This is a genomic window from Ruegeria sp. AL12, assembly GCF_056540885.1.
Window position 1 is genome coordinate 114599 of record NZ_JBQFXN010000002.1, and the last position, 115343, is coordinate 229941.

97 protein-coding genes, 1 tRNA gene, 2 pseudogenes and 1 riboswitch (2 of these 101 running past the window's edge) are annotated in these 115343 nt (G+C 57.0%); of the genes and pseudogenes, 45 read left to right on the forward strand and 55 right to left on the reverse strand.

Annotated features, from left to right (window positions below; all coding sequences use genetic code 11):
• From ACR0C6_RS08395 to ACR0C6_RS08405, 3 genes are all read right to left on the reverse strand, one after another.
• On the reverse strand, positions 1-681 hold the 5' portion of the coding sequence (locus tag ACR0C6_RS08395; protein WP_171638725.1) for a tripartite tricarboxylate transporter permease. The gene continues 831 nt to the left of window position 1, outside the view; 681 of the gene's 1512 nt are visible here — the first part of the coding sequence; it begins with the start codon at positions 679-681; its stop codon lies off the left edge, out of view.
• Position 682: 1 nt separating this feature from the next.
• A complete protein-coding gene (locus ACR0C6_RS08400; RefSeq protein WP_152460311.1) occupies positions 683-1165 on the reverse strand; it encodes a tripartite tricarboxylate transporter TctB family protein in 483 nt (160 codons plus the stop codon).
• Between the two features lie 66 nt (positions 1166-1231).
• Complete coding sequence (locus ACR0C6_RS08405; RefSeq protein WP_480618866.1) at positions 1232-2215, reverse strand: Bug family tripartite tricarboxylate transporter substrate binding protein; 984 nt, start codon at positions 2213-2215, stop codon at positions 1232-1234.
• 107 nt (positions 2216-2322) lie between these two features.
• Here ACR0C6_RS08405 and ACR0C6_RS08410 point away from each other — a divergent pair, with 107 nt between their 5' ends.
• From ACR0C6_RS08410 to ACR0C6_RS08420, 3 genes are read left to right on the forward strand one after another with little or no spacing between them, the layout of a single operon-like run.
• Positions 2323-2991: a response regulator transcription factor gene (locus tag ACR0C6_RS08410; protein ID WP_152460309.1), complete on the forward strand. Its 669-nt coding sequence runs from the start codon at positions 2323-2325 to the stop codon at positions 2989-2991.
• Positions 2981-4360 (forward strand): sensor histidine kinase, encoded by a 1380-nt coding sequence (locus ACR0C6_RS08415; RefSeq protein WP_480446405.1) that lies wholly within the window; start codon positions 2981-2983, stop codon positions 4358-4360. The genes ACR0C6_RS08410 and ACR0C6_RS08415 overlap by 11 nt, the downstream gene beginning before the upstream one ends.
• Positions 4339-5346 (forward strand): ABC transporter substrate-binding protein, encoded by a 1008-nt coding sequence (locus ACR0C6_RS08420; protein WP_480446404.1) that lies wholly within the window; start codon positions 4339-4341, stop codon positions 5344-5346. Before ACR0C6_RS08415 ends, ACR0C6_RS08420 begins: the two co-directional genes overlap by 22 nt.
• Before the next feature lie 11 nt (positions 5347-5357).
• On the opposite strand, the gene ACR0C6_RS08425 is transcribed toward ACR0C6_RS08420, so the two are convergent.
• From ACR0C6_RS08425 to ACR0C6_RS08470, 10 genes are all read right to left on the reverse strand, one after another.
• Positions 5358-6674, reverse strand: a complete 1317-nt coding sequence (locus ACR0C6_RS08425; protein ID WP_480446403.1) for an HlyD family type I secretion periplasmic adaptor subunit — start codon at positions 6672-6674, stop codon at positions 5358-5360.
• Positions 6674-8413, reverse strand: coding sequence for a type I secretion system permease/ATPase (locus tag ACR0C6_RS08430; RefSeq protein ID WP_480618867.1), 1740 nt, complete (start codon positions 8411-8413; stop codon positions 6674-6676). Before ACR0C6_RS08430 ends, ACR0C6_RS08425 begins: the two co-directional genes overlap by 1 nt.
• Before the next feature lie 745 nt (positions 8414-9158).
• The gene (locus ACR0C6_RS08435) at positions 9159-12077 is read right to left on the reverse strand and encodes a M10 family metallopeptidase C-terminal domain-containing protein (RefSeq protein WP_480618868.1); all 2919 of its coding nucleotides are present in this window, start codon (positions 12075-12077) and stop codon (positions 9159-9161) included.
• A gap of 473 nt (positions 12078-12550) precedes the next feature.
• A complete protein-coding gene (locus ACR0C6_RS08440) occupies positions 12551-14056 on the reverse strand; it encodes a mannitol dehydrogenase family protein (protein ID WP_480618869.1) in 1506 nt (501 codons plus the stop codon).
• Positions 14056-14829, reverse strand: a complete 774-nt coding sequence (locus tag ACR0C6_RS08445) for an L-iditol 2-dehydrogenase (protein ID WP_480446400.1) — start codon at positions 14827-14829, stop codon at positions 14056-14058. Before ACR0C6_RS08445 ends, ACR0C6_RS08440 begins: the two co-directional genes overlap by 1 nt.
• Positions 14826-15830: an ABC transporter ATP-binding protein gene (locus tag ACR0C6_RS08450; protein WP_171228787.1), complete on the reverse strand. Its 1005-nt coding sequence runs from the start codon at positions 15828-15830 to the stop codon at positions 14826-14828. The genes ACR0C6_RS08445 and ACR0C6_RS08450 overlap by 4 nt, the downstream gene beginning before the upstream one ends.
• A gap of 12 nt (positions 15831-15842) precedes the next feature.
• Positions 15843-16673 carry a carbohydrate ABC transporter permease gene (locus tag ACR0C6_RS08455; RefSeq protein WP_152460301.1) on the reverse strand — a complete coding sequence of 277 codons (831 nt, stop codon included), beginning with the start codon at positions 16671-16673 and terminating at the stop codon, positions 15843-15845.
• A 12-nt stretch (positions 16674-16685) separates the two neighbouring features.
• Positions 16686-17552, reverse strand: coding sequence for a carbohydrate ABC transporter permease (locus ACR0C6_RS08460; RefSeq protein WP_171228786.1), 867 nt, complete (start codon positions 17550-17552; stop codon positions 16686-16688).
• A gap of 110 nt (positions 17553-17662) precedes the next feature.
• Positions 17663-18967, reverse strand: coding sequence for an ABC transporter substrate-binding protein (locus ACR0C6_RS08465; protein WP_152460299.1), 1305 nt, complete (start codon positions 18965-18967; stop codon positions 17663-17665).
• A gap of 95 nt (positions 18968-19062) precedes the next feature.
• Positions 19063-20088, reverse strand: coding sequence for a LacI family DNA-binding transcriptional regulator (locus tag ACR0C6_RS08470; protein ID WP_480446397.1), 1026 nt, complete (start codon positions 20086-20088; stop codon positions 19063-19065).
• A gap of 348 nt (positions 20089-20436) precedes the next feature.
• Here ACR0C6_RS08470 and ACR0C6_RS08475 point away from each other — a divergent pair, with 348 nt between their 5' ends.
• Entirely contained in the window at positions 20437-21657 is a 1221-nt protein-coding gene (locus tag ACR0C6_RS08475) for an adenylate/guanylate cyclase domain-containing protein (RefSeq protein WP_480618870.1), read from the forward strand.
• 177 nt (positions 21658-21834) lie between these two features.
• Here ACR0C6_RS08475 and ACR0C6_RS08480 read toward each other — a convergent pair whose 3' ends face one another.
• From ACR0C6_RS08480 to ACR0C6_RS08490, 3 genes are read right to left on the reverse strand one after another with little or no spacing between them, the layout of a single operon-like run.
• The gene (locus tag ACR0C6_RS08480) at positions 21835-22722 is read right to left on the reverse strand and encodes a PhzF family phenazine biosynthesis protein (protein WP_480446395.1); all 888 of its coding nucleotides are present in this window, start codon (positions 22720-22722) and stop codon (positions 21835-21837) included.
• A gap of 55 nt (positions 22723-22777) precedes the next feature.
• Complete coding sequence (locus tag ACR0C6_RS08485) at positions 22778-23758, reverse strand: alpha/beta fold hydrolase (RefSeq protein WP_480618871.1); 981 nt, start codon at positions 23756-23758, stop codon at positions 22778-22780.
• Positions 23759-23816: 58 nt separating this feature from the next.
• A complete protein-coding gene (locus tag ACR0C6_RS08490; protein WP_480618872.1) occupies positions 23817-24443 on the reverse strand; it encodes a pyridoxamine 5'-phosphate oxidase family protein in 627 nt (208 codons plus the stop codon).
• A gap of 117 nt (positions 24444-24560) precedes the next feature.
• Here ACR0C6_RS08490 and ACR0C6_RS08495 point away from each other — a divergent pair, with 117 nt between their 5' ends.
• On the forward strand, positions 24561-25484 hold the full coding sequence (locus ACR0C6_RS08495) for a LysR family transcriptional regulator (RefSeq protein ID WP_480618873.1): 924 nt from the start codon (positions 24561-24563) through the stop codon (positions 25482-25484).
• 239 nt (positions 25485-25723) lie between these two features.
• On the opposite strand, the gene ACR0C6_RS08500 is transcribed toward ACR0C6_RS08495, so the two are convergent.
• The 3 genes from ACR0C6_RS08500 to ACR0C6_RS08510 all read right to left on the reverse strand — a co-directional run bounded on the left by ACR0C6_RS08500 (position 25724) and on the right by ACR0C6_RS08510 (position 28865).
• On the reverse strand, positions 25724-26371 hold the full coding sequence (locus ACR0C6_RS08500) for a response regulator (protein WP_480618874.1): 648 nt from the start codon (positions 26369-26371) through the stop codon (positions 25724-25726).
• The gene (locus ACR0C6_RS08505; protein ID WP_480618875.1) at positions 26368-27831 is read right to left on the reverse strand and encodes a sensor histidine kinase; all 1464 of its coding nucleotides are present in this window, start codon (positions 27829-27831) and stop codon (positions 26368-26370) included. The genes ACR0C6_RS08500 and ACR0C6_RS08505 overlap by 4 nt, the downstream gene beginning before the upstream one ends.
• 188 nt (positions 27832-28019) lie before the next feature.
• Positions 28020-28865: a LysR family transcriptional regulator gene (locus tag ACR0C6_RS08510; RefSeq protein ID WP_480618876.1), complete on the reverse strand. Its 846-nt coding sequence runs from the start codon at positions 28863-28865 to the stop codon at positions 28020-28022.
• An 86-nt stretch (positions 28866-28951) separates the two neighbouring features.
• Between ACR0C6_RS08510 and ACR0C6_RS08515 the strand changes: the two genes are divergently transcribed.
• The 4 genes from ACR0C6_RS08515 to ACR0C6_RS08530 all read left to right on the forward strand — a co-directional run bounded on the left by ACR0C6_RS08515 (position 28952) and on the right by ACR0C6_RS08530 (position 32392).
• The gene (locus ACR0C6_RS08515; RefSeq protein WP_480618877.1) at positions 28952-29419 is read left to right on the forward strand and encodes a c-type cytochrome; all 468 of its coding nucleotides are present in this window, start codon (positions 28952-28954) and stop codon (positions 29417-29419) included.
• Positions 29420-29432: 13 nt separating this feature from the next.
• On the forward strand, positions 29433-30341 hold the full coding sequence (locus ACR0C6_RS08520; RefSeq protein ID WP_480618878.1) for a c-type cytochrome: 909 nt from the start codon (positions 29433-29435) through the stop codon (positions 30339-30341).
• A 164-nt stretch (positions 30342-30505) separates the two neighbouring features.
• Entirely contained in the window at positions 30506-31396 is an 891-nt protein-coding gene (locus ACR0C6_RS08525; RefSeq protein ID WP_480618879.1) for a cation diffusion facilitator family transporter, read from the forward strand.
• 156 nt (positions 31397-31552) lie between these two features.
• Positions 31553-32392, forward strand: coding sequence for a hypothetical protein (locus ACR0C6_RS08530; protein WP_480446387.1), 840 nt, complete (start codon positions 31553-31555; stop codon positions 32390-32392).
• Positions 32393-32647: 255 nt separating this feature from the next.
• Here ACR0C6_RS08530 and ACR0C6_RS08535 read toward each other — a convergent pair whose 3' ends face one another.
• Genes ACR0C6_RS08535 through ACR0C6_RS08565 form a run of 7 tightly spaced genes read right to left on the reverse strand, consistent with a single transcriptional unit; the run spans position 32648 to position 38805 of the window.
• On the reverse strand, positions 32648-33589 hold the full coding sequence (locus ACR0C6_RS08535; RefSeq protein ID WP_480446386.1) for an ABC transporter permease: 942 nt from the start codon (positions 33587-33589) through the stop codon (positions 32648-32650).
• The gene (locus ACR0C6_RS08540; RefSeq protein WP_480618880.1) at positions 33586-34629 is read right to left on the reverse strand and encodes an ABC transporter permease; all 1044 of its coding nucleotides are present in this window, start codon (positions 34627-34629) and stop codon (positions 33586-33588) included. Before ACR0C6_RS08540 ends, ACR0C6_RS08535 begins: the two co-directional genes overlap by 4 nt.
• Complete coding sequence (locus ACR0C6_RS08545) at positions 34619-36139, reverse strand: ABC transporter ATP-binding protein (protein WP_480446385.1); 1521 nt, start codon at positions 36137-36139, stop codon at positions 34619-34621. Before ACR0C6_RS08545 ends, ACR0C6_RS08540 begins: the two co-directional genes overlap by 11 nt.
• Positions 36136-36276, reverse strand: a complete 141-nt coding sequence (locus ACR0C6_RS08550; RefSeq protein ID WP_480618881.1) for a hypothetical protein — start codon at positions 36274-36276, stop codon at positions 36136-36138. Before ACR0C6_RS08550 ends, ACR0C6_RS08545 begins: the two co-directional genes overlap by 4 nt.
• Complete coding sequence (locus ACR0C6_RS08555) at positions 36243-36464, reverse strand: hypothetical protein (RefSeq protein WP_480618882.1); 222 nt, start codon at positions 36462-36464, stop codon at positions 36243-36245. The genes ACR0C6_RS08550 and ACR0C6_RS08555 overlap by 34 nt, the downstream gene beginning before the upstream one ends.
• A gap of 16 nt (positions 36465-36480) precedes the next feature.
• Positions 36481-37464 (reverse strand): BMP family protein, encoded by a 984-nt coding sequence (locus tag ACR0C6_RS08560; protein ID WP_257600955.1) that lies wholly within the window; start codon positions 37462-37464, stop codon positions 36481-36483.
• Positions 37465-37491: 27 nt separating this feature from the next.
• Positions 37492-38805 (reverse strand): amidohydrolase family protein, encoded by a 1314-nt coding sequence (locus ACR0C6_RS08565; protein WP_480446382.1) that lies wholly within the window; start codon positions 38803-38805, stop codon positions 37492-37494.
• 24 nt (positions 38806-38829) lie between these two features.
• Between ACR0C6_RS08565 and ACR0C6_RS08570 the strand changes: the two genes are divergently transcribed.
• The 3 genes from ACR0C6_RS08570 (at position 38830) to ACR0C6_RS08580 (ending at position 41595) form a co-directional block, all read left to right on the forward strand.
• On the forward strand, positions 38830-39186 hold the full coding sequence (locus ACR0C6_RS08570) for a hypothetical protein (RefSeq protein ID WP_480446381.1): 357 nt from the start codon (positions 38830-38832) through the stop codon (positions 39184-39186).
• A 16-nt stretch (positions 39187-39202) separates the two neighbouring features.
• Entirely contained in the window at positions 39203-40222 is a 1020-nt protein-coding gene (locus ACR0C6_RS08575; RefSeq protein WP_480446380.1) for an AraC family transcriptional regulator, read from the forward strand.
• A 194-nt stretch (positions 40223-40416) separates the two neighbouring features.
• Positions 40417-41595, forward strand: a complete 1179-nt coding sequence (locus tag ACR0C6_RS08580) for an acyl-CoA dehydrogenase family protein (protein WP_480446379.1) — start codon at positions 40417-40419, stop codon at positions 41593-41595.
• A gap of 456 nt (positions 41596-42051) precedes the next feature.
• Here ACR0C6_RS08580 and ACR0C6_RS08585 read toward each other — a convergent pair.
• Positions 42052-42136 (reverse strand) — tRNA-Leu (locus ACR0C6_RS08585).
• 834 nt (positions 42137-42970) lie between these two features.
• Here ACR0C6_RS08585 and ACR0C6_RS08590 point away from each other — a divergent pair.
• From ACR0C6_RS08590 to ACR0C6_RS08650, 13 genes are all read left to right on the forward strand, one after another.
• Positions 42971-43393, forward strand: coding sequence for a hypothetical protein (locus ACR0C6_RS08590; protein WP_171230454.1), 423 nt, complete (start codon positions 42971-42973; stop codon positions 43391-43393).
• A 2-nt stretch (positions 43394-43395) separates the two neighbouring features.
• Complete coding sequence (locus tag ACR0C6_RS08595) at positions 43396-45408, forward strand: dynamin family protein (RefSeq protein WP_480618883.1); 2013 nt, start codon at positions 43396-43398, stop codon at positions 45406-45408.
• Between the two features lie 8 nt (positions 45409-45416).
• Positions 45417-47168: a dynamin family protein gene (locus tag ACR0C6_RS08600; RefSeq protein ID WP_480618884.1), complete on the forward strand. Its 1752-nt coding sequence runs from the start codon at positions 45417-45419 to the stop codon at positions 47166-47168.
• Between the two features lie 52 nt (positions 47169-47220).
• The gene (locus ACR0C6_RS08605) at positions 47221-47622 is read left to right on the forward strand and encodes a hypothetical protein (protein WP_480618885.1); all 402 of its coding nucleotides are present in this window, start codon (positions 47221-47223) and stop codon (positions 47620-47622) included.
• 23 nt (positions 47623-47645) lie between these two features.
• Positions 47646-48518, forward strand: coding sequence for a hypothetical protein (locus ACR0C6_RS08610; protein ID WP_480618886.1), 873 nt, complete (start codon positions 47646-47648; stop codon positions 48516-48518).
• Between the two features lie 68 nt (positions 48519-48586).
• On the forward strand, positions 48587-50629 hold the full coding sequence (locus ACR0C6_RS08615; RefSeq protein WP_480618887.1) for a dynamin family protein: 2043 nt from the start codon (positions 48587-48589) through the stop codon (positions 50627-50629).
• Positions 50626-51912 (forward strand): dynamin family protein, encoded by a 1287-nt coding sequence (locus ACR0C6_RS08620; protein ID WP_480618888.1) that lies wholly within the window; start codon positions 50626-50628, stop codon positions 51910-51912. The genes ACR0C6_RS08615 and ACR0C6_RS08620 overlap by 4 nt, the downstream gene beginning before the upstream one ends.
• A gap of 341 nt (positions 51913-52253) precedes the next feature.
• Positions 52254-54440 (forward strand): serine/threonine protein kinase, encoded by a 2187-nt coding sequence (locus tag ACR0C6_RS08625; RefSeq protein ID WP_480618889.1) that lies wholly within the window; start codon positions 52254-52256, stop codon positions 54438-54440.
• 201 nt (positions 54441-54641) lie between these two features.
• Positions 54642-55682 carry an FHA domain-containing protein gene (locus ACR0C6_RS08630; protein WP_480618890.1) on the forward strand — a complete coding sequence of 347 codons (1041 nt, stop codon included), beginning with the start codon at positions 54642-54644 and terminating at the stop codon, positions 55680-55682.
• A 3-nt stretch (positions 55683-55685) separates the two neighbouring features.
• Complete coding sequence (locus tag ACR0C6_RS08635) at positions 55686-56468, forward strand: PP2C family protein-serine/threonine phosphatase (protein ID WP_480618891.1); 783 nt, start codon at positions 55686-55688, stop codon at positions 56466-56468.
• A gap of 21 nt (positions 56469-56489) precedes the next feature.
• Positions 56490-57752 carry a substrate-binding periplasmic protein gene (locus ACR0C6_RS08640; protein ID WP_480618892.1) on the forward strand — a complete coding sequence of 421 codons (1263 nt, stop codon included), beginning with the start codon at positions 56490-56492 and terminating at the stop codon, positions 57750-57752.
• A gap of 44 nt (positions 57753-57796) precedes the next feature.
• Positions 57797-58906 (forward strand): LysM peptidoglycan-binding domain-containing protein, encoded by a 1110-nt coding sequence (locus ACR0C6_RS08645; RefSeq protein ID WP_152460270.1) that lies wholly within the window; start codon positions 57797-57799, stop codon positions 58904-58906.
• 173 nt (positions 58907-59079) lie between these two features.
• Positions 59080-60135 carry a glycosyltransferase family 2 protein gene (locus tag ACR0C6_RS08650; protein ID WP_480446369.1) on the forward strand — a complete coding sequence of 352 codons (1056 nt, stop codon included), beginning with the start codon at positions 59080-59082 and terminating at the stop codon, positions 60133-60135.
• 576 nt (positions 60136-60711) lie between these two features.
• Here the strand turns inward: ACR0C6_RS08650 and ACR0C6_RS08655 are convergent.
• The 3 genes from ACR0C6_RS08655 to ACR0C6_RS08665 all read right to left on the reverse strand — a co-directional run bounded on the left by ACR0C6_RS08655 (position 60712) and on the right by ACR0C6_RS08665 (position 65105).
• On the reverse strand, positions 60712-62925 hold the full coding sequence (locus ACR0C6_RS08655; RefSeq protein ID WP_480446368.1) for an NADP-dependent isocitrate dehydrogenase: 2214 nt from the start codon (positions 62923-62925) through the stop codon (positions 60712-60714).
• Between the two features lie 318 nt (positions 62926-63243).
• The gene (locus ACR0C6_RS08660; RefSeq protein ID WP_480618893.1) at positions 63244-64302 is read right to left on the reverse strand and encodes an ABC transporter ATP-binding protein; all 1059 of its coding nucleotides are present in this window, start codon (positions 64300-64302) and stop codon (positions 63244-63246) included.
• Positions 64299-65105 carry an IclR family transcriptional regulator gene (locus ACR0C6_RS08665; protein WP_480618894.1) on the reverse strand — a complete coding sequence of 269 codons (807 nt, stop codon included), beginning with the start codon at positions 65103-65105 and terminating at the stop codon, positions 64299-64301. Before ACR0C6_RS08665 ends, ACR0C6_RS08660 begins: the two co-directional genes overlap by 4 nt.
• 141 nt (positions 65106-65246) lie before the next feature.
• On the opposite strand from ACR0C6_RS08665, the gene ACR0C6_RS08670 reads away from it, so the two are divergent.
• From ACR0C6_RS08670 to ACR0C6_RS08715, 10 genes are all read left to right on the forward strand, one after another.
• A complete protein-coding gene (locus ACR0C6_RS08670; RefSeq protein ID WP_480446365.1) occupies positions 65247-66506 on the forward strand; it encodes an ABC transporter substrate-binding protein in 1260 nt (419 codons plus the stop codon).
• Between the two features lie 92 nt (positions 66507-66598).
• A complete protein-coding gene (locus ACR0C6_RS08675) occupies positions 66599-67525 on the forward strand; it encodes a carbohydrate ABC transporter permease (protein ID WP_171119269.1) in 927 nt (308 codons plus the stop codon).
• Between the two features lies 1 nt (position 67526).
• Positions 67527-68375 carry a carbohydrate ABC transporter permease gene (locus ACR0C6_RS08680; protein WP_170345350.1) on the forward strand — a complete coding sequence of 283 codons (849 nt, stop codon included), beginning with the start codon at positions 67527-67529 and terminating at the stop codon, positions 68373-68375.
• Positions 68372-69712 (forward strand): alpha-galactosidase, encoded by a 1341-nt coding sequence (melA, locus tag ACR0C6_RS08685; RefSeq protein WP_480618895.1) that lies wholly within the window; start codon positions 68372-68374, stop codon positions 69710-69712. The genes ACR0C6_RS08680 and melA overlap by 4 nt, the downstream gene beginning before the upstream one ends.
• Before the next feature lie 58 nt (positions 69713-69770).
• Positions 69771-71477: an IlvD/Edd family dehydratase gene (locus ACR0C6_RS08690; RefSeq protein ID WP_480618896.1), complete on the forward strand. Its 1707-nt coding sequence runs from the start codon at positions 69771-69773 to the stop codon at positions 71475-71477.
• Positions 71477-72241 (forward strand): SDR family NAD(P)-dependent oxidoreductase, encoded by a 765-nt coding sequence (locus ACR0C6_RS08695; protein ID WP_480446362.1) that lies wholly within the window; start codon positions 71477-71479, stop codon positions 72239-72241. Before ACR0C6_RS08690 ends, ACR0C6_RS08695 begins: the two co-directional genes overlap by 1 nt.
• 4 nt (positions 72242-72245) lie before the next feature.
• Positions 72246-73139 (forward strand): 2-dehydro-3-deoxygalactonokinase, encoded by an 894-nt coding sequence (locus ACR0C6_RS08700; RefSeq protein WP_480446361.1) that lies wholly within the window; start codon positions 72246-72248, stop codon positions 73137-73139.
• Positions 73136-73741, forward strand: a complete 606-nt coding sequence (locus ACR0C6_RS08705; protein ID WP_480446360.1) for a 2-dehydro-3-deoxy-6-phosphogalactonate aldolase — start codon at positions 73136-73138, stop codon at positions 73739-73741. Before ACR0C6_RS08700 ends, ACR0C6_RS08705 begins: the two co-directional genes overlap by 4 nt.
• Complete coding sequence (locus tag ACR0C6_RS08710; protein ID WP_480446359.1) at positions 73738-74598, forward strand: SMP-30/gluconolactonase/LRE family protein; 861 nt, start codon at positions 73738-73740, stop codon at positions 74596-74598. Before ACR0C6_RS08705 ends, ACR0C6_RS08710 begins: the two co-directional genes overlap by 4 nt.
• Positions 74595-76511: a beta-galactosidase gene (locus ACR0C6_RS08715; protein ID WP_480446358.1), complete on the forward strand. Its 1917-nt coding sequence runs from the start codon at positions 74595-74597 to the stop codon at positions 76509-76511. Before ACR0C6_RS08710 ends, ACR0C6_RS08715 begins: the two co-directional genes overlap by 4 nt.
• A 40-nt stretch (positions 76512-76551) precedes the next feature.
• Here the strand turns inward: ACR0C6_RS08715 and ACR0C6_RS08720 are convergent, their stop codons facing one another.
• The 14 genes from ACR0C6_RS08720 to ACR0C6_RS08785 form a co-directional block, all read right to left on the reverse strand.
• Positions 76552-77823 (reverse strand): ABC transporter permease, encoded by a 1272-nt coding sequence (locus ACR0C6_RS08720; protein WP_171119261.1) that lies wholly within the window; start codon positions 77821-77823, stop codon positions 76552-76554.
• Complete coding sequence (locus tag ACR0C6_RS08725) at positions 77820-78740, reverse strand: ABC transporter permease (protein ID WP_171119259.1); 921 nt, start codon at positions 78738-78740, stop codon at positions 77820-77822. The genes ACR0C6_RS08720 and ACR0C6_RS08725 overlap by 4 nt, the downstream gene beginning before the upstream one ends.
• A 12-nt stretch (positions 78741-78752) precedes the next feature.
• Positions 78753-79865: an ABC transporter ATP-binding protein gene (locus tag ACR0C6_RS08730; RefSeq protein WP_152460254.1), complete on the reverse strand. Its 1113-nt coding sequence runs from the start codon at positions 79863-79865 to the stop codon at positions 78753-78755.
• Positions 79866-79981: 116 nt separating this feature from the next.
• Positions 79982-81106, reverse strand: coding sequence for an extracellular solute-binding protein (locus ACR0C6_RS08735; RefSeq protein ID WP_480446356.1), 1125 nt, complete (start codon positions 81104-81106; stop codon positions 79982-79984).
• 147 nt (positions 81107-81253) lie between these two features.
• Positions 81254-83218, reverse strand: a complete 1965-nt coding sequence (locus tag ACR0C6_RS08740; RefSeq protein WP_480618897.1) for a beta-galactosidase — start codon at positions 83216-83218, stop codon at positions 81254-81256.
• Positions 83215-84861: an amino acid ABC transporter permease gene (locus ACR0C6_RS08745; protein ID WP_480446354.1), complete on the reverse strand. Its 1647-nt coding sequence runs from the start codon at positions 84859-84861 to the stop codon at positions 83215-83217. Before ACR0C6_RS08745 ends, ACR0C6_RS08740 begins: the two co-directional genes overlap by 4 nt.
• A 64-nt stretch (positions 84862-84925) precedes the next feature.
• A complete protein-coding gene (locus ACR0C6_RS08750) occupies positions 84926-85675 on the reverse strand; it encodes a basic amino acid ABC transporter substrate-binding protein (protein ID WP_480618898.1) in 750 nt (249 codons plus the stop codon).
• A 22-nt stretch (positions 85676-85697) separates the two neighbouring features.
• Positions 85698-86744, reverse strand: a complete 1047-nt coding sequence (locus ACR0C6_RS08755; RefSeq protein WP_480618899.1) for a LacI family DNA-binding transcriptional regulator — start codon at positions 86742-86744, stop codon at positions 85698-85700.
• A complete protein-coding gene (locus ACR0C6_RS08760) occupies positions 86744-87493 on the reverse strand; it encodes a sugar phosphate isomerase/epimerase family protein (RefSeq protein WP_480618900.1) in 750 nt (249 codons plus the stop codon). The genes ACR0C6_RS08755 and ACR0C6_RS08760 overlap by 1 nt, the downstream gene beginning before the upstream one ends.
• 71 nt (positions 87494-87564) lie before the next feature.
• Positions 87565-88647 carry an ABC transporter ATP-binding protein gene (locus ACR0C6_RS08765; protein ID WP_480618901.1) on the reverse strand — a complete coding sequence of 361 codons (1083 nt, stop codon included), beginning with the start codon at positions 88645-88647 and terminating at the stop codon, positions 87565-87567.
• A gap of 3 nt (positions 88648-88650) precedes the next feature.
• On the reverse strand, positions 88651-90306 hold the full coding sequence (locus ACR0C6_RS08770; protein ID WP_480618902.1) for an alpha-glucosidase: 1656 nt from the start codon (positions 90304-90306) through the stop codon (positions 88651-88653).
• A gap of 9 nt (positions 90307-90315) precedes the next feature.
• Positions 90316-91464, reverse strand: coding sequence for a carbohydrate ABC transporter permease (locus ACR0C6_RS08775; RefSeq protein WP_171615168.1), 1149 nt, complete (start codon positions 91462-91464; stop codon positions 90316-90318).
• A gap of 3 nt (positions 91465-91467) precedes the next feature.
• Positions 91468-92475 (reverse strand): carbohydrate ABC transporter permease, encoded by a 1008-nt coding sequence (locus tag ACR0C6_RS08780; RefSeq protein ID WP_171726414.1) that lies wholly within the window; start codon positions 92473-92475, stop codon positions 91468-91470.
• Positions 92476-92530: 55 nt separating this feature from the next.
• Positions 92531-93889 carry an ABC transporter substrate-binding protein gene (locus tag ACR0C6_RS08785; protein WP_480618903.1) on the reverse strand — a complete coding sequence of 453 codons (1359 nt, stop codon included), beginning with the start codon at positions 93887-93889 and terminating at the stop codon, positions 92531-92533.
• A gap of 220 nt (positions 93890-94109) precedes the next feature.
• Between ACR0C6_RS08785 and ACR0C6_RS08790 the strand changes: the two genes are divergently transcribed.
• The 9 genes and pseudogenes from ACR0C6_RS08790 to ACR0C6_RS08830 all read left to right on the forward strand — a co-directional run bounded on the left by ACR0C6_RS08790 (position 94110) and on the right by ACR0C6_RS08830 (position 102620).
• Positions 94110-95147 (forward strand): LacI family DNA-binding transcriptional regulator, encoded by a 1038-nt coding sequence (locus ACR0C6_RS08790; protein WP_480446346.1) that lies wholly within the window; start codon positions 94110-94112, stop codon positions 95145-95147.
• Positions 95144-96448: pseudogene (locus ACR0C6_RS08795) on the forward strand (GH1 family beta-glucosidase); the annotation flags it as partial. The gene ACR0C6_RS08790 and the pseudogene ACR0C6_RS08795, both read left to right, overlap by 4 nt.
• Positions 96422-97480: a glucokinase gene (locus tag ACR0C6_RS08800; RefSeq protein WP_480619241.1), complete on the forward strand. Its 1059-nt coding sequence runs from the start codon at positions 96422-96424 to the stop codon at positions 97478-97480. The pseudogene ACR0C6_RS08795 and the gene ACR0C6_RS08800, both read left to right, overlap by 27 nt.
• Before the next feature lie 30 nt (positions 97481-97510).
• Positions 97511-98437 carry a carbohydrate kinase family protein gene (locus ACR0C6_RS08805; RefSeq protein ID WP_480618904.1) on the forward strand — a complete coding sequence of 309 codons (927 nt, stop codon included), beginning with the start codon at positions 97511-97513 and terminating at the stop codon, positions 98435-98437.
• Positions 98438-98501: 64 nt separating this feature from the next.
• A pseudogene (locus ACR0C6_RS08810) lies at positions 98502-99119 on the forward strand (D-lyxose/D-mannose family sugar isomerase).
• 100 nt (positions 99120-99219) lie between these two features.
• Positions 99220-99416, forward strand: a riboswitch (cobalamin riboswitch).
• A 98-nt stretch (positions 99417-99514) separates the two neighbouring features.
• Complete coding sequence (locus ACR0C6_RS08815; protein ID WP_480446344.1) at positions 99515-99871, forward strand: DUF1636 family protein; 357 nt, start codon at positions 99515-99517, stop codon at positions 99869-99871.
• The gene (locus ACR0C6_RS08820; protein ID WP_480446343.1) at positions 99868-100641 is read left to right on the forward strand and encodes an ABC transporter ATP-binding protein; all 774 of its coding nucleotides are present in this window, start codon (positions 99868-99870) and stop codon (positions 100639-100641) included. Before ACR0C6_RS08815 ends, ACR0C6_RS08820 begins: the two co-directional genes overlap by 4 nt.
• Before the next feature lie 16 nt (positions 100642-100657).
• Positions 100658-101608: an ABC transporter substrate-binding protein gene (locus ACR0C6_RS08825; protein WP_480446342.1), complete on the forward strand. Its 951-nt coding sequence runs from the start codon at positions 100658-100660 to the stop codon at positions 101606-101608.
• Between the two features lies 1 nt (position 101609).
• Positions 101610-102620 carry a FecCD family ABC transporter permease gene (locus ACR0C6_RS08830; protein WP_480446341.1) on the forward strand — a complete coding sequence of 337 codons (1011 nt, stop codon included), beginning with the start codon at positions 101610-101612 and terminating at the stop codon, positions 102618-102620.
• Between the two features lie 23 nt (positions 102621-102643).
• On the opposite strand, the gene ACR0C6_RS08835 is transcribed toward ACR0C6_RS08830, so the two are convergent.
• The 6 genes from ACR0C6_RS08835 to ACR0C6_RS08860 all read right to left on the reverse strand — a co-directional run bounded on the left by ACR0C6_RS08835 (position 102644) and on the right by ACR0C6_RS08860 (position 111055).
• The gene (locus tag ACR0C6_RS08835; RefSeq protein WP_480618905.1) at positions 102644-103423 is read right to left on the reverse strand and encodes an inositol monophosphatase family protein; all 780 of its coding nucleotides are present in this window, start codon (positions 103421-103423) and stop codon (positions 102644-102646) included.
• 266 nt (positions 103424-103689) lie between these two features.
• Positions 103690-106134 (reverse strand): GcvT family protein, encoded by a 2445-nt coding sequence (locus ACR0C6_RS08840; protein WP_480618906.1) that lies wholly within the window; start codon positions 106132-106134, stop codon positions 103690-103692.
• Positions 106135-106142: 8 nt separating this feature from the next.
• Positions 106143-107024: a phosphotransferase gene (locus tag ACR0C6_RS08845; RefSeq protein WP_480618907.1), complete on the reverse strand. Its 882-nt coding sequence runs from the start codon at positions 107022-107024 to the stop codon at positions 106143-106145.
• Between the two features lies 1 nt (position 107025).
• Positions 107026-109017 carry an ABC transporter permease gene (locus ACR0C6_RS08850; protein ID WP_480618908.1) on the reverse strand — a complete coding sequence of 664 codons (1992 nt, stop codon included), beginning with the start codon at positions 109015-109017 and terminating at the stop codon, positions 107026-107028.
• Entirely contained in the window at positions 109014-110036 is a 1023-nt protein-coding gene (locus tag ACR0C6_RS08855) for a quaternary amine ABC transporter ATP-binding protein (protein WP_480618909.1), read from the reverse strand. The genes ACR0C6_RS08850 and ACR0C6_RS08855 overlap by 4 nt, the downstream gene beginning before the upstream one ends.
• Before the next feature lie 74 nt (positions 110037-110110).
• The gene (locus ACR0C6_RS08860; RefSeq protein ID WP_480618910.1) at positions 110111-111055 is read right to left on the reverse strand and encodes an ABC transporter substrate-binding protein; all 945 of its coding nucleotides are present in this window, start codon (positions 111053-111055) and stop codon (positions 110111-110113) included.
• Between the two features lie 160 nt (positions 111056-111215).
• On the opposite strand from ACR0C6_RS08860, the gene ACR0C6_RS08865 reads away from it, so the two are divergent.
• The gene (locus ACR0C6_RS08865) at positions 111216-112046 is read left to right on the forward strand and encodes a DeoR/GlpR family DNA-binding transcription regulator (protein ID WP_480618911.1); all 831 of its coding nucleotides are present in this window, start codon (positions 111216-111218) and stop codon (positions 112044-112046) included.
• A gap of 4 nt (positions 112047-112050) precedes the next feature.
• Here the strand turns inward: ACR0C6_RS08865 and ACR0C6_RS08870 are convergent, their stop codons facing one another.
• The 5 genes in view from ACR0C6_RS08870 to ACR0C6_RS08890 are tightly spaced (each overlapping or abutting the next) and all read right to left on the reverse strand, a layout consistent with a single transcriptional unit that may run on beyond the window.
• Positions 112051-112806 carry a methyltransferase gene (locus ACR0C6_RS08870; RefSeq protein WP_480618912.1) on the reverse strand — a complete coding sequence of 252 codons (756 nt, stop codon included), beginning with the start codon at positions 112804-112806 and terminating at the stop codon, positions 112051-112053.
• On the reverse strand, positions 112803-113423 hold the full coding sequence (locus ACR0C6_RS08875; protein ID WP_480618913.1) for a pimeloyl-ACP methyl esterase BioG family protein: 621 nt from the start codon (positions 113421-113423) through the stop codon (positions 112803-112805). Before ACR0C6_RS08875 ends, ACR0C6_RS08870 begins: the two co-directional genes overlap by 4 nt.
• A complete protein-coding gene (gene bioA, locus ACR0C6_RS08880; protein ID WP_480618914.1) occupies positions 113420-114706 on the reverse strand; it encodes an adenosylmethionine--8-amino-7-oxononanoate transaminase in 1287 nt (428 codons plus the stop codon). Before bioA ends, ACR0C6_RS08875 begins: the two co-directional genes overlap by 4 nt.
• Entirely contained in the window at positions 114703-115323 is a 621-nt protein-coding gene (bioD, locus tag ACR0C6_RS08885; RefSeq protein WP_480618915.1) for a dethiobiotin synthase, read from the reverse strand. The genes bioA and bioD overlap by 4 nt, the downstream gene beginning before the upstream one ends.
• Positions 115320-115343, reverse strand: partial view of an 8-amino-7-oxononanoate synthase gene (locus tag ACR0C6_RS08890; RefSeq protein ID WP_480618916.1) — the 3' portion only. It continues 1110 nt past the right edge of the window; 24 of the gene's 1134 nt are visible here — the last part of the coding sequence; its start codon lies off the right edge, out of view; it ends in the stop codon at positions 115320-115322. The genes bioD and ACR0C6_RS08890 overlap by 4 nt, the downstream gene beginning before the upstream one ends.

A 115343-nucleotide genomic window follows, 5' to 3' on the forward strand; every position in this document is an offset into this window, starting at 1 on the left:
TTTGGGTTTGAGCACCAGAAACAGCGCTTCGGGCAAGGCGAACATGGCCATGGCAAGCGTGATGAAGCCAAAGCCCGATTGCAGGTCCATGATACCCATGGTGAAACGCGGCAGGTTGAACAATGCACCTTCACCGACCGTTGCCATGATCAATCCAAGAAGCGTCATGATGACGGCTTTGGCCACTTGACCGGTGCCTGCGAAGGCAGCGATAGCGGACAGGCCCACGACCATAAGCGCGAAATACTCGGCCGAGTGGAACAGCAGTGCCACCGAAGACAGAGCGGGGGCAAAGACCATCAACAAAATGGCTCCGATCGTACCGCCGGCAAAACTTGCAATAGCTGCAACTGTCAACGCTTTGCCCGCTTTGCCTTGGCGGGCCATCGGATAGCCGTCGAAACTGGACGCTACAGTGCCCGCGACCCCCGGCGCGTTGAGAAGGATCGAAGATGTCGAACCACCAAAGATGGCGCCGTAATACACTCCGGCCAGCAGGATCAGCGCTGCGGACGGGTCGCCCATGGAAATCGCGACCGGGATCATGATGGCGATGATCGACATCGGCCCAAGACCTGGAAGCATGCCGATGAACGTGCCGATCAGGCACCCTGCGATCACCATCAGCAGGTTTTGAATTGAGAATGCCGTTTGCAGACCGATCAGAAGTCCTTCGAGCATGTCAGCCTCCGAAAATGCCCGGCAATGGGCGCATGTAGATGCCAAGAACTTCCTGAACCAGATACCAGACCGCGCCTGTGGCGATCAGCGCGACGGGTAGCATGACGTGCCATTTGCGCTCACCCAGAATGAAAGATCCGAGGATCAGAAAGGCCGAGGTCGAGATCAGAAACCCGACAGGGCGCAGGCAAAGCGCGTAAATCACCATCAAGGCCAGCAACATAAGCGCTTGATCAAGGTGGTATTCCCCCAGTCGCCGGTAATCGATATCGGCTTCCTTTGGTTCCGCCTTTTCAAAACCCAGCAAAATGATCGTGGTGGTAACAACACCCAGAACCGACAGCACTTTGGGGAAGGTGCTGGGCCAGATCGGATTTCGCTGCATGAAAGGGGGCAGGCTGCCGTCCATCGTGAACCAAGCGGCGTAGCCATATGTCAAACACACACCCAGAAGAATGAGCGCGATCCAGCGATCCAGCGCCATGAGAGCCCCTCCCTGTTCCTGTTCGTGGGAAGGCAGAGCGGCGGATCCGCTCTGCCGAAAATGGACTTAGAGGAAGCCCAGCTTTTTCATCAGATCGCCGATCTGCTGTTCCTGCTGCTCCAGGAACGTCTGGAAATCTGCGCCCGAGTTGTGGATGTTGACCCAACCATTGCGTGCACGAACCTCTTCCCATTCCGGGGTGTCGTACATCTTGGCAATCGCTTCTTGGTAGGCGGCCAATTTTTCTTCGGGCAGACCGGGGGCCGCGAAGAAGCCGCGCCAGTTCACGAAGGTGGTATCAATACCCTGTTCCTTCATCGTCATCGCGTCAGGAGCCGCATCAACGCGCTCTTCGGATGTCACGCCGATAATCTTGACTTCACCCGCATTCGCCAGGTCGACCGCTTCCGAGAAACCGGTGGACAGGGCGGCGATTTCACCCGACAGCAGGGCCGCCATGGCTTTGCCGCCCGCATCATAGGGGATGTATTTCACGCCAAGCGCATCCTTGCCCGCCGCTTCCATTACCATCGCGGCGACCAGGTGGTCCATGCCGCCGGGAACCGAGCCGCCACCGATCGCTGTGCCGCCTGGGTCCGCATCAAAAGCGGCAAGCAGATCCGCCATCGAGTTGATCGGGCTGTCTTTGCCTACAACGATCGCGGCATAGTCGCCGATAGTGCCCGAAACCAGCGTCAGATCGCGGAAGTTGTGAGGAAATACTCCGGTCAATGAGCGGATCACGATCGGCGTCGAGTTCACCATCAGAGTGCCATGATTGCTGTCGGCATTTTCAATCAGATATCCAATGGCCTTGCCACCACCGCCGCCCGACATGTTTTCGTATGACGCCGTACCGACTAAACCAGCTTTTGTCAGCGCTTCGCCCGTGCCGCGCGCGGTTCCGTCCCAGCCGCCACCGGCGCCACCGGGGATCAGAAAGTGAATGCTGTCCACGACCTGATGGCCATCAGCCAAAGCCGGCCCTGCCAGGCCAATTGCGGCCACAGCCGCGATCAGGGCGCGACGGCCCAGTGTGAATGTCGTCATGATGTCCTCCCATTTGACAACCAGCCGCATGGCGGCTCAGATTGGGTGGAACAAAAACACATCAACCTGACATCAACCTGTCACGCACGAAAAATAGCAAAAACCCCATGAAATTCCTCCTTGTGGAAGACAATCTTGATCTGGCGAACGCCATCTGTTCGCGCATGAGGTTAGACGGCCATGTGGTTGATCATGCGTCTAAATTGGACGAGGCGACCGCCTTTACCGAAACTCAGGAATATGACCTTATTCTGTTGGATATCATGTTGCCGGATGGGGATGGGCGCGACTTTCTCAAACGGCATCGCGCAGGTCGCCTGGACACCCCCGTGATCGTTTTGACCGCACGCAGCCAGGTTTCGGATCGAATCGGTTCGCTGGATCTGGGGGCCGACGACTATGTCACCAAACCGTTCGACCACGCCGAACTCGAGGCCCGCTGCCGCGCCGTTCTGCGTCGCAAATCCGGGAATTCACGGACAACGATTGAAGTGGGCGGAATAGTCTTTGATCCATTGGCAGGTCATCTGACCGTAGGGGATGAGACTGTTTCGTTGCGCAATCGGGAACTGCGCCTTCTGGAACTGTTCATCAGCGCGCCTGGTCAGGTTTTTTCGAAACAGAAACTGACCGACCGGCTTTTTTCATATGATGACGATGTCTCGGACAATGCTATCGAGGTTTACGTTGGCCGCCTTCGGAAACATCTTGAACCGTCGGACCTGAAGATCACCACGCTTCGCGGTCTAGGATACAGGCTGGATCATGCCTCCTGATCCCCCTCCTGATCCCTATGTGTCAGGATCGCTTCGGAACAGGCTGGTCCTGACTTTGATCGGTGGTGCCGCGATATTGGCGTTTCTTTTGTTTGTCGCGGTTCGCAACTATGCCGCACAGGTCGCGCAGCAAGGGCAGGACAACATCCTGGGGGCATCGGTTACCTCAATTCTGGACGCGGCCGCCTTGCGCGACGGTCAGTTGGAGGTTGATATTCCCTATGCAGCTTTCGCCATGCTCAGCACGCCGTCCGACGATCGGGTTTTTTACGCGATTTTTCAGGATGGCGCGTTTCTGTCAGGATATGAAGATCTGCCGCCGGCCACTGGGCAATTCGACGGCAAGTGGAGCTTTCAAACCAGTCGGATAAGGGGTGAAACCATACGTCAGGTCAGTGCTCGGCGAACCCTGGTGGGCCTGAACAAACAAACCGTCATCGAGGTCGCTTTGGGCCAAACGCAGGATGCGCTTGCGGAAACTCTGGACCAGATTTCACGCAACGCGGCGATTTTGGGCATCGGGTTCTTTGCTCTTGCCGCTGCGCTGTCATTCTGGGCCACCTCGTCCACGATTGGCCAATTGAACAGGCTTACGACCTCTGTCACCCGGCGCGGCCCGCAGGACCTGAGCCCGTTCAAGAAACCCGTACCCCGCGAAATGGCGCCTTTGGTGGCGTCATTGAACTCTTTGATGGGGCGACTGGATCAGTCACTGAGCCAATCGGAAGATTTCATCGCCGAAGCGGCCCACCGGGTGCGCACCCCTTTGGCAACCGTTCGATCTTATGCCGATGCCACGTTGCAGAGGGTTGAAAAGGAAGAAAATCGCGAAGCATTGCGCTCAATGGTGCGGGCGATTGATGAAAGCTCGCGCGCGGCGGGGCAATTGCTGGATCATGCGATGATCACGTTCCGCGCCGATCATCTGGAGCGCGAAGACATTGATCTCAATGCTTTGGTCCGTGATCTGGTGCAGCGTCTCACGCCAATCGCCGAGATGAAGGACTTGTCGCTTTCCCTGAGTGGCGATCCAAAGGTTTCCTACTCGGGAGATCCGATTCTTATTCAAAACGCTGTGCGCAACATGATCGACAACGCTCTGAAATATGCCCCTGCGGACAGTTTTGTACGCATCGAGGTTGTTTCGGAGCCACGCATTCAGATAATTGTCAAAGACCGTGGGCCGGGGTTTCCTCCTGACGAGATCGGCACTTTGACGCGCCGTTTTGAGCGCGGGAAGAACGCAAGCGGAACCATCGGATCCGGATTGGGCCTTACAATCGTTCAGGACGTGGCATCTGCGCATGGTGGCTCACTGGAATTGACCAATCGGCAGGGGGGCGGCGCGTGCGTTATCTTATCGCTTTGATTTTCTTCAGCCTTCCTGTCGTTGCTGCCGCCCAAACCTGGGAGGACAGGCAGGTTTTCAACGCCTCAGCAAATGAGGCGCATCTACGCGTGATCTCAAGCACGGACACCTTTCTGTTCGAACCCTTGATTGCGGGTTTCATCGAAGAAAACCCCGGTATCTCTGTTGAATACCTGGTGACCGGCACCGCAGATATCGACCGAATAGTCCGCGCCGCGCCGGAAGACTTCGATGTTGTCATATCCAGCGCGATGGATCTGCAACTGAAGCTGGCAAACGACGGTTTCGGGCGAATCATCGACGACATACCGCTGCCATCCTGGGCGCAATGGCATCAAAGCCTTTTCGCGTTCACATCGGAACCGGCGACAATCGTGATTAACCGCGCGGCCTTTGCTGGCGGCCCCATCCCCGAGACCCGGCAACAACTGATCGAAATCCTTCGTTTGCGTCCCGATGATTTCAGGGGCCGTGTGGGCACCTATGACATCCGTCAATCAGGTCTGGGATATTTGTTCGCAACGCAGGATGCCCGCGCGTCCGAGACGTATTGGCGGCTTATGGAGGTGATGGGTGGATTGGACGTACGCCTGTACTGTTGTTCGGCGGATATGATCGATGACCTCGTCAAAGGTAAGATTGCAGTGGCTTACAACGTTCTGGGCAGCTATGCCGAAGCCCGCGCCGGAAGCAAGGACACTGTGGAAATCATTCTGCCGTCGGATTTTCAGACGACCATGATGCGCACGGCCATGGTGTTGAATGGCACCCCGCAACCGGACGCGGCCACGTCTTTTCTCAAACACCTGATTTCCAACCAAACCAAGCGGGTAGGCGACCCTGTTACCTTGCCGCCCTTGGCCCCACACGAAACTGGCACCGATCGCGAAATGATTGGGCTGGACCCGGGGCTCATGACATTTCTGGACAGGCTGAAACGCCGCCGTTTTCTGGCTGAATGGGAAAACGCGGTCATCCAGCGATAACCGCGTCCGCATCATTCGCGAAACGCGCGGTTGAAGTAGTCTGCCATCGGTTTCACAAGATAGGACAACGGCGTGCGTTCGTCGGTCTTGATCAGAGTCTCAACCGGCATACCCGGCAAAAGTTCCTGACCATTGAGCCGGTCGATCTCACCGTCGTTCAGCACCACTTCGGCGCGGTAAAAGGTGAAACCGGACTGTTCATCCGTGAAGGTGTCCGCCGAGACGTTGTTGACCTGTCCTTCGAGTTCGGGCGTTTCGCGTTGATTGAACGCCGGAAAGCGCAGGGCAACGGATTGCCCGACATGCAACTGATCCACATGGATCGCATCCACCCGCGCTGCCACCAACAGCGGCGTGTCCTGCGGAACCACATACATCATGGGTTCGCCCGGCTGAATGACCGATTGCAGGGCAAAGACCTGACTGCCGTAAACCGTTCCGCTGACAGGTGCGCGAATTTCAAGCCTGGCCAGACGTTCCGCCAGGGACAAACGTCGTTCCCACAGCTCTGCCACCTGCGCCTGAACGTCCCGCAAAGTGGTGATCGCTTCTTCCCGCCGGGTCGCGGTCAATTCGACAATCTTGATCTCGGTTGATGCAATCTGTCCCTTGAGGCGCGCAACGGAGGCTTCAAGTTTGCCGATTTCGCCTGTCAGACTGGCTTCTTCGCGTTGCAGCGCCAGCACGCGGCTGTTTTGTGTCAGACCCCTGCTCAACAGGCTCTTTTGATCTTTCAACTCCGCCGCGATCAACTCTGTCTGGCGGCGCAGCGAGACCAACTGAGCCTGCGTGCCTGCGATCTCGCTTTCTATCTGAACCAACTGTTTGCGCAGTTGTTCGTCCTGCTTGGACAGCGTTTCCAGCCGAGCATCGAACAGGTTCTGTTGCCCTGCAATCAGGTCCGGATCGATATCGTATTCTTTTTGAACCTCAGCCAGGCGCGTGGCCAATTCTTCGGATGTCAGGCCATCCCGCTCGGCCTCCAGCCGGGCGCGGCGGGCCAGCAGATCAAAGAGTTGAGATTCTACAATCGTCTGTTCTGAAGACAGAAATGTGTCATCCAACCGCAAAAGCAAATCGCCCGAGGCAACCGTATCACCGTCGCGCACGAAAATCTCGCCGACCACGCCGCCGTCAGGATGTTCAACGACCTGACGGTTGCTTTGAACTTCAATGACGCCCGAAGATACAATCGCCCCGGCCAGCCGCGTTTTCACGGCCCAAAGGCCCAACCCGCCGACCAGAATGCCAAGGGCAAGAAATCCCACCAGCGCAGGTATTTTGATGCCCCAGACGGGGACGGGTGTCTTGGTTGATTTTTTCGCCATTATTCACCTACGGGGCTAAGCTTGCGCTTAATCGCGCCCGCATTCTGGACCATTGCGTTCAGAACCTCATCGCGGCTGCCAAACCTCACCACTTGGCCTTTTTCCACAACAGCAAGATCGTCACATTCCGAAATGGCCTGCGGGCGGTGCGTCATGATGATGGCGGCCTTTCCCGCTTCCTTGAGGCCGCGCACGGCAGCATTCAAAGCTTCGGTGCCATCTGCGTCGAGGGCCGAGTTCGGTTCGTCCAAAATAAGAAGGACCGGGTCGCCATACAGCGCACGGGCCAGCGCAATGCGCTGTTTCTGACCGCCCGACAACTGACTGTCATTGCCTTCAAGGAAAGTGCCGTAACCCTTTTCCAATGACAGAATCAGTTCATGTGCCTTGGCCTTCTTGGCCGCCGCAACCACCGCTTCTGAATCCGGGTTTTCCGACATCCGTGCAATATTCTCAGCAACGGTTCCGTTGAACAGGGTCACCTGCTGCGGCAAGTATCCGATATGGCTGCCCAGATCGTTGGGATCATATTGGTCCAACGTGGCCCCGCCCAACCGGATCTCGCCAGCCGCCGGTCTCCAAAGCCCAAGCAGAGCCTTGGCCAGGGTCGTCTTGCCCGACCCACTTTTCCCGATCACACCAAGCGCCTTTCCCGGTTCCAGTTTCAGGTTAACATTCCGCAGTGTTGGCGCAGTGGCACCCGGAGGGATTACCGTCAGGGATTTGGCTTCCAATTGGGATTTGGGGATCGGCAAACGAATCCGCTGTTCCTCTGGCGGCGTCTGGTCCAGAAACCGGTTCAACGAACTCCACGCCGTGCGTGCCCGTTCGACCAAACTCCATTGGCCGACAGCCTGTTCCACCGGGGCCAAGGCCCGTCCCAAGAGAATCGAGCCCGCAATCATCGCCCCGGGCGTCATTTCGTTTTGTAGTACCAACCACGCGCCCAAAGCCAGCATGGCAGATTGCAGGAAAAGCCGAAGCGATTTCGTCAGCGATGTGAAGCTACCAGTCCAGTCACTGGCGGAAATGCTTTGACGCAAAGCTTCGGAACGCTGGTTCAACCACCGCCTGGTCACGTCCGCCTGCATTCCCTGAGAGCGCACAACCTCAGCTGCTTGCCTTGCGTGCTCGGAAAAGGCATTCGCCCGAGCCGCCGCGGATTGTGCCTCGGCCACCCTACGGCTGGTCAGGGCCTGGTTGAGTAATGCGATCACCACAAGCAGCACGCCACTTGCAACGGCCAACCAGCCAAGAAGTGGATGAAAAATGAATATCGCCCCCAGGAAGACAGGTGTCCACGGAATATCCATAACTGCAAGCAACACGGGCGAAGAGCACAAGGTGCGAATGGTCTCGAGATCGCGCAATGCAGTCGCCGGAGCCGATCGCACCTGAGGCACCAGAGATCGGCGCATTGTGGCTTCGAAAACGCGCTCATCCAGCTGCGACTGGAACCGCGCACCAAAGCGGGCAACAATACGACCGCGTGCATAGTCCAGCATGGCCATCAGCGCATAAAGCAACGCAACAAGCAAAAACAGTGCGGTCAGAGTTTCAACTGCCCGTGAACCAAGAACCCGATCATATACTTGCAGCATGAACAGTGGACCTGTCAGCATGAGCAGGTTGACGAAGATGCTGAACAAAAACGCCAAGGCCAGAAAGGCAATGCCCTGATTGCGCACGTTGCGCAATTCATGGCGAGGGGCCGCTGACAGGCGGTGTTGAGGTTTCACAGTTTAAAATCCACATCATTCGGACAGGCATCGCCGCATTTAGAAAGTTAGTTCAGCATTGCCAAGTTTGCACATGTTTTTTTGAGCAAGAAACCGCAGACAGCAGGCTGGAAGAAGCACTTTTTGGCCAACGTCGCAAAGACTGTCTCAACGTTTGAACTCGGTGGTTCCGACGCACAGTAACTATGCGGTCGCGGCCAAAAGCACCTGACCAGTTCCGAGGTCTAGGCCAACGCAAGGTTAGGTTGTCGGCGACGGATACGCCAATGATGGCCCACACGATGCGCATCAGGTGATGACTGATTGCAAAGCCTGGGTCAGCGCCCGAGATCAAAATAAGAGCGCCTACTCAGGCTGCACACAAGATGCGTGTTCGCGCATTTCAGCAGCGCGACCGCACAAACTATCAGGGCCAATAGGACAAACGAATAATACCTCCTTGCAAAGATGTTTGGAGTATCACCGTGATCGATCGCGGTACTTCGCGCGGTACACTATGGGTTTTAGATGTTGCCAGAACTGCCTTGAAACACCGGTGGTGGCTGGCTGGCGGCAGGGTATGTTGCTACGGCTACGCACAAACCTTGACGATTTGCTTTCACCCTGCTGTCAGGTTTGACAGAGCTGACAAGGCGGGCCTGCAGGGCCGGGACACTGATTGAAATCACAAACGTACTCAGAGAACTACGCCAGAAACGGCACCGTCAGTTTAACCGAACGAGCCGCCTCCAGCGCCAAAGGATCTTTAAATCCAAAAGCTGTCTTCGTCCAAATGGGGTGTAAGTGTCGGGCTGGCCTCGTCATCCTCGACCTCCAAGTTCCCACCCAATACGGCGGCCAATGAGTCTTCGGAAACGTTAAGCGCCCCGTCCTGAGCCTGATGCAAGCTCACCAGTGTGTAGTCGTCTTCTACGTCTTCGGGAGCCTCAAGATCAGGGACGAACTTTAGAATATCGACCGTTTCATCCCAATCGGACACACCCAAAACGTCTTCGCCCGTCGGTGTATTCTGATCGCCTTCAGTAAACCAAGCGAGTTTGGGCAATCCGTATCCCACTGTCCCACTGCCGTCGATATCAAAACCATAGAAGGTTTCGACCGCCACCACGTCAGGGACGGTGTTGGAACTGACATATACACCATTGGAATCCGTGACCCATTCACCGTAAGTTCCGTCCGAATTCTTCCACAATACCCGGTAGCCGCCACCTGAAGCCTCGGCGTGAATGGCCTGCCAGCCCGCGAAGCTGTTCGGTCCGACGGTGGCGTTGTTGAATGTCAACTTGGTGGTGCCGCCAATCAGATATTCACCTTGCGTTGTCGCCCCCAGCGTTGTCGCGCCGTTGGATTCAATACTGATCGTTCCATGCCCCGTCAGCCCGTCATTGTTCAGGTCAACGCCATAGAAGACCTCTACATCCGCAACATTGGTGATTGTTGTACTGCTTTGGAATTCACCAGCCGCATTCGTCGTCCATTCACCGTAGGACCCATCCGAGTTCTTCCACAACACCCGATAGCCGCCACCTGAAGCCTCGGCCTGAACGGCCTGCCAACCCGGGAAGCTGCCAGGACCGGCATTAGCCTGGTTGAGCTTCAAGTCGATGCTGCTGCCGATTACATATGCGCCATTGGTTGACGATCCCAGCGTCGTGGAACCGTTGGATTCGATGCTGGTCGTGATATGGCCGATTTGCCCATCATTGTTCAGATTTGCGCCATAAAAGACCTCGACATCCCTGACGTCGTCTATGGTGCTGCTGCTGACAAAACGACCATTAGCATCCGTCACCCATTCCCCAAACGTGCCATTAGCATTCTTCCAAAGCACCCTGTAGCCGCCGCCCGAAGCCTCGGCGTGAATGGCCTGCCAGCCAGGGAAACTGCCCGCGCCGGCTTTGGCACCGTTTAAGGTCAGTTCAATGGTGCCATTAATCAAGTATGAACCCAAGCTTGACGAAACGAGTGTCGTGGAGCCAGTGGTTTCAACCGTGACCGTACCATGACCCGTCAGCCCGTCATTGTTCAAATCAGCACCATAGAAGGCCTCAACATCAGCCACGTTGCCGATGCTACTGCTGCTGAGGAACTGACCATTGGCATTGACGGTCCATTCCCCGTACGTCCCATCCACGTTTTTCCACAGCACTTTGTAACCGCCACCCGAAGCCTCGGCCTGAATGGCCTGCCAGCCGGCGATCGTGTTTTGACCAACAGCCTGACCATTAAATACCAGCGTCACGTTCGAGCTGCCTGCATCCAGAACGTAAATGCCCTGACTTGCATGTTTCAGTGTGGTGCCGGTCGTCTCGATATCCGAAAGCTGCATGGCAGCTTCGATATTCGAACGAGTATACGCCTGTGATCCATTCAGGAACTGAATGGCCTCGACATCATCTTCTACCGTGAAGGTGATACGTGAAACGGCATCGATAAATTCGTATTTCGTGCCGTTTTTAATGAACAGATAGCTGCTGATGGCGCTGACAAATCGGATTGTGTCAGTACCGCTTCCTCCGGAAAACGAGCCGGCATTGTTGGTCACAATGGCCCAATCGTCGCCCTGGCCGCCGAAAACCTGGTCTGCGCCGGAACCGTTCGCCAGATAGATGGTGTCGTTCCCCAAGCCGCCATAAACGGTGTTGTTGTTGGTTCCGTCGGACACTGAATAGATCTTATCGTGTCCATGGTTGCCATTCAGAACGTTCTGAGCGGTATTCCCGACGATCACGTCGTCACCGGTCCCGCCGATCGCGTTTTCAATCACAACGCCATGCGCGATTGTAAAGCCGCCCTTTATGCCCTCTGCGTAGGACACTACGCCGCCGCCGGTCTCGGAATAATCCAGTGTTGCGGCCCGCAGGTCGATCCGCGCCTTCGAACTGCCGACATGCTGGATGGTATCGTTTCCACCAGTATCCCAAATAGACTGATAGCCGGTACCCCCAACGTTTGCCCAAGGAAGCGTGTAGGTATTGTTGGCTGAGTTGTGGCTGGTATTGGCGCCATACATCGCCTGCAACGCAGCAATGTCCAAAGCGCCAAGACCCGTTGAACCACCATAAGTCGCGTTGACAGAGAGAATTCCGTTCTTTTCGGTCCAGCCATCATTATACGACATCACCGTGTAGACACCCTGATTCAGGCTGCCGGTCCCGAAAGAGTCAAATGGCGATGTAACGCCATTCATCACGGTTGTACCCAAACCGGTGTCGTGGGGATGACCCAACCCTAGCGCGTGACCCAGTTCGTGGAGCAACGTAGTAAAGAAAAACCCGCCCGGATCGCCGTTTCCATTTGTTCCGGCAGTCCAGTAAGCGGTGTTGAAGGCGCCTTCGGAGGGGTTGCGCGATGGCGTGTAGTGGTAGCCAAGCGTTCTGGGATTTGAAAAAAAGCTTGTGGGCGCAATAACTTCCACCAAGTCGGCAGAGGCACTGCCGGATTCGACAAAAGTCACATTTGCGACTGCTTCAATTGCAGAGAGAGCCGCTCGGAATTCTGCTTTGTATTCCGCAGTCCACGCTTGTGTACCCGCGTATTGTTCGAAGTGATAAGAAATTACGGTGGTGGTCGCAGGATTGCCGTCACCGTAGGCAACAAAACCTTGTATTGGACTGAGCGGAGAAGAAGCGGAAGGTCTTGGTATTATAGTCGTAGTAGCCATTGCTCAGCCCTGTACCTCGGAAGATTTGATTGCACTCGGATGCACGCTTAAATTGTTCTTTTTATGACAAACTACTATGCACCAATCCTTTTGAAACAGCAGGTGACACCATGTTTCAAATGACACTTTCTTTCAACGGCAGAACCGTCGCATAAGTGCAACAGAAACCCGCGATCCTTGGCTGAACCGGGCATCTGCGGCCGTTTAGGGTTTTGGGCATTCTACCCAATATTTTTTCATTTTTTGGGACCCGTTATCGGAGCTTTTGATCCGGTGGCAAACTTTCGCTTATTCCATGGACTCTGTAGTGGGGATTTGCCCAAGGCGGTGAACCGGTCAGAGCCGCCGAGGGTGACATCCATGCCATTTTCGGCAGATTGCAGGCCCTATTTGCGTCAACGTCAGACAAGGCTCCAAGGGTCAGATACCGCACCGCATGGGTCCCGATTGAACCGAGCGCCGAGATTGATTTGCTACGTTGAACCGTTGGCAACATACTCAGCAATGGCGGCCCGGCTGCCACGCTGCCATATCAGGGTCAGCCAGCGGGCAAAGGCGTTGGAAAACTGTGTGCTGATTCCAAAATCACCGCTGTAGAAACCCTGTTCCAGCCAAAGCTCAGGATCAGCTTTGGACGCTTTTGCGGTGCTGTTCAGGCTTTCCCACTGGGGATCATTGGGAGTGATCTCGGAGCCATCTTCACGAATACCCGCGCACATCCGGCACCAGAACGCTTCGGCGAGAGCGAGCCCGTTTGCGTAAGACCCTGATGCCAGAGCATCACGCAGCGACGGCAGCAAAAATCCGGGATGTCTTGCCGATCCGTCGAATGCAACCCTGCGTGTGGTGTCGTGAATCGCCGTGTTTGCAAATCGGCTTTCGATCAACTCAAGGTACTCACTTGCAGTGGTTTCGGGAACCGCTTCGACATGCGGAAGGATTTCTTCGACCTGCACTTTTCGAAAAAACGCCACGATGTCCGGGTCCTTCATGCAGTCGGCAATCGTCGGAACACTCAGTATTTCTCCGACATTCGCCAACAGTTGATGACCTCCGTTCAAAATGCGCAACTTCATGGTCTCGTAACCATGGACGTTGTTAGTCAGTATTGCGCCGACGTTTTCGAGGGGCGGGCGCCCGGCGCAGAAGGCATCCTCGATGACCCATTGACGAAAGTTCTCATGCGAGACGGGCGCTCTGTCATCGACGCCAAGGGCGCGGCATTGCGATACCAATTGGTCGGTGGTCGCTGGTACGATGCAATCCACCATCGAGTTCGGAAACGCGCCATGCCTGTCGATCCAGTCGGCCAGTTCCGGGTCGAACATGCGCGCCAATCCCACAACACAGTTTCGCAAAATCGTTCCGTTGCCCTGAAGATTGTCGCAGCTGAGCGCCGTGAACGGGGTCAACCCCTCGGCGCGCCGTCGTCTGAGTGCCGCAACCATTGCGCCAAAGGCCGTACGGGGCTGATTGGGGTTTTCTGCGTCATGACGGATATCTGCGTGGTCGAAATCGAATGCGCCGCTGTTGGCATCCAGAAAATATCCCCCTTCGGTAACAGTCAGCGAAACGATCCGGGTGGCCGGGTCGGCCATCGCGTGGATGAGGGCAGCGTTGTTTTCTTCGATCGGCAGGTAATCGATCATCGGGCCAATCACCTCGGCGGACATTCCGTTTGGCCCCAACTCGATCAGCGTTGTGAGGCAATCCTGCGCCAGCAATCGTTCTCGCATGACAGCGTCATAGCTTCGCACACCCGCTCCGACGATTGCCCAGTCATGGGCCAACCCCTGCTGCATGAGCTGATGGATATACCAGGCCTGATGCGCGCGATGGAAATTACCCAATCCTATATGAACTATGCCCGGCGTCAGATCCGTACGTTCATACATCGGAGTCTTCACGGTGGTTGGCAGCTTGGAAAGGCTCTCTTGCCGCAGCCGTGCAGGGGTTTTTGCGTTCGCCACAGGGTCCATCAGCTCATCCAATTTCCGCCGTCGACATTGTAAGTCTGCGCGACGATATACTTGGCCTCGTCAGAGGCCAGAAAAACCGCCATGCCCGTCAGGTCTTCCGCGCGCCCCATGCGGCCATATGGAACAGCTGCCGCCACTTCGCGCTTCTTCTGGCCAAGGGGCTTGCCTTCGTGTTTTGCAAAAAAGGCGTCCACGCCATCCCAGTGTTCGCCATCGACGACACCGGGGGCAATCGCGTTTACATTGATCCCATGAGAAATCAGGTTCAGCCCCGCCGATTGGGTCAGTGATATGATCGCCGCCTTGCTGGCGCAGTAGACAGCGACCAAAGGTTCACCCCTTCGCCCGGCCTGCGAGGCCATATTGATAATTCGGCCTTTGGTTCCGTGCTCGATCATATGTTTGGCGACGGCCTGCATCGTAAACAGCGCGCCCGCGACGTTGATGTCAAACACCCGATTGTAGTCGGCGCGCTCGATCTCGACGAATGGTGCGGCGCTGAAGATGGCCGCGTTGTTGATCAGAATGTCGATTGGGCCGAATTGCGCCGCGGTTTTGGCTATGGCCTGATCGATGCTCTGCTGGTCGGTCACGTCCATTTCGACAGCGAAAGCTGCCGCGCCGATTCCAGCGGCCGCGTCCTGCGCGCGCTGGATGTCGATGTCGGCGACGGCGACCCGCGCGCCCTCTGCCACGTAGGCCTTGGCAAATGCCAATCCAATTCCCCGCGCAGCCCCTGTAATCAGGGCGGTTTTGCCCGTCAGACGTTTCATTCGATCCGCAGACCGTCTGCGTCAAATCTGTGGATCACATCGGCACGTGGGGTCAGATGAATGCGATCCCCATGGCGGAAACCAACCTCGCCATCGGCACGAACAGTGATTGTCTCGGCCAGTCCGGTGTCGTGGACGTGGAAAAACGTGTCCGAACCAAGATGCTCAGAGACGCTGACACGCCCGGACCATTCTCCTTCGGAGTCCGACACCGCGATGTGTTCCGGTCGAATGCCGATCGTTCGTGCGCCGTGCTTTGCCGCTTCGGGCCCTTCGATAAAATTCATCTTGGGCGAGCCAATGAATCCTGCAACAAACAGGTTGCGAGGCGTTCGGTACAGTTCCAGCGGGCTGCCAACCTGTTCGATCACGCCAGCCTGGAGCACAACGATCTTGTCCGCCATCGTCATGGCTTCGACCTGATCGTGGGTGACGTAGATCATCGTTGTCGCGAGGCGTTCATGCAGCTCGCTGATCTCCAACCGCATGCCCACCCGCAAAGCTGCGTCGAGGTTTGAAAGCGGTTCGTCGAACAGGAACGCGGCCGGTTCACGAACGATAGCCCGACCAATGGCGACGCGCTGGCGTTGACCACCGGACAACTGGCCCGGGCGGCGATCCAGGTAATCGGTCAGGTTCAGGACACTGGCCGCGCCCTCAACCCGCTTATCGATTTCAGCCTGATCCAGTTTCGCCATGCGCAACGGAAATGCGATGTTCTTGCGAACGGTCATATGCGGGTAAAGCGCATAAGACTGGAACACCATTGCCAGCCCCCGTTTGGCGGGCGGTACTTCTGTTGCGTCTGCTCCATCGATTTCTATGTGGCCACTGGTGATGTCTTCCAGCCCTGCGATCAGGCGCAGCAGCGTGGATTTTCCGCAGCCCGAAGGGCCGACGAAAACGGTGAACTCGCCATCTTCAATGGTCAGGTCCAGCGGAGGGATGACCTGAACGTCGCCGAAGCTTTTGGTCACGGACTTGAGTTGTATGCGTCCCATGAGGAATGCTCCTTATTTCACAGCGCCGAAGGTCAGGCCGCGGACAAGTTGTTTCTGGCTGAACCAGCCAAGGATCAGGATCGGTGCAATTGCCATGGTCGAGGCCGCGCTGAGCTTGGCAAAGAACAGGCCCTCGGGGCTGGAATAGCTGGCGATGAAGGCCGTGAGCGGTGCCGCGTCAACAGCGGTCAGATTGAGGGTCCAGAACGCCTCGTTCCACGCAAGGATAAAGTTCAGCAGGACGGTCGAAGCGATGCCGGGAATGGCCATGGGGGTTAGGACATAGAGGATTTCCTCTTTCAGCGTCGCCCCATCCATCCGCGCGGCTTCCAGAATTTCACCCGGAATTTCGCGGAAATAAGTGTAAAGCATCCAGACGATGATCGGCAGGTTGATCAGCATCAGCACCACGACCAACCCTCCGCGCGTATCCAGAAGGCCCAGTTGGATGAACAGCAAGTAGATCGGGTACAACACACCTACGGCTGGCAGCATCTTGGTGGACAGCATCCACAACAGGATGTCCTTGGTTCGTTTGGACGGAACAAACGCCATCGCCCAGGCGGCGGGCACGGCGATGATCACACCCAGCATGGTCGATCCACCGGCGATGATCACCGAATTCCACAGGAAACGCATATAGTCCGAGCGTTCCTGCACGATGGCGTAGTTTTCCAGCGTCCAGTCAAAGTTCAAAAACAGGGGCGGGCTGGCAATGGCCTGCGCTTCGGTTTTGAAGCTGGTCAGGATCGTCCAGAGGATCGGGAAGAAAATCAGCAGTCCAACAGCCCAGGCAAGGGCGGTGTTCAGCGATTTGCGTCGGGATGTGACAGCGCGGGCCATGGGTTTTCCTCCTCACGCGTCCAGGTTCTTGCCGACGATGCGCATCAGGAAGATCGCAACTATATTGGCAAGGATGATTGCGTAGACACCTCCGGCTGATCCAAGGCCGACATTCTGGCTTTCCAACACGCGCTGGAAGATCAGGTAGGTGAGTGTACGGGTGCCGAAAGCGCCGCCTGTGGTCACGAAGATCTCGGCGAAAATCGACAAGAGAAAGATTGTTTGGATCAGGATCACAATGGTGATCGCACGGCCCAGATGCGGCAGAATGATGTGATAAAAGCGCTTCAACGGCGGTGCACCATCCATCTCGGCTGCTTCCAGTTGCTCGCTGTCCAGCGACTGAATGGCGGTCAACAGGATCAGCGTTGCAAAGGGCAGCCATTGCCACGAAACGATCATTATGATCGAGGTCATCGACGCCTCGGACAACCACGAGATCGGCTCGGCCCCGAAAAAACGCCACAGATGGGCCAGCAAACCATTGACCGGGTCCATGAACATGTTCTTCCACACCAGCGCAGACACGGTGGGCATGACGAAGAACGGCGCGATAACAAGGATTCGGACAATGCCTTGCCCCCACATCGGCTGATCCAGCAGCATGGCAAGCAGAATTCCGAGAATGACGGTTATGATCAGAACACCGCCAACAATGACCAACGTTGCCTGCACCGCGGGCCAGAATGTACTGGACGAGACAAAGCGGACGTAGTTGTCGAGCCCGACCCAGCCCAGATCACCCCCGCGCAGAGGCAGATATTTTTTGAAGGAAAAGTACAGCGTCATCGTCAATGGCACGAGCATCCAGCCAAGCAGCAGGACCACTGCGGGTGCCATCATAAGGCGAGCAACGGATCGGGAGTGTTGAGTAGCCATTACGCAAACCCTCTCTGTTCAGGCGTAACTCAGCCTGCGAGAAAAACGCGAGTTGTGGAAGTGGAAGAGAGCAGGGGACAGATCACCTGTCCCCTACTGGGAGGGATGCCTCAGTACCCTGCGGCTTCCATTTCTTCAGCCGTAAAGGCCTGCGCCTTTTCAAGCGCTTCATCTACAGTCTGCTGTCCGGCATAAACCGCCGAGAATTCCTGACTGACCTGTGTGGCAATGCCCGCGAATTCCGGGATCGCAACGAACTGGATGCCAGTGTAGGGTGTCGGCTTGGCGCAGCAGTTCTGCGGGTCGGCCAACAGGATCGACTCGAGCGTCATCTTGGCGAACGGAATGTCCTTGTAGTTCGCGTTCTCATAAAGCGAGGTACGCGCGCCCGGAGGGACATTGGCCCAACCTTCGTTTTCCGCCACCAGTTCGATGTAATCCTTCGAGGTCGCCCATTCGATGAACTGCTTGGCTGCATCCTCTTTCTGGGTTCCCGCCGGAATGGCCAGTGCCCAGGCCCACAGCCAGTTGGCGCGCTTGTCGACGCCTTCCGAATTTGGTGCCAGAGCAAACCCGACCTTGTCCGCGACAGTTGAATCATCCGGATTTGTCACGAAGGACGCCGCAACGGTGGCGTCGATCCACATTCCGCACTTGCCTTGCTGGAACAGAGACAGGTTTTCGTTGAAACCGTTGGTCGCGTAGCCGGCAGGGCCTGATTCATTCATCATGTCGACAAAGAAAGTCAGCGCCTCTTTCCACTCAGGCTGGTCGAACTGAGGCTTCCAGTCCTCATCAAACCATCGTGCGCCGAAGGAATTCGCGGTCACGGTGATAAAGGCACCGCCTTCACCCCAACCCGCCTTGCCACGCAGGCAGATGCCGTTGATATCGTTGTCACGGTCCGTCATCGCAGCCGCCGCCTCGCGGATGAACTGCCATGTTGGCGCCTCAGGCATCTCCATTCCGGCCTTTTCCATCAGGTCGGTGCGATACATGATCATCGAGCTTTCGCCATAGAACGGTGCCGCATACAGCGTACCCTCATGGCTCAGGCCACCCGCCATCGCAGGAAGCAGATCGCCGACATCATATTCCTCTGACAGTCCATCCAAAGGAACCAACCAGCCATTCGCGCCCCAGATCGGCGTTTCGTACATGCCGATGGTCATGATATCGAACTGACCGCCCTTGGTGGTGATGTCGGTGGTAACACGCTGACGCAAGACGTTCTCCTCCAGCGTCACCCATTCCACGTCGATACCAGTCGCCTCGGTAAAGTTGTCGGTATAGCCCTGCATCCGAATCATGTCGCCATTATTGACGGTTGCGATCGTGATCGTTTCTGCATGGGCCGCGGCCGTTGCGACAAAGGTTAATGCCGTCGCCGCACGAAGTGCATTCTTCAAATACATCCTTGTCCTCCCTGAGCTTGGATGCCGTACACAGAAAGTAGTGTGTAAATTGTCGCGGCGTCAATAAAAACTTTACGCGCGTTAAAAGTTGTAGGTTACGCGGAATCCCTCAAAACCAGTCTTGCGGGAAACAACGTTTCTGATCTCGTCTTGAATTTCCCTCCACTTTCAATGAGTTGAAACAGGGTTTCGACGCTGCGACCCGCAACATTGTCATAGTCATGAGCCGCCGTTGTAAGGGATGGGCAAGTGAACTGCGCGAAGGGATGGTCATCATTTGAGGCCACGCGCAGCGCGCAACTGTCATCACGACCGACGCGAATCCCCTGTTTGTAGCAAGCTGCAAGAAAGCCAATGGCCAGTCGATCATTGCTGCATAGTACCGAGTCGGTTCGCAAACCGCGTTCTTCCAGAACTTTCAGCGCCCCTCTTTGGCCGATTTCTTCAAACGCCCAACCCTTGCCTTCAACTTTGATTATGTGCGGCTCGAGCTCAAGACGTTCCATCACTTTGATATAGGCTTTCCTTCGCTTGTTGGCGTTTGGGTTCGCAGGTGTGCGCATTTCAAAAAACGAAGGCGGTTCACCAGTGCGGGTCATGTATTCGACAGTTTGTGAAACAAAGCTGAAGTTATCAGAACCAACGAATGCAGCCCCCAAACCATCGAGATTACTGTCAAACAAGATCGTCGGAACATTGGCGCAGAATTTCTCTATTGCTGATCTGTCCGAAACGCGTCCGAGAGGCGCCAAAAGTACCCCTGCCGGCTTCATGGATTGCAGACCGTCCAGAATTTCGTTTTCCAGCTTTTGTTCACCATGAGAGCTGAACAGGAACGGACGGTATCCGGCCGCGATACAGCTTTGTTCCAGATAGCGTGCGATTTCAGCAAAGAACGGATCGGCCAGATACGGTACGACGATACCGATATTCTTGGTAAGCTTCCGGTTCTGGTTCACTGCGTAAATGTTGGGGCGATAGTCGAACCGTTCCAGCGCCTCTTCGATTCGGGCCCGCGTCGTGGCGCGAACGCTGTCGGGATCGTGAAAGTACTTGGATACCGTCGGGCGCGAGATGCCGCTGAGCGCTGCAAACTCTTCCATATTCTTTATCTTGGTCATGCCAGTCTGCCTGCTGGTTTTGTTCGTCGTGAACTTATCATAGATTTACATATTCTTTGCGCGCGCTAATAAATCAATAGCCAGAGCGGCCTCGTGCAACCAGCGCTCGACAAGGCGTTCAAAGGGATTTCGAGAGCGAAGCCGGCCTTTTGACAAGGTTCATTAAAGTTGCTGACCAAGCTGGAAAAACGTATCCAGGAAGGTCTGCGTGTGGATTGGCCGGCGCTTACGGCCGATAACTGTGGACCGACAGCAGGCTTGGACGGGGTAAGAAAAAGGCTAGAATAATATGATCGAACACTGAACCCAAATTCGTGACGATCTTATCTAAGCGATTGGTTTTAAACTATGGATGCTATTGCCCAACTGACCAATTGGATGATTGCCGAGGGGCGTCGTTCGGATGACCCGGAAAAAGTGGTGTCATATTTCTGTTCGTCGCTGATCAAGGCGGGTGTGCCGCTCTGGCGGGTCAATATCGGTCAGCGTTTCGCCAATCCGCTGCTCATCGCATGGGGGATCGTCTGGACGCCGGATGGCACCGAAAGCTATGACGTAACACATGAGACCATGCTGACGGATGGGTATGTCGGCAGCTCATTCGAATACATTCTTGAACACCGGAAGCCACTTCACAAAAGTCTGCGGCAACTGGATCCCAGGACTGAGCACTCATCATATCTTGAATTCGCTGAGTTGGGTGGCACCGATTACTATGCTACGCTGCTTTATTACGGAGACGGATCGCTGCACGGCTGCACTTTTGTCACCCGGTCGCCAGAAGGGTTCTCACCCCGGCATCTGAAAATGATTGAGGATGCATTGCCCGCTTTGTCCTCTGCTCTGGAACCGGTCACAATGCGCAAGTCGTCCAAAGGTCTTCTGAGAACCTATCTTGGCGATGGGCCCTCTGATGCTGTGTGGAACGGGCGGATCAAGCGAGGGGAACGCACGACCCTTGACGCAGTTGTCATGTTCTCTGACCTGCGCGGTTTCACCGCTCTTTCGGACAGGGCATCCGAAGAGGACGTTTTTGACATGTTGAGTGGATATTTTGATCTGGTCGTGCAGCCTGTCGAAGAGAATGGCGGCGACATTCTCAAGTTTATGGGAGACGGCATTCTGTCGATATTCACCGTTGCGACACAGGAGGATTTGAACGCCCAATGCAAAAGGGCAGCGCGGGCCGCTCAAAGCGTATTGACCGGTTTGGCCGCACTCAACCATCACCGCGAAGAGGCTCGGAAGCCGCCGTTGGACATAGGCATCGGGATCAATGTCGGGCAGGTCAGCTATGGCAATATCGGCAGCCCTGGCAGGCTGGATTTCACTGTTCTGGGTAGGGCAGTCAACCTCGCAAGCCGTATCGAGGGGTTGACGAAATCCCTGGGCCACAGAGTTCTGGCGACGTCAGCCGTTGCCGCGGCTTCGCCTGAACTGTTCTCTGCTTGCGGGTTTCACGAAGTTCGAGGGCTTGCCGGATCCATCGAGCTGTATTCTCTCGTCGAAAAGGAGCATCAAGCCAGCCCCATGCCGGATCGCCACATTGATCCGGACAACATGGATTGAGAATCGCAAGCTTCTACATTGTCCGCAATGGCCGGTTTCAATTTGGGCTGCGGGCGACCGGGCCTCGCACCGCGCTGACTAAGGTCCCGTCGCTGGACCCTTCGACGAGACGTATTCGCGCTCAAGGACCTGGGCGCATCCAAAGCTGGTGCTGCGGACACACCTGGCCTTTTCGCGTCACAAAGCAATCCGGGCCGAGGTCATGGCTTTTCCGTAACCACCCGCCATGAGGCCCGTGATCGCACCATTCTCGATGTCAAGTTCGACCTTTATCAGGCTCGGGCTTGCCGGGTTCATAAACACCCCTTGTTCGATTTCAAATGATCGCTGAGACGTGCCGCCGAAATCATGCAACACGCATGCAAGTGGCCCGGCTGCCATCCACGTGGCGGCTTCTTCATCTATCGCGTATCTGGGTGCGAACATACGGGTTGTGGCGTCCCGGCTGGTGATTGAAGGGTCTTTCGTTAATACATAATAGCCAATCAGATCCAGTTGCTCACTGATTTGCTTGATTTTGGCCAAATCTGGTCTGATTTTGGCAATGCTCGCCGCATCCGAAAGACCGACGAGGATGAAGCTGTTGCCGGTGTTGACCAAAACCGGAGCAAACCTCTGATCCAGGTCAGTTTTGTCGACCCCGAGAGAGCTCAGCACATCGTCGAGTTTCACGCCCTTTTCGATCCATTCCTGAGCACCCGAGTAGCGTGGGGCCAATTGTTCCATATAGGCGGCGCCGTCTTTCGTGAGTATGCGCCTGGGGCCATCAACAGTTTCCTTTGAGGTATCGGGCTTGGGGATCCGGCCCAGCGCATCAAGGTGAGAGAAGGCGGCGATTGTTGCATGACCGCAATGAGCGATACGCCGGTTCGGTGTGAAGAAATCCAGCTTGAAGCCTTCCGTCTCGGACAATCCAACTCGTGCCGCCACGGTTTGCATATCTTGCGCGCTCAGATCATCAGCGTCCACAACGACGCCTGCGGGATTTCCTCCGGTGCCGCCATCGACAAACCCGTGCACGATTTCAACCGTGACTTCCTTGGCAGTGTTTGCTTGCGTGTTCATTGATCGTCTCCAAACATGAGGCCGCGCCCTTGATCGAGGCGTGGCCAGTTGCGCATCAGTTGCCGGCAGCAGTGATGCGATTCAGGAATGCAGTCATCTGTTCCGCAATTTCAGGCCCATATTCTTCCAGCGCGAAGTGTCCGGTATCAAGCAGATGAAACTCAAGATCCTTCAGATCGCGTTGATAGGGCAGGGCGCCTTCGGCCGGAAAGATGTGATCATTCTTACCCCACATCAGCAGCGCAGGTGGTTGATGCTCACGAAACAACGCCTGCCATTTCGGGTACTCGGCAACGTTGGTGCCATAGTCCAGGAAAAGTTCAAGTTGCACCTCCTGATTGCCTTCGCGATCAAGCAGGTATTGGACGTGCCAATAGTTGTCAGGGCTGATCAGTTCCGGCCTTTGGACACCATGGGTGAACTGCCACTTGGTCGCATCCAGAGTAAGAAACCCACGAAGCTGGTCGCCATTCTCTTTCGAGGGATCGGCCCAATAGGCTTTGATCGGGTCCCAGAATTCGCGCAGCCCTTCCTCATACGCATTGCCGTTCTGAATGACGAAGCCGGTGACCCGTTCGGGCTGTTCGGCAAACATCCGGAATCCAACCGGGGCACCATAGTCCATCAGATAGACCGCGTATTGATCGACACCCTTCCGATCCAGCAGGGACGTCATGATTTCCGCGATATTCGCAAAGGAATACTCGAAGTCTTCGGCTTGCGGCATGTCCGACGCCCCAAATCCGGGAAAATCGGGCGCGATCACGTGATAGTTCTTGGCCAGTTCGGGGATAAGGTTGCGGAACATATGTGACGAGGTCGGAAACCCATGAAGCAACAGAACGGTTGGCCTGTTCGGGTCTCCGGCCTCACGATAGGCGACATTGACCTCGCCGATTTTTTCTGCGCGGAAATTGACCGCTTGGGCGGCTTCAATGCCGGTCTCACTTGCGATTGCAGGGGCCGGAGTTAATGGCACCGCGATGGTAAGCGCGAGAAGACTGGCGCTCAGGATGGATTTCAGATTGCGCGACATGGGAATTTCCTTTCTTGGGTTTTTGGGACGCGTCTGGACGCGCAGGGTTCAGCATCGGTCAGCGTTGCTGGCCGGGCTTTTCTTTGTGCTCTGGGTTTTGAGCTTTCAGTTCCGCCAGTTCTTCGCGAAGCGGCGCCATGTGCTCTTCAAACTCTTCCAGGGTCAGGCGTTGGGGGATGTGCTGCGGGCAGTTCCAGTCCATCGCTTCAAGCTTGATCACAATGGCCCGCTCTGGGTGGCCCCTGTAATTCGGGTCACTCAAACGTTGCATCAGGGCCGGATCATCCGCGCCATCAACAAGTTTCGCCCGGCCCCAGATCTTGAGGCGTCTCCGGTTGGGATAGTCCATCAGGATCAGAGAAATGCGGTCGTTGTTCAGCAGATTGCCTGCGCTCAGATATTGCCGGTTGCCGCGAAAATCCGCGTAGGCAAGCGTCCGTTCATCCAGCACTTTCAGAAAACCTGCCGGTCCGCCGCGGAATTGGACATAAGGCCAGCCGGTTTCAGAGACGGTCGCCTGATAGAAGCCGTCCCTTTGTGCGATGAAGCTGGCTTCGACCGGGCTGATGAGGTCTTCCTGAACGGCGCCGGCCAGAAACTTTGCATAGCCGTCAGCCGATCCGTTCCTGGCCTGTGTTGCACGTACCGAAGGCGTGAAAGTGATTTCTGCAAAAGGACGTGACATTGAATTCTCCATCTCAGCCGGGCAGAGCCCTGGGGTTGAGGTGAAGCTAGTCAAAGCTTGTGTGTTGCAGAATATCCCTATTCGGCAATATATTATTCCAAAATATGGAATAGTAGTTTGGATAGATTTCACGCACTGAGCGTTTTTGTGAAGGTGGCCGAGCTGAAAGGCTTCGCCGCCGCGGCGCGCCACCTCAATATGTCGCCACCAACGGTAACCCGACTGGTCTCCATGCTGGAGGACAGCCTGGGGCTTCGTCTTTTTGTGCGCACCACGCGATCAGTCATGCTGACGGACAGCGGGCGAAGGTTCTTTGACGATGCCAGACGCATTCTGATGGATCTCGAGGAGGCAGAGCGTGCCGCTGTCGGATCCTATGCCGAACCGACCGGGGAACTCAGCGTAACCGCATCGGTGTTGTTCGGGCGTATGTTCGTCACTCCGATTCTGGGTGACTTTCTGGAACTGTATCCAAAGCTCTCTGCGCGCACTCTCTATGTGGACCGCGTGGTCAATCTGGTGGATGAGGGCCTCGACGTCGGCATCAGGATCGGGAACCTTGCAGATTCAAGCCTGATGGCGGTGAAATGCGGCGCGGTGAGGCAGGTCGTGTTTGCCGCTCCGGCATATCTCGATGCGCGCGGCGAACCAGACACACCCGACGACCTTGCCAATCACGCCATCATAAACTCGACCGCCCTGCACGCCTCGGCCCAATGGCATTTTCAAAAAAGCGAAACGGTCGTGACAAAGCGCGTGAACCCGCGCATCAGCATGAACACCAATGACGCGGTGATCGAGCTGGCCCTGCAAGGGCATGGCATCGGGCGGCTTTTATCCTATCAGGTGGCACCTTACATTGCAGACGGGCGGCTCAGGACCGTTCTGAATTCGTATGAACCACCCGAGGTCCCCATCCATCTTGTGCATCAAGAGGGCCGCACCGTGTCTGCAAAAGTGCGCGCCTTTGTCGATTTTGCGGCCAGGCGTCTCAAATCCGACCCCTATTTGGATGGATTCCAACACAGAACTGAGAGTTAGGCCAAAAGATCCGCCGAACCACGCCATCCGGTCGCGGCCGGGGTCCTGACCGACAGATCACTTTGGACATGCCCTTTGAGGTGATACAGCGCAAGGCCTGCTCATATGCGAACATGTGCAACCAAGCTTGCCACAAACTGGATCTGCCGGCACGAAACTGAAATCTCAGATCTCGGGTGCACGCGGTTTTCGAAGCGATGGGGCCAGCATTGAGCATGCAATCACGTTCGACCCGCGGCTTAGTCGGTCTTGCCCCAGGCATCGTGCGCGATCAGCGCGGCCTCGACCCGGTTTCGGGCGTGGAGCTTGGACAGGATCGCCGTCATGTAGTGCTTTACGGTTTTTTCCTGAAGATCCAGTTGATCTGCGATCTCCCGATTGCTCATCCCCTTCGCCACACGTCTAAGTATTTCTTCCTCGCGATGCGTGAGATCGTCCAGAACATCGCTGTCTTTGGAAGTTTCCACATCTCTGTTGATCTGAAGCAGCACGCGCGAGGCCAGCCCGGGCGACACGAATCCTTCACCTGCGGCGATGCTGCGCAGTGAGGCCGTCAATTCGCTGGCTGTCACACCTTTGACGATGTAGCCGATTGCCCCTGCTTCCAAAGCATCCGCAACGTCACTGTTGTTTTCCGAGACCGTCAGTATCGCGATGAATGGCGGATTTGCCATGGCCGCGATTTTTCGCGTCGCATTTATGCCGCCCCCGGGCATCGAAAGATCGAGGATGGCGATGTCAGGTTGATGAATGCCGACAAGTGAAATTGCCTCATCCGCGCTCGAGCCGGCAGCGAGAACTTCGAACCCATCGGCTTCGTCCAATGTCCGGTGCAAACCGTCCCTGAAAATCGGGTGATCATCCGCTATTACGACAGATGTTGTCATGACGTACTCATCTTTCTGGGAAATAGTGTCATTGTGACAGAGGTGCCTTTGCCAGGGCTTGACCTGACTTCGAACCTGCCGCCGATACTCTCAACCCGATCTCGCAAACCCAAGAGCCCCTGGCCTCCATCGTCACGCAGTACTTTTCCGTCCGAGGGGTCAAATCCGGGCCCGTCATCGTTGACATGAATGACGACCCGATCGTTATGCGCCTCGCAAATGACGGTGCATCGAGAATTCGGAGCATACCTTGCGGCGTTGGAAAGCGTTTCCTGAAGGAACCGGAATACACACAGCTTGTCGGACACGGACAACTCGATCGTCTGGCTTCCCTGAAGTGAAACATCCGGCCGCAACGGGCTGTGTTCCGAGTGATCTTCAATCGCTCTTTTCACCACATCAATCAGCGCCAGATTGTCGATGTCCGGAGCGGACAACCCCCGCGACAACGCGCGAATTTCGGCCAGGGACTTCTGCAAAGACTGTTGAATCTCCTCGGCCTCTGCCGGCTTTTCAGGCCTGTCCGAGAATGCCGCCTCCAACCTGAGGGCCGCGAGGGACAGATATTGAGCGGGACCGTCATGAAGCTCGGAACCAAGCTTCTTCAGAAACCGGTCTGTTTGCGTGGCATATCGTTCCGACGCTTCGACCACGCGCGACCGCAGCCTGGCGTTCTGCTCTGCCATCTGCTCACTCTCTTTCAGACGCCGCTCCAACAGGCGCCCCTGGCGTCGAATGGTGTTGTCACCGATTACCACGATGGAAAACAGCACGATTGTACTTGCCGCAAATGCTGACCCGACCACCAGCCAGCTTGTCCGGCGGGCTCTGGCCATATCAACTTCCAGCTGTTCAGCTTTCTCGTAAAACTCTGCAACTGCAATGATATCTCCTGACCAGAGTTCTCGGATCGGGCTGTACACTTCAAGTAGCGGGATCCCAAGTGCTGCTTCTGCGGCGCTTTCAGCATGGTCGAGATCTTCGAAAGAACCCGAAATCTCTCCGCTCCAGGCTCGGCTCAGATCATCAGTCGGGTCGAAGCGGCGTCCAATGATGGTTGGATCCGATGCGTGCGCGATCACGCCGCCTTGTTTCCAAAACTTGAAGGACACAATGCGGTCCCGCATTGGCTGGGTCATGAATATTTCGTCCAGTGCCCGCCTTGCTTGATCGGAAAGACGATCCCCGTATGCAAGTTCCTGGCTGAGAGGGGATACGATGCTCTCCATATACAGCGCTGCGGAATTGGCAGAATTTTGCACAACTGCATTCTCGATCCGATTTGACACCCATACGCCAACTATCGCGGTGGCCGTTCCCATCACGACAATGCAGGCCGCAAGGAAAACTCGCGACAATGACCAATTGCGAACTGACAGATCGGAAATCTCGGGTCTCATTTCGTGTTCAACTATGAACGACAATCCCTGACCGCGCCACCGACCTTGGTCTGAACTCATCAGCGTTCGGTTTCAGAATTTGGATCATGTCGACCCCTTGATCGCGCAATCGCGCAGGCGGCGGACAGAAGGCACGCGTGGCCTTGCAGGAGGTACACGGAGTTCGCTCAAAACTCCGTCCAGACGACCAGCGCATCGGCCCAAAGCCGTCCTCGGAGGAGCCACACCTACGGGCGAGTATTTTTTTGTCACCCCGGCAGAGCAATGGACAGGCGTTCAACCAAAGCTCTTTGCACAATGGCAAATCTGGGAGTGCGCGCTATCTCGTCCAGAGTCGCCACCCAGAGCGGAACATCTATTCCGGGATCAATTTCTGACGACCGATGAAGCCGAGGATCCGCATTCCCAATAAACGAGGGCAGAAACGCTTTGCCCGCCCCGGAGGCCGCCATCTGCTGAAGCACCAAAAAGCTGTCTGCCCCGTTGGTCATTTCATCGGCGCTGACATGTTCGGCCAGCCATTTGGCGGGAAGCGAGCGACTCAGCGCCCCATCAAGCCTCATCCACTTTCGGTTTGGGGAACCGTCGTCAAACACACCGAATGACAGGGTTCCCGCACGTTCGCTGACAAGCCCTTCCTCAAGTTTGATCGAGGGTCGCACGGCGATGTCTGCGGTCAGCCTCGACAGATCATGATGGCTGTTGCCGCTTAACAAAGTCAGTTCCAGGTCGGGGTAGAGCCGCGATATCTCGGTCAGTATTTGGGGCAGTACAAGCTGGCAAAGGCTGTCCGTGGACGCAATGCGGACCCGACCCGCAGGGGACCGGTTTGCGCCCACTATCGCCCGCTCAACGGAAAGTACGGCCTCTTCAACGCTTTCCATCGCCGAAAGAATTGCTCTGGCCTCGGGCAGGGCGGTGTACCCTGACGGGTGTTTTTGAAAGATCACGCATCCAAAACGCTTTTCAAGCGCGGCGACTCTGCGCAGCACCGTTGCATGAGTGACACCCAGCGCCCCGGCCGCCGCATTCAGTGATCCGTGTTTCCTTACGGCCAGCGCGTATCGCAGATCATCCCAGTTTTGGTTGTGCATAAATTAACAATGAACGACGAATAACAAACAATTACAAGAAAAATTGTTCAGGCTAGTATTCGACGCATTGAACAGGGAGACGCACAATGATCAAGAAAATCCCGGCCGTTGCGGCAGGTTTGGTGTCGGTAGCCATCATTGGATCAGCCATCGCCCATGAAAGCGAAAATCCTGCGGTGAAGGCTCGGACCTCAATCATGCAGCTCTATGCCTTCAATCTTGGCACATTGGGCGGCATGGCCAAGGGAGAGGTTGAATATGATGCCGAGGCAGCAACACTGGCCGCAAATAACCTGGTTGTTCTGACGCAGATCGATCAATCTGCGATGTGGCCTGCCGGATCCGACAATGCGTCCGACCCGTCCACCCGAGCCTTGCCAGCCATCTGGGAGAACTTCCCGGATGTAAGCGCAAAAGGTCAGGCCATGGCTGAAGCCGCGGTTGCGATGCAAGCGGCGGCAGGCCAGGATGTCGATGCCCTGAAGGCGGCGATGGGTGATCTGGGCGGATCGTGCTCGGCATGTCACAAAGCTTACAGGGCGCCGAAAGACTAAAGGAGCGCTAGCCATGCGGCGTTTTTTCATTTTCGCCGCAGGTATTGCTGTACTGGTCGGGCTGGTCGGTTTGGCGTTGACCCGTCCGAAAACAGTTGACCAGACACAACTGAACGGGGTTGTTCCGGATCTCAGTCGAGGTGAGGCCGTGTTTTACGCGGCTGGATGCGCGTCCTGCCATTCTGCACCGGACGCAACGGGCGAGGAAAAGCTGGTACTCGCTGGCGGACGTCGGTTTGCGTCGGATTTCGGCACGTTCATAGCCCCGAACATATCCAGTGATCCGGTTGCCGGCATCGGATCTTGGTCCGCATTGGATCTGGCCAATGCTCTGCTTAACGGGACCGGGCCCGAAGGGCAGCACTATTTTCCCGCGTTTCCCTATACTTCCTACGCCAACATGTCAGCCGAGGACGTTGTTTCGCTGCATGCCTTCCTCGGCACTCTGCCGGCGGTTCCAACCCAAAGCGCAGCGCACGAGGTTGGCTTTCCCTTCAACATTCGACGCGGGCTGGGCGGGTGGAAGCTGTTGTATCTGAATCCGGGCTGGGTTGTGCAAGGCGATCTGACTGACCAGCAAATTCATGGCCGATACCTGGTAGAGGCGTTGGGACATTGCGCAGAATGCCACACGCCGCGCAACGCGCTAGGGGGGCTGAAACGCGATCTTTGGCTGACAGGTGCACCAAACCCCAGCGGAAAGGGACGCATCCCCGGTCTGACTTCTGTCCAACTGGATTGGTCCGAGGCTGATATTGCGGAATATCTGAAGTCCGGCTTCACGCCGGATTATGACAGCGCGGGTGGCGAGATGGTTGAAGTCATCGAAAACACATCCCGCCTTACGGATGACGACCGTCTGGCGATTGCGGTCTATCTCAAGGCCGTGCCCGCGTCACCGACAGGCTCGCCGTCAGAGTAACCCTCATTGGCGCCATGTATCGGATGCCAGATGTCCTGGTCAGCCGCCAGCACGAAGCCGCAAGGCCTATTCCCTTTTCGCCAAACTCCTGTTTTACGTTCAGGGCACCGGAGCGCAGCAATCGCCCGTGTTTCTGTTCAGGATTGTTTGAGGGTCGTGGCCAAATGACACAAAAGATCGCGCTTTGGTCCATTCCGATATCCCTGGCGGTACTGGCCCTGAAGCTGCTGGCCTGGTGGCTGACAGGTTCGGTGGCGTTGTTGTCGGACGCGATGGAATCCACCGTCAACGTCGCAGCGGCCCTGCTGGCTTATTTTGCGGTTCGGGTTGCAAACAAGCCCCCTGATGAAAACCACCCCTTTGGTCACAAGAAAGCCGAGTATCTTTCCGCTGTTGTCGAAGGCGCATTGATTGTGTTGGCGGCGTTCTTGATCATCAGAGAGGCCGTGCTGGCCCTTCCCAATCCGCATCTTGAGGATGCGCCTTTTCTTGGAATCGCCGTCAATGTCATTGCAACGGGTGTGAATGGCGCATGGGCCTACTTGTTGCTCAAAATCGGCAGGCGCGAGGGTTCGCCTGCATTGGAGGCCAGCGCGCGGCACATATTTACAGATGTCATGACGTCAGCGGGTGTCATCGCGGGGCTCATACTTGCACTTGTCACAGGCTGGCTGATCCTTGACCCGATCCTAGCGATACTGGTCGCGCTGAACATCCTGTGGGAAGGTTGGAAAGTCATTCGTGCGTCCGTTGACGGGCTGATGGATGTAAGCCTTTCTGACCATGACTTGCAGGTAGTTTCCAGCACCATTGAAAGCAACCTAGGTGCTGCGCTGGAATATCATGACCTCAAGGGGCGCAGATCCGCGAATGTCATCTTCGTCGAGTTTCACCTCGTTGTGGACGGCGCAATGTCGGTCAGCGCAGCCCATGACATCTGCAATGAAATCGAACACGCATTGGAACGTCTTTATCCGGGTTCCGTCTTTTTCATTCATCTCGAACCCGATGATGAGTTGAAGGGCAACGGAGCAAAACCCAGCCAGGTTTCTTAAACCAATCGGTACAATCGAATACGACGCAAGTCGTGGTCATGGATAGGACGTTCGGCCTGCAATTCATCAGACCTAAGCCCGATGTCGGGACGCAAAGCCCCGGATAATCTGTCACCGACACCATGAGTTGGGTCGAACAGAACTGGAGGCGAAAAAATGAAACTTCAAGGAAAACTGGGCCAGCTTCTCAGCACAGCAGCACTGGCTTCGTTGATTGCCGCGACGCCTTACGTGCCGAAGTTTGACACGGAAGGTCGCCTGCACCTTGAACCAGCCTATGCCTTTGCCAAAAGCGGCAGCGGAAAAGATGGAGATGGTGGCGATGACGACCGGGGGGATGATCGTGGCGGCGAACGGGACGACAATTCGGGGTCGGGCAACAGTGGTCGCGGTGGTGATCGCGACGACGACAGGGACGATGATAGGGACGACGACAGGGATGATGACCGTGACGATGATCGGGACGACAATTCCGGATCCGGCAAAGGTGGTCGCGACGACGATGACGATGACGACGATGATGACTCGAAGCGTTCAAATCGAGGCAGCGGCAAAAAGGATCAATCCCGGTCAGGCGGCGGATCATCACGCTCTGCCGGCATAACGAAGGTTGAGACCAACGCCAACGGCATCGAAGTGCGCTATGCCGATGGAACCAAGGAAGAAATCGAAAACGGTCGGTATGAAAGAAAGAATGCTCAGAACCGCACTGTGGAAGAACGGCTGGCGACAGGCGCCGATGTCTCAAGGCTCCGGTCATTGGCTAATGGTATCTCCATCGACAACGTGCGCTCTTCAGGGCAAGGCGGCACTGCTGGAAGTCGACCCACAAAAATCGAACGCCAGGGCAACAACATCGAAGTAAACTATGCCAATGGCTGGAAAGAAGAGATCGAATTTGGCCGGTATGAGTTGAAAGACCCATACAACCGGACTGTCGTTGAGAGAAATGCAACCGCCGCTGACCGTCGGAGATTGCAGTCGGCAGGCAACTAGGCAACTGCGTCAGAACGAAAGACAAAGGGCGGCTTCTCATCGTCAGAGGCCGCCTTTCATTTACGTCATTGCCAGCGGTTATTGGCGTACTGCATTGGGATCAATGGCTTCTTGCCCAAGGTGTTGGCTCAAAGTCCCCCCAACATGAAAGGGACGGGCACCAACTCCGCAAACCGGCATGAGCGATGTGTCATGTAAGTCCTGCCCCTTTCTCGCTTGCAACGACCAGTCATCCACTGGTTGTGAACCCTGATCCTAACGTTCACCGCGCCGATAGGGTGCCATCAGCGCGGCAGGCACCTCGGCCCTGCGGGCGACGAGAACGAGCGCGACGATGGAAAGCACATAGGGCGCCATCAGGAAGAGTTGATATGGCACGCCTTCGATCGACGTTTGCAGCCGCAGCTGGTATGCATCGAAAAATGCAAACAGCACGGCACCGATCAACGCCTTGCCCGGTCGCCAACTTGCGAACACAACCAGCGCGATGCAGATCCAGCCGCGTCCTTGAACCATGCCCGGGAAGAAACTGTTGAACGCCGTTGTCGTCAGGAATGCACCACCCACTGCCATCAACGCCGATCCGACAACCACTGCACCAATGCGAATGCGAATGGGGTTCAGCCCCTGCGCCTCAACCGCGTGCGGGTTTTCACCAGTCATGCGAATGGCCAGCCCCAGCGGTGTCCGGGCAAGAACGTAAGCCATCACAGCCACCGCAAACAGCGCGAGGTAGGTCGGCAGAGCCTGGGAAAACAGGATCGGACCCAGAATGGGGATATCGGAAACACCCGGAACATCGAGTGGCTGAAAAGGTTCTATCGTCGGGGGCAGATCGCCCACTTCGACAAGCAACCGGTAAAGGTAGTAGGCCAGCGCGGATGCAAACAGCGTGATGCCAAGCCCCGAGACATGTTGCGACAATCCAAGCGGGACCGTTAGTATGGCGTGCAGCAATCCCAACATCGCGCCGCAAAGTGCCGCGATCATCAGGCCAACCAGCAAAGGCGCGCCCATGTAGACGGCAAGCCAACCGCTCATCGCGCCCATGGTCATGATCCCCTCGATCCCCAGATTGAGAACCCCCGAACGTTCACACAGCAACGCGCCGAGGACTCCGAAAATAAGCGGCGTTGCGATACGCAGCACGGACGCCCAGAGGCTGGTGTTCAGCAGCAGATCAATTGCATCACTCATCGGCGCACCCGGTACGTTGTGAAAAGAAGGGCCACGATCATGGTGAGCAGGCAGAGCGCCACGATCACGTCGGCAATGAAACTGGGAACGCCGGTTGCGCGGCTCATGGCGTCGGCCCCGACAAAGACGGTGGCGACGAAAACCGCGGCGGCGACCACGCCCGCCGGATGCAATGCGGCCAGCATTGCGACGACGATGCCGGCATATCCGAATCCGGGGCTCATGGTCGTGGTGACCCCGGCTGTGACGCCCATGACTTCGACGGAACCTGCCAGACCTGCCAAAGCGCCTGAAAGCAGGGCCACACCCATGATCGTTTTGGGAAGGGAAATTCCGGCAAAGGCGGCGGCACCGGCGTTCAAGCCTGCGGCGCGTGTTTCAGCCCCAAAAACCGTGCGGGCCAGGATCAGCCAAACAAAACCTGCTGCCGCGATGGCAAAAAGCAACCCGATATGAAGGCGCGTGCGGGGAATAAGATCCGGCAGGCGGTACTCTCCGCCCACGGGCACTGAGGAAGGCCAACCAAAGGCCATCGGATCGCGCATCGGACCCTCGATCATGAGGCCGACGAAAAGAATCACAATGAAGTTGAGCAGCAGGGTCGTCACCACCTCATCCACCCCGAAACGCAGGCGCAAATAAGCGGGGCCCGCCAACAGGGCCGCACCCGCCGCCATGCCCGCCAGCATCAAAATCGGTATACCGATCCACCCGGGAACCCCGAGAGAATGCCCGATCCAGGCGGTAATCAGTGCGCCGACAAAGAACTGCCCCTCGCCGCCGATGTTCCAAAGACGGGCCCGAAAGGCGACGGCCGCGGCAAGCCCGGTAAATATCAGCGGCGTGGCGCGGGTCAGCATCTCGGTGATCGAAAGGCGTGACCCAAGGGCGCCGGTCAGCATTTCACCATAGGCAGTCAATGGGTTCACACCTGCCGCTGCGATTAAACCCGCAGCCAATAACAACGCGGTAAAGATCGCGGCCAGCGGCGCAATGACCACAAGGTACAGCGGTACATATGTGCGTCGTTCAAGCCGCATCATAATCTTCCTTCCAGACGCCTGCCATCATCAGGCCAAGGCGTTGCGGGTCAGCATCATCAGCGGATATCGGTTTCGACAATCGACCCTTAACGATCGCCTGTATTCGGTCTGAAAGAGCTACGGCTTCTTCAAGTTCTTCTGAAATAAGCAGGATCGCAGCACCCTCGGCCCGTGCGGCCAGAAGCTCGGCATGAACTGCGGCAATTGCCCCTTCATCAAGGCCCCGCGTCGGCTGGTTGGCGAGCACGAAACGCGGTCCGTTGGTCAGGACCCGCCCCAGGATCAATTTTTGCATGTTGCCGCCAGACAGCAGCCGTGTGCGCGTGTCGGGACTGGCCCCTCGGATATCAAACCGTTCGATAAGCCCTGCGGTGTATTCTCGGGCGGCGCGTTGTCGGACAAAGCCTCGGCGCGAAAACTCCGGTGTGCGCAGACGTTCAAGAGCTGCATTTTCCCACAGGCTCAATTCACCCACGACACCTTCTGCATGGCGGTCTTCCGGTACCCTGCCGGCGCCAGCCTGGATCATGCCACGCGGGCCCAAATGGCCGATATCCTTGTTCAGCAGTGTCAACTGCCCGGCGTTAGGGTGGATCAGTCCAGACAACAGCCCGCCAAGCGAGGCCTGACCATTGCCTGATACGCCAACGATACCAAGGATCTCGCCTGCATGGACGGTGAATGATACGTCATCCAGCCGCAATTCACCGTCTTCTTTCACGCGCACATCGTTTGCGACCAGAACCGGCGCGCCAATCTCGTGGTCTTGACGAACGGGTCGTTCCACTTTGCGGCCAACCATCAGTTCCGCCAACTCTCCGGGGGTGGTTTCCGAAGTCCTGCGTTCCGCGACCAACCTACCGCCACGAAGAACGGCCACACGGTCAGAGGCCGCCATGACCTCATGCAGTTTGTGACTGATGAAGATAAGCGACAGGCCCTCTTTCGTCATGTCGCGCAGCGTCTCGAACAGGCGCATTGCCTCGGGCCGGGCCAGAACGGCCGTGGGTTCATCCAGGATCAGTATGCGCGCGTCTCGGTACAGCGCTTTCAGAATTTCGACGCGTTGACGTTCACCCACGGAAAGGGACTTGATCCTGTCGTCGGGGTTCACGGGCAGACCAAACCGATCCGCGATCTGCAACAACTTTGCGCGCGCCTCGCCACGTGCGGACCGTGCGCGTGTCAGGGGTTCTGAACCCAGCATGACGTTTTCAAGAACCGTGAGGTTGCCCGCAAGCGTAAAGTGCTGGTGTACCATGCCCACACCCACCTCGATCGCTGCGCGGGGCAGACCCGGAGGCAACGCTTTGCCAAACACCCTGACAGAGCCTTCGTCTGCCGCGTAATGGCCGAAAAGGATGTTCATCAGCGTCGTTTTGCCTGCGCCATTTTCACCCAACAATGCAAGGATTTCACCCTGGGCCAATGACAGTGTCACATCATCATTGGCGGTTAGCGTTCCAAAACGCTTTGTTATGCCGTGAAGTTCCAGAACCTTGTTCATGTGGGCAGGCCTGCGATTGGAGACGGAAAGGTAAGTTCGGGCGCACGCGCCTCGATCAGAGCACCAAGTTTCAGCAGCGCATCATCCGAGCCGGGTGGTCCCATCAGTTGCACACCGATTGGCAGGCCATTTGCCATGCCAAAAGGCAATGCCAAAGCCGGCAAGCCTGCAACATTGGCAAGTGCCGCGCCATGTCTTCGTCCAGAAACACCACGGCGCCCAGATCCGCCTGCGCGTGGCAGGCGGAAAGGCTTGCTTCCATCGCATCGGTGGCAGTGATCTGCCCCGCAGAAACGGCAGCAGCAAGAGCCGTGGCATCGGTCACGTCAAAACCGCCGGGATCAGGAGGGCTCGCTTTCGTCGATCGGAACGTCCCATTCGCCGGATTGGATCGCGGCCTGTTTGGCCTCCATCGCAGGGATGGCGTCGGCAGGCACTTCGTCGGCGACATAGATCAGCTCATTGCCGCCATGAGCCATGAAGGAATATTCGGTATAGTTGCGACCGGTGGGTTTGCCGGCCTGAACATCCGCCACGATGGCTTCGATGGTTGGCCCATAGTTCCATATCGCGTTGGCAAAGACCGTGCCGGGATAGCGCGGCGTATAATCTATCAGTGAACCGATGGCCTTCACGCCGCGCGCCTGAGCGGCATCTGCGGTGCCTATGCGTTCACCAAACAGGATGTCCGCGCCCGCGTCGATCTGGGCAATCGCGGCTTCCTGCGCGCGAGCCGGATCAAACCATGCTCCGATGAAACCGTTAAGGAAAGTGGCGTCAGGGTTCACTTCACTGACGCCCATCCGGAAAGCATTGATCAGCAGGTTCACCTCGGGGATCGGATAACCGCCGACCGAACCATAGACATTGCTTTCCGACATTCGGCCGGCAAGCATTCCGGCCAGATAGGCCGCCTCGTGGTTGCGGGTGCCGAAAACACCGAAATTGTCGCCCTCCGGTCCGCCGGAAGACCCCATCAGAAACGCGGTATCGGGGTAGTCACCCGCCACTTCGCGTGCTTCGCGTTCCACCGCGTAGGACTCGCCCCAAATGATTTGCGCACCGCCTTCGGCATATTCGCGCATCGCACGGGGATAGTCGGTCGGGGCCACACCCTCGGAAAACTCATATTCGATCAGACCAGCCTCGGCGGCTTCCTGCATCGCCACATGGATCCGGCTGTTCCATGCGTTTTCGACCGGAGACATATGCACGCCAGCGACGCGGATCGCAGATTGTGCATTGGCGCGGCGGACATAAGCCGGCAGGGCCAGCGTGGCCGCAGCGCCGACCATCAGTTGACGACGTGTTGTGGTGAGTTTCATCGGAGTATCCTCTTCTGTTGGTGGCAACTATTCTTGTTCTTGGTCTTCCTGAATATTGGGCCTGGGCGCGTAATCCGCGGGATCCAGGGTCGAGGGGCGACCGGGCAAGGAAAGCGCGGCCAGTCTTGGTTCGGTGCGCGCCAGCACCTTGCCGTGTTTGATGACGGCAAGACGTGTGGCTTTCATGCGAACAGCTTCAATCGGGTCACGCGCTTGCAGCACAACCATGTTGGCTGGGCCGCCTTTGCGAATTGTCGGGTCGGGCAGACCCATGGTCTTGGCACCGTTCTGGGTAACGGATGTGAAAGCCCATTCCATCGCCTCGCGGGATGTCATCGGCACCGCATGCACGCCCATATGGGCCACTTCCAACATGTCGGCAGAGCCAAGAGAATACCATGGATCCATGGTGCAATCCTGCCCGAAGGAAACGTTCACACCTGCTGCACGCAATTCTGGTACGCGTGTCAGGCCACGGCGGCGCGGATAAGTGTCCGAGCGGCCTTGCAGCGTGATATTGATAAGCGGGTTCGGTACGACGTTCATGCCGCTTTCCGCGATCAGCGGAACAAGCTTCGAGGCATAGTAGTTGTCGTATGAATGCATCGCGGTGACGTGGCTTGCAGTCACACGACCCCCGAGCCCGAGGCGCGTGGTTTCATAGGCGAGGGTTTCCACATGGCGCGACATCGGATCGTCGCTTTCATCACAGTGCAGGTCCAGCATCAGGCCGCGATCCGCGGCAATTTCGGCCAGCCTGGTGACCGATCGGGCGCCTTCCGACATCGTGCGTTCAAAATGCGGGATGCCGCCCACCACATCGACCCCCATATCGAGCGCCCGGATCAGATTTTTCTCTGCATTTTCCGCGCGATACAGTCCATCTTGCGGGAATGCCACCAATTGCAGGTCAATATAGGGGGCAACCTGCTTGCGCACTTCCAGCAAAGCTTCGACACCCACCAACGGAGTTGACGAAACATCCACATGCGAACGGATGGCCAGCAATCCCTGCGACACGGCCAGATCGCAATATCGCATGGCCCGCTCGATCACCGCTTCGGGCGTCAGAAGGGGCTTCAGTTCTCCCCAAAGCGCGATGCCCTCCAAAAGCGTGCCCGAAACATTCATACGTGGCGACCCGAGGCTCAGCGTGGCGTCCATATGGAAGTGCGGGTCGACGAACGGAGGTGAAACCAGGCGGCCCGTTGCATCGATTTCTTCGCGCGCCTCACCCATGATGTCAGCGGCAATTTCCGCAACACGGTCGCCCTTGATCGCAATATCCAACGGTTCGCGGCCATCCGGCAAGCTGGCCTTTCTGATGATGATGTCAAACATTCATCCGCCCCCTAATTTGACCACATGGTAAAAGTATTCAAAAAAATTGCTATTTATTTTTACGGTGTTCTGGAACTGGTGCCTGTTTCAGCCTCTCAGCTGCTCATTATCAAAGCCCGACTGATTAAATTTTGGCCGTCTACAGCCCGGGATTTGGGGCACTGGCGGCCCGAGCCAAAAGAGCGCCCATTTCAGCCGCAAGATTGCTTGCTGACGCAAACAAAAGCTCTGGCCCGCCGACGCACAGCGATATTCGATGACCGGTGCGGCGAACAGGGGCGCCAGCCCACTGAAATAAGCTCAACCAAAGCGTTTTTTGGTGAAGGCATTGATAATCCGCCATCTGAAAGTGCCGTGTTTCATCTCGACCGGAATTGGTGATACCTCCTTGCACGTCATGACCAATGTCGCACCAACGATCCTTTCCACGGTTTCCAGCCAGTTTATCGATGACTGGCTGGCGGCATTGCGTACGCTATGCCCCGAGGCTCAGATGACGTCGCTTCTCGCCCGGTCTGGTTTGGTCGCGGATACGCGTCACCCACATGGTCGCGTCACGTTGGATCAAATCGTATGTCTCTATCAACTTGCCGCAGTTGAGACCGGTGATGAGATGATGGGGCTTTGGAGCCGCCCGATCCGGCCGAGAGCCCTGCAACATCTTTTGACGACAGTCCGGGAAGCTACGTCTCTTTCATCGGCACTTTATCGCTTTTCGACCTTCTGGAACTTGTTGCTGGATGACTATCGGTTTGATCTGGATGACGCCGACAACATGTTGGTGCTTACCCTGAAGCCACGGGGCGCGGCCCAGGTTCAGCGGTTCGGGCACATGCTGATACTCAAACTTGCCCACGGGCTCATGTCTTGGCTGGCGGGGCACGAAGTTCCGGTCAAGGCTGTCGATTTCGTGTTTGAGCGCCCCGACTTTGATCAGGATTACGCGGTCATCTTTCCGGCACCGCTGCGGTTCGGCCAAGGTGCCACAGCGATTTCGTTCGATCCGAATGCGCTGGGTCCGATGCAGGCGCGCAGCACAAATGACCTTGACAGATTTTTGCAAAACGCGCCCCGAGACTGGATCTTCACCAGTTCACGAGAGCACACTCAATCGCTGCGGGTGCGCACCTATCTGGTCCAATCGGGATGGGACGCGGCAACCCTGACCCAGACGGCATCCGCAATGCACATGACCCCCCGCACCCTGATCCGCAGGCTGCATGCGGATGGTACATCGTTTCAGGCCATCAAGGATGCCCTGCGGCGTGACATCGCTATCCGTGATCTTCAGGCGGGGCGCAAAAGCGTTGAAGCCATCGCACATGATGTCGGTTTTTCGTCGGCGGCCAATTTCCACCGGGCCTTTCAGCGTTGGACGGGAAGCACGCCAAGCTCATACCGCAGGGTGCAAATGTAGGGTGCCCGATTTGTCACTTTTGGACAATGATCTGTCATTGCACGAGATGGTCCCCAGCGGGCAGGCTCGCTAGATCTTGTTGTAGATAAAACTTCTTATCGGAAGTTTTGCCCTCCAAAACTCATCATCCCGCTCATCCATGGCTTCCCGGTTGTGGCGCCATCTGAGAATGACCGTCGTGAAAGGATCCGCCAATGTCAGACAAACTCGCCACCATACTCCAAGCCGCACGCGGCCACGCCGAGCAGGTGATCCTGCCCAATTTGGATGCCTGGAACGCCGCTAAGAAGTGGCCGCGCGATGCTTCGGACAAGGCCGGGTCCGCTGGTCTGACGGGGCTCTACGCCCCCGAAGAGTTTGGCGGGCAGGCCTTGCCGCTGGCAGAAGGCATACAGGTTTATGAACAACTGGGACAGGGCGATGGCGCATATGCTTTTGCGCTGTCGATGCACAACATCTGTACCTTCGCGGGCTGCGGCTATGGCACGGATGCCTTCAAGGAAAAGTGGGCGCGGGACCTGACATCTGGACGCAAGCTGGCGAACTTTGCACTGACCGAACCACAATCCGGATCGGACGCAACAAACATGTATTCACGCGCCGTGGTCAATGACGACGGCACATGGACGATCAACGGCGCGAAGGCATGGGTCAGCCTGGCGACCGAGGCGGATATCTATTTCACCGTGGTCAAGACCAGCGACGCACCCGGCCACAAGGACATGGCGATGATCGCCATTCCCGCCGGTGCACCGGGCCTCAGTTTTGGGCCGCTTTATGATACCCCGTCCTACAACTTCCTGCCCTTGGCCGAAATGTACATGGACAAGGTCGTGGTCGATGAAACCAACATCATCCTGCCCATTGGTCAGGGTTTACAGGGCGCGCTCATGGCCATCGACATTGCCCGTGTTTCGATTGCCTCGGGATGTTGTGGATTGATGCAATCCGCGCTGGATACGGCGTTGTCCTATTCCAAGAACCGCAAGATGTTTGGCGGCAGGAACCTTGATCTGGACGGGATCCAGTGGATGCTGGGCGAGGTTGCAACCGACCTTGAAGCCTCAAAGCTTCTCTACCGAAAGGCAGCAGAAGCCCTTGGCACGCCCGAAGGTCCATTGATGGCTGCCCATGCGAAAAGGTTTGTGCCTGATGCCGCCGTGAAAGCTACAAACACCTGTACGCAGGTTCTGGGAGGTGCGGGGTTGTTGCAACCCTACGGCCTGGATCGCTTGTCCCGCCTTGCGCAAATGCTGCGGATCGTGGACGGGACGACGGAAATCAGCCGTATGGTCATCGGGCGGGCCTTGCAAAAACGTGCGGCAACTCTGCCTGATCTGCCGGTACCGAAAGGTTTTGGCGAGACCGGCTGAATGTCCCGCACCGGTTCGATCGGCGCCAATTTGAGATTCTGCGCGGACATCAGCAAGATCAAAAGGCCGGCCGCATTATTGCGGCCGGTTGCCTGAATGGTTGACCGTGGTGCTAACTCGCCATGAACAAGGTCGCGCAAAGCGTATGAAGCTTTGCTTTCTGACGGCACTGACATTTGGGACGGTGACCAGCAAAGGGCAGGGGCACGGGGGTCGAGAACATCAATAATCCCGACCACTCAATCAACCCCCAAAACAAGCCAATCGCGATTGCGGAACATTGCAGTCTGACGAACCCGGGATCTGCCAAAGCAGATATGCTCCATTGGGCATTGCAGTACCCCAGTCAATTGGGTCCACCGGTATGTTTGGGAAACGAAGGGCTTGAAGGTGCCCACAATCTCTGAAGACGGGCGCACTCATAGTACGTATAATGATGATTATGGTAAATTCATTTGGTGCGGGTGGAGGGACTTGAACCCCCACGCCTTGCGGCGCCAGAACCTAAATCTGGTGCGTCTACCAATTTCGCCACACCCGCAACCAAGCGCGTTTGCGCTGGAATGAAGCGGTCAATAACAAAGCTTGCATCGGAGTGCGAGAGGGAAAATTCGAGGAACGCAAAGTTTGTGACTTGCCGGGCAGCACGGTTGAAAACGGCAACCTGTTTTCGGCCTGGTTGATACAGCAAGCAACGCAACGGCCGCAAAACCAGAAACGTCTGAAACGCCACCTGCAACCGGTTTTCAGGCAGCTATAGGATGCTGCATTTCGGCTTTTGGGTGACAGGTTGGCGCCCGGCATAATCGGGTCGTTCAAAAACGCGCTAACGTTGAATAGACGCCAGAACTACAGGTCGGAACTTGTGCCGCCAGACTTGGTGGAGAATCAAGCCACAACGGGCCAGAGTTGATGCAGTCTGACCCGGAAAACTGTTCCAGACTGTGCTGCTGGATCTGCCAAGGCACATAGCTTCATCCTACAAATCCGGTGTTTTCAGAAAAGCAACGAAACATAAATATTTGTTTTTATTCAAAAGTATGAAGCCAACAGGTTTTCGACCCTCCAATCACTCGAATGCACCGGAAAAGACGTCACCTCTGCCCCAATTGACTGCGCCGACTATGCATACATACAAGCTTGCCGGACGTTTCTCGGTCTGATCTGCCGCATCGAAATACTCGCATCGGTTGAGGCATTCTTATGAGAGATCGACCACATTGCCGCCACAATTCAACCGCTAAAAAATCTTATTCGCGCCAAAATAACACCGCCTTGAAGGTACTTGTTGTTTATCAGGAGTTAATGAGTCTTTTTGCCACTTTGGCGCCTGTACGAGTTTTTTTTGCTCAACTCCAATACAAGGCTTTCTGCTGTGACCGATTTGAATCCCTCCGCTGCCGCCGAGCAAGAAGCTGTCTTCTTCGCTCGTGAGAGTTTCCTAGGTGAGCTCAAGACTCTGAATCGCGACCACCCGACCACAGGCTTTGGTATTTCCCTTCGAACGCATTCCGGTGAACATTACCTGCTTGCGAACGCACGCATGCCGCTGCCAGCTGCAAAATCCGAAGGTTTCCCAACCGGGCGCCGCGTTGCTTGCCTCGAGAACGGCGACCGCTTCAGCTCGATCGAAGTTCTGGCCGACTCCAAATCGTTCGAGACCATTTCACCTCGGGCCGAGGCCGAAATACTGGGCAACGCATTGGACCTGATCGCGCGGATCGACACTCTGACAAGCGTTCCGGCGGGGCGTGTCGCGCACGCACCCGAAATTGCTGCAACGGGAACCGGAGGTTAAGCATGGCGCGCAACGATCACCTTTTGTCTGTGGGCAACGAAGCACTGGCACCGATGACGGCAACCATGGCTTCACTGACGGCTCAGATTGATCAACTGACTGAGGTGGCTGATGCGCGCTCCTCGGCACGGCTGGCGACGCTCAAGACCCGGATGGAGAACTTTACCGCCAGCGTCACGATGGTGGGCCAGGTCAAGGCCGGAAAATCCTCGATCGTCAATATTCTTGCCGGGCACCCCGGCCTGCTTCCGTCAGACGTCAACCCGTGGACGTCGGTGGTTACGACCCTGAACATCAACACGCGCCCACCCGGTGATACAAAGGCCAAGTTCACGTTTTTCGAGCAGGAAGAATGGGACAACCTGATGGTCGGTGGCGGTCGTCTTGGCGAATTGGCCAATCGCGCCGGCGCTGATGACGAGATGGAAGACATCCGCCGCCAGATCGGTGAGATGAAGGCCAAGTCAGAGGAACGTCTTGGCAAACATTTCGACCTGATCCTAGGTCAAAGCCATCAGTATGATCATTTCGATGAGGAACTGATTCAGCGTTATGTTTGCCTGGGCGATGAAGACGATCCCGATATTGATCCCAAAACGGGCCGGTTTGCTGATGTTACCAAATCAGCCGAGCTGTATATGGACATTCCGCAATACCCCATCGCGCTGAAACTGTGCGACACGCCGGGTGTGAACGATACGTTCATGGTGCGTGAACAAATCACTCTGCGCAGCCTGCGCGGATCCGAAGTCTGCGTTGTGGTGTTGGCGGCAAGCCAGGCCCTGACGACAATGGACATGGCCCTGATGCGCATTATCGCGCAGTTCGAGAACCGGCAGATCATCCTGTTCGTCAACCGGATCGACGAGCTGTCCGATCCTGTGAACCAGGTTCCAGAGATCCGTGACCGCATTCAGGACACGCTGAAACAGAACAATATCGACACAAATACCAGCGTCGTTTTTGGCAGCGCACTGTGGGCCGAAGCGGCGTTGACCGGGAACCCGGATATTCTGACAGAAGAGTCGCGCCAGGCCTTGAATACGTTCTACCTGGCCGCCGGTTTCGGTGATCAGGCGGCCTCGCTCGACAAAATCTGGGCGCTGTCCGGTCTGCCCGATCTGCTGCTGGCCATGAATGAGCGCATTGCAGACGGTGCCGGAGCGCGCCTGATGGACCGCGTCCGCCATCGGGCGCGTAACATTGCCAGTCAGATCCGCGCGACTGCGGTTGCCAAGAATCTGTCCGAAGGCGAAGGCGTTGCACGGGATCTTGACGGCGTATCGCCCGAAGAGGCGATAAACACGGTGTCAGCCGAATACGAAAAGAAAGCCGCCGAGTTGACAAATGCGCTGCGCGACAAAGTGTTGGAGCGTCTGAAGTCAGCCGAGGACAATTTCGTCAAACGCGCAACGGACTCTCTGATCGCGCATCTTGAAAAAAATGGCGAACAAGGCACGTGGCAATACGATCCCGCGGGTTTGCGGACGTTGCAAAAGGCTGCCTATTTCAGTTTTGCCCGCGCCATGCGAAAGGATGCCGGGGCGTTGTACGCAACCGCTGCTGCGGACGTCGAGGCGCTTTATCATAAGATACTCGGCAACCATCTGGGCGAATTCAGCATCGAATCGCCCATTGTTCCCCGTGTTCCGCCGCCTCTCGGCATCGGCCGGACGATCGCACTGGACTTGCAAAGCACTTGGTGGCGACGTTGGTGGCAACGCCGAAAGGGGTTTGAGGCATATGCGGCGGATTACACGCGGCTGATCGCGTCCGAGGCAAACTCGATCACCAAGGATATCGAGGAAAACCAGATCGCGGCGGTTCTGGAAAACGTTCGCGCGATCCTGACGGATTTCCTGCGCGAGCAGAAGGAGACACTGCTGAGCATCTCGTCTTCTGCCGACAAGAACCCGGGTCAGACTGCGGCGGCGATGGCGGGCTTGCAGCCACAGAAATCCAAGGACGAGATTCTGGGTGACATACTGAAAGATCTAAGCAACGAAGCGGCATAAGTAGAAAAATGGCAAAAGATACACAAACACGCTTTGTTTCTCCGAAGGCATGGGAACGCATCGAGCAGTGGTCCCGTCGCAAACCGGTTTTCGCCCTGATGGGCGAGTTCAGCGCCGGCAAATCCACGTTGATGAACTTTTTGCTGCGAACGCAGACCTTGCCGACGCAGGTGACGGCAACCCAGTTGCCACCGGTCTGGTTTAGCTGGGGCAATCAGGCGCCCTATATCAAACGCCATGACGGAAGCACTGAACTGATCGAGCTGGATCAGCTTGAAACCGTTGGCGTCAATGACGCACAGTTCATCCGCATCTTCCTTGAGGCCGATATTCTGGAGGCTGTCGACCTGATCGACACACCCGGCATTTCGGACCCCAAGATCTCGACGGATGTGTGGCAACGCGCGGTGGGTCAGGCAAACGGCGTTTTGTGGTGTACCCACGCGACACAAGCCTGGCGCGAAACCGAACGCGCGACATGGGTTTCCCTACCCGAGAGGTTGCAACACAACTCTTTGCTTTTGGTGACGCGGGCAGATGCCCTGAGCCTCAAAGACCGTCAAAAAGTACTGCGCCGCGTTAACCGCGAAGCTGGTCACCTGTTTAATCGGTCCATTCTGTTCTCGGCCCGCGACGCAATCACTGCCCGGGACAAGACAGGTGATGCCGAGATGTGGTCGCGCAGCGGCGGAGGCAAGATGATCGACAGTTTCCTGGAGATCACGGAACAGATTATGGACAACCGCGCCGATCAGCTGGCTCGATACCAGATCGACAAGAGCCAGGCCGACGCACCCAAAGTCAAACCTTTGCGCCCTGCCCGTTCATCAAGCGAGCCGACAGCCAAAGACGAAGCCACACCCTTGAGGTTGGTGAACCCGTTGGAGGCCGCCGGGCAATCGAACGCTGTAGGCGAAACAGTTGTAACCAGCTTCCCGGTGCGACCTGCCCGGGTCGAGCGGCGCTCGGATGAGGCCGAGCGGGTTCGGATCGATGCGGAAGAGGCTGAACGGCTGCGCGCAGAAATGACGGCAGAGCCGGTTCCGCTGCCCGTTGAACCCGACACAAGCGATGATCTGCGTTCCTTTTTCAAAGACACCTCGAACGACCCGCTGGAATTGACGAATGTCGCGGGCCTTGAGGATGACGAAGACGAATTCGAGCTGTCCGTTGACGCCGATCTGGAGGACGCATTGGATGACGACACGGGCGCTCTGGATGATGCTGAAATCAGTCCCGCGCCTCTTGCGGCTGTTGACAATTCCGATGACGTGCTTGCCTCGCTGAACACTTCGATGCAAGAGACATCGATCGTGCCGGACAAAGAAGAAGAGGAGCCCGAGCAGGCCGATTTGGCTGAAGATCGCGGCATAGAGGTTTCGGTATCCTCGATTACGGCATTGATGGCCGCGCAGTCCGGCAACACTGCGGATGAGTATGAGCCCGAACCCGAAACCAGCGGGTTGATCGAAGCGGCCACCACCGAACAGGTTGACGCAGTTGAAAGAAACGTTGCCACGCTGGGTGGCCTGCCCGAAGTCGCGGTCGGATCGCCTCTCAGCGCGTCGGATATGTGGCGGGAGGTTTCGAGAAATGAAGACCTGCCGCAAGATGCAGAAGGGTTGAAGAACGTATTCAAGGCCTTTCTGGCCGAGTTCGATCAGATCGCCATTGAACACAACGAAAGGCAAACCAAAGAGGCACTTCGATCCATTCCGAAAGCCAAAGAAAATAGCGGCGCTGAATGGCATGTGTTGTAAGGGTGTCCGAATCGAAGTAGTGAGAAACTCATAAATGAAAACAATGGATTAGATGTCTATTCAAACCGCACTGAACTCCGCCATGGAAACGATACCCGACTGTATAGCAGCCGGGTATATCGACATGGAGACAGGGATGCTTTTGGGCAGCTCTGTTTCAGATCCCGACTGCGCGGATTCGTTGGATGTTTTGGCGGTTGCTGTGGCCAATCTGTTTCAGGGGCGCGGGGTTGCAGCCTTTGAAGCGCTCTTGCGTCAGGCTGGCAGAGCAGACGAAGAAAGCGCTGGCTTTGGGGAAGTCGCCGTTTTTTCCAGGGACAGGCTAAACATCTTTCTGCGGACCAAGGAATATCCTGATCATGTGGTCTGCTATATCTGCCGCAACAGTGCGAATGTCGGACTGGCGCTTACCAAATCACATCTCAGTCTGGGGCCGGTTGCGGCTGCAGTTTGAACGGGACCAGAGGGGGTCACGGCATGATGGACACGGACATTCTCGACCTGCTTGAAGATATCAGGCGGACCTCGGTCGCACGGCTGTCTCCGACCGTGAGGATCGCAGGGGAAACAGCGGCGGCGCGCCGTTCTGCGGTATTGCGGGCAATCCGTGGCACAGTATTGCCGCGCCGGTTGGAATTCACCGCCGCAAACGGGGATTGTCTGGCAATCGAGGTGAACAGCTCCCGGATCACCGATGTTTTCAAGGTGCCGTCAGGTGAGGTTCCGGATTTTGAAACGGAATCGCGCGCCGAACTGATCGAGAAGCTGGTTGGATTGGTGTCGGAGATCTCGGCCTCGCCTGCCCCGCTTGAGTTGACGTCGGGCAGACCGGACACAGCGCTTGAGGTGGATGATGTGGGTATCACCTTCAGCGAAATCGAGAAAGCCTGCGCCGCCATCGAGCTTCCGTCCGAGCCTATTGTTTCCGTCGTCCCGAGTGCTGAGAAACCTGTTGATGACTCTCTGCCCGCCGAGGCAACACCCGATGCAGCGGAAACACTTGCCCAACGTTTTTTTGAAGCGTCGAGCCGCTTTGCCTCGGGTCGTGTGTTTGTGGACAGTTCGGACGAAGCCGCACCCCTTTTGGAAGGCGTTTGCAAGCCATCTGAGCCGATGCATCCCGACCAAGACACGCTGGCCCGTTTTGTGGCTGATCTTGCCGGCTGGGATGGCGACTCTCATCAAGAGAGTGAAGACCCGCAGTTGATTGTCATGCGGCCATCGGGCGGGAAAGGGGCCGGTCTGGCCGTTTTGAGTGACGGTGGTCAGATCGCGGTCGCCATCCACGAAGCCCGCAAACTGGGGGCGGTCGTCAACCTGTGGACCGCTTTGCAGGAGGCCGAAAAATGATTGCCTCCGTTGAATTCAAATTTTCGACTACTTCAATCTGTTTTTTATTGTAACCAGGGTAATGAGTAATGAGTGAAACACATCGTCGCGAACTTATTCGCATAGCAGAAGAAATGAACGGGGCAACCAATGATGAAACGCGCCAGTTCATTTCGCGCATCATTGGTGATCTTAGCAATCTGAAACCATCAATTGCGTTTGTCGGCCAAATCAAGGCTGGAAAATCGCGTCTGATCAACGGCTTCACCGGTCAGGCAGAGTATTTGCCTTCGGATGTAAACCCCTGGACAACCGTTATCACTGATATGCATTTCGGCCACCCGTCCGGCCGGACGCAGGGTGCCGAATTCCATTTCTTCGACAATTACCAATGGCAATCGCTGATCGCCGAAGGTGAAGAACTGCGCAACATGTTTCCCGATGACGAGGACAGCTATAAGCGCGAGATGATCGAGGAACAGGTCGAGGCCATGAAGGTCCGGGCGCGTCGGCGTCTGGGTGACAGCTATGAACAGCTGCTGGGCCAACAGCACGATCTGGACGAACTGACGTCAGATGACCTCGCCAGATATGTCTGTGCCGGGGATGATCCGTCCGAAGACAGGGCTTTGGATCCGGGCAGTGATCGCGGGCTTTACAGCGACATCACCCGCAAGGCCGAGGTCTATTTTGACCTGGGCCATTTTCCGTTTCCGCTGACGGTCACCGACACGCCCGGCGTGAATGACCCCCTGCTGATCCGCGAAGAAATTTCGCGACAGTATCTGAAGGAATCCGATTTCTTTGTGGTGGTGCTGTCCGCGCATCAGGCATTGTCGCGCGCGGATCTGAAACTGTTCCGGTTGATGCAAGCGCTGGAACTTGGGCAGATCGTCGTCTTCATCAACCGTGTGGATGAACTGGGCGGCGGCGCCGAAGACGCGGCCAAGGTTCGTCTGGATGTGTTGGACGGGTTGGAAAAGGCGCTCGGCAACTCGAACATCGATGTCCTGATGGGTAGCGCGCAATGGGCGCACTATGCTCTGACCGGTGATGAAACCGGAGTGAACCACGACCACGTTCTGGCATGGCTGCGCGCCCACCCGGAACAGATGCAGCAATATCTCAACGGTGTGGCCGAGATCAAACAAGGCCCGGGACCGATCAGCCGCGAAGCGGTTCTGCGCTTTGCCGCAATGATCGCGTCGGGCCTGCCCGATCTGCGCCGTCATGTCACTCAGGCTTTGACCGACGGACCGATCAACGAACAGTTGCGAATGGCCTGGCAACATCTCGACAGCTTCGCACGCGGGGAGCTTGAGCGCTCTCAGGTTCGTTTGCGGGCGCTGCAAGATGAAGACGGCTCGGATGTTCGAAGCGCCGATGAAAGCGACAAGACACTTGGCGACCTACGCAAGTTGATTGCTGAAAAAACGCAGGAGATCACGCGTGACATGGATGATGTCCTGTCGAATCTGCGCGGGGTCATGGATGACACTGTCTCGGAATCGGTGGCTATCGTTGTGCGCGGGCCGGACGGCCAGTCGCCTCTGCTGGCAAAAGGCGGAGAGACCGAGCTCAATTTTACGCCATTGCGCGAGCGTATGCGTGAACTGGTACAGGGGGCATCGCAAGTTGTTCGGCAGCGCATGCTCAGCGAGCTTTATGCGATCGACATGCATTGCAATGCCGCCTTGCGGGCATTGCCGGGATGGCAAGAACCGGTCGACAATCGCATGAATACCAGTGCTGTACGTTGGTTCCGGCCGGACACCACCGCCCTGACCCGTGGCATTACCGTTGAATTGCGTGTAAACTGGTTGTCGCGTCTGATCTCGCGCAATAGCGTTGTGGCGCGTGCAGAACGGCTGATCGTGCAGGAATTCGAACTGATCGGGGATGACCTGATCGACACGACCCGCGACGATCTGTTGGAACGGCTGAATACGGTTCTGGACCACTATATGGCCCTTCTGGCCGGTCATCTTGAACACCGGTCCAACTCAGGAGAACTGAACGCCCAGGCGGAAGCGCAAGGTGCATTCGACAAGGCGCGTCGCATTGCAGCCGAGTTGGAGACGGTTTTTGGAACACCCGATGCGGATGAAAGACAAGCAGAGGCTGCGGAATGATTGAATTTCCCGGAACTGAAAAGGAAGTACGCCAACTGGAGCGCTTCCTGACCGCAACTGAAAACCTGACGCCTGACGAGGCGTTGGAGGATATGCGTGCGCGGGCTCTGTCCCACGCTGAACGTCTGTCAAACGCGGTCAATATCGGTTTCGCCGGGGAATTCGGCGCAGGCAAGTCAAGTCTGGCGAACATGCTGGCTGGCGCGGACATTCTGCCAACTGGCCCGCAGCATCTGAAATTGCCGCTGGTGATCGTCGCCTACGCGGATGCGCCCGAAACGACTGTCGGTTGGTGGAACAGAGAACCAAAGACCTATTCCGGCATAGTGCTGGAAAAAGCGGCCGAGGAACAGCCCGATTTCATATCGGTCGGCATCAATACACCGGCTCTCAAGGAAATATCACTGTTTGATCTTCCGGGCTCGGGTGCTCTGGATGATACCTACAAGCCGACTTTGGATCTGCTGAAATTCGTCGATTGTGCCATCTGGTGCACAAATGGAACCAATGCCTGGCGCGAGACCGAGCGCCACTTGTGGTCTCAGGTACCCCCCGAACTGAGGGCCAACAGCCTGCTTGCCGTAACACATGCCGATCTGCCACCTGTGCAGGGTGCCCTGGACCGCGTCCTTGCGCGCCTGAACAAAGAAAAAGAAGGAATGTTCCGCGCCGTTGTCCCAATTGGTACGCCGGTCGCCGTGCGTGCCATGGCGCAAGAGCCGGAGCCCGACTTTGCGCTTTGGGAAACCTGCGGCGGGCAGAACCTTGCGGAACACGTGCTGGAAGCGGCATCCGACCGGCGCCGTGGCGATCTCGAGGCTGCGCGGAAAGATTTGCAACAGGACTTCCTGCCCTATCTTGAGGCGCTGAAGGGCGCAGAGCCAGAGCCTGTTTCGAATGACACCACATCGATGCAGTCAACACTTGGGTCTGCCCTGCCCCCGTTGAACAATCCCATTCTCGAGGACTGGCTGGCCGCAATAACAAGCATCTATGAAGATCTACGTGAAACCTCTGACATCGAACCGGCCGCGTTTCTTAACAGCTGTCAGGAGATCGTCGAAGATTTTGCGGAACGGCTGGAACAAGGTGGCGAAATCGACCCCGAAGCTGATTGGATTCCCGCAGAATTTGAAAAGGCGACAGATTTGCTTTTGTTGCTGCAATTCGAAAGCGGGGACGCACCATTGAAGGACGCAATCAGCATTCTGGCGCAGCTGGGCGACAACCTTGCTTGGGCTGGAAGCACGGTCGCAGCGGCGCATCCGAAAACCGGAACCTGACGCTTTCCCGTCAAGATTGAGCTGCATTGCAGCGATTCGAAGGGCCGAGGAATCGGCCCTTTATTGTTTCGAATTCGTGGACCAACACGCTTGATTTCGGGTTTAAGCTTTCAATCAGCCCATATTCATTGTCTATATATTGCCTTATAGGCACCGCTAGGCACAACATAAGCCATCATGCGAAAAACGATCCATAGTGAAGCCATCAGGCGGCCCCAATAAAGTCAAATTTGAAACGTCTAACCGTTCTCAAGTGTCCTGCGGTTGTTTTTGGTTGTGAGTTCGTGGGCTGTCGGCCCGGTTTTTCTAAGCCGCAAAATGAATAGAACGGGCGGATTGAAATGAGCCACAACCAGGCTGTCGGCGCGACGCACGACGAACCGAAAATTGAAGGATTGCAGCCAGGCGCAAAGCTGTTGCGCGGGCAGTATGAAATCCTCCGCTATCTCAGCAACGGCGGATTTGGGATCACTTACCTGGCGCGCGACAGCCTGGAGCGCGACGTCGTGATCAAAGAGTGCTTCCCCGGAGCGCTGTGCCGCCGCAACGGTGATCTGGTCGAACCAAACGACCCGTCCTTCAAGGACGACCTGCGCTCGATCATTGACCTCTTTATTCAGGAGGCACGCAATCATGCGCGTCTGGTACATCCCAATATCGTAGATGTGCATCAGGTGTTCGAAGACAATGACACCGCATATATCGCAATGGACCTGATCCGTGGGTGCGACCTGCTGGATTACGTGGAAAACCCGGAGAATGACGGCGGCCCTGATTTCATCGTTCAGGTCACCGAAAAAATGCTGTCCGCGGTGTCTTTCATTCACCAGAGCGGCATGTTGCATCGGGACATTTCGCCGGACAACATTCTGATTGATGAGAACGGAGACCCCGTCCTGATCGATTTTGGCGCCGCACGCGAGCAAGCGGCGAACAAATCGGCAGCATTGCTAACCCTGCGCGTCATCAAGGATGGATACTCTCCGCACGAATTCTATGTGCGGGGCGCGGATCAAGGGCCCAGCAGCGACCTATATGTTCTGGCCGCCACGCTTTATCACGCAATCAGCGGTGAACGCCCCATCGACGGCCAGAGCCGCCTGAACGCGTTCAACAACGGGCAGGATGACCCCTACACGCCATTGACCGGTCGTTTCGAAGGATACCCAGATGGGTTCCTCGAGGCGATTGACAAGGCGATGGAAGTTCACGCCACGGATCGTCTTCAATCTGCATTGGATTGGTTGCGCATGTTCCGCGGCCCCGGTGTCATGTTCGACACATTCGCCTATCGGCCCGTGTCCGTGATTGTGGGCATGGATCGCAAAGACAAAGAGGAAGAAAAGGCCCGGATCAAGGCCGAAAGCGAGAACGCCGAAGCCGTAGTTACCGCCCTGCTGGCCGGAAACTCGGACATCGTTCTTGGCAACGAAGAGAAAAAAGATGTCGATCTGACCAAAATCTCAAAGAAAGAGGAAACCCCGGTCGCTGTCGATACAGTGGTTCAGAGCGGGTCCGGCGGCAGCGGCAAGCTGATTGCAGGCGCGGCCGTTGTTGCAGTTGCTTTGGCCGCGGGTGGTTTCTTTGTGATGTCCGGCGACAAGACGGAAGACCAGACAGAAACACCGGTCGCGCAGCCCGCGGCAGACATACAATCCGCCGAGACAGAGGCGCCCGTTACAGATCCTTCTGTCACAGAGGCCACCGATCCCGAACCCGAAGTGGCCATCGCACCCGAACCCAAGCCGGAAGAGCCTGTCGAGCAGGCACAACCAGTACCTGCGGAGCCAGCTGCCACAGAAACAGCCTCCGCAGACACTGAACGTTCCGAAGTTCCGGCACAGTCGGAAGAAGCGACTGATATTACAGCAGTGTCTGAGATCGAGACACCTGCGACTGATGCAATTGCCAACGCCGGAGTTCCGGCGGAACAGCAGGTGGCGTTTGCGCATTGGGATGTCGATATCCCCTTCCAGACATCCCGCCGCCGCGGCTCGACCGGAGCCACCATTGCAGTTACGGGGGTGGACGCCAATCAGGACATGAGCGTGATCGGCGATTGGGTACAGCGTGGCGCTGTCATCTATACCCTGAATGGCAGCCCATTCCGTCAGGATGTTCCTTTTGCGGCGCAGGTTCTGGATAACCTGAAGGTTGACGCCGATGGGTACACAAGGGTTGCTGCCCGCTATCGCCCGCTGGGTCAGACCCGGGCGCAAAATGGTCTGTTGGCCCTTCCCGCCATAAGATCCGTTGGATTGGAAAATGGTTACACCTTTACCGTTAGCGCCGAAGGCAATAGCGGATGGCAAACCACGGTGAACGCAGCTCCGGCTGACGCGGCAGGAAGCCTGCAAAAAGACGATGTCCTGCTGAATGAAAGCCATTCCGGCATCACATTTGACGGCTCGGAAAGCCTTGATGAGATGCTGGCCGCACTCGTTTCAAGCGAGCAGCCTGAGGCAAATCTGACAGTGTTGCGCAATGGGGCCGAGACGGCCGCAATCATGCAGCTTGCACAGGAGTAATCTGACCGGTTCAAAAGTGATCTGCCAGTGTGTGTTTGCTGAGGGTAGTATCAAGGTTTGCCACCCTGGCGGGAACCGGCCCGCCGCAGAATGTACCAGTTCCCATGGGTATCCATTGAGTGGCTCTGCGCTGACGTGCAGGGAACAGTAGCAGCTTACGACGCGGCTTATCTGCGTCACTAACTTGAAGGTGTCGACACCATGTTCAAATACAAAAGCCCTCTGAGCCGGCTTCTCGAAGGTGCCGGCAAATCCAAAGAAGAAGACGTTGCCGAGAAACCGGCCGCAGTAGACGGCGCCGTAAGCGAAGAAGAAAAGCAGGAACCCATTGCGGATTTCAACGCTTTGCGCGCCGCCCTGGCCGGTGGAAACATGACATCCGAATCCTATGAGGAAACGGATGAACTGATCCCCGAAGAAAAGATGCCCGAGTTCGACGAAGCCGAGCCGGAGGCAGTGACCGACCCCGAGGAGTCGATCTTCGCCGAAGACAGTTCGGAAGAAGAAGACAATTTGGAAGAGGACGACGCTCTGAAAAACGTTCTGGTGGAAGAGCATGTCGAAGAACTGGTTGAGGTCGAGCAGGTTGTCACCCTGCATGTGACGGAAACACCCGCCGAGACTTCGCCAGAGGAAGCAACGGCCGAGGTCGTGTCCGAACCTGCCGAACCGGAAGTCGGCGAGGTTGAGGTTGCCGAAGCTCCGGCCCCAGAAGCAAAGCGGGTCGAAGAGACCGCTGAGCCGGTGATTGAGCAGGTTGCACCAGCCCCCGCCCCGGTCGAGGATCGCCGTTCACGGGTCAAGACGACATTTCTGGGATTTGAGCGCGCCGATACGCATGTTCAGGACCTGATCGAATCCTCCGAACCCGTAGCGAAAGCAGAAGCGGCGCAAGAGACGTTCCCGGTGGGCTGGCTGGTCGTAACAGCCGGTCCGGGACGGGGGTCAAGCATTACGCTGACCGAAGGCCTGATGCAAATCGGGCGCAACGATGACCAGGCCATCCAATTGGATTTCGGCGATACCGGCATTTCGCGCTCGAACCATGCAGTCATCGCCTATGACCCCGAAGACCGGAAGTGTTACTTGGGCCATGGCGGCAAGGCCAATCTTGTACGTCTGAACGGCAAACCCGTTCTCAGCACCGTGGCCCTGTCCAGCGGAGACCTGATCCGCATCAGCGAAACCTCGATCCGGTTCATGGCCTTCTGTGACGACGGTTTTGATTGGCGGGATTCCTGATTAATGCTGGCAACTCCGGCATATGATGTTGCGCTGATCCTGAACCAGGGTCAGCGGGAAACGCAGGAAGACGCGATTGCGGCCCGCATGTTTGACGCGTCGGACGCGGGCTATGTTGTGATTGCGGACGGTATGGGTGGCCATGAGGCGGGTGAAATAGCTTCGGAAATGATAGTGGCCGCTTGGCGCGACGCGCTGGACGCGGAACTTGAGGCAGAAACCCTGAACGAAGGATCCGCGATAGATGCGCTTCCTTTGGCCGCCATGCAAGCCAATGCCGCGATCGCCAACTACACCGAGGCCCGGGGCCAGGGGTTCAACATGGGATCGACCATGTTGGGTGTCCTTCTTCTGGGGCGGCGTGTGTTCTGGATTTCGATCGGCGACAGCCCTCTTTACCTGTTTCGAGATGGAGCGTTGACGCAGGTCAACGAAGACCACTCGATGGCACCCGTGATTGCGTCGAAAGTGGCTTCGGGAGAGATCACCGAAGCAGAGGCCCGGGAAATGGACCGCAATCAATTGACGTCCGTGGTTACGGGCGGGGCCATTCCCAAAGTGGATTGCCCGGAAGATCCGTTGATCGTGTCGCCCGCCGATGTCCTGATCCTTGGAAGTGATGGGTTGCAGTATATCAGCGACGCCGAAATTCAGGACATTCTGCGGGATCACCAACAGGGTCTGGCACAAGACATAGCCGAAGCATTGCTGACGGCCGTGCAGGCCAAGGGTGACCCGGATCAGGACAATATTTCTATCGCAGTGGCGAAACTTACAAGAACCTAAACAGGCAAAGCAACAGGACCCATGAAAAAGCACTTACTCATATCAAGCCTTGCCCTTGCTGCCGCCACGGGCGCGGCATCTGCGCAAGAGGCGTGTTCAAGTTATGAAATTCAACGCGGCGATAGCTTACGGGAATTGGCAATCGAAGTGTATGCGACGGAAGACTTTCGCATCATTTTCGACGCGAACCGGGATGTTATCGGTTCCAACCCCAATATCATCCGTGTTGGCGACGTTCTGGAACTGCCATGTCTGGAAGATGTCGGGCGCGCTCCGGTTCTGGCTGATACCGAGGCAGAGCGGCTGGCTGCGGAAATGGCGGCTGAGCTGGTAAAAGCCGCAGAAGAACGCGCTGAAAAAGCTGTGGCCGAAGCAGAAGCACGTGTTGCCGCAGCGGAAGCCGAGGCAAAGAAAGCGAGTGAAGACGCGGTCGTTGCAGCACGGGCTGCTGCCAAGGAAGAGATCGAAGCCGCCCGCGCCGAAGCTGCCGCTTTGATCCGGAATGCCGGAACGGGTGAACGGCCCGAGATTCGGGATCGTCAATTGCTGTTGATCACCGGTGGGAACTACGCTCCGTTCACCGATGAATCTCTGCCCAATCGGGGGCTCTATACCCATCTGGTTGAGACAGCGATGTTTCGTGCCGCTCCCGAACAGGCCTACAAGATTCAGTTCGTCAATGACTGGTCATCCCATCTGGACCTGTTGATGCCGACGCTTGCATTTGACGCCACCTTCCCCTGGTCGCGCCCCAATTGCGAAGAGGCCGTTGCGCTGTCGGAAGATGATCGCAACCGGTGCGAGACCTACAATTTCTCAAACCCGTTCTACGAGGTTGTGGATACGTTCTTCGCCCGGGAAGGTTCCGGCTATGAAGAGACATTAACCTATGCCGACTTTGCCGGTGCAACGATTTGCCGGCCGGAAGGTTGGTCCCTGTCTCACATGGACGCGGTAAGCCTGTACGAACCGGTCATCAAACTTCTGCGCCCAACGTCACCGGATGATTGCTTTCACTCTCTGATGGAAGGCACCGCAGATATCGTTGCCATCGAAGCACATCTGGCAGCCGAGGCAATAGATCGGCTTGGGTACAAGCACCGGATTATCGAAAACCCCAACCTTGCGGCCATCAAGTCGCTTAACGTCATGACCCACAAAGATAATCCTGATGGGGAAGCGATCCTTGAGACGCTGAATCAGGGTCTGGCAATCATGCAGCAATCGGGCGAATGGCGCGACATCGTGTCAACCGCCCTGCGTCATCAAATGGAAAATGGATAAGGCCCCGATCTGGCCTGACAAACTAAAGTCTGGAGGAAGTGGACATGTTTAACGAGAAGATAAAGAAGGTAGCGCTTTCAGCAACCGCGATCACTGCTCTGAGTGCGGGCGCCGCTGCGGCGCAGGAAGCTTGTACCAACTATACCGTCCAAGACGGTGACACCATGGCGACCATTGCAATCGCAGCTTATGGCACGTCGAACTATCAGCCGATCTTCAACGCGAACCGGAACGAAATCACCAACCCCAACGCTCTGGAGCCAGGTCTGGTTCTGGCCCTTCCCTGTGAAGACGGCAGCCTGCCCAATGGTCAGAGCGCGCAGGAAATCATAGCAGCTGAAGAACAACGCGCAGCCAGCGTCAAACGTTCGAGCGTCTACCAGCCGCCGATCAAGCTGGTGACCGGCAATGGCTGGGCACCTTTCGCAGATGAATCGCTGAACGGTGGCGGAGCAATCACCCGTCTGGGCACCACGGCTTTGCAGCGCGGCGGCAACGCGCGCGACTATTCCGTAAGCTTCGTGGATGACTGGAACTCGCACCTGGAAACTCTTCTGCCTCTTGGCGCCTTTGACGTGTCCATGGCGTGGAACATGCCGGATTGCACCAACCGCACTTACGAATGGTCCTGGGAAACCGAGGTGCGCTGCACACAGTTCGATTCATCTGTTCCGGTCTATGACATTGTCGTCGGGTTCTACACCATTCCGGAAAGCCAGTATGCGAATGCGACAACCTTTGAAGAACTGAAGGGCGCCACCATCTGCCGTATGGATGGCTGGTTCATCCATGATCTGGAACAGGAAGGTCTGCACAATGGTGAAACCATTACGCTGATGCAGCCGATCACCGCACGTGAATGCCTGGACGCGGTCCTTACCGGCACCGCAGATGTTGCAACTTTTGAAGTTCAGCTGTTCTCGGACACAATGGTTGAAATGGGACTGAACCAGAACGACCTGGTTGAGAACCCGTACGTGACCTCGCTGTCCTCGCTGCGCTTTATCAGCCACCGCAGCAATCCGTTCGGCAAGCAATACCTGGCGATGTTGAACAAAGGCCTGAACGAGATGCGCGAAACCGGGGAATGGTATGCGATCGTCTCCGACACGCTGCGCGAGCACAACGAGAAACTGATGGCAGCGTCGAACTGATCCCTCGGTTCAGCTGAAACTTTGGGGCCGGTTCTTCAATCGGCCCCTTTTTTGTCAGCGTTAAACACGAGGTTTTTCAGAATGACAAATTTTGGCCTCTTATCTGCTTCATAACAGCCTCAAATGCGCAGCACCTTCTAACCCCAAGCACGATCATCATTCAATTGATGCCAATGAAAGAGCGTGATTTTCATATGATACAGGGCGCCTTCAATATTCAGAATAACTCACCGTCGTCCGCGACCAGATCGGATTTGGACGTTGCAGTGATCTTGCCCTGCTACAACGAGGCCGTTGCCATAGGTGAAACCGTTCGGCAATTCCGTGCGGCCCTGCCCGACGCGACGATTTACGTATATGACAACAATTCCACCGACGACTCCGTCAAGGTCGCGCTTGAGGCAGGCGCGCGGGTCTATTCCGAAACATACCAGGGCAAAGGCAACGTGGTCCGTCGAATGTTTGCTGACGTTGATGCGGATGTATACGTTATGGCTGACGGAGATGCGACCTATGACAGCGCGGCGGCGCCGGAATTGATCGACCTGCTCGTTTCGCAGAATCTGGATATGGTCAACGGCGCCCGGGTGAATGAAGAAACCGAAGCGTATCGGCGCGGCCACAAATTTGGCAACGCGTTGTTCAGTTGGCTTGTGAAATTCTTCTTCAACAGCAAAATCAACGACCTGCTTTCGGGTTACCGCGTTTTCAGCAGACGCTTTGTCAAAAGCTTCCCCGCAGTATCAAACGGGTTCGAGATTGAAACAGAGCTAACAGTTCATGCGATGCAGATGCGCATGCCAATCGGTGAGGTTCAAACAAGGTATTCGTCACGCCTGCCAGAATCGAACTCCAAGCTGGCGACGTTTTCCGACGGATGGCGGATTCTCAAAATGATCGGCTTGCTGATCAAGGATGAAAAGCCCATTGCGTTTTTCCTGTCATTGGCCGTGTTTATGTTTTTGCCTTCGCTCTTTGTGTTTGTATCCGTATTCCGGGAATTCTTGGAAACAGGGCTTGTCGATAGAATTCCGTCTGTCGTCGTCGCAGTATCCGGTTTTGTTGCGACAATGCTGTCCATCGTCTGCGCTTTGATATTGGAATCTCTGGCTCTTGCCCGGAGGGAAGCACGTCGTCTGTCATATTTGCAGCACAAAGGTGTAGCTGCGTCAGGCGTTGACCAAATCAAGCCATCGCTTGTCGAGGCTCAAACCCGTCGATTTGGCTGATCAGAACCACCCCCCCCAGTTCAATGCTAGGCAAATGAACGGCCTGTTCGCGCGTAAGCGTCTGAACACGCTGGTTTGTTCAAGGATTTGGTGAACCAGATACGCAAATGGCCAGCACCCCAAATGCTGGCCATTTTTCTGAGTGAGTGATATAGCCCTAAGGCCTCACCAGTGAAATTCTTTGTCCCCAAATACCTAACGCGGACTGAAAACCGGCGCTATTGGGGGAATCCCGTAAATCTTAAATTTTTTCCAAAAATCAGGATCTTTCGATCCTTGCTGACCGCCCTGTTCGCAGTTTCAGGAAAGCGATCGAAACTTGCGCCTGCGTCCGGACGGCCACGCGCTGAAATCCAAACTGATGCCCAGGTGTTTACCGGGAACACATTGCGCAAGTCGTTCATAGAACCTGACAAGGTTGGTTTTAACGGCGCAGCCACAGCAAGCTACAGATCGTCAGGCGCAAAGTTCGGGGCGGGTCTTTGGGCAATCCCGCGTTCCATGAAAAGGACCGCGCAAAGGCGGTCCCTTCGTGTTTTGATGTCGGACGAAACTCGCCCGCCTGTTCGACGGCGATCAGCCGATGATTGCGTTCAGTGTAGCGCTGGGGCGCATCACAGCGCCGGTTTTGACCGGGTCAGTGTGATAGTATCCGCCCAAATCCACCGACGGTCCTTGGACTGCGGCCAGCTCCGACAAGATCTGCTCTTCTTTGTCTGCCAGCTCTTTTGCAAGTGGTGCCATTTCAGCTGCCAGATCGGCATCGTCAGATTGGGCTGCCAAGGCTTCGGCCCAGTAGCGCGCGAACCAGTAGTGGCTGTCGCGGTTGTCCGGTTCGCCCACTTTTCGACTTGGCGACCGGTTGTTGTCCAGAATGCCCTGAGTTGCGGCCTCTGCCGCAGCGCCAAGAACACCTGCCTTCGCGTTTCCTTTGGCGTCGGCCAGGAAGTTCAGGGATTCCCCAAGCGCGCAGAATTCGCCCATCGAATCCCAGCGCAGGTGGTTTTCCTCGACCAATTGCTGCACGTGTTTCGGTGCCGAGCCCCCTGCCCCGGTTTCGAACAGGCCGCCGCCATTCATAAGCTTGACGATCGACAGCATCTTGGCCGAGGTGCCCAGTTCGAGGATCGGGAACAGGTCGGTCAGATAGTCACGCAGTACGTTACCGGTGATGGCGATGCTGTCCTTTCCGGCGGTGATGGTTTCCAGCGTCTGGCGGGTTGCCTCGCGCGGGGCCAAGATCTGGAACTTGTCAGCCACGCCCGCAGCCTTGAGCGCCGGTTCCACGTATTTGATCAGCTCGGCGTCATGGGCGCGGTTCGCATCCAGCCAGAAGATCGCCTCGGATCCGGTCAGGCGCTGACGGTCCATCGCCAGTTGGATCCAGTTCTCGATCGGCGCCTTCTTGACGGTGCAGGCCCGCCAGATGTCACCCTTTTCGACCTCGTGCGAATGCAAGATCTCGCCATTGGCAAGAACGATGCGCATTGTGCCGTCGGCGGGTGCCTCGAAGGTGGTCGGGTGGCTGCCGTATTCCTCGGCTTTCTGCGCCATAAGACCAACGTTTGCGACCGCACCGGCACTGGCCGGATTCAATGCACCATTGGCTTTGAAGAACTTGATGCTTTCATCATAAACAGTTGCATAGCACCGGTCGGGGATGACGCAATTAGTATCACCCTTGGCGCCGGTCTCATCCCAACCCTTGCCGCCCGCGCGGATCACCGCTGGCATCGAAGCATCAATGATCACGTCGGAAGGAACATGCAGGTTGGTGATGCCCTTGTCGCTATCCACCATATACATGGATGGACGATCAGCCTTGATCGCGTTTATTGCGGCGACGATCTCGGCATTGTTTTGTACCCGCTCTAGCAAGTCGCCAAGACCCGAGTTCGGATTCACACCCAGCGCATCCAGTTCCGCACCGAATTTTTCGAAAACCGGCGCCAACCAGGCCTTGACCGCATAGCCAAAGATGATCGGGTCTGAGACCTTCATCATCGTGGCTTTCAGGTGCAACGAGAACATTGTGCCGTCTTTCTTGGTGTCCTCGATGGCCTCTGCAAGGAAGGATGACAGTGCTTTGACCGACATGAAGGTCGCATCAGCCACGGTGCCTTCTTCCAGCGGCCACGCGTCCTTCAGGACAGTCACACTGCCGTCTTTGCCGACAAACTCGATCCTTGCATCGCCCGCTTGGGCAGCGGTGATGGTGGCCGATTTCTCATTGGCGTAAAAATCGTTGCCCGACATGGACGAGACTTTGGTTTTGCTGTCCGAGGTCCATTCGCCCATGGAATGCGGGTTGTTGCGGGCATAGTTTTTGACAGCCCGCGCCGCGCGGCGGTCACTGTTACCTTCACGCAGAACCGGGTTCACGGCCGAGCCTTTGATGGCATCATAACGCGCACGGATCGCCTTTTCTTCGTCGGTCGAAGGTTCTTCGGGATAGGCCGGGATATCATAGCCTTGCGACTGCAACTCTTCGATGGCGGCAACCAGTTGCGGAACCGATGCCGAGATGTTCGGCAGCTTGATCACATTGGCGTCCGGGGTCTTTACCAGCTCACCCAATGCCGCCAGATCGTCCGAGACACGCTGCTCATCCGTCAGGTTCTCGGGGAAGGCTGCCAGAATGCGCCCGGCCAGTGAAATGTCCTTGGTGCCCACGCTGACGCCAGCAGCCGAAGCGAACTTGCGAATGATGGGCAGGAACGAGGCGCTGGCCAGTTCGGGCGCTTCGTCTACAATGGTATACAATATGTCGAAGTTCGATTTATCTGCCATATTCTTTTACCTTTTTAAGCCTTTCGGGGCGTGCGATCCAAGAGTTGAAGCCACTTCAGCGTGGCGCGGGAGGGGCGCGATCACGATACCGCCCCTGGGTGACTCTGTTTTGACAGGGCCTCCCTTAAATCACGTTGCGCTGGGAATCAATCATCTGTGCCCGCGCGTTTTGCCACGGGCTGGGCGTGGATGGCTTTTGATGTCATCAGCTCAACGTTTCGCCCGCCTGTCTTTGGCGTTTCCCTTCTGGTCACGCCACATGTATTCCATGAAGCTGCCCGGCTGGTCCCACGAAGTTTTTCGGGTTGCGGCCAAGGATTACCGAAATCTCTGCCCTGTCTCGGGATCAAATACCATGGCACGGTCAGGTTGAATGGATATGCCAATCCGGTCCCTGGTTTTGCTGCGCTGGTCATCCCGCTCTTCCACGATCAGTTTGTCGCCATTTGGCGTCAGCAAATACGAGTAGGATACACCCCCAAGCGCTTCGGTCAGGTCCACAGTGCAGGTGTCCGCAGACCGGTCGATGTGAATATGTTCAGGGCGCATCCCCAATGTCACCTTGTCCGTTCCGGCAGGAACAGCTGCCGAGACCGGCAATGGCTGGCCCAAAGCGGGATGGGTGATATGGCCGTCGGCATAATCGCAATCAAGAAAGTTCATCGCCGGCGAACCGATGAAACCTGCAACAAACCGGTTGTCGGGATCACGGTACAGATCCATCGGGGCGCCGACCTGTTCGATCCGGCCATCACGCAGCACCACAATCTTGTCGGCCATCGTCATGGCTTCGACCTGATCATGGGTCACATAGATCATGGTTGCACCGATTTCCTGATGCAGACGCGCGATTTCGACGCGCATCTCGACACGCAATTCAGCGTCCAGGTTGGACAGGGGTTCGTCGAACAGAAAAACCTCGGGCCCGCGTACAATGGCCCGCCCGATCGCAACCCTTTGCCGTTGCCCCCCGGACAGGGCCTTGGGTTTGCGCTTGAGATAGGGATCAAGCTTCAGAATGCTCGAAGCCTCCTGAACCTTCTGGTCGATCTCGGCTTTTGGGACACCATTCATGCGCAGGCCAAATCCCATGTTTTCGGCCACTGACATGTGCGGGTAAAGCGCATAAGTCTGAAACACCATCGCCACGCCGCGCTTGGCTGGATCCATATGTGTCACCTCGCGCGATCCAATGTGAATCTCACCTTCCGAGGTTTCTTCCAGCCCTGCAATCATCCGCAATAACGTGGATTTTCCGCACCCTGAAGGCCCTACAAAAACGCAGAACTCTCCATCTTCGATTTGCAGATCGATCCCATGAATGACCTGTGTCTGACCATACCGTTTGATTGCCCGATTCAGAGTTACACCTGTCATGTCATCAGCATCCTGTCGTTTTTGGAACTTTGGCCTGTTTCGGGAAACCGCCAGGCTTGTGCCTCGGTTCCAATTTGTTCGGCCACACGCCGCAGGCGCGGCACCCAGGCTTCGAGTTGAACGAAATCCATTCGTTCGGTGGACCCGGTTATCGAAATCGCGCCAAGCATCCGACCGTTTGACGTCAGAACTGGGCAGGCGATGCAAATGATGCCAGGCTCGTGCTCTTCATCATCGATGGCAAACCCCCGGCTGCGAATTCTGTCAAGATCAGTCCGCAACATCTTTTCGGATGTCAGCGTTTTGTCGGTAAATCGGTGATAGCTTTGCTGCGACACCGCCTTGTTCAACGCATCTTCATCCAAGAATGCCAGCATCGCCTTGCCGACCCCCGTGCAGTAGGCCGGTCCAACTTTTCCAGCCTGAGAGTACATCTCGATCGGTTGTGCGGCGTTGCGTTTGTCGACGTAAAGAACCTGACTGGAATCAAGTTGCGCCAGATGCACTGTTTCACCGGTTTCTCGGCTGAGGGCATCCAGAAAAGGCCGCGCTATCGGAGCCAGCGAGCTTTGCGTCCATGCCGCATGGGCCAACCGAACCAACCGCATCCCGGGCGCATAGGTCTGCCTGTCGCGGTCATAAGACAGCATTCCTTGGTTGGTCAGGGATTGCAGAAATCGATACAGGGTTGCCTTTGGAAAATCGCTGTTTTCCAAAAGTTCAGCGAATCGAACAGGGCGCTCGAACGATGCCACGTGATCCAGTACATCACATGCTTTGCCTATAGTTCCGTCACCTGACACGGGCCATCATTCTCCTCCGATTATCCCTCGCCATCCTCACGAGGGTCTTGACAACAGTAACCGAGTCGATGTGTAGTTTTCAATATATAAAACAATGTTCCACTATTTGGAACTTTGCAGGAGACCAACAGGGAGGAAACCATGTATTCAACTTTCAAGCGCACGACGGCTGCGCTGGCGCTTGGTGTCGCGTTGGCGGCGCCAGCTGCTGCGGAACTCACCGGAGATCTGCGGATTTTTCTGGACACATCGAACCCGGCGCCACGCGCGACGATGGAGGCGATGATCGAACGGTTCGGCGCTCAGCATCCGGGGTTGGAAATCGAGACAACCGTCATCGACCGCGAAGCCTATAAAACGCAGATCCGGAATTTCCTGACGGCCGACACCCCGGACGTGGCCACGTGGTACGCGGCCAACCGTATGAAACCATATGTCGAGGCAGGTCTGTTCGAGGATGTTTCAGATTTGTGGGCCGAGCCCGAAATCGCCGACAACCTCGCTTCGACCAAGGGCGCGTTGACAATCGACGGCAAGCAATGGGGCGTGCCCTATACCTATTATCAGTGGGGTGTCTACTATCGCAAAGACATCTTTGACGAGCTGGGCCTGAGCGAGCCGACCACTTGGGAAGAAGAACTGTCCAACTGCCAGAAAATCGTCGATTCCGGGCGTGCCTGCTATACCATTGGCACCAAGTTCCTTTGGACCGCCGGTGGCTGGTTTGATTATCTAAACATGCGGACCAATGGTTTCGACTTCCACCAGCAACTCGCCAACGGCGAAGTCAGCTGGGAAGATGACCGGGTAAAACAGACTTTCGCCAACTGGAAACAGTTGATCGACATGGGCGCCTTCATCGACAATCACCAGACGTATAGCTGGCAAGAAGCCCTGCCCTTCATGGTCAATGGTGAGGCAGCAGCCTATCTGATGGGCAACTTCGCAGTGGCACCGTTGCGCGATGCGGGCCTGACGGATGACCAGCTGGATTTCTACCAGTTCGTCGCGATCAATCCCGATGTCGAGCTGGCCGAAGACGCCCCGACCGACACGTTCCACATCCCGGCCAATGCTTCGAACAAGGAAGCTGCGCGCGAATTCCTGCGTTTCGTGGTCTCTGCTGATGAACAGACCGAAATCAACAACGGCGCGAATCTCGGCCAATTGCCGGTCAACGCGCAATCCGCCGTGGATGACGACAAGTTCCTGCAACAGGGCTTTGAAATGCTCTCGTCCAACAGCCCCGGTGGGGTAGCCCAGTTCTGGGACCGCGACGCGCCTGCGGAAATGGCCAAAGTGTCCATGGAGGGTTTCCAGGAATTCATGGTCAAACCCGACAACTTGGACCGGATACTGGCCAAACTCGAACGCGCGCGCGAGCGTATTTACGATAACTGACCAGTCCAGGGTCGGGCCAAAGCCCGGCCCACGCTCCTTTGAATCGTAGGGCGGGTTCCGACCCGCCTTGCTCCAACAGACCCGAGTTTCCCATGACAGTTGCTGCCGACGCCTCAGAACAGGAAAGCTGGTTCCATCGCAACCAACAACGCATCGCACCCTGGCTGTTTCTGGCCCCCGGGATGCTGTTCTTTTTGGTCTATGTGATTATCCCGGTATTCCAGTCCTTCAACCTGTCACTTTACGAGTGGGACGGCCTGGGCGCTGCGGAATACGTCGGCTTTCGTAACTACGAAGACCTCTATTGGGAATGGGTAGACCGGGATGCTTTCTACATCTCGATGAAAAACAACTTGATCTGGCTGATCCTTTACCTGGCTGCGATTCCGGCAGGTTTGTTCATCGCCCTGTTTCTGAATCAGACCGTTTGGGGCATCCGCCTGTATAAGTCCCTGTTTTTCTTTCCTTTCGTGATTTCTCAGGTCGTGGTGGGGCTGGTGTTCACCTGGTTCTACGATCCGACCTTCGGGTTGCTGAACGAATTCCTCGGCTTCTTCGGCCTTGGCCCGGTAAACGTGTTGGGCGATGAGCGTTTCGTGACCTACGGCATCATCTTCGCCGGCCTCTGGCCACAAACCGCCTATTGCATGATCCTGTACCTCACCGGCCTGAACGCTGTGGATCCGGAACAGATCGAGGCTGGACGCCTGGACGGGGCCAAGGGTTGGAAGATGCTTTGGCACATCATCATCCCACAATTGCGGCCCGCAACCTTTATCGCGTTTGTCGTAACCATCATAGGCGCATTACGGTCATTCGACCTGATCTCGATCATGACGCAAGGCGGACCTTTCGGATCCTCCCGCGTGCTGGCCTATTACATGTTCGAGGTCGCCTTGTCCGAGTATGGCTTCCGCATGGGTTATGGCGCGGCCATCGCCGTGATCCTTTTCCTGATCATGTTGTGCTTCATCGCCTACTTCCTGTGGTCGATGTACCGTGAAGAGAAGGGGCGCTGAGATGTTTCCCAAACCCATCGAAAAACAACCCCGCGCGGCGCAGATCACGTATCAAGCCATGCTTCCCTTAGCCCTTCTGTTGTGGCTGGGTCCCCTACTGGCGGTTGCACTTTTCTCGGTAAAACCCGCTGCTGACTTCACCAACGCGAATTACTGGGGGATGCCATCCAGCTTTGAGGGCGCCTTCAACTATGGGCAGGTGTTCTTCAATTCGGACATGCCGCGATACCTGCTGAATTCATTCATGATCACCGTCCCCACCGTGATCGGAGCGGTGGCGCTCAGTTGCATGACCGGCTTCGCGCTTGGCATCTACAAGTTCAAGTCGAACCTCTGGATATTTTTCATGTTCGTGGCCGGGAATTTCGTGCCCTTCCAGATCCTGATGGTGCCGGTTCGGGATCTGACCCTGCAACTTGGGCTCTACAACACCAAGACCGGGCTGGTCCTGTTCCACATTGCGTTCCAGACCGGGTTCTGCACCCTGTTCATGCGCAACTTCATCCGCGCCCTGCCCTTTGAACTGATCGAGGCCGCCCGGGTCGAAGGTATCAGCGAATGGCGCATCTTCTGGTACGTGGTCCTGCCGCTGATGAAGCCCGCGATCGCCGCGCTCAGCGTGCTGATCTTCACCTTCATCTGGAACGACTATTTCTGGGCCGTCGTCCTGACGCAAGGCGCAGAAAGCCAGCCTGTAACTGCCGGGATCACCAGTTTCAACGCACAATTCCGCGCCGCTTATCAATTGATGAGCGCGGGCTCCATCGTGGCGGCTCTGCCACCGGTGGCCATGTTCTTCCTGATGCAGAAACACTTCATTGCGGGTTTGACCCTCGGAGCTGTGAAATGACCAAAATTACCTTTATCGGTGCCGGGTCCACAATTTTCATGCAGAACATCGTTGGAGATGCTCTGTTGACCCCTGCGCTGGCCGACAGTCACTTTGCGCTTATGGATATCGACCCCCAGCGCCTTGCGGAAAGCGAAGCAGTTGCGCGCTCCATGATCCGCTCGGTCGGGGCCGGGGCGACCGTCTCGACCCATACCGACCGCCGCGCGGCGCTGGACGGGGCCGATTTCGTCATCACCGCGTTTCAGGTGGGGGGATACAATCCCTGCACGATCACCGATTTCGAGATCCCCAAGCAGTATGGCTTGCGTCAAACCATCGCTGATACGCTGGGCGTCGGAGGGATCATGCGAGGCCTGCGCACGGTTCCGGTGCTTTGGGATGTCGCAGGGGACATGATGCAACTCTGTCCGAACGCGACATTGCTGCAATACGTAAATCCGATGGCCATCAACACCTGGGCACTGGCCGAACGCTTCCCGACCCTGAAACATGTGGGTCTTTGTCACTCGGTTCAAAATACTGTCGAGGAATTGGCCCACGATCTGGATCTGCCAAAGGATGAGTTCCGCTACAAAGTCGCTGGCGTCAATCACGTCGCATTCTTTCTGAAACTGGAACATCAAGGCCGCGACCTGTATCCGGCACTGCGCCAGGGCTATCACTCGGGGAAATTCCCGAAGGCGCCGCTGCTGATGCCGCGCTGCCCCAACAAGGTGCGCTACGAGGTGATGGATCACCTGGGCTATTTCTGCACAGAAAGCTCGGAACACCTGGCCGAATACGTGCCGTGGTTCATCAAGGACGGGCGACAGGACCTGATCGAGGAATTTTCCATCCCGCTGGACGAATACCCCACCCGCTGCGTCGAGCAGGTCGAGATGTGGAAGGAACAGGCCAAGACCCTGACCGACGGGCGCAATATCGATGTCACGCGCAGCCACGAATTCGCCGCCGACCTGATGAACGCGATCGTTACGAACACGCCTTACATGGCCTATGGCAACCTGCCCAATACCGGCCAGATCCCGCAACTTCCCATGGGCGCGGCGGTCGAAACCCCCTGCCTGGTCGACAGCAACGGCATACAGCCTTCTGTCGTGACCGACATCCCGCCGCAGTTGATTGCCCTGATGCGCACCCAGATCAATGTACAGGAACTGACTGTTCGGGCCCTGACAGAACAGAACCCCGAATATATCTATCACGCCGCGATGATGGATCCGCACACCGCCGCCGAACTGGACCTGCGCCAGATCCGCAACCTTGTCAAGGATCTGCTGACGGCCCACAACGATTGGCTGCCCGACTGGTGCCGGCCGGCCCGCGCCGCCTGATCTTCATCTTTTCACAAATACTCAGATCCAACTTCCGCCAAGAAAAACAAAGCCAGAAATGACAAAACGCCGCTCACAGCATTGGTATGGAAAACTCGACAAGGATGGCTTCATCCACCGGTCGTGGATGAAAAACCAGGGCTTTCCCGACCACGCTTTTGACGGGCGACCCATAATTGGCATCTGCAACACCTGGTCGGAACTGACCCCCTGCAACTCGGGCCTGCGCGATCTGGCCGAGGGCGTAAAACGCGGCGTGTGGGAGGCGGGCGGCTTTCCAGTAGAATTCCCCGTCATGTCGCTGGGTGAAACCCAGATGAAACCCACCGCGATGCTGTTCCGCAACCTGCTGGCCATGGATGTCGAAGAATCGATCCGCGCCTATGGTATTGACGGGGTCGTTCTGTTGGGCGGCTGCGACAAGACCACGCCAGGTCAGTTGATGGGGGCCGCGTCTGTCGATCTGCCTTCGATCGTCGTCAGTTCAGGCCCGATGCTGAACGGTAAATACCGCGGACAGGATATCGGGTCCGGCACCGATGTCTGGAAATTTTCCGAAGCGGTTCGGGCTGGCGAAATGACCTTGCAGGATTTCATGAACGCCGAATCCGGCATGTCGCGCAGCGCTGGCGTCTGCATGACCATGGGCACCGCGTCCACCATGGCGTCGCTGGTCGAGGCGATGGGCATGAGCCTGCCCACCAATGCCGCGCTTCCGGCGGTCGACGCCCGCCGCATGGCGCTGGCGCACATGACCGGCAAGCGCATCGTCGAGATGGTCGACGAAGACCTCAAGCCCTCGGACATCCTGACCAAAGAGGCGTTTGAGAACGCCATCCTCGCCAACGCGGCCGTAGGAGGCTCGACCAATGCGGTGGTTCACCTGCTGGCGCTGGCGGGACGTGTCGGGGTTGACCTGACCCTGAAAGACTTTGAAATCGGATCCGAAATCCCGCTGCTGGTCAACTGCATGCCGTCGGGCAAATACCTGATGGAAGACTTCTGCTACGCAGGCGGCATGCCGGTTGTACTGAATGAACTCAAATCGTTCCTGCGCCCGGCAAAGACGGTTCTGAACAAAGATATCTCAGCACATTACGAAGGGGCCGAGTGTTTCAATACCGACGTCATCCGTCCCTTCGATGATCCTGTAAAGCCCGCTGCGGGCCTGCGAGTCCTACGCGGCAACCTTGCGCCGAATGGGGCAATCGTCAAGCCTTCGGCGGCCACTGACGCGCTTCTTGAAACCGAGGGCGAGGCTTTCGTGTTCGACAACATCGAAGACCTGAAGGCCAATATCGACCGAGAAGACCTGCCAGTCACGGCCAAGAGCATCCTAGTGCTCAAAGGGTGTGGCCCCAAGGGGTATCCGGGCATGCCCGAGGTTGGCAACATGCCAATTCCGGCGAAACTGGTGAAAGAGGGTGTACGAGACATGATCCGGATCTCGGATGCCCGCATGTCGGGAACAGCCTATGGCACCGTCATTTTGCATGTCAGCCCCGAAGCACAGGCGGGTGGCACGCTGGCGCTGGTCAAAACCGGAGACCGCATCCGTGTTTCAGCCAGCAGCGGCGAACTGGAACTGCTTGTAGACGAAAACGAACTGGACGCCCGCCGCGCCGCGTGGCAACCGGATGATCCGCACTACACTCGCGGTTATGCAAAACTTTACATCGACCACGTGCTGCAAGCGGATCAGGGGGCGGATCTGGATTTTCTTGTTGGCAAAGACACCCGCCTCGTGACCAGAGAGAGCCACTGATGACCCAACCAGCTACATTCCACGATCTCGACGGGGCCTCCGTCTATATCACCGGCGGCGGCTCGGGCGTTGGTGCGGCGCTGACAGATGGATTCATGACACAGGGGGCCAATGTGGCCTTCATTGGTCGGTCGGATGCCAGCGGGTTTGTCGAAGAGATGCGCGACAAGCACGGCCGCGCGCCGCTGTTCCTGCAAGGCGACATGACGGATACCGAACTGCTGCACGCGACGATGGTCAAAGCTGCCCAGGCTCATGGCCCTTTGAACGTCTTGGTGAACAATGCAGCCAACGACCAACGTCATACGCTTGAGGAAACCACGACGGAATTCTGGGACTGGATGATCGAGGTGAACCTGAAAGCCTATTATTTCGCGTGTCAGGAAGCCGCCCGGCAAATGAAAGATGGCGGGGCAATCATCAATTTCAGCTCGATCAGTTACATGATGGGCAATGCTGGCTATCCGATCTATACGACCTCGAATGCCGGGATCACGGGGATGACACGGTCATTGGCACGAGAACTGGGGCCCAGGAAAATCCGCGTAAACGCTCTGGCCCCCGGCTGGGTTCTGACGCAAAAACAGTTGGATAAATGGGCCACACCCGAGGATCTGGCGGCCCATTTGGACCGGCAATGTCTGAAAGAGCACCTGAAGCCCGAGGATATGATAGCACCAACACTTTTTCTGGCGTCCAGGGCCAGCCATGCGATGACCGGGCAATGTATGGCTGTTGATGGCGGCGTCGTGGTTTCGGGATGATGTTATGAATACTGAATGGATCGCCGTCGACTGGGGAACATCTCATTTACGGGCCTGGGCCATGCAGGGTTCGACCGCGCTGAACCATGCGCAATCCGACAAGGGCATGGCGCATGTCGGACCTGACGGGTTTCAAGCCGCCCTGCTGGATTTGATCGAAAACTGGCTGCCCGGCGCGCCGGTGGATGTGGTCGCTTGCGGAATGGTCGGCGCACGACAGGGCTGGGTGGAAGCCCCTTATTCGACCGTGCCGTCGGACCCCTTGCCGGATGTCCCGATCCGCGTACCTGGATCAGACCCGCGCATTCGGGCCTTTGTCATACCCGGTCTGAAACAGACAACCCCACCGGATGTGATGCGGGGTGAGGAAACCCAGATTGCCGGATTTCTGGGCGCGCGCCAGAATTGGGACGGCGTCATCTGCCTGCCCGGAACCCACACCAAATGGGTTCAGGTAAGCGCTGGCGAGGTTGTAAGCTTTCGTACCTTCATGACGGGTGAGTTGTTCGACCTGCTGTGTGGTCAGTCCGTGCTGCGGCACTCTGTAGGCCCGGGCTGGGACGAAGACGCCTTCGCCGAGGCGGTTGCGGACACGTTGTCAAAGCCCGAACAATTGGCTGCGCGTCTTTTCAACCTGCGAGCGGCGGACTTGCTGGAAGGTCAGGCCAAAGCCACCGCACGCGCGCGCCTTTCCGGAATGTTGATCGGGGCCGAACTGGCCGCGACACGGCCCTATTGGCTGGGGCAGCAACTGGCCGTTATCGGAGCAGAGGGCGTGTCGCAGACATATGCAACAGCCTTGCAACGGCAGGGCGCATTCGTGGAAACCGCAAACGCCACCGAGGCAACTCTGGCCGGGCTTGCGCTGGCCCGAAACATGACAAGGCAAACCGCATGAGCCGTCCCATCATCGCCATATTGCGTGGCTTGCAACCGCACGAAGCCAAAGCCGTTGGCCGCGCCATAATCGATGCCGGCATCGACCGGATCGAAGTGCCGCTCAATTCTCCGGATCCGCTCGACAGTATCAGCACTTTGGTTGATGCGTTTGGAAATCAGGCCCTGATCGGCGCGGGCACGGTTTTGACAGTCGATCAGGTGGACGCTGTGTCGACCGCCGGAGGCAAGTTGATCGTATCGCCCAACTATGACGCCGAGGTCATCAAGCGTTCCGTCGCGTTGGGCCTGCAAAACTGGCCGGGGGTTTACACCCCAACCGAAGCTTTTGCGGCCCTCAAGGCCGGGGCCACCGGGTTGAAGCTGTTCCCGGGGGTGATGGCTGGTCCGGCGGGTTTGGCCGCTTTACGACCGGTTTTGCCCATAGGCGCGCTTGTTTTTGCTGTTGGCGGTGCCGGACCCGACAATTTCGGGCAATGGATCAAAGCGGGCGCAGATGGCTTCGGGATAGGCTCTGCACTTTACAAACCCGGAATGGATGTCGCCGAAATCGCCGAGCGCGCCCGGCATATCGTTGCGGCCTATGACGAGGCCGCCGGATGAGCACCATTTTTGACGACCGCCCCTGCGAGTTGGGCGAAGGCCCGTTGTGGCATCCTGAAAGATGTCAGCTTTTCTGGTTCGATATCATCGGCAAACGCCTGATGACCCGCGAGCGGGACGCGCCAAAAAGCTGGAGCTTCGATGAACATGTCTCGGCCGCGGGCTGGGTGGATCGCGATACGCTTCTTATGGCGTCGGAAACGGGGCTGTGGCGTTTCGATTTGCAATCCGGAAAGCGGAACTTGATCACGCCTCTGGAAGCCGACAACCCCGTCACCCGTTCAAACGATGGCCGCGCCGATCCGTGGGGTGGGTTTTGGATCGGCACAATGGGCAAGCAGGCGGAACCTAGGGCCGGATCAATCTATCGCTTCTGGAAAGGTGAGTTGAGACGATTGGTTCCGGATGTAACAATCTCCAACGCGATCTGTTTTGCGCCCGATCGTTCGGTGGCCTATTTCTGTGACACCGCAACGAAACAAGTCAGGCGCTGGCGTCTGAACGCCGAAACCGGGTGGCCGGAAGGCGACAGCGCAGTTTTCTTGGATTTGCGCAAAGAAGGTCTGAACCCGGATGGTGCGGTCATCGATGCCCAGGGGAATATCTGGATTGCACAATGGGGTGCCAGCCGGATTGCGGCATACACGGCCGACGGCATGTTTCTGAAGGCCGTTGCATTTGACGCATCCCATACGTCATGTCCCGCTTTCGGGGGCGATGAACTGAATACGCTTTTCTGCACAACGGCCCGTCAGGGATTGAGCGCAGAAGCAATAGACAGCCAACCGACCAACGGCATGACCTTTGCCGCGCGAAACGCAGGTCAGGGTCAGGCAGAACACAAGGTCATCTTATGAAGCCGGAACTGGGCGTTTGTTATTATCCTGAACATTGGCCAGAGACGATGTGGGCCGACGATGCCGCGCAAATGGTCGAAACAGGCCTGACATGGGTGCGCATTGGCGAGTTCGCGTGGAGCCGCATCGAGCCGCAATCCGGCGTTTTTAAATTCGAATGGCTGGATCGCGCGATTGAGACACTCGGTGGAGCCGGATTGAAGGTCGTGCTGGGCACGCCAACCGCAACGCCGCCGCGCTGGATGTTGGACAAACACCCGGACATGCTGGCTGCCGATGAAAACGGCAACCCGCGCAAGTTCGGATCCCGGCGGCATTACTGCTTTAGCCATCAAGGCTATATCGACGAATCTACCCGTATCGCCCGGATATTGGGTGAACGGTACGGTAAGAACCCCCATGTGGTCGCGTGGCAGATTGACAATGAATATGGGTGTCACGACACCACTCTCAGTTACAGCGCAGCTGCCCAACAGGCGTTTCGCCATTGGCTGGTCGAACGGTATGGAACAATTGAAACGCTGAACCAAGCGTGGGGCAATGTGTTCTGGTCGATGGAATATCGCAACTTCAGCGAAATCGACCTGCCCAATCAAATCGTGACCGAGCCGAACCCGGCTCATGTACTGGCATTCCGGCGCTTCAGTTCGGATCAGGTCGCGGCCTTCAACAAAGCACAGGTGGATACGCTGCGACCGTTGACTGATGCGCCGCTCTTGCACAATTACATGGGCCGTATTCTGGACTTCGATCATTTCAAGGTTGGCGCGGATCTGGATATCGCCACCTGGGACAGTTATCCGATCGGTTTTCTGTCGGACCGGCTGGACGCCGACGACGCGCACAAGACCGCCTTTTTGCAACAGGGCGATCCGGACATGCAGGCGTTTCATCATGATCTCTACCGGGCGGTCGGGCGCGGCCGTTGGTGGGTGATGGAACAACAACCCGGCCCGGTGAATTGGGCACCGTATAATCCGGCGCCGCTGCCCGGAATGGTGCGGCTTTGGTCATTGGAGGCCGTTGCTCATGGCGCCGAGGTGGTGAGTTATTTCCGATGGCGGCAAGCCCCGTTTGCGCAAGAGCAAATGCATGCCGGCTTCATGACATCGAACAATCACCCTGCTGCTGCACTGGCAGAGGCCCGCCAGACCGCGGATGACCTGAACTTGTTGGGTGCGGTGCAACAGATACAGGCCAAAGTGGCCATTCTGTTCGATTACGCCTCGGACTGGGCGTGGTCCACACAACCACAAGGCGCGGGATTTGACTATTTCCGATTGGTTTTTTCGGCATATCGCGCGCTGCGACGGGCCGGTCTGTCGGTAGACTTTGTTTCGGCGAAGGACATTCCAGGCAATTACTCGGTGATCTTTGCCCCCGGTTTGGCCACAATGGATCCTGATGTGGAACAACGTCTGGCTGAGAGATGCGATCTTGCCATTCTGGGACCGCGCAGCGGCGCGATCACCCGCGATTTTCAAATCCCTGAAAAGGGCAGACCCGGTCTGAGCAGGATCGATTGCGATGTTGATCTGGTCGAAACTCTGCCGCCCACGGTTGAACGCGCGGTCAAGGGTGGCGGAACGGCGCAGCATTGGATCGACCGATTGTCAGGAACGGCCCAAGACCTGCTGAGTTTCGAAGACGGAACACCTGCTCTCAAGGCAGGGGACGGAATCTGGTACTTGGCAGGCTTCCCGGATGCAGACCTTTGGGATCGCGTGATAGCCATGGCGGCGGAAGAAGCCGAATTGACATTGCGCAGGATGCCGCAAGGCCTGCGACTGCGCGAGACGGCCAATCATGACTTCCTGATCAACTACAACGCGGGGCCGGTGGATTGGAACGGGCTCACCGTCGAAGGTTGTGACGTCAAAATCCTGAAACGCAATCCGCCCGAACCGACCTGAGGTCAGTCCGGGCGGGTGCCGAGGTTACGAAGCTGCGCCGCTATTCGTCGCTTTGCAGGCTATTGGGGTCAAACACCCCGCCGAAACCACTGTTGTTGGACGGAGCGCTTTCGGAGTCAGACCCACCATCTGCGCCTTCGTTTTCGTCACCCCCTAAAGAGTTCGGTGCAAAAACATTGCCAAAGCCGCTGTTGTTCGACGGTTTCGGGGTGGTTTGAACACCGCCCTGTTCCGCTTCTTCAGCTTCGCGTTGCTTGAGGCGTTCTTCACGCTGTTTGCGCAACTCCTGAATACGCTGTTCCGCTTCCAACTTCTTCTGCTCGCGGACATCAGCGATACACTGCGCCGGATTGTAGGTGGCCGCAGTGCCGACAACTGTGATCGTTGCGACGGCAAATACAACCAGCAGAACCGCTGCCATGTTGCCGGAAAAGAAGCTGGGCAGTTTGATCTTGCCGGCCAGCTCTTCAACCGTCGCGTTCTTGCGCGCCGCTGCCACCAGTTCCTGACGTTTCAGCTTGGCTTCGTTCAGCAGAGCGAAGAACACTGTCAGCGCCACGATGATGAAGGCCAGCGCCGAGATCGCGGGTGTGATGCCATAACGGACCTTTTGGGCCAGTTCGATCGTCAACGTCGGGTATTCACCGAAGGTAAAGGTGGTGGTGTTGTAGTTTTCGAACGATGCGAGGAACGCCAACACCGCTGCCGATGCAATCGCCGGGCGCATGAACGGCAACAGGATCTTGCGGAAGGCCTGGGCGTGGCTGGCGCCAAGGTCCAGCGCAGCCTCGGTCAAGGCCACGTCGTAGCGCTGCAAGCGTGCCACCAACACCAGCATGCAGTAGCTGGCGATAAAGGTTGATTGGCCGATCACCGTCAGAAAAATGCCATTTGACAGGAAGCTGTCCGCCCCCAGTCCCAGCATCCGGTTGATACGATCCCAGAACACCAGCGTCGAGATACCCAGAACAACACCCGGGATCAGGATCGGAGCGATAATGATCGTATAGTAAGTCGCCCGAAGTTTTGGCCAGATCTGGGTCAGCATCAGTGCACCCGCCAGACCCATGGCCACTGACAGGATGACCGTGCCGATCCCGATGATCAGTGAGTTCTTGATGCCGTTCAGGATGCGCTGATCCTGAAACAGCTCGCCAAACCACTGGAAGGTCAGACATTCCCACGGGCTCATCCGCGGGAAGCCGGACGAGTTGAACGCGGTGATCGACATGATCACAAGCGGCCCCAGCAGATACAGGAAGAAGATCGCCAGATATACCCAGATGCTTATGCGGAGAAAGGAATTGTTCATTTCCCGATATCCCCCATGTTCACTTTGAACAGGCGCATCATGGCCAGCACGAACAGGATACAGGTCACCAGCAGGACGATCGCGTAAGCAGCCCCTTGCGGCCAGTCGTTGTTATCGTTGAACTGCTGATAGATCAGCTGTGTGAACCACAGCGACGACGGCCCGCCCAGGATCTGCGGTGCCGCCAGCGCGCCCGCAGACAGCATGAACACCATCGTACAGCCCGAACTGATCCCTGGCTTGGCATATGGAATGACCACACGCCAATGTATCCGCCACCACGGCGCACCAAGGTCGCGCGCGGCTTCGATCTGATTTTTGTCCAGGCTTTCTATGACGTTATACATTGGGAAGATCATCAGCAGAATATAGGCATAACCCAGCCCGGCATAGAGCGCGATATCGTTCCGGATGAAGTCGAACGGCGTATCCCAGACCCCCAGCCCCACGAACAACGTGTTCAGAACACCGGTTTCACCGAAGATAATGCGCAACGCAAAGGCGCGCAGGATTTCGTTGATCCAGTAAGGGATGATCAGCATGATCGCGAAGATGCGGATATGGCTGCCTTCGGACTGCCCCAGATAGTAGGCGATCGGATAGCAGATGATCAGGTTGAAAATCGTGACGCAAACGGCCGCCACGAGGGTGCGGAAGAACACCCGCAGGTCAACCGTGTTGTAATCCTGACTGCCGCCTTCAGGGCCGTATATCAGGTACTTGTAGTTTTCCAGCGTATAGACGTCCTTCGGCCCGCCAATCTCTGGAGGCGGGAGGTTTGGACGGAACGAGAAATCCAGCATCGACAGCTGCGGCAGGATGATAAGGCCGATGGTCCAGAACAGAACCAGACCCAGGATCGCCAAACCCATACCGGTGCCGTTGCGATTGAAGAATTCTTTCAGGAATCGGGGCATGAGATCGTCCCCCTATTCCGCTGCCAGTTCACCGGCAGGAACGATGACCGCGTTATGCGTCTCGTATTCCAGCGTGATGTTCTGTCCGGTGTGGTCCTCAAAAGATTGCCCATGGTTGGGGATCGAGACCTTGATTTCTTTTCCGCCTTCACCTTCTGTGAAGATGTTAAAGACGTTGCCCTCGAACTCTTCATGATTGACCCGGGCGGTGACGAAGTGATCGCCCGTTGCGCCATCGGGGGCAATCGCAAAGGCCTCGGGACGGATGAACATCATCGCGTCATCACCTTCTTTCATCTTGCCCTGATTGGCCGTCGAAATCCTTGCCACCAGATCACCCGAACGGTTGGTCGCGATCAAAGCTTCCTTGCCCATCACTTGCTTGATTTTCCCGCGGAACACATTGTTTTCGCCAACGAATGAAGCCGCGAAAGCCGTGTTGGGATCGTTGTAAATCGTCTTCCCGTCGGCGATTTGATCAATCACACCGGCACGCATGACGGCGATATTGTCTGACATGGTCAGCGCTTCGCCCTGGTCGTGCGTGATGTAGATGAAGGTAATGCCCACGCGCTGCTGAATTTCACGCAACTCGGTCCGCATGTGCTGGCGCAGCTTCAGGTCAAGTGCCGAAAGGGGCTCGTCCAGCAACAACACGTCTGGCTCAGCGCAGAGTGCCCGGGCAATAGCAACACGCTGACGTTGACCGCCTGATAATTCGCTTGGCAGCTTGTCCCCTTGCCCCGGTAACGCAATCATGTCCAGAAGCTCATCGGCGCGCCTGCGGCGTTCGGCAGCACTGGCCCCTTTGATTTCCATGGAAAACGTGATGTTTTCCCAGACCTTCATCAGCGGGAACAATGCGAGGTTCTGAAAGATCAGCGCCGTTGGACGCTTGTTGGGCCCGATGCCACGCATATTGTTGCCACCAATCAGGACGTTGCCTTCGCTTGGTTCAAGAAAGCCGGACACTGCCCTCAGAATGGTTGTTTTTCCGCAGCCCGATGGCCCGAGGAAAGAAAAGAAATCGCCCCCGTTGATGTTGACGTTTGCATCGCGCACGGCGACAAAGTCGCCGAAACGGATCCACAGGTTTTCCAGATCGACTCCGACCCCTGCACTCATTTTTGGTTTCTCCCTGAGGTGCGTGTTGTCACCACACAGTATTAGTGTCCGCCACGCCGGGACGGCGCGCAGATGGGTGCCCCCCGCAGGATGCGGAGGGCGAAGGTTCGGAACGCTTAAGCGCTCTTGAACTTGTTGACGAACTCAGTCCGGGTTTCAGCATACCACGGCGCTTCTGCAGGCCACGGATTGAGATTGGCCAGCGAGTCGCCCGGATAGGCCTCGGCAAAGTTCTTCTTGTAGGTGTCGCCGGAATACTGGTCGGCTCCCAATACCGGCGAGTTGTAGCCGTGGCTGTCAATCGCAACACCGGCCGGCTTGGCCTGATAGGCAAAGTCGATGAAAGCGTAAACCTGATCGATATTCGCGGCACCAGTCGGCATGGACATACCATCCACCCAAGCCATAGCACCTTCGACAGGCGCCTGATAGTGTACTGGCTCGCCTGCGGATTTCAGTGCAAGGGGTGGGCCGTCCCAAGTTTGGCCAACAATAACGCCTTCGTTCAGAAGACCGTTCTTCTGTGTGTCGGCGTCGTTCCAGATCAATTTGATGCGGTCCTTGCGTGCAACGCACCAGTCGGTGATCTGGCCCCAAACCTTGCGCATGGTGTCTTCATCACCATATGCCGCCCAGACCGAACCCGGCTCCATCTCGCCAGCGCGTTCCATGTAAAGGCCGGCACCCAGCATCATGGAATGCGCGCGGCCCATGGTTTTACCGGCGTTCGCTTCCGACCACACGTCGCCATAGGACGGCGCATCACCATCCGGCAGCCACAGGTCAGTACGGTAAGCGATACCTTCTGTACCCCAGATATGCGGCAGCCAGTGCGCACCTGAATCGCCAAAGTTCCACGCATCAGTGCCAATCTTGGCCATGGCAGGGTTCACCAGATCGATCGGAACCCGGTTCATGTCGAAGGGCTGGAGCAGCTCCAGCGGTTCCCACTGCAACGACCGGTTGTTGGTCGGTGAAACGATATCAAAACCCTGGCCCTTGGTGGCCTTCATCTTGTTGATGATCTCTTCGTTCGAGCCGATACCGGTATAGTTCACCTTGATTCCAGTAAGCGTCTCAAACTCTTCGATGAAGCTGGGCGGCAGGTAGTCCGACCACATCAGAATGTTGATTTCGCCCGACGACGCCAGAGCGCTCTTGCTGTAAAGGGGTGCCGCAAGTGCCGCGGCACCTGCGCCTTTCAACACAGAGCGTCTCGAAAATGAAGAATGTTTAGCCATAGGTGATCTCCCATTGTTGGATGAGTTTGTTTTTGTATTTTTATTCATAGGACTTTCTGTGCCCGTTCGTCAGTCCAAAAGTGACAGTTTACGGAATTCTTATGTCCAGTTTTTGTTCTTGACACGTTTCGGTTGAATTTCAGAGCGTTAGTTTACCTGCCATACGGTAAAATCGCGCGCGCCAACCGGATCCGAGCCGATCAAAATTCGTCGTGATCCACCACCAGGCAGGGGTTTGGACATGTCACCAAAATTGAAAGCAAACTGCAACGTACCGAGTCGGGTTACGCGTAGGTCTGGATCGCAGTCCAGAGGCTTCAGCCCTGCCCATTCCAAGACATCGCGCATAATCTCGTGCACGAGCGCACCGCCGGGTACCATGGCCAGATATGTCGCACGATCCGACCGGACGACCGCTGGGCTGGCGTCGCAATAGGCACTTTTGAAGCGCGCCAGGACATTTGCCTCGGTCTCGACGATTTCACGCCAACCGCCAAAGCCAAAAAGCTGACCGTTCTGCAACTGCACGGATTCCCTTGCAATATCCGGGAGCGATTCGACACGGACGACACGGACGCCGATCAGATCCGCCAACGCACCCGGCGCCAGATTCGAAGGGGTCTGCATTTGAGCTGTCTTGCTGCCGGATCGGGCACCAATCAAAAGCTTTGCCCCCGAAACCTCAAGTCTTGCGGCCAGATCCGGGGTCACGATCATGCTTTGCGGCAGCACGATCAGTGCGTAACCTTCCAAACCATCCTCGGGACCCACAAAATCAATGTCCACCCCCAGACAGCGCAAGGCGGTGTACCATTCGCGGAAGATATGGGAATTGGGGAAGTCATCATCATGCGGCAGAATATCGGCCGCCCAGATCGAAGCGTAATCCAGCATCATCGCCACCGAGGCTTTAACGCGCGTCGTTGACGGCAGGTTTTCGCGATCCTTCACAATCTGAGCCAGTTCGAGCGCGGCTTGATCCAGACTGTCATCCGAGCGCAGCAAGGCTGTATGGTATTGTTCCTGCGCGAACTTTGCCTGGCGCCATCGAAAAAACATCACAGCTTGCGCGCCGTGTGCATATGCGGCCCAGGTCCAAAGCCGAACCATCCCTTCGGCTGGGGAAGGGTTTTGTGCCGCCCAGTCCACCGGCCCCGGTTGCTGTTCCAACACCCATACCCGCCCCCGCCCCTGACTGCGATACAAGTCGCAATGAAATCCCTGATAATCAGGCGCGCCGGTTCGCAGATAACGGCGCTTTTCCTTCTCTGACAGGGTTGAGCCCATCAGATTACCCAGCGGGTAGCTGTCAAAGCCGACGATATCCAGATCGGCGGCCACTGCGTGGTGATCGAATTCGAAACTACCGGCCATGAAATTGTGCGTGATATCTCGACCCGGCGCATGTTCGCGCAGCACGTCCACCTGTGCCTTGTTGAACAACCGCACCCGGTCCGAAGAATAGCGCCTGAAATCAAGGGCATGGGTGGGGTTGGGTGCAGCGACCAAACCGTTGGGCAGTTCAATCTGGTCAAAGCCGGAATAGCGGCTCCCCCAAAACACGGTCCCCCAGACCTCGTTCAGTGCGTCGATTGTGCCGTATCGTTGTGCCAGCCAGCGCCGAAAGCCAGACCGCGCGGCATCGGAATAGCTGAGAACGGTGTCGTGGTCGTTGTACTCATTGTCGATTTGCCAGGCATGGACATGCGGGTTCTGGCCATATCGGCTGGCATATTCCGTCGCGATCCTTTGCGCCTCGGCCAGGTACACGTCACTGGAGAAGCAATAATGTCTGCGGGACCCATAGCCCCGGACCCGGCCGTCCGGGCCAACCGGCAGAATTTCGGGGTGCTCATCAATCAGCCACTTGGGTGGCGCAGCCGTTGGAGTCGACATCATGATCCGCAGACCGGCCCGCCCCAGAATCTCGATGACATCATCCAACCAGTCCCAGTGAAACCGCCCGCGTTCCGGTTCAATCAGACCCCAGGTGAACTCGGCGATCCGAACCCAATCCAAACCCATCCCGGCCATCCGCGCGGCGTCACTGCGCCACTGGGACGGATCCCATTGTTCGGGGTAGTAGCAAACCCCAAGCTCCAGTTTGCTCATCGGTTGTCCTTTGCCGTGCGCCGTTCGATCCATTTCAGGAAGCTTGCGCAACAGAGAGTGAGTACCACGTACAGAATTGCTGCCGTATTGAACGGCGCAAAGGGCAGAAAGCTTGCTGCCTGAAACTCTCGCATCCTTTGGGTCATGTCGCGGACGGACAGAATGGACAGCAACGAGGTATCCTTGATCATCGCGATAAATTCGTTGCCCAATGGCGGGGTAACGATCCGCAGGGCTTGCGGCAGAACGATCAGCCGCGCCGTCTGCCAGCGCGACAAGCCCAGCGAACTGCCTGCTTCCAGCTGCCCTTTCGGGATGGCCTCGATCCCAGATCGGAATATTTCGGCCATATAGGCCGAATACCCGACCGAAATCGCGATGATCCCGCGTGTCATGTTGGTCATATCAATGCCGCCGCCCGTAGCATCCTTGACCGCGCCCGCCAAGGGCAGGCCGATGTAAAGAATGATAACCAACATCGGAATGCCGCGTATCGTGTCCACGAAAAATTCGGCCCCGACCGCCAAAGGATGCAGCTTGTGCTGTGCGCCGCCAATGGTCAGCGTCAGCAGCAGAAAGCCGAAAACAGCAAAAGCCAGAGCGGGATTCCGGTATTTGTCAGGCAGGAAACTGGTCTGCCACAGAACCGGATAGCCTTGTGAATGAGCATCCACGGGAACAAACGCTCCGGAAACGCTGTCGACGGTTTCAATCTGCTCGAGGGCGGCCGCCGCATCAGTGGCGCTGCGTATGCGGTATTGTTGGTCGCCGGCACCGTCGAACTCTCCAAACCGGATGATGTCAGCCTGCGCCTGTGGTGTGCCGCGCACAATGGCGATGCGCCCTTCGGTGCTTCCGACCAGAACGTAACTGACCTGCGGCTGCATGAAGAAAAAGGCTGATATCGCAAGCAATGCCAGGCTGATGGAACCATACAGAATCGTGGTGCGCGCCCGTGGTTTGAACGATTGCAGCCCCACCCAGATCAAGCCCAGAATGGCCGAGAAGATATAGGCGAAGATGGCTGCGCGAAACGTAATGGCAACGCCCGTCGCGAACTGCCAGTGGGCCATGAACATCAGATAGAACAAAACCGCACCGGTAAGGCATTCCAGCCCCAAAAGAACGCGCCTGCGCCAAGGGGGTTGCAACCGCGCCGACAGCAGGCTCAAGGCGACAACGGCCGTGTATGCGGCCAGAAGAACTTGCAGTCCTGTTTGAACCTGGGTCACGACTTCGGGATACAACACCCACGTCTGACTGGACCGGTCGATCAGGGTTGATGTGTTCTCGCTGAGCGCATGAAAGAAAACGGATTCCGCGAAGGGCATCAAAAGCTGTGGAGATACAAAGCTCATGATCAAAAGCGCAATTGATGTGGGCAGCGCCGCAAGGGCCGAAACGCGCAACCAACCTGGGGCGTGATTGGAAAAACGTACATGCCGGGCGCAGAGATATCCAAGGATTGCAACCGAGACGATCAGCAGAAAGCCGACGAAAATCGGCCCTGCATTGTTGCCGATCCCCAGAATTGCAATCAGAGATCGCAGATATTTCGAGGATGTGGCGAACAGATAGATGATGAAGGGGGCGGCTGCGAGCAATACAAGATTGCTCGGGCGGATCGTGCTGAGACGCGACATGGAACTTCTCCGCTGAAACATGGCCCGGCAACGGCTGCCGCCGGGCCCGGAAGGGCTTGAAGGATCAGTTTGTGCCCCAGTATTTGGCCTTCAGCGTGTCCAGCGTGCCGTCTTCCTGAATGGCGGCGAGACCGGCATTGATTGCATCCACCGTCGGGTCACCTTCCTGAAACACGATACCCAATGGATCCGATTGCAGGCCTGTGATGCCCACGGTCAGTTCTCCGGCAAACTCCTGCTCGTAGGCCGCGGCAGAGGTGCCATCAATGATCACCCCTTGCACGTCTGCGTTCTGAAGCGCCAGAATAGCCGCCGAGAAGTTGTCGTAGAGGCTGACATTCTCGCGCCCTACAAGCTCTTCCGCCAGTTGGGCGTTGGTCGTCGCGGTTTGTGCCGCCAGTTTCTGGCCACCTGCTTTGAAATCCTCAAGCGTCAGATCCGCGTTGTCGACTTGCAGCAGAATGGCCTGACTGACAACGATGTACGGTTCGGAGAAGTCCATAGTCTCTTCACGTTCGGGCGTGATCGACACGCCCGAGATGACCAGGTCGAACTCACCCTGTTGAAGCGCCGCAAAGATGCCGTCCCAAGCGGTGTTTACGAAATTCGGAACGCAATTGATCTTTTCACAGATTGCATTCATCACATCGACATCAAAGCCTACGATTTCACCGGTTGTTTCGTCGACGGTTTCCATCGGGGGATAGGTCGCATCCGTTCCGATCTTGAGAACGCGACCTTCCAGATCGGCGGCAAAGGCCGCTGGCGCTGTCAGCATTGCAAGCGTTGCAACGGCAAATAGGTTTTTGAACATGTTCGGTTTCTCCTCTGTTGGCTCAGTTGGTCTGCGCCATGCCCGGCGCCGGGGTGTCAGGTTGCCGCTCGATCAATGTGGCCCTGATCTTTTTTTGCGTTTCGGACGGATCAACGCCGTCCAGTGCTTTTAGCATGAATTCACCCAGCAGGCGGCTGGTCTCGCCTATCGGCAAATAGTAGGTGCTAGGCGGGGGTATGAAATACTGGCTGAGTTTCAGATCGTCGTTTGAAATGACGACGACATCCCTGCCGACCTGAACGCCCATGTCGGCGGCGGCGGACAAGGCGCCAAGGGTCATCGCCTCGTTGGCGCAAATGATGGCGCTTGGCCGGTTGTGCCTTCGCATGAGCGCCACAAAGGCCCTTTGCCCGGTCTTCGCCGTGGTCGGGCCGGGAAGAACAAGGGCCGGGTCAAACTCCATGCCACCGGCCGACAGAGCATCTGAGTATCCCTGGCGACGTTGACGGGCATAGATCAGATCATCCGGCGGGTTGATAAGCGCTATCCGTTTGTGCCCCAATGCCAGCAGCCGGGCCGTTGCATCATAAGCCGCAGCCTGACTGTCGAGATCCACGTAAGGATGTGGTTGGGCACTGTCACTCATCCCATATGTGACAAACGGAAACCCCTCATCTTGCAGATAGGCGATACGCGGGTCATTCACCCGAGTTCCGGAAAAGATCACGCCGTCTGCCAACCCTTCCTGCACAATGAAATGTAGGGTCTGCAATGCGGCTTCAAGATCTCGTACACTGAAGACACTCAACTCATAGCGTGACCCTTGAACCGCGTCGGATATTCCGGCCAGGATCCGGGTAAACTCCACACCCTCCCATTCTTCAGCGGCACTGCCCGAAACGCTGACCAATACCGCAATCCTGTAGGATTTATTGGTGCGCAGTTTCAGGCCGTCCAGATTGACCCGATACCCAAGCTCGGACGCCGCCTTTTGGATCTCTTCCCGCGTTTCCCGTTTTACCGAAGAAGCGCCACGCAGTGCGTTTGAAACCGTGCCGACTGAATAGCCGGTCATACGGGCGATCGATTTGATCGTTGGCCGCGCCATCAGCCGATACCCCCAAGCCGTTCAGTCAAAAACAACCGGCCTGTTTGCAAGGTACGCCTGTGATCGGCGGTTTCATCATGCTCGACGAAAAGGTCGGTGCACTTGGTGGCTGAAAGGGCTCGTATCGTGGCGTCCCAATCGACAACACCCTCACCCGGATTGCGCCAGCGCCTGTCGCCTGATCCGCCCTGCGGATCCACGTCCTTTGCATGAACAGACAGGATGCGATCCGCATGGCGCGCCAGCAGGTCAGCCGCGTCCTGACCGGCCGCGACGATCCAACCGATATCAGGCTGCCAATAGATGTTTTCTGGCGCCAGAATCTGTTCAAGAGGCGTTTTTCCCGGCGCCCCGAACAGATCATAATCGTGGTTGTGATAGGCTAGGCTGACGCCGTGATCCCTCAGTCGATTTGCCCAATCGGACAACTGGCCCGACACTGCCTTCCATCCCTCGACAGTGCCGGGCCGCGCCTGTGGCGCCAGCCAAGGCATGACCGCCACCTGGCATTCCAAAAGGTGCAGTACTTCAACGATGTCGTCGAAACGCTCGTGGAACTCCTCCCAATCGAAATGTGCAGAACGAAGGTTAAGACCTGATTGATGGACGATGCGCGCCATCTCTTGCGGTGTCATGTCATGCAGACCGGTGGTTTCGATATCCGAAAACCCGCAAGCGGAAACCAACTTCAGTTGGTCCGAGAGGTCACCGCATTGCCGAACCGTGTAAAGCTGCGCCGATACCCGCATTTTTCACCATTGAAACGTTTCAATTATGGTGAAACACAAAACGCAATTCTGTCAAGAACTGCGTTTCGCTGCTATTTGCGCATGGACAATCCATTGTGGAACAGATGCACTTTGTCCGGTGCGGCCGTGACCGAGACCGTCTGGCCACGCAGGTTTCGCTGAACGCCCGGCAGCTTTGCAATGACTGCATCCGCACCATAGGTTTTCTCAAAATACAGCAGCGTGACTTCGCCCAGGGCTTCGGTGAAATCCACCTTGCCGGACAGAATCGCGGAGTCTTCCGTCATGGCCAAGTCTTCGGGGCGCACCCCGATATTGACCTTTTTACCCAGCTCACTGTCTTCGGTTGGAACCGCGGATCTTGCAATCCCGCCTGATGACAGTTCAACGGTGGTCATTTCGCCGGTTCCGGTGATTGTGCCGGAAAGCAGGTTCATGGACGGCGAACCGATGAACTGCGCAACAAACTCGTTGTCAGGCGCCTCATACAGTTCAAGCGGTGTCCCGACCTGCGCGATGCCCTTGTTGGCCAATACCACGATCCGACTGGCCAGGGTCATCGCCTCGACCTGATCGTGGGTCACGTAGATCATGGTGCTGTCAGGCATGGCCTCTTTCAGACGCGCGATCTCGATCCGCGTGGCCACCCGAAGTGCCGCGTCGAGGTTCGAGAGGGGTTCGTCGAACAGATACACCTTTGGGTCACGTACGATCGCGCGCCCGATGGCAACCCGTTGACGCTGCCCCCCAGAAAGAGCTTTTGGCAGGCGGTCCAGGAATGGTTCCAGCTGAAGGATTCGAGCGGCACGGTCTACGGCAGCATCAATCTCGGCTGTGGGCATCTTCGCGATTTTCAGGGCAAAGGCCATGTTCTCGCGAACGGTCATGTGGGGATACAAAGCATAGCTTTGAAACACCATCGCGATGCCCCGCTGTGCAGGAGGAACATCGTTCATGACCTGCCCTTCGATTTCCAGCGTGCCGCCTGTAATCTTCTCCAACCCGGCGATCATCCGCAGCAGGGTGGACTTGCCGCATCCGGAAGGACCGACAAAAACGATCAATTCGCCTTGTTCGATGTCGAGGTTGATGTTCTTCAAAACATCGACAGGGCCATAGGACTTGGCGACATCCGTTAGGTTGAGCTCAGACATGCTTTATCCCTTTTTCCTGTACATCAGGATGAACTGCGCCGCGTTCAGGACAACGTTGCCGCTTCCTTCGACACCGCCCAGGTCCTGACCCATGACCTGCCAACTGCCTTCGGGCAGATTGAACGCGGCAGAATCCGTGCCCAGATTGAACGCGCAGAATATCTGCTCATGAGAATCCTCACGCACAAAAGACAGAATCGAACCCGTTTCCGTCATGCCGGTCTGCGCCCCCGTTGCCAAAGCAGGATGCGCATGCCGCAAGGCAATGGCGCGACGGTAGTGGTTCAACATCGAGCTTGGATCCGCCTCCAATCGGTCCACCGCCTGCACGGCCTGCTGTGCGCTTACCGGCAGCCAGGGCTCTGCGGTGCTGAAACCCGATTGTTCATCTTGTGCTGCCCAAACCATCGGTGTGCGGCAGCCGTCGCGGCCTTTGTATTCGGGCCAGAACTCGATGCCATAGGGGTCTTGCAGTTTCTCGAACGGCACATCCGCTTCGTGCAGGCCCAGCTCCTCGCCCTGATAGAGGCAGGCAGAGCCGCGCAGGCACATCATGAGAACCGCGTGCTGGCGGGTTGCGGCGTCATCCAAATTCCAGCGCGAGACGTGACGCTGCACGTCGTGGTTGGAAAATGCCCAACATGGCCACGCGTCACCTGCCTTCGCTTCCAGCTGGTCAAAAACGTGCTTGGTGTAAGTGGCGGTCAATGAACGTTTTTCCAGGAACTCGAAGGCATAGCACATGTGCATCCGCTTATCCCCGGATGTGTATTCGCCCATAATCTCGAGCCCACGCTGCGCATCTCCGACCTCGCCCAGACAAGCCCGGCCTTCATATTCGTCCGTCAAGGCCCGCAGTCTTTCGAGGAAGGCGATGTTCTCGGGCTGGCTTTTTGAAAACAGGTGGTCCTGATGGTTGTAGGGGTTCACGGCCGGTGCGATCGTGGCGTTGCGTTGATCCATCGGCAGCGCGGGATTGTCGCGCAGCGCCTTGTCGTGGAAATAGAAATTGATGGTATCCAGCCGAAAGCCATCCACCCCCAAATCAAGCCAGAACCGCGCCACGTCCAGCAACGCATCCTGAACATCCGGAGAGTGGAAATTCAGATCCGGCTGCGATGTCAGGAAGTTGTGCAAATAATATTGCAGGCGTCGGGCATCCCATTGCCAGGCCGAGCCGCCGAAGATCGAAAGCCAGTTGTTCGGTGGCGTGCCATCCGGTTTGGGATCCGCCCAAACATACCAGTCGGATTTCGGGTTTTCACGACTGCTGCGGCTTTCGATGAACCAAGGGTGCTGATCGGATGTATGCGACAGAACCAGATCAATCATGATCCTCAGACCCTTGGCATGGGCCTGATCCAAAAGCTCTTTGAAATCCGCCAGCGACCCGAACATGGGGTCGACATCGCGGTAATCGCTGACGTCGTAACCAAAATCCTTCATCGGCGATTTGAAAAACGGCGAGATCCAGATTGCATCAACGCCCAGAGAGGCGATGTAGTCCAGTCGCGCAGTGATGCCCTTCAGATCGCCGATCCCATCCCCGTTGCTGTCCTGAAAACTGCGTGGGTAGATCTGATAGATCACACCACCGCGCCACCAGTCCGAAGACAGTTTCGTTGCTTTGCATTGTTCAAGGTTGTTCTGCACGTTCATCAGACGCCTCTATTTGACAGATCCGGCCAACAGGCCCCGGACCAGGTATTTTTGCATTGCGAAGAAGACGACCAGCGGCACGAAGATCGAAACAAAGGCAGCGGTCGCAAGGATTTCCCAATTGCCGCCACGTGTACCCAGCAGCTCGACGATGCGGTTCGTCATCACGGTTGTCTGGCCGGTCGCGTCGATCAGGAAAACCTTGGCAACAAGCAGGTCATTCCATGTCCACAGGAACTGGAAGATCGCGAAAGACGCCAGCGCCGGGAAGCTGAGTGGCAGGATCAGTTTGGTAAAGATCTGAAACTCGGTGGCACCGTCGACGCGGGCGTTCTCGATCAGATCACGCGGCAATCCGGCCATGTAGTTGCGCAGCAGGTAAATCGCCAGGGGCATCCCAAACCCTGTATGCGCAAGCCAGACACCCAGATAGCCCTTGCCGATCCCGATATTGAGGTGAAACTTCAGCAACGGGATCAAGGCCAATTGAAGCGGAACGACCAAAAGGCCAACAACGGCCGCGATCAGCAGGGCGCGCCCGGGAAACTCCATCCATGCCAGCGCATAAGCCGCAAAGGCAGCAACAAGAATCGGGATGATCGTTGCGGGGATGGTCACCGTCAGCGTGTTGAAAAACGCCTTGGCCATGCTGTCCGTACTGCTTTGATCCAGAAGAACCTTTCGGTAGTTTTCCAAAGTGAACTCGGGTGGCAGTTCCGCTGTTACGAAGATGCGCGCACCACGTTTCCCGGTGAATTCCTCGGTGTTTTCCATCCGATAGTTGCCCGCCGCATCCACCGTGATCGTACCACCTCGGCGCAGCTCGGCTGTTTGGCCCGGTTCAAATGCATCAACCTCGCGCGAACTGATCCCCCATCTGGAAATCGTTGCTTGCTCATCTTCGCCGAACAACGCCCCCTGAATGACATACACTCCGTTTTCCAGCACCTGCGTCTCGGGCGCGGCACTGCGAAGCGTCAGGTTTTGTTCAGAGGGAAACAGCGACCGCCACCAGCCGCTGGACGAAATCTGATCTGCCGTCCGAAAGGACGAAATCAGCAAGCCAAGCGTAGGAATGACCCAAAGAGCCACCAGGAAGATGACTGACAGATGCACCACCCATCTGAGCGCGGGTTTGGTTCCGGCGATATCGCTCATGGCTTACTCCATCTCCTTGCGCGCGTTGCGCACGTTCCAGACGAGGATCGGCGTAACGAGCAACATGATCACCATGGCCGAGGCGGATCCGACGCCCCAGTCATTGGCGCGGAAAAGCTTGTCGTACATGTAGTTTGCCAGCACCTGTGTCTCCCACTGGCCGTTGGTCATGGCAAAGACGATGTCAAACACTTTGAGAACGGTGATCGTGATCGTCGTCCAAACAACAAGGATCGTGGTTTTGATCTGCGGTACCTTGATCTTGAAGAAGATCTGAAAGGGATTGGCCCCATCCAAAATGGCCGCCTCGATGGTTTCTTCGGGAATACCGCGCAAGGCCGCCGACAGGATGACCATTGCGAAACCCGTCTGTATCCAGATCAGGACAACCATCAGAAAGAAACTGTTCCAGAAAGGAATTGTTAACCACGTGTTGGGTTCGGTGCCGCCGAAGAAGATGTACAGCGCGTTCAGGATGCCTATCTGGTCCTGTTCCGCTGGTCGCGCATCATAAACCAATTTCCAGATCACCGATGCACCAACAAATGAAATGGCCATCGGCATGAAAATCAGGGATTTGGCAAAGTTGCCCCAGCGGATGCGGTCGGTCAGTTGCGCCACGAGAAGACCAAAAGCCGTTGACATGGCCGGCACGACAATCAGCCAGAACATGTTGTTGCGCATGGCTTCCCAAAACTTCGGCTCGGCCGCCATTTGGGTATAGTTGTCCAAGCCAACCCAACGGTATCCGCCACCGGGCACGCGTTCCGTAAGCGAAAGGCGCAAGGTTTCAACCACCGGATACGCCAGATACAGCCCCAATGCAGCAAGCGCCGGGAACAGGAACAACCACGGGCGGATCAGGTTCGCGCGGTTGATGTTTCGGCCCGCATTTGGCCCGCGCGGCGGAAACAGGACTTTGTCCAGAAACTGGTTGGAAAGATAGAAGTAGCCCACGCAACCCGACACGCCGATGGCGATCGTCAGCAGGCCTTGTAGTGCGGGTGTCATGATACGCCCATCCGTTCGGCAAACGGGGCGGCCTCAGGACCGCCCCATGAGTTGGTCACTTGATTGCGTCCCAGGACGCCTGGATTTCACGTGCCACGGTGGCTGCATCTTTTGCACCCGACGAGTAATCGACCATCCCGGTCCAGAACGTACCTGCCCCGACCGCACCGGGCATCAGATCGGACCCGTCAAAGCGGAAGGTCGTAGCGTTGGTCAGAATTTCGCCCTGTCCGCGCTGTGAATCATTCGAATAGTTCGCGGGATCTGCACCCAGATGGGGCGTCAGGAAACCATCCTGCGACATCATGATCTCATGGGCGAAAGGTGTCTTGAGGAACTCCAGAAAGGCTTCGGCTGCGGGATTTGGGTTGGTGACTGTGAACAGGGTCCCTGCCCCAAGCACCGGTGTCCCAAGGTCTTTTTCTGCGTAAGCCGGGAAATAGAAGAAGTCAGCATCCACCCCCAATTCGGTGCCTTCCGGAAAATAGGCGGGAATAAACGAAGCCTGACGATGCATCATGCAACCGGGCGGGCTATCGAACAGACCTTTGGGGCTGTCACGGAAATCGATTGCCGCCGTGTCGTCTGCGTCACCTACCACATAGTCGTCATTGCGGGTGAAGCTGCCATATTCCTCAATCGCGGCTATGACGCGGGGATCATCGAACTTCATTTCGTTCGACACCCATTGGTCATAGACTTCAGGTGGTTGCGTACGCAGCATAAGATCCTCGACCCAGTCCGTCGCAGGCCAACCCGTTGCGCCGCCCGAGGCCAGACCGACGCACAAGGGCGTCTCGCCGTCCTCGACCATCTGATCCATCAGAGCTTTGAACTCTTCCATGGTTTCGGGCACTTCATACCCAAAGTCTTCGAAATTTTCGGGCACGTACCAAACCAGCGATTTGACGTTCACATTGAAGAAGAACCCGTAAAAATCGTCAGACCCTTCTGCGTTCTCAAACGTACCCAGATCGACCCAGGATTGACCCGCGGCGAAGTTTTCCTTGATCCAATCCGCAGTGCCTTCGGCCAACGGCGTCAGATAGCCTTGTTTTGCGAGGTTTGCCGCCAGACCAGGCTGCGGGAAAACAGTCAGATTCGGCGCCGAGCCTGCGGCCGCATCAATCAGGATCTGCTGTTCCAGAGAATCCGAACCCACATAGCTGGAATTCGCGCCTGTTGCCTCATCGAAATAGGCCACGAGGTTTTCGAAGGACTTGCCCTCGCCAGCCAGCCAGGGGCCGAAAATGGTCAGGCTTTCGCCGGACAGATCATTCGCTTCGGCAAAGGCCTGAAACCCATCCCAGTCAAAACTGCCCTCGCCGACGGCGTGGATCATCTCACCCTCTGCCTGAACTGATCCGGCCATCAGGGCGAGTGCCGCCGCACCTGCGTAAAGCCCGTGTTTCATCAAATCCTCCTCCCAAGCTTTCATGTATTCAAAGACTCGCTTTCAAAGCGCTTTGGATAGCCCGTGTTATCCGCCAACATCGGCGCCCTGTCAATATTTTGCTTCCCAGCGCCAAAATAAATTATATTTTCTGCTTTCAATGCAAAACAAGTTGACGGATGCCGTATTTGCTCACAAAACAAAAAAGAGCCACTCAATTTAAGGCGCTTTGAATCGTAAAATGAACCTGAAGCAGCTCTCGGAAGTTCTGGGCCTTTCGCAAACTACGGTCAGCCGGGCGCTGAACGGGTACCCCGAAGTGAGCGAGGATACACGTGCGCGCGTTCAAGCCGCGGCGCGCAAACACGGGTACCGGCCGAACAGTCGCGCCAAAGGGCTTGCGACCGGACGATCGATGGTGATCGGCCACGTCATTCCCAGCTCGTCCCGGCATGAAATGGTCAACCCGATCTTCGGGGATTTCGTCGCCGGTGCCGCAAAGAAATACGCTGAACATGGCTATGACATGATGTTCACCAATGCCGACGACACTTCGATTGAAGAAGCGTATCGGAGTCTTTTTCAGCGCGGCGCGGTGGACGGAGTCGTGCTGCAAGGCCCCAAAGTGAACGAACCACGGATCGAAGTCCTGACCCGCATGGGCGTCCCATTCATCGTGCACGGGCGCTCGACCGGCGTCGATGCTCAGTATGACTGGATCGACGTGAACAACAAAAGTTCGTTCATGCGCGCCACCCGCTTTCTGATTGACCTTGGCCATCGCCGGATCGCTCTGATCAACGGTCTGGAAGATATGGATTTTGCCCAACGCCGCCGCGACGGATATCTTGAGGCGCTTGGTCAGGCCGGGCTTGCGCCCGATGCCGATCTGATGCGCAGCGCTGAAATGACAGAGGTTTACGGCCATCACGAAACGCAGAACATGTTGCGCCTCGATTCCCCTCCGACCGCTATTTTGTGTTCATCGATGATCTCTGCCATCGGCGTACGGCGTGCGCTGTCCGAAAACGGGCTTGAGATGGGTAGGGATGTGTCAGTGATCGCCCATGACGACGACCTGTCCTATTTGAAGAACGGGCAGGATGTTCCGATTTTCACGGCAACGCGCTCATCCGTCCGTCAGGCGGGTGAAATGGCGGCTGACATGTTGATCCAGCGCATCAAATCCCCGAATGATCCCGTCAAAACCCGGCTGCTGGAGGCCGAGCTGGTCGTTGGCAGGTCAACCGGCCCTGCGCCTAACAGGGTGCAACCATGAAACACGCACGCGCTGATTTTCCCAAGGATTTTCTCTTTGGTGTTGCCACTTCTGCGTACCAGATTGAAGGCCACGCACAGGGCGGGGCGGGGCAAACTCATTGGGATACCTTTGCGGCGTCACCGGGCAACGTGGTGCGCGGGGAAAACGGAGACGTGGCCTGTGATCACCTGAACCGGTTCGAACAGGATTTCGATCTGGTGCGCGAGGCCGGGTTTGACTGTTATCGTTTTTCGACCAGCTGGGCACGCGTGCTGCCGGACGGGCGTGGTCAGGTCAATCAGGCAGGGTTGGATTATTATGACCGATTGGCGGACGCCCTGCTGGAACGCGGTATCCGCCCCTGCGTGACGCTTTATCACTGGGAATTGCCGTCGGCGCTTGCGGATCAGGGGGGATGGTGCAATCGCGATATCGCGGATTGGTTCGCGGATTATACGCAGGTCATCATGGGTCGGATCGGCGACCGGATGTTCAGTGCCGCGCCGATCAACGAACCCTGGTGTGTCAGTTGGCTGAGCCATTTTGAAGGCCACCATGCGCCCGGTCTGCGCGATATCCGCGCCGCAGCCCGGGCGATGCATCACGTTTTGTTGGCCCACGGGCGGGCGATTCAGGCCATGCGCAGTCTTGGGATGGGCAATCTGGGTGCCGTGTTCAACCTCGAATGGTCAGAGCCAGCAGATGACAGCACGGAAGCGCGGCTTGCGGCAGATCGCTACGATGCAATCTACAACCGGTTCTTCCTAGGCGGGGTTTTCAACAAAGAATATCCCCAAACCGCCTTGGAGGGGTTGGAGCCGCACCTGCCCAAGGGCTGGCAGAACGACTTTGAAACCATCGGCACACAGGTCGATTGGTGCGGGTTGAACTACTATACCCGAAAATTGATTGCCCCGGCGGACGCCGCCTGGCCCGGCCTGCAAGAGGTTCCCGGACCGTTACCCAAAACGCAGATGGGATGGGAAATCGATCCCTCTGCCCTTACCCGCTTTCTTGTCAGAACAAGGAAAGACTATACGGGCGCGTTGCCAATCTATATCACCGAAAACGGAATGGCGAGTGAGGCGCGCGTGCAGGACGATGATCGTATCGATTATCTCGACAAGCACCTTGCGGCCGTACTGGACGCTTTGGCACAAGGTGTTCCGGTGAATGGCTATTTTGTCTGGTCGCTGCTGGACAATTATGAATGGGCCTTCGGGTACGAAAAGAGGTTTGGACTGGTGGACGTGGATTTCGAAACACTTGCGAGAACGCCCAAAGCGTCTTTCATGGCGCTGAAATCCGCCCTGTCCGGTACTCAGAGCGTCTCTCAGCCGTTAGCGCAACCATTCGGTGCCGTGCATGAGCATTGGAACCTGGTTGCGGATATCGGCGGTACGAACACTCGTCTGGGCGTCGTCACGAACGGAGAATTGGCAGATCTTCGGAAACACCCGACGGGGACATTGGAAGACCTGCTCGAGGCGTTCCATGACCTCAGGGACGAGATCGGAACCAACCCACAGGCCGTCGTAGCAGCCGGAGCCGGGCCGGTCAGGGACGGAACAATTCAGTTGACCAACGCGAACCTGGATCTTTCGGAAACCGAGCTGACGAAAGCAACAGGAGCAGAGCGCACTTTTGTCATAAATGATTTCACCGCTGCGGCGTGGTCGGTGGCCGAGGTGACCAGGTCGGATGTTGCGGTCTTGCAGGGTCAGGAGGCGCCGCCCACAGGCACACGGCTGGTTGTAGGGCCCGGAACCGGGCTTGGCGTTGGTGCTTTGCTTTTTTCCGAAGGCAGGTATCACACGGTCTCCGGCGAAGGCGGGCACGTGGGCCTGTACCCGCGCCATCGCGACGAAGTTGATATCTTTGAGGCGGCACGTCGCATCGCACCGGGCTGTTTCTTTGGGGACAGCCTGGCGCTGGAAGCAGAAATGTTCCTGAGCGGAACCGGCCTGCCGATCCTTTATCAGGCGGTTGAATTGGCATCCGGTCAAGCGCGAACTCAGGCGCGCTCCGCAAAGGACATTCTGAACGATGCCCGCAACGGCACCGATCTGGTCGCCGAAAAGGCGGCGCAGATTTTTACCACCCACTTAGGTGCTTTGATGGGTGATCTGGCGGTCACCTTGATGCCGGAGGGGGGCGTTTTCCTTGTCGGCGGCGTTGCCGAGAAAAACCGCTGGCTATTCAGTGACAACTTCAAGGATGCGTTCAACGGCGGCGGCCGCTTCAGCGACTTGCGCCGCTCCCTGAACCTTTACGTGTCTGAACAGGCAGAGTTCGGGATCATCGGCGCAAACAACTTCTGCAAGAACGCGCTGAGACAGCAACCAGACTAACCGAAGTTTCTTACCTAGAAGGACCAAGACATGATCCTGTGCTGTGGTGAAGCGCTGATAGATATGATTTCAGAACCGACCGCATCGGGCGCAATTGGTTTTGTGCCACATACTGGTGGTGCAGTTCTGAACACAGCCGTCGCGATGGGACGTCTGGGTGTTCCGGTAGGGATGCTGACAGGTTTGTCATCGGACATGTTCGGCCAGCAATTGATTGATGCGCTGAAAGCGAGCCATGTGGACACGACACATGTGATCATCTCGGACCGTCCCACCACGCTTGCCTTTGTGCAGCTCTCGGATGGACACGCGACTTACAGCTTTGTCGATGAAAACACCGCGGGCCGGATGTTGCTGCCCGAAGACATGCCCGATCAGCTTCCTGCTGTCTCTGCCCTGTATCTCGGTGGAATCAGCCTTGCGTGTGAACCTTGCGCAGATGCCTATGCCGCCCTTCTGGACAGCCACGGTTCCGACCGGGCAGTGATGCTGGACCCGAATATCCGCCCGGATTTCATCAAGGATCAAACCCGGTTTCGGACGCGTTTGAACCGCATGATCTCGCGTGCGGATATCGTCAAGGTTTCAGACGAGGACCTGGACTGGATCATTCCGGGCGCTGAAGCCGAATCCGCAAAAGCGTCTGTGCTGTTGCAGGCGGGTCCTTCCGTTGTCATCGTCACCCGTGGCAGTGACGGGGCGCACGGTTACCTGGCGGATGGTTCCGAAGTCTCGGTTCCCGTGAAGCCCGTTGAGGTGGTCGATACGATCGGCGCAGGTGACACGTTCAACGCCGGCGTTCTGACCGAGCTCAGCCGCGCAGGGCATCTGACCAAGTCAGGTCTGCGCGGATTGACGGTTGAAAGCCTGCAAGCAGCCATGGAACTGGGCGCTGACGTGGCGGCCGTGACCGTTTCCCGAGCCGGGGCAGAACCCCCGTGGGCGCACGAACTTTGATCTGCGGGATGGCATGATGAAACGATCCGAAATCAACCACTTCAAGCCCTAAGCCCAGACGTTCATTCAATCTTTCGGAGCCGTGTTGCCACCCTTTGCGGATTGATCGCCCGAGAAAATGCGCATCTCTTTGGTCGAAACTGTCCGCAGCCGCAAGCTGGGATGGGACATTACCAATTACGCACAAGGCCATTTCGACGAACATTGCCTATTCCTGTTCACTCTAAACAATGGTGAGGTGAAGGATCTGAAATCCGGGCGTGGGATGCTCTGTGCAGAAAAACTGTTGATCTCGAAAGACGATCAGCTTTCTCCGATGCACCGGCATATCGTTAAGGCAGAAGACATCATCAACAGGGGCGGCGGCGATCTCGTTCTGGAAATTCATGCGTCGGATCCAAACGGTGGCGTCGACCGCGACAACCCGGTGACGGTCCCCAGCGATGCCTGCCCCGTAACCTTGCAACCCCAAGAATACGTGCGGCTGAAGCCGAGGCAAAGCGTAACTCTGATGCCCGGCATCTGGCACGCTTTTTGGGCCGAGCGCGGCGATTGCCTTATTGGCGAGGTATCGACCGTGAATAACGACCGCACCGACATTGGGTTTGAAAAGCCAATTCCACGGTTTTCAAAGGTCGAGAAAGATTCCGAACCGGATTTCCTTCTTGTATCAGACTATTGACACCGTTCGGTCCGGGCTGGCGCAGCAGGACAGCTGGGTCAGCTGTCGCAATTCCATCTACCAACGCCTTCGTCTGCCGCTTGACAAGTCTGGCATTGCCAGACTAGCTGAGCGGGATGGTTCCATAAGGGATGAAAATGGGAACACGGTGCGGCACTGGAATGTGCCAAGTCCGTGACTGCCCCCGCAACTGTAAGCGGTGAGCGACGCCACTTCACCACTGACCCGCATGGGTTGGGAAGGTCGGCCAAGCAACGACCCGCAAGTCAGGAGACCTGCCATCGCACTATAAACCAACCCGAGGCGGGGCGTCTCGGAAGGAGGCTTGATGGCGCGTTTGCGTAATATCCGGGTATGTGCCCTCTGTCTGCGTCTGGCAAACGACGGAGATGGCGATGACCTGCTATTCTGATCACTACGTTCTGATCTGTTCAACATGTCAGGGGGCGATGTCTGCCGAGGCTGCGCAAGACGTGCTGGATGCCCGGTTGCCTGACGGTTTTGAAACCCGAATGGTGGCCTGCATGGCAGGTTGTGAACGGGCCATGACCGTCGGATTTCAGGCCCCGGGCAAAGCGCAGTACCTGTTTGGCGATATCACGACATCACACGACCTGTCCGCCCTGGTCGAATTCGCGACCCAGTTCGGCGACAGTGACGATGGCTGGACCAGCGCCTCGGACCGCCCCCCGGCCCTTTTCGCAAAGACCTTGTCGCGCATGCCCGCATTGCCGTCCGGGGGGGGATCATGAGCTTTCTGGTTGCCGAGAATTTGGAGTACTACGCGCTCAATGGCGATGTCCTGTTGCAGGATGTATCCTTTCGTCTGGAAGAAGGATCAATTCTGGCAATCGCAGGGCCGAACGGCGCCGGCAAGACCACTCTGCTGAAACTGCTGTGTGGGATCGAACGGATTGCCTTGGGTGATGTTTGGATAGAAGGCCAAAGCCTTCGGACCCTGTCCGCCCGCCAACGTGCCCGCTCCATTGCTGTGGTCGGGCAGCAGGAAATGCCTGACGGGCGGATGCGCCTGCAAGACTATGTTGCGCTGGGGCAAATCCCGATTCAAGGCGAACGTTCGATGGCTCAGCACAAGGCTGATCTGGAACGGGTTCTGACGACGACCGAGCTGTCGCATTTTGCCAACAAAACGATGGGTCAGCTGTCCGGCGGAGAACGTCAGCGCGCACATATCGCGCGCGCGTTGGCCCAGAATCCGTCCTTGCTGTTTCTGGACGAGCCAACCAACCATCTGGACCCCGATGCCAAGGGGCACATGCTGTCTCTGGTCGCTGATCTGGGGGTAACTGTCGTCATGATCGTCCATGATCTGGTCATGATCCCGGAATTCGCCACCCATGTGGCGCTGATGAAAGCCACGCGTCTGACGGGGTTCGGGCCTGTTGTCGAAGTTCTGACCCCAGACCGGGTACGTGAGACATTCGGCGTGGATTATCTGTGCTTTCAGCACGAAGGCCGCATGATCCCCGCACTGGATATCCGAAAACGGAAACTGTCATAATAACAGGAACTTAAATATGATGCAGAAACTCTGGCCAGTGGTCGTCTTCGCTGGCTTGGCAAGTGGGGTGGCCGCAGAGGGCGTCACCGTGGACAATTGCGGCGAACCGCTGGCTTTTGACTCGGCGCCGGAACGTCTGGTCGTGCATGACATGAACATGACGGATATGGCCTTTGCGCTCGGCCTTCAGGACAAGATCGTGGGGCTTACCGGAATTACCGGCTGGTACAAAACAAGCCCTGATTTTGATGCTCAGCGTGGCGACATCCCAGAGCTTGCCCCCAAATACCCGACCATTGAAAACCTTGTGGCCGTCGAACCCGATCTGTTTTTTGCCGGTTGGTACTATGGCATGAAACCCGGCGGTGACGTCACGCCCGACACGCTGGAACCCTTTGGTATCAAGACCATGATCCTATCCGAAAGCTGCGTGCATCTGGACAAGGATCGCCCCGAGGCCAGCATGAACCTGTTGTTTGATGACGTTCTGCGTCTGGGCACGGTCATGCAGGTCGAGGACAAGGCCGAGGCGCTGGTTGCCCGCTGGAAGGACCAACTGTCCGCCATCGAAGCAAAAACAGCCGATCTGGCGAAGCCCCGCGTATTCCTGCTGGACGGGCCGGCCGATGCTCCGTTTACCGCGGGCAAGTTCGCCATTCCCGATGCAATGATCGCAGCCGCGGGTGGCGAGAACGTGACGCATGATCTGGATACCAGCTGGGGTCGCACGTCGTGGGAGGCCGTCGCCGCGGCTAACCCGGAATTTCTGGTGCTGCTCGACTATCAGTCCGGCAACGGCGCAGAGGACACTTTCCAGTTCCTCAAGGATCACCCGGTGATGTCACAAACGGACGCGGTAAAGAACGAGCGCTGGATTGGCCTGCGTTACGAGGAACTGACGCCCGGCCCGGCAAATATCGAGGCGATCGAGAAGATGGCGAAGGCGATGCACCCGGAGACCAACTGATATGGTCCGATTGGGCCGTTTGATTTTGCTGGGGGCGGTTGTTCTGACCGCCCTTTTGCTGTTGTCCATCGTCTACGGGACCACCCCAATCCCCGTGCGCGAAGTTTTTTCGGCCATCGGCCTTGGAACCGGTCTGGTGGACGGAGACATGACGCCTTTGCACCGGATCGTCTTCGACCTTCGCCTGCCCCGCGCCCTGTTTGCCGCCGTGATTGGTGCGGGACTGGGCGTCGTTGGTGTTGTTTTGCAAACAACGACGCGAAACGATCTGGCAGATCCGTTTCTGTTCGGTCTGTCCTCTGGTGCAGCTGCTGGCGCCGTTCTGGTGATCACCGTCACGGGTGATGTCCTGGGAATTTGGACGTTGCCGCTGGCGGCATTTTGCGGTGGTTTGATCGCGTCCGGCATTGTTCTGGCGCTGGTTCAGGGCTTGCGCACAAGCGCACCCGAAAAACTGATCCTGGCTGGCCTGGCGGTGTCCTTTCTGTTTTCCGCAATCACCAACTACCTGATTTTCTCTGGCGACAATCGCGCTGCTCATTCGGTGATATTCTGGATGCTTGGCGGTCTGGGACTGGCAAGATGGGAAACGTTCCCGCTTGTCCTGATCGGATTGGGCCTGATCCTGAGCTATTCACTTTACCGCAGCCGGTGGCTTGACGCGCTGCTGACCGGGGATTTCACAGCCTCGTCACTGGGTATTCCCGTTCAAGGACTGCGGTTCAGCATGTTTTTCGTTGCCGCGTTGGCGACGGCCAGTTTCGTTTCCGTTGCCGGTGTCATCGGCTTTGTCGGGCTGATGGTGCCTCATATTGCACGCGGCATCGCCGGAACTCTGCACCGAAACCTGCTGATCGTCTCGGCGATCGTGGGCGCGATTCTGCTGACATTGTCCGATATCTTGTCACGCCTTCTTCTGGCTCCGCAGGAGTTGCCCGTGGGAATCGTCACAACGTCGATAGGATCACTTTTTGTCTTTTTGTATTTGTTCAAATCTGATCGCGGGAGCTAGTTTTCCAGGGTTGCGCAACACTGTCATTTTTCGACATTGATTAGGTCAAGCAGTTCAGCATGCAGTTCAGGGGTTGCGGCGGAAACGACCGCGCCATCTGAATCGAGGGTTAACGCATGCCCGTGCCAATCGGTCATCACTCCGCCAGCAGCCGTGATCAGAGGTGAGAGCGCCAGATAGTCATAAGGTTGCAGATCGTAATCCACCACAGCATCGACATGGCCCGAAGCAAGCAAGGCATGGGGATAACAATCATAGGCAAATCGGCGCGTCTGCCCTGCATTCATCAGCCGACTGAACAGGTCAGGATGATCGCGATAAATTTTGTCGCCTTCATTCACGTACAAAACCGATTGATCCAGACGCGTGGTGTTCGACACCTCTATCGGTTGCCCGTTCAGGCTGGCCCCGTCACCAACCACACCCAAATAGGTCTCATGCAAGGCCGGCATTCCGACCAGGCCCAACCGAGGGCGCCCATCCACAAGGTGCGCCAAAAGGAACCCGAACAAAGGATGGCCGGACAGAAACGAACGGGTTCCGTCAATGGGGTCAATCACCCACATATGACGCCCGTCGCCTGCTTCTTGCCCGTGCTCTTCGCCAAAGATGCCGTGTCCGGGAAAATGCTGTTTCAGGTAAGAGCGTACTTCTGCCTCAACTGCCTTGTCGGCCTGCGTCACCGGGCTTTCATCCTGTTTGAATTCAATGCCCAAAGACCCCCGAAAAAACCGCATCGCGGATTCCGAGGCAATATCAGCAATCTTCATCGCATGTTCAGTCAACGCATCTGGGGTTACCATTTCCGGTCCTTTCGGCTGAAGTCATCCAATCTCCGACGGATGAAAGGTTGATTGCCCTGAAAGCTGAATGAGAAGTCTTGCAGTTCAGTTTTCGGATGGGCATGAGGTGTGACAATACTGAAACTTTATCAATGGCTTATGGATCGAAATTCGTCAGATTCGACGAACATTCGGACACTCGGGGCGGATTTGCCCTGTTTGCATGCTTTCCCCATGTGTTCCGATTGCCGTGCGTGTGTCGGTAGATCTGCTCTTGCACTCTCGGGTCAGGTCTTCACCCGGCTCATCTGCGGGTCGAAAAGCGGTTGCAGCGTCACTTCGCAAGGAACCCTCTGAGTGGCGACATCCAATTCATATGTCCCTGATGTGACGTATTGTGCGTCGACACCGTTGGCGTTTCGGATGTAACCGTAGCCGATCGACTTTTCGACGGTGTAACCATAGCCGCCCGAAGTCAGCCATCCGACCCTTTCGCCATTCCGATAGATCGTTTCACGCCCCAGAAGAACAACCTCGGGGTCAACCGTGAAACATGCCAGCATCTTCTTTACGCCGCCGGTTTTTTGCGCCTCAGATGCGGCGCGCCCTTTGAAATCAATATTTTTCCGGAGTTTCACGGCCCAGCCCAAGCCGTTTTCGAACGGCGTATGATCCGGCCCGATATCCGAGCCCCAGGCGCGATAGCCTTTTTCAAGACGCAGCGATTCAATCGCCCTGTAGCCCGCATTGATCAATCCATGCGGGCGCCCTGCCTCCATCAAGGCGTCATACACGGTCTGTGCATATTCCACCGGCAGGTGCAGCTCCCAGCCCAGTTCACCCACATAAGTCACGCGCAGCGCCTTGACCGGGCACCCCGCAATGCCGATGGTGCGGATCGTGCCAAACTTGAACCCGCTGTTCGAGACATCATCGCGCGTCACCGCCGCCAGAATCTCACGCGATTTTGGCCCCATCAATGACAGAACCGCATTCGATGAGGTGATATCGAAAAGCTGGCAATTCATGCCCTCGGGAATGCTGCGGTTGATCCAGTCGAAGTCATGGGTGGCATAGCCGGTGCCGGTGACGATATAGAACTCATCATGGGCCACGCGCCCAACGGTCAGGTCACACTCGATCCCGCCCTTGTCGTTCAGCATTTGGGTATAGACAAGCGCACCAACCGGCTTGTCCACATCATTGGCGCAGATCCAGTTCATCGCTGCCAAAGCATCCGGGCCCTTGAGGGCGAATTTGGCGAAAGAGGTCTGATCGAACAACACAGCCGCTTCGCGTGCCGCTTTATGTTCGCGCCCGACGGCATCGAACCAGTTCTGGCGGCCAAAGCTGTATTCATCCTTGGGCACCTCGCCCTTTGACACGTCCGCGTACCAGTTGGGGCGTTCCCAGCCCAGTTTCTCGCCAAAACACGCGCCCTGCTTTTTCAGCGTGTCATAAAGCGGCGATTTTCGGCAGGGGCGGCCCGAGTCATGTTCCTCATGCGGCCAACCCATTGTGTAGTGTTTGCCATATGCCTCGACGGTACGGGTGCGAACCCAGTCGGTGTCGAAATGCGGGCGGCCAAAGCGGCGGATATCGGCAGACCACAAATCGAAGGGCGGCTCACCCTTGTGCACCCATTCCGCCAGCGCCATGCCAGCACCACCGCCAGCCGCAATGCCAAAGGCATTGAAGCCCGCACCGACGAAGAAATTCCTCAACTCGGGCGCTTCACCGATGATGAAATTGCCGTCGGGCGTGAAGCTTTCCGGCCCGTTGGTCAGCGTCTTGACGCCTGCCGTTTCCAACGCGGGCACGCGACCCAGCGCAAGTTCCATAAGCTGTTCGAAATGATCGAAGTTGCTGTCGAGAAGGGTATAGTGGAAACCTTGCGGAATACCCTTGGTGGCCCAGGGGATCGGGTTCGGCTCATAGCCGCCCATGACCAGACCTCCGACTTCTTCCTTGTAGTAGGTCAGCCGGTCGGGATCGCGCAGAGTGGGCAGATTGCCGGGCACGTCGAAAGGTTCAGTCACCATGTACTGGTGCTCCATCGGAACCAGAGGAACGTTGACGCCAAAGCGGCTGGCAAAGGTGCGGGACCATTGCCCGGCGCAGCAGATCACTTTTTCACACTCGATCCGACCATGTTCAGTAATCACCGCGCGAATTTTGCCATCTTCGATTTCGATATCGGTGACTTTGGTATCTTGGAATATCTTCGCCCCGGCCATGCGGGCGCCCTTGGCCAATGCCTGCGTGATATCTGACGGGTTCGCCTGACCGTCTGTCGGCAGGTAAGCCGCGCCGATCACGTCAGAGACATCCATCAAGGGCCACAGCTCCTGCGCCTCGGATGGGGTCAGAAGCTGCATGTCCAATCCAAAGGAATGCGCCGTAGTGGCCTGGCGTTTCACCTCGGTCCAGCGCTCTTCGTTGCAGGCCAGACGCAAGCCGCCGTTCATCTTCCAGCCAGTGCCAAGCCCTGTTTCCTCTTCGATCTTGTTGTACAGATCGACGGAGTAACCCAGCAATTGCGTGATATTGGCGTTCGAACGCAACTGCCCCACCAGACCCGCGGCGTGGAAGGTGGTGCCCGAGGTCAGTTTCTTGCGCTCCAGCAGCACCGTATCCGTCCAGCCCAGCTTGGCCAGGTGATAGGCGGTCGAGCAGCCGATGATCCCGCCACCGATAATGACGGCTTTGGCTGTATTCGGAAGGTCGGTCATGTCTGTCCTCAGGTATTTTTGAAATCGGTAAGGGCTGCGCGGAACCGCGCCAGGTTTTCAGCTGTGTAGGCTGCGTAATCAAAGTCGATATCCGAGGTGATCTCGGACACCATGCTCCACATGGTTTCCCGCAGCAGCGAGGCACATTTCATCGCCGCATAGCGGTGGCGCAGATCGTCGGTGACCGGGGCTTCGAAATAGCTCTCCAACACCCAGTCTTCCTGTTCAGGCGACAAGCCGTTGTTCGACGCCAGCCCGCCCAGATCGAACAGCGGAGAATTGAACCCGGCATAGTCGAAATCGATCAGCCAAAGGCGGTTGCCGTCATCCAGAAAATTGCCGCAGAGCAGATCGTTATGGCCGAACACGATGTCATACGGCCCTGCCTCATGTTCCAGCAGCGTGCCTGCGTCGATCAGATCGGGGATCAGCTTTGCATGGGCGCTGCCCTTCTCGGTCAGCGTTGCGGCATAGTCCCGGATGACATGGAACACCCAGAACACCAGCGACGGCCCGCGCAGGTGTTTCGGCACTTCGACATGGCAGGCTTTCACCAATTCCAGAACTCGGGGCAGCATGTCCGGGTGGCGGACATCTTCTTCCGTCAATGTGCGGTTTTCGATGAACTCCAGCACTGTCAGATCGCCCGAGGAATGCAGCACGGCAGGCGACAGACCCGCCGCATTGGCTGCTTTGCTGGCGGCCAGCTCATTGAACCGCATCACCTGATGCAGGGGGATGTCGTCGCCCACACGAACCACATAAGACCCGCTGCCGTCCGTGACCTTGTAGTTCACATTGGTGATGCCGCCGGTCAGCGGAGTGGCCTCGATCTCTCCCTGCCAGATCGGCAGAGCGCGGATGCGGGTCATCAGGTCGGGATGGCTCATATCAACTCTCCAGTCCAAAGCGGATGCGGGCCTGGCGGGCACTGGCATTGATCAACCGATCGGCGATGATGGCGATGAAAGCAATCGACAGACCGGCCACCAGACCGCGGCCGGTATCGGCCTTGGTCAGGGCGATATAGACTTCCTGCCCCAGATCGCGGGTGCCGACGAGGGCGGTGATCACCAGCATCGACAGCGCCAGCATGATCGTCTGATTGACGCCCAGCAGGATTTCAGGCAACGCCATCGGCAGGCGGATATTGCGCAGCAGTTGTCTGCGGGTGCAGCCCGAAACCAGACCCGCCTCGATCAGTTCCTCACTGACCGAGCGCACACCATGGGCGGCATAACGGACCGCCGGGGCCAGCGCATAGAGAACGATGGCAATCAGGGCGGTGAAATCGCCGACCCGGAACAGCATGACAACAGGGATCAGATAAACAAAGCTGGGCAAGGTTTGCAGCGTGTCGATCAGCAGGTTGATGGCCGTTCCAGCGCGTTTGTTCAGCGCCGCCAGAACACCCAGAGGCACCCCGATCAGCGTCGCCAGAATGACAGATGCGCCGCACAGATACACTGTCACCATCGCCTTTGACCACAGGCCCGAGACAAGTATCAGCGAGGCCATTCCGCCGCACAGCAACGCCAGCCGCCAACCGCCTGCGTGCCAGCCCAGCAGGGCCAGCATCGCGATGGCCCATGGCCACGGGATGCCCAGCAGAACCGTTTTGATCGGGATCATGAACCAGGTCAGGAAGAAAACCTTGATGGCCTCGAACGTGTCGAAATAATTGACGTTCAGGTATTCGACCGTGTTGTCCCAGAACGCGCCGGTGGTGATGGTCTGACTTTCAGGATATTCCAGCAACAGCGGCGAGAACTGTCCCAGCACCCAGGTCAGCAGCATCAGGACCACAACCAGAACCGTCCGGCGATGACGCGCGATCCACGAACCGGGGACCTCATGATGCACCTGCCCCATCCGTTCGGCAAAGGCCTGGCTCAGACGGTCGACGGCGATGGCCAGTACCACGATGGCGATGCCGGCTTCGAACCCTGCCCCAATGTCCAGACGGCGCAGCGCGGCGAGGACGTCAAAGCCCAGCCCCCCAGCCCCGATCATCGAGGCGATGATGACCATGTTCAGGGTCAGCATGATCACCTGATTGACGCCCACCATCAGGCTGTGGCTGGCCGAGGGCACAAGCACGCGCCACATCAACTGCCGCCGGGTCGTGCCCGCCATGCGTCCGAAATCCAGAATCTCAGGATCCACGCCTTTCAGTGCCAGCGTTGTGATCCGCACCATCGGCGGGGTCGCATAGATGATCGTCGCGACCAAGGCAGAGATCGGGCCAAAGCCAAACATGAACAGGATCGGCACCAGATAGGCAAAGATCGGGATCGTCTGCATCAGGTCCAGTATTGGTGAGATGATCTTTTCAAAAAGCGGATGGCGATAGGCGAGAATGCCCAACAGCAACCCGCCGCCCGCTCCAATCGGCACCGCGATCAGGACCGAGGCCAGCGTCACCATAGCACTGTCCCATTGTCCGAAAACTGCAAGATAGACGAAGCAAGCCCCGACCAGAACGGCCAATCCCCAGTCACGGCAATATTGACCCAAGGCGACAACGGCGGTGATGACCACGATCCAGCTGATCGCAGGCAGGATGACCTGCGCGTCATTTCCCTGACCGCTGACAAAGCCGTCGGCCAGCAGAGCCAATACCAGATTGTAGGGCTGCTCGATCAACCACGCGATGGCGCGGGTGACATCGGTGAAGGACACCGGCCCGATGGCGGCATCCTCGATCAGCCATGTCATCGCCGAGGAAATGTAGGTTTTGAACGGGATCACCCAGGCCGAAGGGAACTTGGTCAACCAGCGCGCATCCAGCGCCTTGCTCAAATCACGACCGAAATAGCCAAGCACGATGGTGATCAGAACAAGCAGCAGAATTGCCATCTGGCTGCGGGTCAGGCGGATCATGCCGTGTCTCCGCCGCCGAACAGCACATGCGCAACGGCCTTGCGGTCAATCGCTCCGACGGGTTGGCCCTCTGCATCCACGACAGGGATCGGCGCATCTGCCGCGATAATCCGTTCCGCCACGTCCGAGATGCGCGTGGATTGAGAGATCGGATTGCCCTCGCCAACAGCGCCGGGGGCCATGACACCGCCGACAGTCAGGACCTTGGAACGGGGGATATGTTTCGTAAATTCAGCCACATAGTCTGTGGCCGGGTGCATCACCAGCTCTTCCGGCGTGGCGATCTGGATCACCTCTCCGTCCTTCATGATGGCGATGCGGTCGGCCAGGCGAACGGCCTCTTCGAAATCATGGGTGATGAAAACGATGGTCTTGTGCAACCGCTCCTGCAACCGCAGGAATTCATCCTGCATCTCGCGTCGGATCAGCGGATCGAGGGCCGAGAACGGCTCGTCCAGAAACCATAGATCAGGCTCTGTCACCAAGGAACGGGCAATGCCGACGCGCTGCTGCTGACCGCCGGACAGCTCACGCGGGTAATAATCCTCGCGCCCCTTCAAACCGACCAGTTCCACCACCTCGCGGGCCTTGGCGTCGGCTTCGGGTTTGGGCGTGGCCTGAATGGTCAGCGGAAACATCACATTCTGCAAAACGGTCAGATGCGGCAGCAACGCGAAATGCTGGAACACCATGCCCATCTTGTGACGCCGGATTTCGATCAGCTCATTCTCGCTGGCGCGCAAGAGGTCAGCATCGTCGAACAGAACTTCTCCGGCGGTTGGCTCGATCAACCGAGACAAACACCGTACCAGAGTGGATTTGCCGGACCCCGACAGGCCCATGATGACGAAAATCTCACCTTCCGAGATCTCGATATTGGCGTTGCGCACTGCGCCGATCACGCCTGCCTTGCGAATTTCTTCTGCCGTAGGTTCGGGGGTTGTCCGCAGCAACCGATCTGCGTTGGGGCCATAAAGCTTCCAGACGTTTCGGCACGACAGTTTGGTCTTGGGGGGCATCAGGGTGGTCCGGTTCATTCGCGAAAAAGGCCAGAGCGGTCCGAGAGAGCGACAGGCCCGCTCTGGCCAGTGGATTACTTCGAGATCCAGCCAGACCAGCGGTCTTTGTTGGTCTCCATCCACTCTGCAACAACGCTGTCGATTTCCACGCCGTCCAGATCGGCCTTACCAACCATAGCGCTCATTTCATCATTGTTGATTTTGTAGGCTTCGATGATGTCATAAGCGCCCGGCCATTTTTCTTGCAGGCCAGACCAGGCGGCCTTCCAGATCGGGCCACGCGGCTTGCCGCAATCATAGGCCATGTTCGGGTTCACACCGACAGAAGGGTCGCTGTAACACTCTGCCGTAAATGGCGGGAACTCGACAAACTCGCCTTCGTATTTCGCCGGCGCCCAATGTGGGACGTAGACCCACAGAACAATTGGATCCTGTCTTTGATAAGCGGATTCCAATTCTGCGAACAGGGCCGCGTCGGTGCCGGCATGGACGACTTCGAAATCCAGTTCAAGCGCTTCGACACGCTCGTCATCGAAGCCACCCCAGGTCACCGGGCCGCCGACATAACGCCCGTTCGGAGCAGTTTCCGCCGTCGCGAATTCCTCGGCGCAGTCTTTCAGCGCCTCCCAATTCGGCAATCCCGGGCACCGTTCCTTCATGTAGCTGGGATACCACCATTCTTCGATCGCCATCAGGCCGGTTTCGCCGACATTGACGACCTTGCCGGTGCCGGTTGCCTCGTCCAGCGCTTCGCGTCCGGTCGTTTCCCAGATTTCCATTGCCAGATGCAGGTCACCCGTTTTCAGACCGGCGAACTGAGCAATGTAATCCGCCTGAACATATTCAACGTTGTACCCGGCTTCTTCCAGGATCGAACCCATGATCTTGGTATTGATCAACTGCCCCGACCAGTCGTGCAGCGTCAGTTTGATTGGGTCCGTGGACTCAACAGCCCAAGCAGTTGTTGCGGCTCCGGCGGCCATGAGGGCCAGCGCGGAAATTCCCATTTTACAATTCATAACACCTTCTCCCTGTCGTGATTTTTTTCGATGAATCGGTGGTATTGAGTACAGACGACCACATCGTGGGGTTTTGTGTCAATAAAAACCACGTAAAGCCACACCATTTCCTGATCAGGGCAAGTTTCCAAAGCCTTTCTCTCGTGCAGCGTTGCTTTATGTGGGTATTGTGGTATGGCTGAACGTCCCTTATGACGATGCCATCAGAGCGCGAAACATGAACCTGCCGACCACAAACCAACGAGAAGAAGAAATCCTGCGCGCCCTTTTTCGCGCGGGCGGGTCGTGCCGGGTAAGCGTTCTGGCGAATGAACTTGGGGTCAGCCTGGAAACCATTCGGCGAAACGTCCGCAATCTGGAAGAACGCGGCATCGTGCGCAAGGTCCATGGCGGCGTTCATCTTCTCGAAGACATTCTGGAACCGTCGCTGCAAAGCCGCCTGGACAAGAAGGTTGACGCGAAAGAGAAACTGGCAAAGGCGGTTGCCGAGGTCATCAGCGACGGCGACTCCGTTTTCCTCGATATCGGCTCTACTACCGCTTATGTGGCGCAGGCGCTTGGCAACCACAGTAATCTCTTTGTCGTGACGAACTCGGTTTTTGTGGCGCAGGCATTAGCTTCACGAAACAATAACCGGGTCTTCATGGCTGGTGGCGAGCTGCGGTCGCACGATGGGGGCGCATTTGGTGTTGAAGCTCAGGACCTGATCAAACGTTTGAATGTCCGTTTCGCCGTTCTTTCAGTCGGGGCGGTCAATGCGGACCCGGGCTTTATGCTGCACGACCTGCAAGAAGCAAACTTGGCCCGCGTCGCCATCCAAAACGCACAGGTCCGCATTGTCGTGGCCGATGGCGAAAAGCTGGGAAAGCGCGCGCCTGTCACATTGGAACCTGCCGACAAGATCAATCTGTTCTTTACAGATGTGACCCCGCCCGAGGATATCTGCCGGATGCTTTCGGCGAATGAAATCGACCTTGTTGTCGCTGAATAAGCGCCTAACGCTTTTGGGCAATGACCCACACCGGGTGGTAAGTCAGAGGAACCCTGCCGTCTTCTCCGAACTTCTGCACATAGTCAGCTTCGAACCGGGCCAAGGTGGACCGGGTCCATGCACCCTGAGCGCGGCCATTTACCCCTGTTCTGCGCAAATGTTTCAGCACATCTCTGGGCGTGTCAAAATAGGATGGCCGAACGCTTTGGCCAACCGTCAGAATCTTGAACGGCCCATCAATGGCGGCTGCAAGGGTGTCAGGCAGGCATAGGCCCGGTGCACGGGCTGTTGATCCAATTTGCGCAAGCTCTTGATATTGCATTGGGCCAAACCCGGAAATGGCCAGCCACCCTCCGGGTTCAAGCGCCTCGGCAACCTGTTGCAGCAAACCGGCCGGATCCTCCATCCATTGGATCATCGAGGCCGATGCGACCAAATCCAACTTTGCGGGCCATTCGACCAGGCGGACGTCTCCGGCAATGAAGGCCGCTTTTTCCGCATCTGCCGTTGCCCGAGCCTGCGGCGCGATATCGTTCAGGTGAAGATGGGGAAGGTCAAAGTTCTGCCGCAGCAACCGGGTCAGATGGCCAGTGCCGCATCCCAGCTCGAAGGCCACATCAAACCGGTTCGGCGCGCCAACCCGGCGCATTTCGGAAACCAGCTTGCGGGCAACCCAGGCCTGCTGGCTGGCTGTCTCGTTGTAAGTCTGGAAGCTTCGGCTGAAGCTTCGCTGCACCTTGTCCGCCAATTGCGCCGTCATGACATCCACTCCGCCCAGCTTTGGCCCGGTTCAAATGGCACATGCGGAGCGGCAACGCCCTTGACCACATCCGGGGTTGCGGCCCAGCCCGCCCTCTGAGCATCGGTCGGAATGATCCGGTCCCGTTCTGATATCCAAACCCGATCAAAGCCGGGATCAGGCGCCGAGCCACGCTCGATGACCGCGTGAAGTTCCTTTCTTGCCTGCTCGATGTCCAGTTCTGGTATGTCAGCAGACAGTCCGGCGCGTCGGCAAAACTTGACGAAACTTGCCGATGACAGCTGATCCGCCGTGGCCCGGACAATATCGGGCGCGATGCCCCGGTCTGCGCAGGCAGGATGCAACGTACCACTGACGGCAACCAGACGGTCAGGGCGAAACCCTGTGCTGGCGAGCCAATGGGCCGCGGATGCGACACCGAAGGAAAACGCAAGCATTTCGACGCGGTCAAACCCGGCCAGATCGGACAAGGGATCATCAAGCCGGGTATAGTCATCCACCAGCAGAACAGATCCGCCTCCGGTCAGCCCGCGGAACGGGGCAGCACCCAGCGCCCACCCCCCGAAGATCAGGGTCAGCTTGCTGTCATCCGATTGCGCCAGCCACTGGTGTTTCATTGCTGCCCCCCGGCCAAAGCGACCATCGCGCTGGTGATCCGGCCGAGCTCATCAGGTGAAACAATGTAAGGCGGCATACAATAGATGTTGCGCGCAAAGGGGCGCAGCCACACTCCGGTTTCAGGGGCCAGCCGATGAGCGACCGAAGGATCAACCGTTTCCTTCATTTCAATAACGCCAATGGCGCCAAGAACCCTGACATCTGCAACGCCCGACAAACTGCGTGCTGGCTCCAGTTCGGTCCGCATCTGGCCTTCGATATCAGCCACCTGGCGTTGCCAGTTCTCCTCGGCCAGCAGTCTGAGGCTGGCCGAACCGGCGGCACAGGCCAGAGGGTTGGCCATATAGGTCGGGCCGTGCATGAACACTCCAGCCTCACTGTTGCCAATGCCATACGCCACCTGCTTGCTGGTTACGGTAGCAGCAAACGAGATATGCCCACCAGTTAATGCCTTGCCCAGACACATTATATCCGGGGTGATGCCCGCATGATCGGTGGCGAACAGCTTGCCGGTTCGGCCAAATCCGGTTGCGATCTCGTCGAAAATGATCAGCACGTCATGGGCATCGCACATGGCGCGTGCCGCGCGCAGCCATTGGGGATGATAGAAATACATGCCCCCAGCGCCTTGAACCACGGGTTCAAGGATCAGGGCCGCGAGGTGATCGCCCTTGTCGGCCAACAGTCGCTCCAGCGCCTCCAATCCGTTCAGCGCCGAGTTTTCGGGCCAGTCATCCCCCAACCGAACCTGGGGACGCGGCAGGAAGTGCTGGATCGACAAAGCCCCTCGGAACAGCCCGTGCATACCCGTCACAGGGTCACAGACGCTCATCGCTTTCCACGTGTCACCGTGATAGCCGCCCCGAATTGTGGCAAATTCGAATTTGTCGGTGCGGCCATGCGCCATTTGATACTGCACCGCCATCTTCATCGACACTTCGACCGAGACAGACCCACTGTCGCAATAGAAAATGCGGTCCAGCCCCTCGGGCAACATGTCGACCATTCTGCGCCCCAAATCAATGGCCGGGTGGTGTGTCAGCCCTCCGAACATCACATGAGGCATCTTTTCCAGCTGGGACTGCATTGCGGACGTGATTTCGGGATGCTTGTGGCCGTGGATGGCGCACCACCATGACGACATGGCGTCTATCATCTTTGCGCCGTCCTCCCGGTAAAGATACACGCCCTCGGCCCGGTCAATCAGGTGCATCGCACCGGGATCGGCCACGTTGGTATAGGGATGCCAAAGGTGGTGGGCGTCAAACTCCAGCGGGGTCACAGAAACCTCCGTATGGTCGCCACGTCTATGGACGAGAAAGCTTCTGACAAACTTTGCCGCGTCAGGTCGCCAAGATAAGGCAGACGTCCGAGGTGTCGCACCTTGCTCATTTCGACGATGGTTTGTTCCACGTCGGGCTCCGGGTCTCCGACAAAGGCAACGCCGACCACTTCGCACCCAGCGCCTCGGAGCGCCATCAGGGACAACGTGGTATGGTTGATCGTTCCCAACGCCGTGCGCGCGACCAGAACGACCGGGGCCTGCCATTGGGCAATCAGATCCAGATAGTAGGATTTGCGGTTCAGAGGCACCATCAGCCCCCCTGCCCCTTCCACAACCAGCGGCCCGTCAACCTGCGGCAGCGCGAGCCGGGACAGATCGATCTCTATGCCCATATCCTCGGCAGAAAGATGGGGTGAGGCAGGCATGTTCAGGCGATACGCCTCGGGCAACACGTCCACACCGGACAAGGTGCAGACGGTTTCCGTGTCCGTCGCATCCTCGAGCCCCGATTGAACCGGCTTCCAGTAAGTGGCGTTCAGGGCCGCCGTCAGGCCAGCCGAAAAAACTGTTTTTCCGACGCCCGTATCGGTTCCGACAATGACCAGAGCGCTCATGTCGCCTCCGACTGATGGCT

What these genes read in the sequence shown, in the direction of transcription:
- ACR0C6_RS08815 (WP_480446344.1), top strand. Translation starts at nt 99,515, where the DNA reads ATGACCTGCTATTCTGATCACTACGTTCTGATCTGTTCAACATGTCAG.
- ACR0C6_RS08875 (WP_480618913.1), bottom strand. Translation starts at nt 113,423, where the DNA reads ATGAAACACCAGTGGCTGGCGCAATCGGATGACAGCAAGCTGACCCTG.
- ACR0C6_RS08835 (WP_480618905.1), bottom strand. Translation starts at nt 103,423, where the DNA reads ATGGTAACCCCAGATGCGTTGACTGAACATGCGATGAAGATTGCTGAT.
- ACR0C6_RS08525 (WP_480618879.1), top strand. Translation starts at nt 30,506, where the DNA reads ATGACACAAAAGATCGCGCTTTGGTCCATTCCGATATCCCTGGCGGTA.
- ACR0C6_RS08710 (WP_480446359.1), top strand. Translation starts at nt 73,738, where the DNA reads ATGAGCACCATTTTTGACGACCGCCCCTGCGAGTTGGGCGAAGGCCCG.
- ACR0C6_RS08655 (WP_480446368.1), bottom strand. Translation starts at nt 62,925, where the DNA reads ATGGCAGATAAATCGAACTTCGACATATTGTATACCATTGTAGACGAA.
- melA (WP_480618895.1), top strand. Translation starts at nt 68,372, where the DNA reads ATGACCAAAATTACCTTTATCGGTGCCGGGTCCACAATTTTCATGCAG.
- ACR0C6_RS08575 (WP_480446380.1), top strand. Translation starts at nt 39,203, where the DNA reads ATGACCAATGTCGCACCAACGATCCTTTCCACGGTTTCCAGCCAGTTT.
- ACR0C6_RS08470 (WP_480446397.1), bottom strand. Translation starts at nt 20,088, where the DNA reads ATGACCAAGATAAAGAATATGGAAGAGTTTGCAGCGCTCAGCGGCATC.
- ACR0C6_RS08765 (WP_480618901.1), bottom strand. Translation starts at nt 88,647, where the DNA reads ATGTCTGAGCTCAACCTAACGGATGTCGCCAAGTCCTATGGCCCTGTC.
- ACR0C6_RS08455 (WP_152460301.1), bottom strand. Translation starts at nt 16,673, where the DNA reads ATGGCCCGCGCTGTCACATCCCGACGCAAATCGCTGAACACCGCCCTT.
- ACR0C6_RS08775 (WP_171615168.1), bottom strand. Translation starts at nt 91,464, where the DNA reads ATGAGCGATATCGCCGGAACCAAACCCGCGCTCAGATGGGTGGTGCAT.
- ACR0C6_RS08405 (WP_480618866.1), bottom strand. Translation starts at nt 2,215, where the DNA reads ATGACGACATTCACACTGGGCCGTCGCGCCCTGATCGCGGCTGTGGCC.
- ACR0C6_RS08740 (WP_480618897.1), bottom strand. Translation starts at nt 83,218, where the DNA reads ATGAGCAAACTGGAGCTTGGGGTTTGCTACTACCCCGAACAATGGGAT.
- ACR0C6_RS08450 (WP_171228787.1), bottom strand. Translation starts at nt 15,830, where the DNA reads ATGGGACGCATACAACTCAAGTCCGTGACCAAAAGCTTCGGCGACGTT.
- ACR0C6_RS08460 (WP_171228786.1), bottom strand. Translation starts at nt 17,552, where the DNA reads ATGGCTACTCAACACTCCCGATCCGTTGCTCGCCTTATGATGGCACCC.
- ACR0C6_RS08725 (WP_171119259.1), bottom strand. Translation starts at nt 78,740, where the DNA reads ATGCCCCGATTCCTGAAAGAATTCTTCAATCGCAACGGCACCGGTATG.
- ACR0C6_RS08515 (WP_480618877.1), top strand. Translation starts at nt 28,952, where the DNA reads ATGATCAAGAAAATCCCGGCCGTTGCGGCAGGTTTGGTGTCGGTAGCC.
- ACR0C6_RS08755 (WP_480618899.1), bottom strand. Translation starts at nt 86,744, where the DNA reads ATGGCGCGGCCAACGATCAAATCGATCGCCCGTATGACCGGCTATTCA.
- ACR0C6_RS08600 (WP_480618884.1), top strand. Translation starts at nt 45,417, where the DNA reads ATGGCAAAAGATACACAAACACGCTTTGTTTCTCCGAAGGCATGGGAA.
- ACR0C6_RS08825 (WP_480446342.1), top strand. Translation starts at nt 100,658, where the DNA reads ATGATGCAGAAACTCTGGCCAGTGGTCGTCTTCGCTGGCTTGGCAAGT.
- ACR0C6_RS08845 (WP_480618907.1), bottom strand. Translation starts at nt 107,024, where the DNA reads ATGAGCCATCCCGACCTGATGACCCGCATCCGCGCTCTGCCGATCTGG.
- ACR0C6_RS08445 (WP_480446400.1), bottom strand. Translation starts at nt 14,829, where the DNA reads ATGAAACGTCTGACGGGCAAAACCGCCCTGATTACAGGGGCTGCGCGG.
- ACR0C6_RS08500 (WP_480618874.1), bottom strand. Translation starts at nt 26,371, where the DNA reads ATGACAACATCTGTCGTAATAGCGGATGATCACCCGATTTTCAGGGAC.
- ACR0C6_RS08720 (WP_171119261.1), bottom strand. Translation starts at nt 77,823, where the DNA reads ATGAACAATTCCTTTCTCCGCATAAGCATCTGGGTATATCTGGCGATC.
- ACR0C6_RS08695 (WP_480446362.1), top strand. Translation starts at nt 71,477, where the DNA reads ATGACCCAACCAGCTACATTCCACGATCTCGACGGGGCCTCCGTCTAT.
- ACR0C6_RS08410 (WP_152460309.1), top strand. Translation starts at nt 2,323, where the DNA reads ATGAAATTCCTCCTTGTGGAAGACAATCTTGATCTGGCGAACGCCATC.
- ACR0C6_RS08535 (WP_480446386.1), bottom strand. Translation starts at nt 33,589, where the DNA reads ATGAGTGATGCAATTGATCTGCTGCTGAACACCAGCCTCTGGGCGTCC.
- ACR0C6_RS08700 (WP_480446361.1), top strand. Translation starts at nt 72,246, where the DNA reads ATGAATACTGAATGGATCGCCGTCGACTGGGGAACATCTCATTTACGG.
- ACR0C6_RS08745 (WP_480446354.1), bottom strand. Translation starts at nt 84,861, where the DNA reads ATGTCGCGTCTCAGCACGATCCGCCCGAGCAATCTTGTATTGCTCGCA.
- ACR0C6_RS08610 (WP_480618886.1), top strand. Translation starts at nt 47,646, where the DNA reads ATGATGGACACGGACATTCTCGACCTGCTTGAAGATATCAGGCGGACC.
- ACR0C6_RS08760 (WP_480618900.1), bottom strand. Translation starts at nt 87,493, where the DNA reads ATGCGGGTATCGGCGCAGCTTTACACGGTTCGGCAATGCGGTGACCTC.
- ACR0C6_RS08485 (WP_480618871.1), bottom strand. Translation starts at nt 23,758, where the DNA reads ATGTCGCGCAATCTGAAATCCATCCTGAGCGCCAGTCTTCTCGCGCTT.
- ACR0C6_RS08660 (WP_480618893.1), bottom strand. Translation starts at nt 64,302, where the DNA reads ATGACAGGTGTAACTCTGAATCGGGCAATCAAACGGTATGGTCAGACA.
- ACR0C6_RS08785 (WP_480618903.1), bottom strand. Translation starts at nt 93,889, where the DNA reads ATGAAACACGGGCTTTACGCAGGTGCGGCGGCACTCGCCCTGATGGCC.
- bioD (WP_480618915.1), bottom strand. Translation starts at nt 115,323, where the DNA reads ATGAGCGCTCTGGTCATTGTCGGAACCGATACGGGCGTCGGAAAAACA.
- ACR0C6_RS08790 (WP_480446346.1), top strand. Translation starts at nt 94,110, where the DNA reads ATGAACCTGAAGCAGCTCTCGGAAGTTCTGGGCCTTTCGCAAACTACG.
- ACR0C6_RS08435 (WP_480618868.1), bottom strand. Translation starts at nt 12,077, where the DNA reads ATGGCTACTACGACTATAATACCAAGACCTTCCGCTTCTTCTCCGCTC.
- ACR0C6_RS08650 (WP_480446369.1), top strand. Translation starts at nt 59,080, where the DNA reads ATGAAAGAGCGTGATTTTCATATGATACAGGGCGCCTTCAATATTCAG.
- ACR0C6_RS08645 (WP_152460270.1), top strand. Translation starts at nt 57,797, where the DNA reads ATGTTTAACGAGAAGATAAAGAAGGTAGCGCTTTCAGCAACCGCGATC.
- ACR0C6_RS08730 (WP_152460254.1), bottom strand. Translation starts at nt 79,865, where the DNA reads ATGAGTGCAGGGGTCGGAGTCGATCTGGAAAACCTGTGGATCCGTTTC.
- ACR0C6_RS08595 (WP_480618883.1), top strand. Translation starts at nt 43,396, where the DNA reads ATGGCGCGCAACGATCACCTTTTGTCTGTGGGCAACGAAGCACTGGCA.
- ACR0C6_RS08625 (WP_480618889.1), top strand. Translation starts at nt 52,254, where the DNA reads ATGAGCCACAACCAGGCTGTCGGCGCGACGCACGACGAACCGAAAATT.
- ACR0C6_RS08800 (WP_480619241.1), top strand. Translation starts at nt 96,422, where the DNA reads ATGGCGCTGAAATCCGCCCTGTCCGGTACTCAGAGCGTCTCTCAGCCG.
- ACR0C6_RS08850 (WP_480618908.1), bottom strand. Translation starts at nt 109,017, where the DNA reads ATGATCCGCCTGACCCGCAGCCAGATGGCAATTCTGCTGCTTGTTCTG.
- ACR0C6_RS08440 (WP_480618869.1), bottom strand. Translation starts at nt 14,056, where the DNA reads ATGGACCCTGTGGCGAACGCAAAAACCCCTGCACGGCTGCGGCAAGAG.
- ACR0C6_RS08750 (WP_480618898.1), bottom strand. Translation starts at nt 85,675, where the DNA reads ATGTTCAAAAACCTATTTGCCGTTGCAACGCTTGCAATGCTGACAGCG.
- ACR0C6_RS08565 (WP_480446382.1), bottom strand. Translation starts at nt 38,805, where the DNA reads ATGTTTGACATCATCATCAGAAAGGCCAGCTTGCCGGATGGCCGCGAA.
- ACR0C6_RS08780 (WP_171726414.1), bottom strand. Translation starts at nt 92,475, where the DNA reads ATGACACCCGCACTACAAGGCCTGCTGACGATCGCCATCGGCGTGTCG.
- ACR0C6_RS08425 (WP_480446403.1), bottom strand. Translation starts at nt 6,674, where the DNA reads ATGGCGAAAAAATCAACCAAGACACCCGTCCCCGTCTGGGGCATCAAA.
- ACR0C6_RS08480 (WP_480446395.1), bottom strand. Translation starts at nt 22,722, where the DNA reads ATGAACACGCAAGCAAACACTGCCAAGGAAGTCACGGTTGAAATCGTG.
- ACR0C6_RS08670 (WP_480446365.1), top strand. Translation starts at nt 65,247, where the DNA reads ATGTATTCAACTTTCAAGCGCACGACGGCTGCGCTGGCGCTTGGTGTC.
- ACR0C6_RS08550 (WP_480618881.1), bottom strand. Translation starts at nt 36,276, where the DNA reads ATGGCAAATGGCCTGCCAATCGGTGTGCAACTGATGGGACCACCCGGC.
- ACR0C6_RS08770 (WP_480618902.1), bottom strand. Translation starts at nt 90,306, where the DNA reads ATGAACGTGCAGAACAACCTTGAACAATGCAAAGCAACGAAACTGTCT.
- ACR0C6_RS08680 (WP_170345350.1), top strand. Translation starts at nt 67,527, where the DNA reads ATGTTTCCCAAACCCATCGAAAAACAACCCCGCGCGGCGCAGATCACG.
- ACR0C6_RS08560 (WP_257600955.1), bottom strand. Translation starts at nt 37,464, where the DNA reads ATGAAACTCACCACAACACGTCGTCAACTGATGGTCGGCGCTGCGGCC.
- ACR0C6_RS08640 (WP_480618892.1), top strand. Translation starts at nt 56,490, where the DNA reads ATGAAAAAGCACTTACTCATATCAAGCCTTGCCCTTGCTGCCGCCACG.
- ACR0C6_RS08690 (WP_480618896.1), top strand. Translation starts at nt 69,771, where the DNA reads ATGACAAAACGCCGCTCACAGCATTGGTATGGAAAACTCGACAAGGAT.
- ACR0C6_RS08505 (WP_480618875.1), bottom strand. Translation starts at nt 27,831, where the DNA reads ATGAGTTCAGACCAAGGTCGGTGGCGCGGTCAGGGATTGTCGTTCATA.
- ACR0C6_RS08830 (WP_480446341.1), top strand. Translation starts at nt 101,610, where the DNA reads ATGGTCCGATTGGGCCGTTTGATTTTGCTGGGGGCGGTTGTTCTGACC.
- ACR0C6_RS08620 (WP_480618888.1), top strand. Translation starts at nt 50,626, where the DNA reads ATGATTGAATTTCCCGGAACTGAAAAGGAAGTACGCCAACTGGAGCGC.
- ACR0C6_RS08870 (WP_480618912.1), bottom strand. Translation starts at nt 112,806, where the DNA reads ATGACGGCGCAATTGGCGGACAAGGTGCAGCGAAGCTTCAGCCGAAGC.
- ACR0C6_RS08520 (WP_480618878.1), top strand. Translation starts at nt 29,433, where the DNA reads ATGCGGCGTTTTTTCATTTTCGCCGCAGGTATTGCTGTACTGGTCGGG.
- ACR0C6_RS08635 (WP_480618891.1), top strand. Translation starts at nt 55,686, where the DNA reads ATGCTGGCAACTCCGGCATATGATGTTGCGCTGATCCTGAACCAGGGT.
- ACR0C6_RS08855 (WP_480618909.1), bottom strand. Translation starts at nt 110,036, where the DNA reads ATGCCCCCCAAGACCAAACTGTCGTGCCGAAACGTCTGGAAGCTTTAT.
- ACR0C6_RS08705 (WP_480446360.1), top strand. Translation starts at nt 73,136, where the DNA reads ATGAGCCGTCCCATCATCGCCATATTGCGTGGCTTGCAACCGCACGAA.
- ACR0C6_RS08510 (WP_480618876.1), bottom strand. Translation starts at nt 28,865, where the DNA reads ATGCACAACCAAAACTGGGATGATCTGCGATACGCGCTGGCCGTAAGG.
- ACR0C6_RS08400 (WP_152460311.1), bottom strand. Translation starts at nt 1,165, where the DNA reads ATGGCGCTGGATCGCTGGATCGCGCTCATTCTTCTGGGTGTGTGTTTG.
- ACR0C6_RS08415 (WP_480446405.1), top strand. Translation starts at nt 2,981, where the DNA reads ATGCCTCCTGATCCCCCTCCTGATCCCTATGTGTCAGGATCGCTTCGG.
- ACR0C6_RS08860 (WP_480618910.1), bottom strand. Translation starts at nt 111,055, where the DNA reads ATGAATTGTAAAATGGGAATTTCCGCGCTGGCCCTCATGGCCGCCGGA.
- ACR0C6_RS08465 (WP_152460299.1), bottom strand. Translation starts at nt 18,967, where the DNA reads ATGTATTTGAAGAATGCACTTCGTGCGGCGACGGCATTAACCTTTGTC.
- ACR0C6_RS08820 (WP_480446343.1), top strand. Translation starts at nt 99,868, where the DNA reads ATGAGCTTTCTGGTTGCCGAGAATTTGGAGTACTACGCGCTCAATGGC.
- ACR0C6_RS08490 (WP_480618872.1), bottom strand. Translation starts at nt 24,443, where the DNA reads ATGTCACGTCCTTTTGCAGAAATCACTTTCACGCCTTCGGTACGTGCA.
- ACR0C6_RS08475 (WP_480618870.1), top strand. Translation starts at nt 20,437, where the DNA reads ATGGATGCTATTGCCCAACTGACCAATTGGATGATTGCCGAGGGGCGT.
- ACR0C6_RS08805 (WP_480618904.1), top strand. Translation starts at nt 97,511, where the DNA reads ATGATCCTGTGCTGTGGTGAAGCGCTGATAGATATGATTTCAGAACCG.
- ACR0C6_RS08580 (WP_480446379.1), top strand. Translation starts at nt 40,417, where the DNA reads ATGTCAGACAAACTCGCCACCATACTCCAAGCCGCACGCGGCCACGCC.
- ACR0C6_RS08630 (WP_480618890.1), top strand. Translation starts at nt 54,642, where the DNA reads ATGTTCAAATACAAAAGCCCTCTGAGCCGGCTTCTCGAAGGTGCCGGC.
- ACR0C6_RS08840 (WP_480618906.1), bottom strand. Translation starts at nt 106,134, where the DNA reads ATGACCGACCTTCCGAATACAGCCAAAGCCGTCATTATCGGTGGCGGG.
- ACR0C6_RS08615 (WP_480618887.1), top strand. Translation starts at nt 48,587, where the DNA reads ATGAGTGAAACACATCGTCGCGAACTTATTCGCATAGCAGAAGAAATG.
- ACR0C6_RS08605 (WP_480618885.1), top strand. Translation starts at nt 47,221, where the DNA reads ATGTCTATTCAAACCGCACTGAACTCCGCCATGGAAACGATACCCGAC.
- ACR0C6_RS08570 (WP_480446381.1), top strand. Translation starts at nt 38,830, where the DNA reads ATGGTAAAAGTATTCAAAAAAATTGCTATTTATTTTTACGGTGTTCTG.
- ACR0C6_RS08530 (WP_480446387.1), top strand. Translation starts at nt 31,553, where the DNA reads ATGAAACTTCAAGGAAAACTGGGCCAGCTTCTCAGCACAGCAGCACTG.
- ACR0C6_RS08715 (WP_480446358.1), top strand. Translation starts at nt 74,595, where the DNA reads ATGAAGCCGGAACTGGGCGTTTGTTATTATCCTGAACATTGGCCAGAG.
- ACR0C6_RS08545 (WP_480446385.1), bottom strand. Translation starts at nt 36,139, where the DNA reads ATGAACAAGGTTCTGGAACTTCACGGCATAACAAAGCGTTTTGGAACG.
- ACR0C6_RS08735 (WP_480446356.1), bottom strand. Translation starts at nt 81,106, where the DNA reads ATGGCTAAACATTCTTCATTTTCGAGACGCTCTGTGTTGAAAGGCGCA.
- ACR0C6_RS08540 (WP_480618880.1), bottom strand. Translation starts at nt 34,629, where the DNA reads ATGCGGCTTGAACGACGCACATATGTACCGCTGTACCTTGTGGTCATT.
- ACR0C6_RS08675 (WP_171119269.1), top strand. Translation starts at nt 66,599, where the DNA reads ATGACAGTTGCTGCCGACGCCTCAGAACAGGAAAGCTGGTTCCATCGC.